The sequence below is a fragment of the Burkholderia sp. IMCC1007 genome (genome assembly GCF_027257875.1).
Lineage (GTDB): Bacteria > Pseudomonadota > Gammaproteobacteria > Burkholderiales > Burkholderiaceae > Burkholderia.
This window is the reverse complement of sequence record NZ_JAPVQY010000022.1, coordinates 1-107,123: the sequence shown is the minus strand read 5'-3', so window position 1 is coordinate 107,123 and position 107,123 is coordinate 1. Positions and strand designations below refer to the sequence as shown.

98 protein-coding genes and 5 pseudogenes are annotated in these 107,123 nt (G+C 66.3%); 37 read left to right on the top strand and 66 right to left on the bottom strand.

All coding sequences use genetic code 11. From position 1 onward, the window contains the following. The 13 genes from O1Q03_RS20130 to O1Q03_RS20070 all read right to left on the bottom strand — a co-directional run. A partial coding sequence (locus O1Q03_RS20130) for an electron transfer flavoprotein subunit beta/FixA family protein (protein ID WP_269505660.1) occupies positions 1 to 718 on the bottom strand: 718 nt, incomplete at its 3' end. A 32-nt stretch (positions 719 to 750) separates the two neighbouring features. Beyond that, complete coding sequence (locus tag O1Q03_RS20125) at positions 751 to 1,182, bottom strand: PaaI family thioesterase (RefSeq protein ID WP_269505659.1); 432 nt, start codon at positions 1,180 to 1,182, stop codon at positions 751 to 753. 76 nt (positions 1,183 to 1,258) lie between these two features. Then, positions 1,259 to 2,038 (bottom strand): enoyl-CoA hydratase/isomerase family protein, encoded by a 780-nt coding sequence (locus tag O1Q03_RS20120; protein ID WP_269505658.1) that lies wholly within the window; start codon positions 2,036 to 2,038, stop codon positions 1,259 to 1,261. 7 nt (positions 2,039 to 2,045) lie between these two features. Beyond that, positions 2,046 to 2,708, bottom strand: coding sequence for a 4-carboxy-4-hydroxy-2-oxoadipate aldolase/oxaloacetate decarboxylase (locus O1Q03_RS20115; RefSeq protein WP_269505657.1), 663 nt, complete (start codon positions 2,706 to 2,708; stop codon positions 2,046 to 2,048). Positions 2,709 to 2,710: 2 nt separating this feature from the next. Then, on the bottom strand, positions 2,711 to 3,370 hold the full coding sequence (locus O1Q03_RS20110) for an RraA family protein (RefSeq protein WP_269505656.1): 660 nt from the start codon (positions 3,368 to 3,370) through the stop codon (positions 2,711 to 2,713). A gap of 49 nt (positions 3,371 to 3,419) precedes the next feature. Then, positions 3,420 to 4,073 (bottom strand): RraA family protein, encoded by a 654-nt coding sequence (locus O1Q03_RS20105; protein ID WP_269505655.1) that lies wholly within the window; start codon positions 4,071 to 4,073, stop codon positions 3,420 to 3,422. Positions 4,074 to 4,149: 76 nt separating this feature from the next. Beyond that, the gene (locus O1Q03_RS20100; protein WP_269505654.1) at positions 4,150 to 5,148 is read right to left on the bottom strand and encodes a protocatechuate 3,4-dioxygenase; all 999 of its coding nucleotides are present in this window, start codon (positions 5,146 to 5,148) and stop codon (positions 4,150 to 4,152) included. A gap of 34 nt (positions 5,149 to 5,182) precedes the next feature. Beyond that, positions 5,183 to 6,412, bottom strand: a complete 1,230-nt coding sequence (locus O1Q03_RS20095) for a CaiB/BaiF CoA transferase family protein (protein WP_269505653.1) — start codon at positions 6,410 to 6,412, stop codon at positions 5,183 to 5,185. 12 nt (positions 6,413 to 6,424) lie between these two features. After that, entirely contained in the window at positions 6,425 to 6,874 is a 450-nt protein-coding gene (locus tag O1Q03_RS20090; protein ID WP_269505651.1) for a Zn-ribbon domain-containing OB-fold protein, read from the bottom strand. Positions 6,875 to 6,876: 2 nt separating this feature from the next. Then, positions 6,877 to 8,040 (bottom strand): thiolase domain-containing protein, encoded by a 1,164-nt coding sequence (locus O1Q03_RS20085; protein ID WP_269505649.1) that lies wholly within the window; start codon positions 8,038 to 8,040, stop codon positions 6,877 to 6,879. Further along, on the bottom strand, positions 8,037 to 9,185 hold the full coding sequence (locus tag O1Q03_RS20080; protein ID WP_269505647.1) for an acyl-CoA dehydrogenase family protein: 1,149 nt from the start codon (positions 9,183 to 9,185) through the stop codon (positions 8,037 to 8,039). The genes O1Q03_RS20085 and O1Q03_RS20080 overlap by 4 nt, the downstream gene beginning before the upstream one ends. A gap of 14 nt (positions 9,186 to 9,199) precedes the next feature. Next, positions 9,200 to 10,393 carry an acyl-CoA dehydrogenase family protein gene (locus O1Q03_RS20075; RefSeq protein WP_269505645.1) on the bottom strand — a complete coding sequence of 398 codons (1,194 nt, stop codon included), beginning with the start codon at positions 10,391 to 10,393 and terminating at the stop codon, positions 9,200 to 9,202. A 28-nt stretch (positions 10,394 to 10,421) separates the two neighbouring features. Then, positions 10,422 to 12,572, bottom strand: a complete 2,151-nt coding sequence (locus O1Q03_RS20070) for an acetate--CoA ligase family protein (RefSeq protein ID WP_269505643.1) — start codon at positions 12,570 to 12,572, stop codon at positions 10,422 to 10,424. Positions 12,573 to 12,884: 312 nt separating this feature from the next. On the opposite strand from O1Q03_RS20070, the gene O1Q03_RS20065 reads away from it, so the two are divergent. The 7 genes from O1Q03_RS20065 (at position 12,885) to O1Q03_RS20035 (ending at position 19,528) form a co-directional block, all read left to right on the top strand. Next, complete coding sequence (locus O1Q03_RS20065) at positions 12,885 to 13,607, top strand: GntR family transcriptional regulator (RefSeq protein ID WP_269505642.1); 723 nt, start codon at positions 12,885 to 12,887, stop codon at positions 13,605 to 13,607. Between the two features lie 36 nt (positions 13,608 to 13,643). Next, on the top strand, positions 13,644 to 14,021 hold the full coding sequence (locus O1Q03_RS20060) for a RidA family protein (protein WP_269505640.1): 378 nt from the start codon (positions 13,644 to 13,646) through the stop codon (positions 14,019 to 14,021). A 60-nt stretch (positions 14,022 to 14,081) separates the two neighbouring features. Next, positions 14,082 to 15,083 (top strand): amidohydrolase family protein, encoded by a 1,002-nt coding sequence (locus O1Q03_RS20055; protein WP_269505638.1) that lies wholly within the window; start codon positions 14,082 to 14,084, stop codon positions 15,081 to 15,083. Positions 15,084 to 15,107: 24 nt separating this feature from the next. Beyond that, positions 15,108 to 16,361 (top strand): aromatic ring-hydroxylating dioxygenase subunit alpha, encoded by a 1,254-nt coding sequence (locus O1Q03_RS20050; protein WP_269505637.1) that lies wholly within the window; start codon positions 15,108 to 15,110, stop codon positions 16,359 to 16,361. Next, positions 16,358 to 17,350 carry a PDR/VanB family oxidoreductase gene (locus O1Q03_RS20045; protein WP_269505636.1) on the top strand — a complete coding sequence of 331 codons (993 nt, stop codon included), beginning with the start codon at positions 16,358 to 16,360 and terminating at the stop codon, positions 17,348 to 17,350. Before O1Q03_RS20050 ends, O1Q03_RS20045 begins: the two co-directional genes overlap by 4 nt. 66 nt (positions 17,351 to 17,416) lie before the next feature. Next, positions 17,417 to 18,199: a crotonase/enoyl-CoA hydratase family protein gene (locus O1Q03_RS20040; RefSeq protein WP_269505634.1), complete on the top strand. Its 783-nt coding sequence runs from the start codon at positions 17,417 to 17,419 to the stop codon at positions 18,197 to 18,199. Between the two features lie 3 nt (positions 18,200 to 18,202). Continuing rightward, on the top strand, positions 18,203 to 19,528 hold the full coding sequence (locus O1Q03_RS20035; protein ID WP_269505633.1) for a 3-hydroxyacyl-CoA dehydrogenase: 1,326 nt from the start codon (positions 18,203 to 18,205) through the stop codon (positions 19,526 to 19,528). A 123-nt stretch (positions 19,529 to 19,651) separates the two neighbouring features. Here O1Q03_RS20035 and O1Q03_RS20030 read toward each other — a convergent pair whose 3' ends face one another. The 5 genes from O1Q03_RS20030 to O1Q03_RS20010 form a co-directional block, all read right to left on the bottom strand. Beyond that, positions 19,652 to 20,386 carry a GntR family transcriptional regulator gene (locus O1Q03_RS20030; protein WP_269505632.1) on the bottom strand — a complete coding sequence of 245 codons (735 nt, stop codon included), beginning with the start codon at positions 20,384 to 20,386 and terminating at the stop codon, positions 19,652 to 19,654. Between the two features lie 164 nt (positions 20,387 to 20,550). Beyond that, entirely contained in the window at positions 20,551 to 21,936 is a 1,386-nt protein-coding gene (locus tag O1Q03_RS20025; RefSeq protein WP_269505631.1) for a spinster family MFS transporter, read from the bottom strand. Between the two features lie 267 nt (positions 21,937 to 22,203). Beyond that, positions 22,204 to 23,493: an aromatic ring-hydroxylating dioxygenase subunit alpha gene (locus tag O1Q03_RS20020; RefSeq protein ID WP_269505630.1), complete on the bottom strand. Its 1,290-nt coding sequence runs from the start codon at positions 23,491 to 23,493 to the stop codon at positions 22,204 to 22,206. 39 nt (positions 23,494 to 23,532) lie between these two features. Beyond that, positions 23,533 to 24,927 carry a spinster family MFS transporter gene (locus O1Q03_RS20015; protein ID WP_269505629.1) on the bottom strand — a complete coding sequence of 465 codons (1,395 nt, stop codon included), beginning with the start codon at positions 24,925 to 24,927 and terminating at the stop codon, positions 23,533 to 23,535. A 140-nt stretch (positions 24,928 to 25,067) separates the two neighbouring features. After that, positions 25,068 to 26,210, bottom strand: a complete 1,143-nt coding sequence (locus tag O1Q03_RS20010) for a porin (protein ID WP_269505628.1) — start codon at positions 26,208 to 26,210, stop codon at positions 25,068 to 25,070. Positions 26,211 to 26,803: 593 nt separating this feature from the next. On the opposite strand from O1Q03_RS20010, the gene O1Q03_RS20005 reads away from it, so the two are divergent. After that, a complete protein-coding gene (locus tag O1Q03_RS20005; protein WP_269505627.1) occupies positions 26,804 to 27,115 on the top strand; it encodes a hypothetical protein in 312 nt (103 codons plus the stop codon). A gap of 555 nt (positions 27,116 to 27,670) precedes the next feature. Here the strand turns inward: O1Q03_RS20005 and ribA are convergent. Then, positions 27,671 to 28,321, bottom strand: coding sequence for a GTP cyclohydrolase II (ribA, locus tag O1Q03_RS20000; protein ID WP_269505626.1), 651 nt, complete (start codon positions 28,319 to 28,321; stop codon positions 27,671 to 27,673). 175 nt (positions 28,322 to 28,496) lie between these two features. Here ribA and O1Q03_RS19995 point away from each other — a divergent pair, with 175 nt between their 5' ends. After that, positions 28,497 to 28,958, top strand: coding sequence for a CBS domain-containing protein (locus tag O1Q03_RS19995; protein ID WP_269505625.1), 462 nt, complete (start codon positions 28,497 to 28,499; stop codon positions 28,956 to 28,958). Positions 28,959 to 29,110: 152 nt separating this feature from the next. On the opposite strand, the gene O1Q03_RS19990 is transcribed toward O1Q03_RS19995, so the two are convergent. After that, the gene (locus O1Q03_RS19990) at positions 29,111 to 29,440 is read right to left on the bottom strand and encodes a DUF4148 domain-containing protein (protein ID WP_269505624.1); all 330 of its coding nucleotides are present in this window, start codon (positions 29,438 to 29,440) and stop codon (positions 29,111 to 29,113) included. 514 nt (positions 29,441 to 29,954) lie between these two features. On the opposite strand from O1Q03_RS19990, the gene O1Q03_RS19985 reads away from it, so the two are divergent. Next, positions 29,955 to 30,353, top strand: coding sequence for a GreA/GreB family elongation factor (locus tag O1Q03_RS19985; RefSeq protein WP_269505623.1), 399 nt, complete (start codon positions 29,955 to 29,957; stop codon positions 30,351 to 30,353). A 192-nt stretch (positions 30,354 to 30,545) separates the two neighbouring features. Here the strand turns inward: O1Q03_RS19985 and O1Q03_RS19980 are convergent, their stop codons facing one another. After that, positions 30,546 to 31,670, bottom strand: a complete 1,125-nt coding sequence (locus tag O1Q03_RS19980; protein WP_269505622.1) for a porin — start codon at positions 31,668 to 31,670, stop codon at positions 30,546 to 30,548. 622 nt (positions 31,671 to 32,292) lie between these two features. Here O1Q03_RS19980 and O1Q03_RS19975 point away from each other — a divergent pair. The 3 genes from O1Q03_RS19975 (at position 32,293) to O1Q03_RS19965 (ending at position 35,824) form a co-directional block, all read left to right on the top strand. Continuing rightward, positions 32,293 to 32,670: a YXWGXW repeat-containing protein gene (locus O1Q03_RS19975; protein ID WP_269505621.1), complete on the top strand. Its 378-nt coding sequence runs from the start codon at positions 32,293 to 32,295 to the stop codon at positions 32,668 to 32,670. A 162-nt stretch (positions 32,671 to 32,832) separates the two neighbouring features. After that, complete coding sequence (locus O1Q03_RS19970) at positions 32,833 to 33,648, top strand: helix-turn-helix transcriptional regulator (RefSeq protein WP_269505620.1); 816 nt, start codon at positions 32,833 to 32,835, stop codon at positions 33,646 to 33,648. A gap of 550 nt (positions 33,649 to 34,198) precedes the next feature. Further along, on the top strand, positions 34,199 to 35,824 hold the full coding sequence (locus tag O1Q03_RS19965; protein WP_269505619.1) for an amidohydrolase: 1,626 nt from the start codon (positions 34,199 to 34,201) through the stop codon (positions 35,822 to 35,824). Positions 35,825 to 35,875: 51 nt separating this feature from the next. On the opposite strand, the gene O1Q03_RS19960 is transcribed toward O1Q03_RS19965, so the two are convergent. The 3 genes from O1Q03_RS19960 to O1Q03_RS19950 all read right to left on the bottom strand — a co-directional run bounded on the left by O1Q03_RS19960 (position 35,876) and on the right by O1Q03_RS19950 (position 39,410). Beyond that, complete coding sequence (locus tag O1Q03_RS19960; RefSeq protein WP_269505618.1) at positions 35,876 to 36,487, bottom strand: cysteine hydrolase family protein; 612 nt, start codon at positions 36,485 to 36,487, stop codon at positions 35,876 to 35,878. A 210-nt stretch (positions 36,488 to 36,697) separates the two neighbouring features. Further along, positions 36,698 to 37,945, bottom strand: a complete 1,248-nt coding sequence (locus tag O1Q03_RS19955) for an MFS transporter (RefSeq protein WP_269505617.1) — start codon at positions 37,943 to 37,945, stop codon at positions 36,698 to 36,700. A 148-nt stretch (positions 37,946 to 38,093) separates the two neighbouring features. Beyond that, positions 38,094 to 39,410, bottom strand: coding sequence for an MFS transporter (locus O1Q03_RS19950; RefSeq protein ID WP_269505616.1), 1,317 nt, complete (start codon positions 39,408 to 39,410; stop codon positions 38,094 to 38,096). Between the two features lie 325 nt (positions 39,411 to 39,735). Between O1Q03_RS19950 and O1Q03_RS19945 the strand changes: the two genes are divergently transcribed. The 3 genes from O1Q03_RS19945 (at position 39,736) to O1Q03_RS19935 (ending at position 42,204) form a co-directional block, all read left to right on the top strand. Continuing rightward, complete coding sequence (locus tag O1Q03_RS19945; protein WP_269505669.1) at positions 39,736 to 40,653, top strand: LysR family transcriptional regulator; 918 nt, start codon at positions 39,736 to 39,738, stop codon at positions 40,651 to 40,653. A gap of 215 nt (positions 40,654 to 40,868) precedes the next feature. Continuing rightward, positions 40,869 to 41,405: a VOC family protein gene (locus tag O1Q03_RS19940; protein WP_269505615.1), complete on the top strand. Its 537-nt coding sequence runs from the start codon at positions 40,869 to 40,871 to the stop codon at positions 41,403 to 41,405. Between the two features lie 43 nt (positions 41,406 to 41,448). Continuing rightward, a complete protein-coding gene (locus tag O1Q03_RS19935; protein WP_269505614.1) occupies positions 41,449 to 42,204 on the top strand; it encodes a glucose 1-dehydrogenase in 756 nt (251 codons plus the stop codon). Between the two features lie 195 nt (positions 42,205 to 42,399). On the opposite strand, the gene O1Q03_RS19930 is transcribed toward O1Q03_RS19935, so the two are convergent. From O1Q03_RS19930 to O1Q03_RS19910, 5 genes are all read right to left on the bottom strand, one after another. After that, entirely contained in the window at positions 42,400 to 43,917 is a 1,518-nt protein-coding gene (locus O1Q03_RS19930; RefSeq protein WP_269505612.1) for a purine-cytosine permease family protein, read from the bottom strand. A gap of 241 nt (positions 43,918 to 44,158) precedes the next feature. Beyond that, the gene (locus O1Q03_RS19925) at positions 44,159 to 44,314 is read right to left on the bottom strand and encodes a hypothetical protein (protein ID WP_269505610.1); all 156 of its coding nucleotides are present in this window, start codon (positions 44,312 to 44,314) and stop codon (positions 44,159 to 44,161) included. Positions 44,315 to 44,385: 71 nt separating this feature from the next. After that, on the bottom strand, positions 44,386 to 45,906 hold the full coding sequence (locus tag O1Q03_RS19920) for an efflux transporter outer membrane subunit (RefSeq protein ID WP_269505609.1): 1,521 nt from the start codon (positions 45,904 to 45,906) through the stop codon (positions 44,386 to 44,388). After that, complete coding sequence (locus tag O1Q03_RS19915) at positions 45,903 to 49,076, bottom strand: efflux RND transporter permease subunit (RefSeq protein WP_269505607.1); 3,174 nt, start codon at positions 49,074 to 49,076, stop codon at positions 45,903 to 45,905. The genes O1Q03_RS19920 and O1Q03_RS19915 overlap by 4 nt, the downstream gene beginning before the upstream one ends. Positions 49,077 to 49,089: 13 nt before the next feature. After that, a complete protein-coding gene (locus O1Q03_RS19910) occupies positions 49,090 to 50,304 on the bottom strand; it encodes an efflux RND transporter periplasmic adaptor subunit (RefSeq protein WP_269505606.1) in 1,215 nt (404 codons plus the stop codon). An 80-nt stretch (positions 50,305 to 50,384) separates the two neighbouring features. Here O1Q03_RS19910 and soxR point away from each other — a divergent pair, with 80 nt between their 5' ends. Further along, positions 50,385 to 50,861, top strand: a complete 477-nt coding sequence (gene soxR / locus O1Q03_RS19905) for a redox-sensitive transcriptional activator SoxR (protein WP_269505605.1) — start codon at positions 50,385 to 50,387, stop codon at positions 50,859 to 50,861. 33 nt (positions 50,862 to 50,894) lie between these two features. Here soxR and O1Q03_RS19900 read toward each other — a convergent pair whose 3' ends face one another. Continuing rightward, complete coding sequence (locus O1Q03_RS19900; protein WP_269505604.1) at positions 50,895 to 51,662, bottom strand: SDR family NAD(P)-dependent oxidoreductase; 768 nt, start codon at positions 51,660 to 51,662, stop codon at positions 50,895 to 50,897. 322 nt (positions 51,663 to 51,984) lie between these two features. On the opposite strand from O1Q03_RS19900, the gene O1Q03_RS19895 reads away from it, so the two are divergent. After that, positions 51,985 to 52,908, top strand: coding sequence for a LysR family transcriptional regulator (locus tag O1Q03_RS19895; RefSeq protein WP_269505603.1), 924 nt, complete (start codon positions 51,985 to 51,987; stop codon positions 52,906 to 52,908). A 10-nt stretch (positions 52,909 to 52,918) separates the two neighbouring features. Here the strand turns inward: O1Q03_RS19895 and O1Q03_RS19890 are convergent, their stop codons facing one another. Continuing rightward, positions 52,919 to 53,572 carry a TetR/AcrR family transcriptional regulator gene (locus O1Q03_RS19890; protein WP_269505602.1) on the bottom strand — a complete coding sequence of 218 codons (654 nt, stop codon included), beginning with the start codon at positions 53,570 to 53,572 and terminating at the stop codon, positions 52,919 to 52,921. Between the two features lie 149 nt (positions 53,573 to 53,721). On the opposite strand from O1Q03_RS19890, the gene O1Q03_RS19885 reads away from it, so the two are divergent. Both O1Q03_RS19885 and O1Q03_RS19880 read left to right on the top strand, forming a co-directional pair. Then, positions 53,722 to 55,023: an NAD(P)/FAD-dependent oxidoreductase gene (locus O1Q03_RS19885; RefSeq protein WP_269505601.1), complete on the top strand. Its 1,302-nt coding sequence runs from the start codon at positions 53,722 to 53,724 to the stop codon at positions 55,021 to 55,023. 44 nt (positions 55,024 to 55,067) lie between these two features. Continuing rightward, positions 55,068 to 55,484, top strand: a complete 417-nt coding sequence (locus O1Q03_RS19880) for a DUF3331 domain-containing protein (protein WP_269505599.1) — start codon at positions 55,068 to 55,070, stop codon at positions 55,482 to 55,484. Here O1Q03_RS19880 and O1Q03_RS19875 read toward each other — a convergent pair. Both O1Q03_RS19875 and ggt read right to left on the bottom strand, forming a co-directional pair. Then, positions 55,481 to 56,809, bottom strand: a complete 1,329-nt coding sequence (locus O1Q03_RS19875; protein ID WP_269505598.1) for a dicarboxylate/amino acid:cation symporter — start codon at positions 56,807 to 56,809, stop codon at positions 55,481 to 55,483. The two genes, O1Q03_RS19880 and O1Q03_RS19875, sit on opposite strands and share 4 nt — an antisense overlap. Before the next feature lie 286 nt (positions 56,810 to 57,095). Continuing rightward, the gene (gene ggt / locus O1Q03_RS19870) at positions 57,096 to 58,847 is read right to left on the bottom strand and encodes a gamma-glutamyltransferase (protein ID WP_269505596.1); all 1,752 of its coding nucleotides are present in this window, start codon (positions 58,845 to 58,847) and stop codon (positions 57,096 to 57,098) included. A gap of 376 nt (positions 58,848 to 59,223) precedes the next feature. Between ggt and O1Q03_RS19865 the strand changes: the two genes are divergently transcribed. Beyond that, positions 59,224 to 60,102: a MurR/RpiR family transcriptional regulator gene (locus O1Q03_RS19865; protein ID WP_269505594.1), complete on the top strand. Its 879-nt coding sequence runs from the start codon at positions 59,224 to 59,226 to the stop codon at positions 60,100 to 60,102. Between the two features lie 30 nt (positions 60,103 to 60,132). Here the strand turns inward: O1Q03_RS19865 and O1Q03_RS19860 are convergent, their stop codons facing one another. From O1Q03_RS19860 to O1Q03_RS40220, 4 genes and pseudogenes are all read right to left on the bottom strand, one after another. After that, positions 60,133 to 61,479 (bottom strand): ABC transporter ATP-binding protein, encoded by a 1,347-nt coding sequence (locus O1Q03_RS19860; RefSeq protein WP_269505593.1) that lies wholly within the window; start codon positions 61,477 to 61,479, stop codon positions 60,133 to 60,135. Between the two features lie 11 nt (positions 61,480 to 61,490). After that, positions 61,491 to 63,245, bottom strand: coding sequence for an ABC transporter permease (locus tag O1Q03_RS19855; RefSeq protein ID WP_269505590.1), 1,755 nt, complete (start codon positions 63,243 to 63,245; stop codon positions 61,491 to 61,493). An 80-nt stretch (positions 63,246 to 63,325) separates the two neighbouring features. Next, positions 63,326 to 63,517: pseudogene (locus tag O1Q03_RS40225) on the bottom strand (inorganic phosphate transporter); the annotation flags it as partial. A gap of 7 nt (positions 63,518 to 63,524) precedes the next feature. Beyond that, positions 63,525 to 63,794, bottom strand: a pseudogene (locus tag O1Q03_RS40220) (inorganic phosphate transporter); the annotation flags it as partial. A gap of 255 nt (positions 63,795 to 64,049) precedes the next feature. On the opposite strand from O1Q03_RS40220, the gene O1Q03_RS19840 reads away from it, so the two are divergent. The 3 genes from O1Q03_RS19840 (at position 64,050) to O1Q03_RS19830 (ending at position 66,699) form a co-directional block, all read left to right on the top strand. Then, positions 64,050 to 64,994, top strand: coding sequence for a metallophosphoesterase family protein (locus O1Q03_RS19840; protein ID WP_269505589.1), 945 nt, complete (start codon positions 64,050 to 64,052; stop codon positions 64,992 to 64,994). A 17-nt stretch (positions 64,995 to 65,011) separates the two neighbouring features. Further along, the gene (locus tag O1Q03_RS19835) at positions 65,012 to 65,353 is read left to right on the top strand and encodes a cupredoxin domain-containing protein (protein ID WP_269505586.1); all 342 of its coding nucleotides are present in this window, start codon (positions 65,012 to 65,014) and stop codon (positions 65,351 to 65,353) included. 206 nt (positions 65,354 to 65,559) lie between these two features. Beyond that, entirely contained in the window at positions 65,560 to 66,699 is a 1,140-nt protein-coding gene (locus O1Q03_RS19830; RefSeq protein ID WP_269505584.1) for a patatin-like phospholipase family protein, read from the top strand. Positions 66,700 to 66,869: 170 nt separating this feature from the next. Here the strand turns inward: O1Q03_RS19830 and O1Q03_RS19825 are convergent, their stop codons facing one another. From O1Q03_RS19825 to O1Q03_RS19800, 6 genes are all read right to left on the bottom strand, one after another. Next, the gene (locus O1Q03_RS19825; protein ID WP_332112543.1) at positions 66,870 to 68,594 is read right to left on the bottom strand and encodes a sigma-54 interaction domain-containing protein; all 1,725 of its coding nucleotides are present in this window, start codon (positions 68,592 to 68,594) and stop codon (positions 66,870 to 66,872) included. Between the two features lie 250 nt (positions 68,595 to 68,844). After that, positions 68,845 to 69,240, bottom strand: a complete 396-nt coding sequence (locus O1Q03_RS19820) for a thioesterase family protein (protein ID WP_269505581.1) — start codon at positions 69,238 to 69,240, stop codon at positions 68,845 to 68,847. 147 nt (positions 69,241 to 69,387) lie between these two features. Continuing rightward, on the bottom strand, positions 69,388 to 70,509 hold the full coding sequence (locus O1Q03_RS19815) for a branched-chain amino acid ABC transporter substrate-binding protein (protein WP_442865815.1): 1,122 nt from the start codon (positions 70,507 to 70,509) through the stop codon (positions 69,388 to 69,390). Between the two features lie 14 nt (positions 70,510 to 70,523). After that, complete coding sequence (locus O1Q03_RS19810; protein ID WP_269505577.1) at positions 70,524 to 71,243, bottom strand: HAD family hydrolase; 720 nt, start codon at positions 71,241 to 71,243, stop codon at positions 70,524 to 70,526. 2 nt (positions 71,244 to 71,245) lie between these two features. Continuing rightward, positions 71,246 to 72,004, bottom strand: coding sequence for an enoyl-CoA hydratase/isomerase family protein (locus O1Q03_RS19805; RefSeq protein WP_269505575.1), 759 nt, complete (start codon positions 72,002 to 72,004; stop codon positions 71,246 to 71,248). Then, on the bottom strand, positions 72,004 to 73,347 hold the full coding sequence (locus tag O1Q03_RS19800; RefSeq protein ID WP_269505573.1) for a phenylacetate--CoA ligase family protein: 1,344 nt from the start codon (positions 73,345 to 73,347) through the stop codon (positions 72,004 to 72,006). Before O1Q03_RS19800 ends, O1Q03_RS19805 begins: the two co-directional genes overlap by 1 nt. Positions 73,348 to 73,810: 463 nt before the next feature. Here O1Q03_RS19800 and O1Q03_RS19795 point away from each other — a divergent pair, with 463 nt between their 5' ends. Together O1Q03_RS19795 and O1Q03_RS19790 are read left to right on the top strand one after the other, a co-directional pair. After that, a complete protein-coding gene (locus tag O1Q03_RS19795) occupies positions 73,811 to 74,119 on the top strand; it encodes an ArsR/SmtB family transcription factor (RefSeq protein ID WP_096501324.1) in 309 nt (102 codons plus the stop codon). An 81-nt stretch (positions 74,120 to 74,200) separates the two neighbouring features. Further along, entirely contained in the window at positions 74,201 to 75,262 is a 1,062-nt protein-coding gene (locus tag O1Q03_RS19790) for an alkene reductase (RefSeq protein WP_269505570.1), read from the top strand. Between the two features lie 10 nt (positions 75,263 to 75,272). Here the strand turns inward: O1Q03_RS19790 and O1Q03_RS19785 are convergent, their stop codons facing one another. Then, positions 75,273 to 75,800, bottom strand: a complete 528-nt coding sequence (locus O1Q03_RS19785) for a GNAT family N-acetyltransferase (protein ID WP_269505569.1) — start codon at positions 75,798 to 75,800, stop codon at positions 75,273 to 75,275. Between the two features lie 82 nt (positions 75,801 to 75,882). Here O1Q03_RS19785 and O1Q03_RS19780 point away from each other — a divergent pair, with 82 nt between their 5' ends. Together O1Q03_RS19780 and O1Q03_RS19775 are read left to right on the top strand one after the other, a co-directional pair. Beyond that, positions 75,883 to 76,494 (top strand): LysE family translocator, encoded by a 612-nt coding sequence (locus tag O1Q03_RS19780; protein ID WP_269505568.1) that lies wholly within the window; start codon positions 75,883 to 75,885, stop codon positions 76,492 to 76,494. A gap of 59 nt (positions 76,495 to 76,553) precedes the next feature. Next, complete coding sequence (locus tag O1Q03_RS19775; protein WP_269505566.1) at positions 76,554 to 77,366, top strand: hypothetical protein; 813 nt, start codon at positions 76,554 to 76,556, stop codon at positions 77,364 to 77,366. A gap of 54 nt (positions 77,367 to 77,420) precedes the next feature. On the opposite strand, the gene O1Q03_RS19770 is transcribed toward O1Q03_RS19775, so the two are convergent. The 9 genes from O1Q03_RS19770 to ypfJ all read right to left on the bottom strand — a co-directional run bounded on the left by O1Q03_RS19770 (position 77,421) and on the right by ypfJ (position 87,223). Further along, the gene (locus O1Q03_RS19770; RefSeq protein WP_269505565.1) at positions 77,421 to 78,629 is read right to left on the bottom strand and encodes a porin; all 1,209 of its coding nucleotides are present in this window, start codon (positions 78,627 to 78,629) and stop codon (positions 77,421 to 77,423) included. Between the two features lie 171 nt (positions 78,630 to 78,800). Then, positions 78,801 to 79,739, bottom strand: a complete 939-nt coding sequence (locus O1Q03_RS19765; RefSeq protein WP_269505564.1) for a helix-turn-helix domain-containing protein — start codon at positions 79,737 to 79,739, stop codon at positions 78,801 to 78,803. Positions 79,740 to 79,809: 70 nt separating this feature from the next. Beyond that, on the bottom strand, positions 79,810 to 80,427 hold the full coding sequence (locus O1Q03_RS19760; RefSeq protein WP_269505562.1) for a DUF3156 family protein: 618 nt from the start codon (positions 80,425 to 80,427) through the stop codon (positions 79,810 to 79,812). Then, on the bottom strand, positions 80,424 to 81,926 hold the full coding sequence (locus O1Q03_RS19755) for an APC family permease (RefSeq protein ID WP_269505561.1): 1,503 nt from the start codon (positions 81,924 to 81,926) through the stop codon (positions 80,424 to 80,426). The genes O1Q03_RS19760 and O1Q03_RS19755 overlap by 4 nt, the downstream gene beginning before the upstream one ends. Next, on the bottom strand, positions 81,905 to 82,135 hold the full coding sequence (locus O1Q03_RS19750) for a hypothetical protein (RefSeq protein WP_269505560.1): 231 nt from the start codon (positions 82,133 to 82,135) through the stop codon (positions 81,905 to 81,907). Before O1Q03_RS19750 ends, O1Q03_RS19755 begins: the two co-directional genes overlap by 22 nt. A gap of 37 nt (positions 82,136 to 82,172) precedes the next feature. Then, on the bottom strand, positions 82,173 to 83,513 hold the full coding sequence (locus O1Q03_RS19745; protein ID WP_269505558.1) for an aspartate aminotransferase family protein: 1,341 nt from the start codon (positions 83,511 to 83,513) through the stop codon (positions 82,173 to 82,175). A gap of 88 nt (positions 83,514 to 83,601) precedes the next feature. Beyond that, the gene (locus tag O1Q03_RS19740; RefSeq protein ID WP_269505556.1) at positions 83,602 to 85,104 is read right to left on the bottom strand and encodes an aldehyde dehydrogenase family protein; all 1,503 of its coding nucleotides are present in this window, start codon (positions 85,102 to 85,104) and stop codon (positions 83,602 to 83,604) included. Positions 85,105 to 85,314: 210 nt separating this feature from the next. After that, positions 85,315 to 86,046 (bottom strand): helix-turn-helix transcriptional regulator, encoded by a 732-nt coding sequence (locus O1Q03_RS19735; protein WP_269505554.1) that lies wholly within the window; start codon positions 86,044 to 86,046, stop codon positions 85,315 to 85,317. 295 nt (positions 86,047 to 86,341) lie between these two features. Further along, positions 86,342 to 87,223 carry a KPN_02809 family neutral zinc metallopeptidase gene (ypfJ, locus tag O1Q03_RS19730; protein ID WP_269505553.1) on the bottom strand — a complete coding sequence of 294 codons (882 nt, stop codon included), beginning with the start codon at positions 87,221 to 87,223 and terminating at the stop codon, positions 86,342 to 86,344. Positions 87,224 to 87,670: 447 nt separating this feature from the next. On the opposite strand from ypfJ, the gene O1Q03_RS19725 reads away from it, so the two are divergent. The 5 genes from O1Q03_RS19725 (at position 87,671) to O1Q03_RS19705 (ending at position 92,856) form a co-directional block, all read left to right on the top strand. Next, a complete protein-coding gene (locus O1Q03_RS19725) occupies positions 87,671 to 88,462 on the top strand; it encodes an SDR family NAD(P)-dependent oxidoreductase (RefSeq protein ID WP_269505552.1) in 792 nt (263 codons plus the stop codon). Between the two features lie 384 nt (positions 88,463 to 88,846). Further along, complete coding sequence (locus O1Q03_RS19720; protein WP_269505551.1) at positions 88,847 to 89,902, top strand: LysR family transcriptional regulator; 1,056 nt, start codon at positions 88,847 to 88,849, stop codon at positions 89,900 to 89,902. A 100-nt stretch (positions 89,903 to 90,002) separates the two neighbouring features. After that, positions 90,003 to 90,692, top strand: a complete 690-nt coding sequence (locus tag O1Q03_RS19715; protein WP_269505550.1) for a DUF4286 family protein — start codon at positions 90,003 to 90,005, stop codon at positions 90,690 to 90,692. Positions 90,693 to 90,784: 92 nt separating this feature from the next. Further along, positions 90,785 to 92,104, top strand: coding sequence for an MFS transporter (locus O1Q03_RS19710; protein ID WP_269505549.1), 1,320 nt, complete (start codon positions 90,785 to 90,787; stop codon positions 92,102 to 92,104). A 50-nt stretch (positions 92,105 to 92,154) separates the two neighbouring features. Continuing rightward, entirely contained in the window at positions 92,155 to 92,856 is a 702-nt protein-coding gene (locus O1Q03_RS19705; protein ID WP_269505548.1) for a DUF2848 domain-containing protein, read from the top strand. 192 nt (positions 92,857 to 93,048) lie between these two features. Here O1Q03_RS19705 and O1Q03_RS19700 read toward each other — a convergent pair whose 3' ends face one another. Continuing rightward, positions 93,049 to 94,059: an NAD-dependent epimerase/dehydratase family protein gene (locus O1Q03_RS19700; protein WP_269505547.1), complete on the bottom strand. Its 1,011-nt coding sequence runs from the start codon at positions 94,057 to 94,059 to the stop codon at positions 93,049 to 93,051. 98 nt (positions 94,060 to 94,157) lie between these two features. Here O1Q03_RS19700 and O1Q03_RS19695 point away from each other — a divergent pair, with 98 nt between their 5' ends. Further along, the gene (locus O1Q03_RS19695; protein ID WP_269505546.1) at positions 94,158 to 95,057 is read left to right on the top strand and encodes a LysR family transcriptional regulator; all 900 of its coding nucleotides are present in this window, start codon (positions 94,158 to 94,160) and stop codon (positions 95,055 to 95,057) included. Next, positions 95,035 to 95,370 carry a hypothetical protein gene (locus O1Q03_RS19690; RefSeq protein WP_269505544.1) on the top strand — a complete coding sequence of 112 codons (336 nt, stop codon included), beginning with the start codon at positions 95,035 to 95,037 and terminating at the stop codon, positions 95,368 to 95,370. Before O1Q03_RS19695 ends, O1Q03_RS19690 begins: the two co-directional genes overlap by 23 nt. Here the strand turns inward: O1Q03_RS19690 and O1Q03_RS19685 are convergent. Both O1Q03_RS19685 and O1Q03_RS19680 read right to left on the bottom strand, forming a co-directional pair. Then, positions 95,361 to 95,681 carry a DUF7660 family protein gene (locus tag O1Q03_RS19685; RefSeq protein ID WP_269505542.1) on the bottom strand — a complete coding sequence of 107 codons (321 nt, stop codon included), beginning with the start codon at positions 95,679 to 95,681 and terminating at the stop codon, positions 95,361 to 95,363. The two genes, O1Q03_RS19690 and O1Q03_RS19685, sit on opposite strands and share 10 nt — an antisense overlap. A 57-nt stretch (positions 95,682 to 95,738) precedes the next feature. Beyond that, complete coding sequence (locus O1Q03_RS19680; protein ID WP_269505540.1) at positions 95,739 to 96,611, bottom strand: LysR family transcriptional regulator; 873 nt, start codon at positions 96,609 to 96,611, stop codon at positions 95,739 to 95,741. Positions 96,612 to 96,775: 164 nt separating this feature from the next. On the opposite strand from O1Q03_RS19680, the pseudogene O1Q03_RS19675 reads away from it, so the two are divergent. Beyond that, positions 96,776 to 97,042, top strand: a pseudogene (locus O1Q03_RS19675) (MFS transporter); the annotation flags it as partial. A 66-nt stretch (positions 97,043 to 97,108) separates the two neighbouring features. Here O1Q03_RS19675 and O1Q03_RS19670 read toward each other — a convergent pair. The 7 genes and pseudogenes from O1Q03_RS19670 to O1Q03_RS19640 form a co-directional block, all read right to left on the bottom strand. Continuing rightward, a complete protein-coding gene (locus O1Q03_RS19670) occupies positions 97,109 to 97,315 on the bottom strand; it encodes an oxidoreductase-like domain-containing protein (protein WP_269505663.1) in 207 nt (68 codons plus the stop codon). A 136-nt stretch (positions 97,316 to 97,451) separates the two neighbouring features. Further along, the gene (locus O1Q03_RS19665) at positions 97,452 to 97,601 is read right to left on the bottom strand and encodes a hypothetical protein (protein ID WP_269505539.1); all 150 of its coding nucleotides are present in this window, start codon (positions 97,599 to 97,601) and stop codon (positions 97,452 to 97,454) included. 253 nt (positions 97,602 to 97,854) lie between these two features. After that, entirely contained in the window at positions 97,855 to 99,231 is a 1,377-nt protein-coding gene (creD, locus tag O1Q03_RS19660) for a cell envelope integrity protein CreD (RefSeq protein ID WP_269505537.1), read from the bottom strand. A 112-nt stretch (positions 99,232 to 99,343) separates the two neighbouring features. Then, a pseudogene (gene creC, locus O1Q03_RS19655) lies at positions 99,344 to 100,399 on the bottom strand (two-component system sensor histidine kinase CreC); the annotation flags it as partial. Then, positions 100,354 to 101,058, bottom strand: a complete 705-nt coding sequence (creB, locus tag O1Q03_RS19650; protein WP_269505535.1) for a two-component system response regulator CreB — start codon at positions 101,056 to 101,058, stop codon at positions 100,354 to 100,356. The pseudogene creC and the gene creB, both read right to left, overlap by 46 nt. A gap of 88 nt (positions 101,059 to 101,146) precedes the next feature. Then, entirely contained in the window at positions 101,147 to 101,860 is a 714-nt protein-coding gene (locus O1Q03_RS19645) for an SDR family NAD(P)-dependent oxidoreductase (RefSeq protein WP_269505533.1), read from the bottom strand. Positions 101,861 to 101,967: 107 nt separating this feature from the next. Continuing rightward, positions 101,968 to 102,876 (bottom strand): sterol desaturase family protein, encoded by a 909-nt coding sequence (locus O1Q03_RS19640; protein ID WP_269505532.1) that lies wholly within the window; start codon positions 102,874 to 102,876, stop codon positions 101,968 to 101,970. Between the two features lie 391 nt (positions 102,877 to 103,267). Here O1Q03_RS19640 and O1Q03_RS19635 point away from each other — a divergent pair. Next, positions 103,268 to 103,498: pseudogene (locus O1Q03_RS19635) on the top strand (transposase); the annotation flags it as partial. Between the two features lie 118 nt (positions 103,499 to 103,616). On the opposite strand, the gene O1Q03_RS19630 reads toward O1Q03_RS19635, so the two are convergent. From O1Q03_RS19630 to tssD, 3 genes are all read right to left on the bottom strand, one after another. After that, positions 103,617 to 104,228 (bottom strand): hypothetical protein, encoded by a 612-nt coding sequence (locus O1Q03_RS19630; RefSeq protein WP_269505530.1) that lies wholly within the window; start codon positions 104,226 to 104,228, stop codon positions 103,617 to 103,619. Further along, entirely contained in the window at positions 104,228 to 106,765 is a 2,538-nt protein-coding gene (locus tag O1Q03_RS19625; RefSeq protein ID WP_269505528.1) for a peptidase M23, read from the bottom strand. Before O1Q03_RS19625 ends, O1Q03_RS19630 begins: the two co-directional genes overlap by 1 nt. 132 nt (positions 106,766 to 106,897) lie before the next feature. Further along, the coding region (gene tssD, locus O1Q03_RS19620; protein WP_269505526.1) for a type VI secretion system tube protein TssD at positions 106,898 to 107,123 on the bottom strand (226 nt) is incomplete at its 5' end.

The window sequence follows — 107,123 nt, the reverse complement described above, 5'->3', positions numbered from 1 at the left end:
CGACCAGCGTCTTCACGTCCGGCACCTTCACGCCGGCCGCGCGCTTCGGCGGCTCGACCACCTTCAGCGTCTTCAGACGCGGCGCGACGTCCACGCCGAGGTCTTCCGGCTTCACCGTTTCCAGCGGTTTCTTCTTCGCCTTCATGATGTTCGGCAGCGTCACATAACGCGGCTCGTTCAGGCGCAGATCGGTCGTGACGACCGCCGGCAGCGTCAGCGACAGCGTTTCCGCGCCGCCGTCGACTTCACGTGCAACCGTAGCCTTACCGTCGGCGATCGTGATCTTCGACGCGAACGTCGCTTGCGGCAGACCCGCCAGCGCAGCCAGCATCTGGCCCGTCTGGTTCGAATCGTCGTCGATCGCCTGCTTGCCGAGGATCACCAGCTGCGGCTGCTCCTTGTCGACCAGCGCCTTCAGGATCTTCGCGACAGCCAGCGGCTCGACGCTGTCGTTCGACTCGACCAGGATCGCGCGATCCGCACCGATCGCCAGCGCCGTACGCAGCGTTTCCTGCGCTTGCGCCACGCCCACCGATACCGCGATCACTTCCGTTGCCACGCCCGCTTCCTTCAGGCGTACGGCTTCTTCCACCGCGATTTCGTCGAACGGGTTCATCGACATCTTCACGTTCGCGATGTCCACACCCGTGCTATCCGACTTCACACGAACCTTCACGTTGTAATCGACTACGCGCTTGACCGCGACCATAACCTTCATCTTGTCCCTTTCACTATCAGTAATACTAATATTTACCTTGCGTCGCCTTTCGGAACGATCGCGCATACCGCCGACGCCGTCGCCACGAGCTTGTCGTCCTGCCATAGTTCGCCGGAAACATTGCACACGCCACGCCCTCGGCGCACGAGCGTCGCGCGTCCGCGCAGCCTGCCGGCCTTGGCAGGCCGCAGGAACGACGTGTTCAGATTCAGGGTTGCGCAGTGCTCCCCCTCATCGAGGGTGGACACAACGAGCAATGCGGTCACGTCGTCGAGCATCGCCGACAGGATGCCACCCTGTATGTGACCGGCCGGATTCAGGAACGCCGGCGCGCCGACATACTCGGACTCGAGCACGCTATCCGTCAGCGAGGCAACCCTCCCGCCAAGCGTCTGCGTCACAGGCGGCGGCGCGCCGTCCGGGCCGAACAGCCGCCCGCGAACCCGGTTGCTGTCCATTTCCATTGATTGCCTCTCTCCGTATCGAAGCGGCTGCGCATCCGTAGCCCGCAGCCGCTGTTGCGCCTCATCGACCGCGGCGCTATTCACCACGGAACACGGGTTTGCGCTTTTCTTTCCACGCGAGCGCACCTTCGCGCAAGTCATGCGACGCATCCGACTGCGCAACGTCGCGCCGAAATTCGTTTTCGTCGAACGTGCCGCTCGCGATGCGATTCAGATGCTTCTTCATTCCGAGCAGCGCAAGCGGCGCCATGCCGGCCAGCTCGCCGCTCAGGCGCTCTACTTCTTGCTGCAGCGCAGCCGGTTCGACGACCGTGTCGAGGAAGCCGCATGCCAGCATCTGCGCGGCGTCGAACGTAGCGGCCGTGAGGAGCAGCTTCTTCGCCACGTTCAATCCGAGCCGCGACACGTATCGCTGCAACCCACCGCGATAGAACAGCAAGCCAAGCCGCGCGGCCGGCACGAACATCCGGGCCGCCTCGACGCCGATGCGAAAATCGCAGGCCAGCGCAAGATCCGTCGCGCCACCGTAGATGCCCCCGTTGATCGCCGCAATCGTTACCGGACGCGCATGCTCCAGCGCGTTCGCGAGTGCGTCGAAGCGCTCGCCCGCATTGTCTCCGGCCACGCTGCCAATGTTGAAGCCTGCGCAAAAATGCCGCCCTTGCGCGCATAATCGCAGCACGAGCACCTCTCGTCGTGCGTTCACGTCACGAATGAAACCCCCGAGGGTCTCGAGATCTTCCGGTTCGAGCCGGTTCGCCACATCCGGCCGGCGCAGCGTGATGGTCGCGATCGCTCCGGCGACGTCAAGCAAGGGGGCGAGGCCGGGCGAATGTACGGCGGGTTGGGTGGTCATCGTGGGCTCAGTGGAAATCGTAGATCTGCATGGTGGTTTCGCCCGCTTCGATGCGCTTGCAGATCGCGGCCTCGTCCGCTTCGCGCTTTGCGGCTTTTTCTATCACGTCCGCGGCGCGTGCGCGCGGGATGGCGACCACGCCGTCGCGGTCGCCTACGATCAGATCGCCCGCGCTGATCGTGACGTTGCCGATCATCACCGGTTCGTTGATCCAGCCGATCGCGCCATAGTCCTTGCCCGTGCCACGGATCGACAGGCCCCGGGCGAACACCGGAAAGCCGATCTCCTCGAGCAGGTCGGCATCGCGCACGCCGCCGTCGATCACGAGACCGGCGAGTCCACGCACCTTCGCGGCCGTCGTCATGACCTCGCCCCAATAGCCGTGTTCGTACACGCCATTGGTGTAGACGACCAGCACGTCGCCGGGCTGCGCGAGCACGAGTGCACGATGCAGCCAGAGATTGTCGCCGCCCGGCGAATGCACGGTGATCGCAGTGCCGCAAATCCTGAAACGCGGTGCGACGGGCCTGATCGCCCAAGGCAACGCGCCGATCTTGCCGGCCGCCTCGTGCAGCGTTGCCGCGGGAAGCCTGCGCGCGGCTTCGATCACACTCGTCTCCACGCGCTCGAAGGTGGTGCGTACCGTGGTGGCCGGATTGTGCTCTTTCATCCTCATTGCTCCCGTGTCTGCAACTGGTGGTACTTGAACTGCCTGCGCGCTTCGTCCAGACGCATTCCACCGCGGCACGCTTCCCGAATCGCTTCCTCGGCGCGATGAATGGTTTCGGCAGCGTCGAGCACCGCGTCTTCGTGCTCCTTCGGAATCACGATCACGCCGTCTGCGTCGCCGCGCAGAATATCGCCGGGCTGCACGCGCGCTTCGCCGATATTGACGGGCACGTTCGTCGCCTCGACCTGCACGCGGTCCTTGCCGGTGCGCATCCAGTGGTCGCGGCTGAACACCGGATAGCCGAGCTTCAGGCACAAGGCGACATCACGGCACACGCCGTTGATCACGGTGCCGGCAATGGCGCGGCGGTGTGCGATCTCGGTCATGATGTCGCCCCACACCGTGGCATCTTCACGGCCATTGTTGTCGAGCACGATCATGCTGCCGGCCGGTACGTCGTCGATGAAGTCGCCGACGGTGCCCGGCGGGTTCGACGCGGGGCCGTACTTAATCGTGAACGCTCGGCCCGCGGTGCGGAACTCGCTGCCACGCGCCTTGATCCTGTAGCACTGGCCGACGATACCGAGCTTGTCGAGGGCGTCGGAGAGCGTCGCGGTATCGAGCTTCGACGCGCGCTCGACGTTCTTGTCCTGATTTGTCATGGTTTGGATTCCTGCGTATTGTCTGAAATTGTCCGGTGGCTGCTGCCGCTCACCTGAGCATGTGCTCGTAGGTTCCGCCCATCACCTGGCCAACCGGCGTCCCCGCCAGAATCTCCTTGGCCATCGCGGCTTCCCTGGTGACGATCATTTCGGCGGTTTCGAGCACGGCCTCGATATCGGCTGCGCGAATGAAGATCACCGCGCTATTGTCGGCCACCACGTAGTCGCCCGCGTTCACCGTCACGTCGCCGATCTGCACCGGCACGTTGGTGCCCTTCTCGACCACGCGCGCGCGCGCCGTGCGGGCCGTGGTCGCGCGGCTGAACACCGGCAGCTCGTAGCCGATGGCTTCATCGATATCGCGCACCGGGCCGTCGGCGACCACGCCGGCCACGCCGCGCACCTTGGCAGCGAGGGACAGCAAGCCGCCCCAGCAACCCGCTTCGACGCCGCTCTTCTGCTCGACGACGATCACGCTCTCGGCATCGGCCTGTTCCACCGCGGTGCAGCCAAGATGCACCGGCGGCCCCGGCGGCGCTTCGCCCGTGCCGAGCTTGACCGTGATCGCGCGGCCCGCGATGCGGCCCGAGCCAGCGCGTTGCGGCAAACCGCTCACCACGCCGTTCAACTTCAGTTTGTCGAGCGCGTCGGACACGGCGCAGCAATCGAGCCGGCGCAGGCGCTGTACGTTTTGGTCAGCCATGATGGGTTGTGCTTTCCTGATAGAAACGTGAAGTGTCATGTGTACGCCCCGCCCGGCAGGGACGGGACTGCCGCGTTCAATCGAGTGTGTGCCAGGCCGCGAACGCGAGGCCCGTGCCGGTCAGGGCCGCGGTGCGGTAACCGGGCACATAGCTGACCCATTCGAGATCGAGCGACTTGAGCGCCTCGACGCCGATGATCCAGTTGCGGATTTCCGAACTCCCGGCCTGCAACTGCTTCGGATCGAGTTGCGCGAGCCAGTCGCTGTCCTTGCGGCGGATCGCATCGATGATGCCGTTGTCGAGCTCCTCGTCCACCACGAAATGCGACAGGCCGCCCGACGCAAGCACGCCCACGCGCAAGTCCTCCGGATACGCTTGGATCAACTCGCGCAGCGCACGACCGAGCTGGATGCAACGGCGCGGCGTAGGCTGGTTCGGCGGGTCGAAGGTGTTGATGATGACGGGGATGATCGGCAGGCCGATATCCTGCAGGTAGCGACGATGGATGAACGAGAACGCGTGACCCTCGTACTGGTCGCGCTCGAGTCCGTCCATCGCCGCAATGTCGAAGTCGCGGTTGCACAGCTCGCGGATCAGCCACCGGGCCATGTCGGCCTTGACCGGATAGTGCACGTCGGCATCCGGCTCCTGGCGCATCGTGCGCGCCTTCGCATACCAGCTTTCATTCGGGCTCGACACGCGCTTCGCGTTGCGGATCGTTTCGCCGTAGTAGATGGCGAAGGCCGGATTGTTGGTGGTGCGAAACAGCTCCGTCTGGTCATCGCCGACCACGAGCAGCACGTCGAGCTTCGCCGCGCGGATACGCTCGCGCAACTCGTGCATGGCCGCTTCGGCCTGATCGTAACGCTCGCCCATTTTCGCCGCCGTCACCCTTGCCTCGGCATCCGTCGGCGCGATCTCGAGCAGCGCTTCGTACGTCGTGGGGTTGCCGAGTCGATCGAAGTAATGCGGATTCTTCGGATCGACCTGCTTGAAACCGTGCTGCCAATCCTCGCGCTGGCAAACCAGCATGATGCTGTGTGATGAACCGAATCCCGCGACCAGTCGTGCCATTTCGTCTCTCTCCAATGCGTCCCGTTCAAGCGCGTCAGACCACGAAGGCCGAGCGCCACTGCTCAATCTGCTGGTTCGTGTAGCCAAGCTCGTTGAGGATTGCGTGCGTGTGCTCGCCCTGCTCGGGCGCCAGGCGCGGCGTCTCGGCGCGCGGGTATCGCGAAAGACGGAACGGCGTGCCGACGAACGACACCTCGCCCTTGCCCGGCACGTTGGCGGGCCACGCGATGCCGAGATGCCTGACCTGCGGATCGTCGAATACGTCGTTGACCCTGTAGATGGGGCCGCACGGCACGCCGACTTCGATCAGCAACTCGGTCCACTCGCGCGTGGTGCGCGTGACCAGCACGTCGGCCACCGCGTTGTTGACCGTATCGCGGTTTGCCACGCGCGCCGGGTCGGACTCGTAGCCGGGCTGGCCAATGAGGTGCTGCAGGCCGAGCGCCTCGCACAGGCGCGCGAACATCGCGTTGCCGATCGCGGCCAGGTTCAGGTAGCCATCCTTCGTCGAGAACACGCCGGTCGGCACCGTGAGCGGATGCTCGTTGCCGACCTGCTCGGGCACCTTGCGGTCCACCAGCCACTGCGCGGCCTGGAAGTCGAGCATCGCGATCTGCGCCTCGAGCAGCGAGGTCTGCACCCACTGGCCTTCGCCCGACGCTTCGCGCTCCAGCAGCGCGGTCAGGATCGCCTGCGCGCAGAAGTGCCCCGCGCACAGGTCCGCGATCGGAATGCCGACGCGCATCGGGCCTTCGCCCGGCCTGCCGGTCACGCTCATGAGCCCGCCCATGCCCTGCGCGATCGAGTCGAAACCCGGCCACTTCGCATACGGGCCGTCCTGGCCGAAGCCCGAGATGCTCGCGTACACGATGCGCGGATTGACGGCGCGCAACGCGTCATAGCCGATGCCGAGGCGCGCCTTGACGTCCGGGCGGAAGTTCTCGATGAACACGTCGGCACGCTTGACCAGCGCCAGCAGGATCGCAAGGCCGGCCGGATCCTTCATGTTCAGCGTCAGGCTTTCCTTGTTGCGATGCAGGTTCTCGTAGTCGGCACGGTTGTGGTCGCGACCGCCGATCATGTCGTCTCCGCCCGGCGCGCCGGGCGGGATCTCCAGCTTGATCACGCGCGCGCCCATGTCGGCGAACACGCGCATGGCCGTGGGGCCCGCGCGCACACGCGACGCGTCGATGATCGTGAAGCGCGACAGCGGCCCCTTCTTCGCATCGTGCCGGCCATGCTGTTCGTTGAAATCCGCAGACATGCTCAGTCTCCTTCAGGCCGGCGCGAACATCGGCACCGGATAGCCACCCTCGCTGGGCTTGAACGCCACCTTGACGCGCTGACCGATCGACAGTGCGGCCGGGTTGCAATCGACGAGATTGGTCAACATCGTCACGCCCTCGTCGAGGCTCACGTAGGCCAGCGTGTAACGTGCGTCCTCCTTGCCCATCGTGCTGAACGAATAGACCGTGCCCAGGCCCTGTGACTCGATCCATTCCGTACTCGCGCTCAGGCAATGCGGGCAGATGTCGCGCGGGTAGTAGTGGGTCTCGCCGCAGTCCACGCAGCGCTTCACGAGCAGGCGGCCGTCCTTGGCCGCCTCCCAGAACGGCATCGCCTCGGGAAGCACGCGCGGCGCGGGGATGCGGCGCGGGCCACCTGGCTTCGTCGCGGGTTTGGCGTCCGGCGCGCTTGCGCCGGCAGTCGCTTGATTCGTGCTCATGGTTACTCCCGTTCCAGGATCAGCGTGCCCGCGGTGTGACGCGACGCCAGCGCGCCGCCGATACCGTTCGCGAGCGCGATATCGCAGTTCCCGACCTGCACGGCGGGATGCGCTTCGCCGCGCAGCTGGCGCACGGCCTCGATCACCTTGGTGACGCCGCCGCGGTTGGCCGGATGGTTGTTGCACAATCCACCGCCATCGGTGTTGAACGGCAGCTTGCCGACGCCCGAGATCAGGTTGCCGTCCATCACGAACCTGCCGCCCTCACCCTTCCTGCAGAAGCCGAGGTCTTCGAGCTGCATCAGCACCGTGATCGTGAAGCTGTCGTACAACGACGCGTACCGGATGTCCTGCGGCGTGAGGCCAGCCTCGGCGAACGCCGCCGCCCCCGACCATTTCGCCGCCGACCAGGTGAGATCGATGTTGCCGCCGGCCGCATGCTTCGGCGCCTCGCCCGTGCCGCGCACCTTCACGAGCGGGCGCTTGAGCTGCTTCGCGATTTCCGGGCGCGCAACGATCAGCGCGCCGCCGCCGTCGCTCATCACGCAGCAGTCGAGACGGTGCAGCGGAGCGGCCACCATCGGGGAATTGACGACGTCGTCTACCGTCACGACATTGCGCAGCATCGCGTTCGGGTTGTGCTGCGCGTGGTGCGAGGCCGCCACCTTGATCCACGCGAGCTGCTCGCTCGTGGTGCCGAACTCGTACATGTGACGCTTCGCGACCATGCCGTACAGGTTCTGCGTGGCCGGACCGAACGGCAGCTCGAACTGCACTTCGGGCGCGTCGGGATCCGGCGCCTTCAGCGACAGCGCGGCGCCCGCGGCACGCGGACGGCCCGCGAGCGTGATCAGCGCCACGTTGCAGCGGCCGGCCTTGATCGCTTCAGCCGCGTGCGCGACGTGCAGGATCGGCGCGGACCCGCCGCACTCGGTCGAATCGACATGGCGCAGCGCCAGGCCCAGATATTCGGCGACCGTCGTGGTACCGAGGCCCGGCGCATCACCGGCGCAGAAGTAACCGTCGATGTCGTCCTTCGTCAGGCCGGCGTCCTCGAGCGCCCCCTTCGCGACGTCGGCGTGCAGGCGCAGCACCGAAAGGTCGTCGGCCTTGCGTGTCGGGTGCTCGTAGGCACCGACGATATAAGCGGCTCCGTTCAGACTCATTCGGCTTTCTCCTGCGCGAGGCGCTGCGCGGTGAAGCGCTGCAGATGCCAGCTGGCATCGCCGTAGGTCATGTTGATCGCGAACATGCGCTTCGCGTAGTGCCCGACGCGGCACTCGTCGGTCATGCCCATGCCGCCGTGCAACTGAATGCCCCGTTCGCCGGCCGTGCGGCACGCATCGCCGACGTACGCCTTCGCAGCCGACACGAAACGGCGGCGGCGCTCGGGATCGTTCTCGTCCACGGCCATCGCGGCTGCGCAGGCCATCGACTTGCTCTGCTCGAGCGAGATCAGCATGTCGGCCACGCTGTGTTGCAGCGACTGGAACTTCGCGAGCGGCACGCCGAACTGCGTACGGGTCGTCAGGTGTTCGGACGTGTGTTCGAGCAATGCTTCGAGCACGCCCACCGATTCCGCCACCAGCGCAGCGTTCGCGCGGTCGATCGCGGCATCGAGCAGGTCGTGGGCCGCACCGGCGGCGCCGATCAAATCGGCGTTGCTGACGGCCACGTTGTCGAACGTGACATGAGCGGCTTCGCGCGCGTCGATCGTCGCGAAATTGCGCAGGCTGACGCCGGCGGCTTTCGCGTCCACGAGGAACAGCGACAGGCCTTGCCTGTCACCACGCTGGCCGGAAGTCCGCGCGGCCACGACAAAGGCATCGGCGATCGCGGCGTCGAACACGATGGTCTTGGTGCCGTTGATCGTCCAGCCGTCACCCGTTTCGACGGCAGGCACGGCCAGACGCGCGATGTCATAACGCGCTTCGGCTTCGCCGACGGCGAGCGCCAGTACCCTTTCGCCGGTTGCCGCGGCTCCAAGCCACCTGGCCTTCTGCTCGTCACTGCCGGCCGAGCCGATCAGCGCCGCGGCCGGCAGGCCGCTCGCGAGCCAGCCCGCACCGCCGAGCGCACGACCGAGCTGTTGCGCGACCAGCATCGTTTCCACCGCGCCATAGCCGCCGCCGCCATAACCCGAATCGATGACGAGGCCGGTGATGCCCATCTCGGCAAGGCCCCGGCGGCGTTTCGACGCCAGTTGCTCGTCCTCGGCGTTGCCACGCAGGTGTGCGGGATATTCGCCGTCGCAGAAGCGGCGCACGGCGTCCTGCAGCGTGACGTGGTCTTCAGTCAAAGAAAAATCCATGTTCTCGTTCCGCCTCAAGCATTGAAGAACGCGCGGCTGATCAGATTGCGCTGCACTTCGTTCGTGCCGCCGTAGATCGACACCTTGCGTGCGTCGAAGTAGTTCGCCGCGACCGCGATCAGTTCGTCCGGGCCAGGGCCTTCGTAGCCGGCCGCATCGAGCATGGCCTGCTCGTCGAACGGCACGCCGAACGGGCCCGCTATTTCAGTCAGGAGTGCATAGATCCCCTGGCGCAACTCCGTGCCGCGCACCTTGAGCATCGGCGCTTCGACCGACGGTACGCGGCTCGACTGGTTCGCGCTGAGCATGCGCAGGCCCGTGAATTCCAGCGCCATCAGTTCGACCTCGAATCGACTGATACGCGACTGGAGCAGCGGATCGTTGTCGAGACCCTGTTGCTTCGCGAGGTGCCTGGCGCGCGCCAGCTGCTGCTTGCATGAACCAATGCCGGCGATGCCGGTGCGCTCGTGCCCGAGCAGGTACTTGCCGTAGGTCCAGCCCTTGTTCAGCTCGCCGACGAGGTTTTCCTTCGGCACGCGTACGTTGTCCAGGTAGACCTCGTTGAGGTCGGTGCCGCCTTCGAGCATCCTGATCGGGCGGACTTCCACGCCTGGCGCATGCATGTCGATCAGCAGGAACGAAATCCCCTCCTGCGGCTTCGCGTTCGGATCGGTACGCACCAGTGCGAACATCATGTCGCACCAGTGAGCGTACGAGGTCCAGACCTTGTGTCCGTTGACGACGAAGTGCTCGCCCTCGGCGTCCGTGGCAAGCACCGCCGTCGTACGCACCGCGGCGAGGTCCGAGCCAGCACCCGGTTCAGAAAAGCCTTGCGCCCACCACGTTTCACTGCGCAGAATCTTCGGAATGTACCTGGCCTTTTGTTCAGGTGTGCCAAAAGCATTGAGCACGGGGCCGAGCATGTTGATGCCGCTCGCCACGATACGCGGCGCGCCGCCGAGCAACGTTTCCTCATCGAAGATGTAGCGCTGCACGTGCGTCCAGCCAGGACCGCCGTCTTCCTTCTTCCACGACGGCGCAATCCAACCCTTCTCGTAGAGTTTCGTGTACCACTCGACGTAGTCTTCACGCTCGATACGCAAGCCGAGTTCGACCTTGCGCTTGACGCGCGGCGACAGGTTCTGCTTCACGAACTCGCGCACTTCGGCGCGAAATGCCTGGTCCTCGGCAGAGAATTCCAGCTTCATTCGATGTGTCTCCTCTCTGACCCGGGGCTCAATGATGGGCGGGATCTTGGGCGCCGCAGACCACGAGGGCGTCGAGCGCCAGCACGCGGTCCGGATAGGCAACCAGCGGGTTGACGTCGATTTCCATGATTTCCGGGTTGGCGCGCATCTGGTCGGCTATTGCTGCCACGGCCGTCGCCACCGCCTTCACGTCCACGCCCGCCGCGCCGCGCGCGCCTTCGAGCATCGCCGCGGCCTTGAGGCGGCCGAGTTCGACGACGATGTCCTGTTCCGACAGGTCGGCCGGCACGAGGCGCACGTCTTTCAGCACCTCGATAAGGATGCCGCCAAGACCGACCAGGACGACCGGCCCCCAGTCGGCGTCTCGCTTGGCACCCACCACCAGTTCCAGCCCGCGCGGGCCCATCGCCTCGACCAGCGTACCGTCGAGCACCAGTTCGGGACGATGCGACTTCACGCTCGTGTGCAGCTTTTCCCAGCCGGCGCGCAGCGCGGCAGCGTCGGCGATGCCGACCACCACGCCACCCACGTCGCTCTTGTGGGGCAGCTCGCTCGCCTGCGCTTTGAGCACCACCGGGTAGCCGATTTCATCTGCAATCCCGAGCGCTTCGTCGAGCGACGTCGCGAGGCCGCCCTTTGGCACCGGCAAACCGGCCGACGCGAGCCACCCCTTGCCCTGGTATTCGGCGAAGATGCCGTTCGGCGGCACGGCCCCCGGCAGCGGGATGGCCTTCGGCGCATCGGTGCGCGCGCGTTCGGCGCGCGCCAGCGATTCGCCGTACGCGGCCACGCGGGCGCAGGCGCGCAACGCGCGATCCGGCGAACGGAAGAACGGCACGCCGCTCGCGGCGATCGCTTCCGTGAAAAAGTCTTCGAGCTTGTTGTTGTCGCCCATCACCGCCAGCACCGCCGGCTTGGTTGCGCGCGCGAGTGCCGGCACGAGGTGGTCCGCCTTGTCGCGCTGGGCGATCGGCGGGCCGCCCATGATCGAGAGCACCAGCGAGCCGATGTTCGGATCGGCCAGCACCGTGTCGATCAGCTCGCCGATCAGGCTCGGGTTGCGCACGCCGATCGTCGTGTAGTCGAGCGGATTGTCGGCCACGGCGTAGTCGGGCAGCAGTTCGGTCAGCTTCCGGATGGTCGGCTCGGTCAGGCGCGGCAGCGTCAGGCCGATGTCCTCGGCGAAATCGAGCGTGATGTTCTTGACCGCACCCGAAGCCGTCATGACGGCCGTGCCGGCCGCCGGGGGCACCGGGAAGCGCGCCAGGATCGTCGTCGTGTCGAAGAGTTCGTCGAGCGAATCGACCACCACCACGCCTTCACGCGCCAACAGCACGCTCGCGCTCGCATGGTCCCCGGCCAGTGCGCCCGTGTGCGACTGCGCCGCCTCACGGGCACGCGCGCTCTTGCCTGGCATCAGCATCACGATCGGCTTGCCTGCGGCGCGCGCTTCGCGTGCCAGTTGCAGGAAGGTCCGCGGACGGCGGATCTGTTCGGCATAGATCGCTATCGCGCTCGTTTGCGGATCGGCGATGAACCACGCCAGATAGTCTTCGATACCGAGGCTGGCCTCGTTGCCGGTCGACACGGTTGCCGTCATCGGCTGGCCACGACCCATGAAGGCATCGCGCAGGTTCGCGGCCATCGCGCCGCTTTGCGCCACCACGCCCACACCACGGCATCCGCCGGCCGGGTACGGCGCCACGGCTTCGAAGGTCACCGGTACGCCGGCTTCGAAGTTCGTGAAGCCCATGCAGTTCGGACCGATCAACGCGACGCCGCCTTCCGCCGCGACGCGCGCCAGCTCTTCCTGCTTCGCGCGGCCATCGTCGCCGGCCTCCGCATAGCCGGAAGCGAAGATCACGGCGGCGCCGGCCTTCAGCGTGCCGAGCGTGCGCACCGTATCGAGCACGCCCGACTCCGGAATGCACAGCACGACCAGATCGATGCCTTGCGGCAGCGACTCGACGCTGTTCACGCAGGCGCGGCCGTTGATTTCGTGGCTGCTGCGCGACACGAGATGGATATCGCCCGCATAACCGAACCGCTCGAAGTTCTGCAGCACGAAGTTACCGAAAGCACGCGGATCGGCGGATGCGCCGACGATCGCAATCGATTTCGGCTTGAGCACACGCTCTACAGGCTGCACACCGTCTACATCTATAAGGCTCTTGCTCATCTTGTCGGACCTGTGGTGTTGACTGAACCGGCTCTGGCATACCAGAACCGCTGCTATGCGATGAATTCTGGCATACAGAAGTTGGCTTTTCAATACACCAGACACCAAAATCTCACCCTGGTACTTTCCCTACAGCAACCGCCCCGCGCCGCGCCAAATCCATATATCAATCTGATTTATAAGGATTTTATTTGCATCGCCAGACCCCGCGAAGATGGACGAGGAACACCGAGGCAAATCCTGTATTGAATGCCACAAATAGTTGATGGTATATTTTCGACACCTTGGACACACCAGCGCCTTCACTCCTCAATGAAACTCACAGCCGATCCAACTCTCGAGCGCAGCGAAGCTTCCGCGCGCAGCAGTGCGAGTCGCGCAAGCGATATTCGCGCGACGCTGGAGGCGGCTATCGAGCAGGGTGAACTCGCCCCGGGCGCACCGATCGATGAGCGCGCGCTCGCCGCCCGCTTCAATGTGTCGCGCACGCCGGTACGCGAAGCGCTTCAGCACCTGATCGCGCGCGAACTGGTGGCCGTCTCGCCTCGCCAGGGCATCACCGTGGCGCGGCTATCGATTGCCGAAGTGCGCGCCATGCTCGAATACATCGGCGAGCTCGAGGCACTGTGTGCGCGTTTCGCCGCGCGCCGCGCCAGCGACGCGCTGCGTGAACAGCTCGACCAGATGCTGGTGCTGTGCCAGCAGGCCGCCGTGGCGGGGGATGCGTCCCAGTATGCGCTCGCCAACACGCGGTTTCACGAGCTGATTTACGAAGGCAGCCGAAACCAGTACCTGGCCGAGCAGATCCGCACCGCTCGCGGCCGTTCGGCACGTTACCGCGTGGCCGACCTGCGCAGCCGCAGCCAGATCATGCGTTCGCTGCAGGAGCACTTCGACATCGCGCGCGCGATCCAGGACGGCCACGAAGCGCAGGCAGCCGAAGCCATGATGAAGCACGTGCCGGCCGGCACGTCCGGTTTCTCCGAATTCCTCGCGGCCGTGCCGCGCCACTTCTTCGATACGGGCGAGGACTGACAGGCCTTGCCATCTCAACGAATCCACGGAGGAGACATGCCCCAATCCATCGACGTTCCAGGCCTCGCGCACAAGGTGCCGATTCCAGTCGGCTCACGCGTTGGCAATGTGCTGTGCTCGTCGGCGATCGCCGGCAAGGATCCCGTCACAGGCAAGCTCGCGGAGGCCCCGGCAGAACAGGTGCGTCTCGCATTCGGGAACGTCGAGCGCTTCCTCGACGCAGGCGGGGCCACGCTCGACCACGTCGTGAAACTCGCCGTCTTCATCAAGGACGACTCGGTGCGCGAACACATCAACGCGCACTGGCTTGCGTTGTGGCCCGATGCCGCGCATCGCCCGGCACGCCACGTGACCGTGTGCGACCTGCAGCACGGCATGGTCATCCAGCTCGAAACCCTTGCGGTGATCGCGTAAGCGCCGCAAACCCTTCGGCTCACCGCTCAACTGAACACCCCACCGAACTGAGGCTCAACCATGATCATCGATTCCCACGCCCACGTCGTCATGCCGCCGCAAAGCTTCCGCTACATGGCGGAGCTCGTCGGCGGCCGCGCGAATCCGTCAGCCACCCCGAACATCCCCGACGAGGCGGTGCGCAAGCAGGCCGAGGAACTCGTGCGCAGCATGGATAAAGTCGGCACCGACGTGCAATTCATCTCACCGCGCCCGTATCTTCAGATGCACTCAATCAAGCCGTCGCGCGTCACGCAGCTGTGGACCCGTCACTGCAACGACCTGATCAAGCGCTTCGTCGAGATGTTCCCGGACCGCTTCCGCGGCGTAGCGGGCCTGCCGCAGTTCATGAATGAGTCGCCCGCCGAGCACTGCGTCGCCGAACTCAAGCGCTGCGTCAACGAGCTCGGTTTCGTCGGCACGCTGCTGAACCCCGACCCGACCGAAGGTGAAGGCCCGGCGCCCGCGGGCCTCGGCGACCCGTTCTGGTACCCGCTGTATGACGCGATGACGGAGCTCGACGTACCCGCGCTGATCCATTCGGCCGGCAGCTGCAATCCGCGCGAGTCGTACACGCTGAAGTTCATCAACGAAGAGAATATCGCCGTCATTTCGCTGCTCGAATCGAAGGTGTTCGAGAAGTATCCGAACCTGAAGATCATCGTCGCGCACGGCGGCGGCGGCATCCCCTACCAGATGGGCCGCTTCCGTGCGTGGGCGGCGCGCCGCAACAGCCCCGTGTCGTTCGACGATCAACTGAAGAAGCTCTACTTCGACACCTGCAACTACTCAAGGGATTCGATCGAACTGCTGCTGAAGGTTGCCGGCACGGACAACGTCATGTTCGGCACCGAGAAGCCGGGCACCGGAAGCGCGCGGGATCCGGTCTCGGGCCGCGACTACGACGACATGAAGCCCGTGATCGAAGGCATTGAATGGCTGACCGAAGCGCAGCGCAAGAACATCTTCGAATGCAACTGCACACGCGTCTACACGCGCGCGTTCCGTAACGACAAAGCCTGACGCGCAACGCGAGGAGTACTCATCATGGCAATGAGCCGCGAAGACAACGAACTGCTCACGCGCGTCGAGAACGGCGCGCCGATGGGCGAGATGATCCGCCAGCATTACTGGATTCCGGCCGTGCCCTCGGCCACACTGGAAGCCGACGGTGCGCCGGTACTGGTGCGTCTGCTCGGCATCCGCTACGTGGCGTTCCGCGCCACCGACGGCCATGTCGGCGTCGTCGACGAGCTGTGCCCGCACCGCCGCACGTCGCTGATGATGGCGCGTAACGAATACAACGGCCTGCGCTGCATCTTCCACGGCTGGAAGGTCGATGCATCGGGGGCCGTGGTCGAGGCGCCGAACCAGGTCGGCGATCAGGCGCAGTTCTGCAAGCGCGTGAAGACGAGCCAGTATCGCGTCGTGGAGCGTGGCGGCGTGGTCTGGGTGTGGCTCGGCAAGGGCGAAACCCAGCCGCCGTTCCCGGAGCTGCCGTTCATGGGCCTCGGGCCCGAACACCGCTCGGTGACGAGCGTCGAAGTGCCGACGAACTGGGTCCAGGCGGTCGAGGCGTCGATGGATTCGTCGCACGTGGGCGTGCTGCACGAGTCGACCACGCAGATCACCGCGGGCGGCGGCAACGAACGCATGATCATGACGAAGGCGCTCGCGCCGCGCTTCGACTTCGAGGATCGCCCGTACGGCTATCGCTATGCGGCCCTGCGCGACATGCCGGACGAGAAGGTCTATGCGCGCGTGAACAACTTCGTGATGCCGTGGTACGGCATCATCTGCCCGCCCGACGCGAAGGGCCCGACGACGGTGTTCTTCTCGACCCCGGTCGACGACGTCACACACCGCGCGTGGTTCATCCAGTACAACCCGCACCGCCCGCTCGGCATGACCATCATGTCGGCGACACCGGACGTCTGGAACTTCCCGCCGCTGCCGCCAGGCACGCGCGAGCAATCGTTCGGCCAGAACCGCGACCTCATGAAGCGCGGTCACGCGACCGGCTTCTATCAGCACCTCGGCACGGAAGACTTCGCGATGTTCCTCGGCCAGGGCCCGATCTACGACCGTACCCAGGAACAGCTTTGCTCGGCCGACGGCGCCGTGCTGCGCGTGCGTGCGCTGCTGCTGAAGGCCGTGCGCGAGTTCATGGCCGGCAAGACGCCGACGCTCGCCGACAGCCCGGAACTCGATTATTCGAAGGCCGTCTCGGTCGGCGGCGTGCTGCAGCCCGGCGACGACTGGCGCACCCTGACAGATACGAAGCAAGACCCATTGCCATGACCACCATGCTCGCACCTGCTCTCAAGCTGCGTGTCGCGTCGGTCGACGCGCCCACCTCGCTGATCAAGTCCTTCACGCTCGAGGCCGAGGACGGCGCGCTGCTGCCCGGCTTCGAGCCGGGCGCGCATATCCAGGTCGAGGTTCCCGCTGCCGACAATGGCGCCGCACAGTGGCGTTCGTATTCGCTGATCAACACCGATCCGCGGCAGGATACGCGCGCCGGCGTGCGCGCGTATCGTCTGGGCATCCGGCGCGAGGACGACGGTCGCGGCGGTTCGCGCTTCATGCACACGCTGCAAACCGGCACCACGCTCACGATACGCTCACCCGTCAACCACTTCCCGCTCGCCGCACCGCCTTCGGTCATCCTGATCGCCGGCGGCATCGGCATCACGCCGATGGCGGCCATGGCAGCGGAGCTGAGCGCGCAGAACCGCGACTACACGCTGCACTTCTCGGGGCGCACGCGCGACGCGCTGCCGTTCGTCGACGAACTGCGCGCGTTCGCGGGCGAGCGCCTCGTGGTGCATGCCGATGACGAGAGTGCCACGCGCCTGTCGATCGACGCGCTGCTCGATGGCGCGCAAGTCAACCAGCCGATCTACGTGTGCGGCCCGGCCGGCATGATCGACGCGGTGCTCGCCGCTGCGCGCCATCGCGGCTGGCACGAGTGCGATCTCCATTACGAACTGTTTGGCGAAGCCGCGCCGCAGGACGGCGACACCGCCTTCGAGATCGAGCTGAAGTCCTCCGGAAAGGTGCTGAACGTGCCGGCCGGCAAATCCGTACTCGACACACTGCTCGATAACGGCGTCGATGTCATGTACGACTGCCGCGCCGGTTACTGCGGCCTGTGCTCGACGCGCGTCTGCGGCGGCGAAGTCGACCACCGCGACACCTACCTGTCGGACGCCGACAGGAACGCCGGCAAGGTCATGCAGGTCTGTGTCTCACGCTGCAACGGCGAACGCCTCGTACTCGACCTGTGACTGCGATTTCAGCCTATCGATCAGTTTTCCTTAACATTGCCAAACCTATATCCAACGGAGCGCCGCATGAGCGAAACCCTGGTTACCTTTGAACTCGACGGCGCAGTGGCGTTGATCGGCCTGAATCGTCCCGACAAGCGCAATGCGATCAACGAAGAAGTGATTTCGCAGCTGCGCGACGCGGTCAACCGCGCCGGCGAGGAAGCCATGTGCGGCGTCATCTACGGCCACGGCGGCAACTTCTCGGCCGGACTCGATCTGCGCGAGGCACTGTCGCGGGCCGCCGGACAGACAGCGCCCCCGAGAAAGCGCCGGCGTCACACGTGGCACGAAGTGTTCGATCTGATCGCACGTGGCCCGATTCCGTTCGTTGCCGCGCTCCGCGGCGCTGTCGTCGGCGGCGGTCTGGAACTGGCGACCGCCGCTCATGTGCGGGTCGGCGACAAGACCTGCTTCTTCGGCCTGCCGGAGGGTCAGCGCGGCATCTTCGTGGGCGGCGGCGGCACGGTTCGCATCCAGCGCGTTGTCGGCTACACCATGATGGCCGACATGATGCTCACGGGCCGCTTGCTGAACGCCGAGGAAGGCCAGCGCGAACACATCATCACCTATCTGACACCGGAAGGCGGCGCACTCGCCAAGGCGAAGGAACTCGCCGCGCAGATCGCGCAGAACGTGCCCGACACCAACTGGCGCATCACGAACCTGTTGCCGCGTGTGAACGATCTCTCGCACGAGGACGGCCTGTTCCTCGAGTACATGAGCTCGAACATGATGCGTTCGCCCGAAACCGCCGCCCGTCTGCAGAATTTCGTGGACGGCAACGCCAAACTCGTCAAGCCGGAGTAAAGCATGAGCACGCCCGTAGCACTCACGCCGCAGGAGGCCGCAGCACTGGCCCATGTGAAGGCCGCCGAGCAGGCCGCTGCGCAGATCCCCGTTCCGGCCGCCGTGAAGCCGCGCGACATCAGGCGCGCCGCCGTGATCGGCGCCGGCACGATGGGCGGCGGCATCGCCATGGCACTCGTCACCGCCCGCATTCCGGTCACGCTGATCGACGCCAATGACGACGGCCTCGCCCGCGGTCTCGCGCGCATCCGCGACAACTACGACGGCAGCATCAAGCGCGGCAAGCTGGACGTCGCCACGCGCGACGAGCGCCTCGGGCTCATCACGGGCTCGACCTCGATTGCCGACGTCAAGGATGCCGACATCGTCATCGAAGCCGTGTTCGAGGATCTCGGCCTCAAGCAACGCATTTTCCGCGAGCTCGACCTATACGCGCGGGCCGGCGCAATCCTTGCGACCAACACGTCGGGGCTCGACATCGACGAAATCGCCGCTGTCACGAAGCGTCCGCACGACGTCGTGGGCGCACATTTCTTCAGCCCCGCGCACGTGATGCGCCTGCTCGAGGTCGTGCGTGCGGACAAGACCTCCGATGCTGCCGTGGCCACGCTCATGGAGCTGGGCCGCCAGATGGGCAAGGTGTCGGTCTATGCGCGTGTCCATCCGGGCTTCATCGGAAATGCGCTGTTCCGCAATTACAACCGCGAAGCGCACTTCCTCGTCGAAGACGGCGCCCTGCCGCACGAAGTCGATGCCGCGCTCAAGGAATTCGGCTACGCAATGGGCATCTTCGCGGTGCACGACATGGCCGGCAACGACGTCGGTTACCAGACGCGCAAGGCGCAGATGGCTACACGTGCGAACGACCGCCGCTGGAACGACCTCATCGTGAAGCTCGTCGAGATGGGGCGCCTGGGCCAAAAGAGCGGCAAGGGCTGGTATCGCTATGACGCGGGCGACCGCACGCCGCATCGCGATCCGGAAGTGGAACAGTACATCGTCGAGGAATCGGCGCGCATGGGCATCGCGCGTCGCCCGATCTCGCAGGACGAAATCATCAAGCGCTGCATGTACGGCATGATCAACGAAGGCGCGAAGCTGCTCGAGCACGGCATCGCGCTGCGCGCGAGCGACATCGATGTCGTCTACGTGACCGGCTATGGCTTCCCGGCGAAGCGCGGCGGCCCGATGTACTACGCCGACCAGATCGGCCTGGCGAATGTGTATCGGGACATCGTGCGGCTGCACGAAGAGTACGGATACTGGTGGAAGCCGGCGCCGCTGCTCGAAAAGCTCGCGGCCGGCAACCGCCGGTTTGCCGATCTTTGAGCTGCGGTAAAGGTGCGCCGGCCTGCCGGCGCAACACCGTCTACGGAGCCCTCGCCCGTTGCGAGGGCTCCGTCGTTTCGGGGCCCTGCCGAGGGCCCTCGGGGTTCGACCGGCTAGCGCCGGTCACTCGTCTTCGAAGACAGGTTCCGTCGAAGAAATCGCGTCATCGCGGCCAGACGTGGGTGCGCCGGCAAAATATTCCGGCGGCAGCGTGGCGAGGAACTCGGAAAAGCCCGAGTCGCCGCCGGGCGAATGTTCGGCCATAGCCGCCGCGGCGGCGGCTTCATCGCCCGAAAGCAACGCTTGCGCCAGCCTCTGGTGATCGGCAATCGCCTTTTCGCGGCGGCTTGGCGCCAGAAACGGCTTCGGCCTGTAGCGCGAAATCAGGCGGCGGATCGAACGAATCTGATCGGCCAGATAATCGTTATGACACGCGTTGCAGATCACTTCGTGGAATGCCACGTTGGCGCGCGCGAACGCGCGTGCATCGTTTTCCTGCAATGCTGCCACGCCCTGGTCGACGGCCTTCTGCAGCGCCGCTCGCTGCGCGTCATTCATGCGCCGCGCTGCGAGGCGGGCCGATACGACCTCCAGCTCGCTGAGAAGCTCGAGCACATCGCGAAGTTGCGGTACCGACATCTTGTTCACGAAGACGCCCTGCCGCGGCACGATTTGCACATACTGCTGCGCCGCGAGCTGCTGCAGCGCCTCGCGAATCGGCGTACGAGACACGTTGAAGCGCGCCGCCAGCGCGCGCTCGTCAAGCGTCGCACCCGGGACCAGTTCGCCGCGCTCGATTTCCGCTTCGAGAAGCGCCTTGATTTCGGCCGATCGGCTCAATTTTGGAACCTGATTCATCGCATGAGAATCGCAAACATGAGAAGTTGAACGAGATAACGCGGACCAGCTTGTAGGCCTATGATACCCCATTGGTATACCAGTTGTAGCCCTTGTCTGAGCCAGAATGCAAACGGCGTCGTGTCCGGGACACGACGCCGTCGGTCGCTGCTCGCAGAGAAAGCTTAGCTGTTCTTCAGATGGCGCTGCGCGCGGAAGTAATGCACCGCCGACCAGACCAGCACCACGGTCACCGCCAGCATGGCATAGCGCACCCCGTTAGCCGACGCGTCGTGGCATGCCGCCGCGAGCGGACCCTGGAAGGTGGCCCCGATACCATGCGGCACCTTCGGCAGCGTGCACACGGCATGGAAGTCCCCCTGCTTGAATAGACGCGATGCAATATGGTCGCTGAGGAAACCGACCACCGGCGTACCGAGGCCCTGGCCAACGAGGTTCATGACCAGGAATACGATTGCCGACGCGGTCGCACGCATGCGCGGCTCGACGATGCTCTGCACCACGGCAAATGTCGGACCGTTCCACAGGTTGAGCGCGATCGTACCGATGAATAGCAGAGCGACACTCACCTGCCACTGGTTCGAGAGGAAAGCAATTGCCAGCGTCGGAAACCCCAACGCGGTACCGATCGCGGGGATGCGTGCATACCAACGGCGGTCCTTGGCGCTGGCCCAGTCCGCCGACACGCCGCCGAGGGTGTTGCCGATGATACCGCCCACGCCGAGCACCAGACCGAAAATCAGGCCGGCCTGAGCGAAGCTCATGTCGTAGGTGCGAATGAAGTACATCGGGATGAACAGGTTGATGCCGTACTGCGCAAACGCGCCGACCACCGTACCAAGCAGCATCTGCACGAAGGCGCGGCTGGAGGTAAGCAGTTTGAACACCTCGCTCATCGGTGGAGCACTGGCATTCGTTGCAGCAGCAGTCCCATCGGCGCCGCCGCGCTTCGGCTCGCGCAGCGACAGCCATGCCACAAGGCCCAGCACGAGGCCCGGCAGGCCCACCACATAGAATACCGGACGCCAGCCGAGATGCTGCACGAGCCAGCCGCCGCCGAGCGCGCCGGCCAGCACGCCGATCGGCGGGCCCAGCGCATAGATTGCGAGCGCGCTTGCGCGGCGGCGCGGTCCGAACTGGTCCGCGATCAGCGAATGCGAGGTCGGGGTGCTGCCCGCTTCGCCGATACCTACGCCGAGGCGGTACAACATCAGCTGCCAGAACGCGCCTGCCGTGCCGCACAACGCAGTCATCGCTGACCACGCGATGATCGAGATCGAGATCAGTACGATGCGGTTGAACTTGTCAGCCAGACGCGCAATCGGCAGGCCGAGCACCGAATAAAAAATGGAGAACGCGAGACCGCCGAGCAGGCCGACCTGGAAATCGCTGAGGCTCATGTCGCTCTTCACGGCCTGCCCCACGACCGCAACAATGATGCGATCGACGAAGCTCGACGCATAGATCAGTACCAGTACCAGCAAAAACCAGCACCGATACCCGTTGCTGCCCGACTTCGCACTCACATTCTGTGCAGTAAGTTCCGTCATCTAGATGTCTCCATGATCTCGCACAATGCCGCCTGCTCTGCAGGTTTTCGCGGCTCTTGTCGATTTGTATGTATACCACAACAGCTTCCGTGGAATTCTGAATGGATTTTCCTGCATAACCCTTGGTCATGCAATGACCGGGGCCGTCGGAGGCATCGTGGTTTTCACCTACGCAGGCATAGAACCAGTTTGCCGAGTACGTCAGCCCTCTGGCACCGATGACACGACGCGTCAAACAGATAACCATCCTCTTGGTTGCGGCATATGTCAGATCACCACGGCGGCGCTGTCGACGTCCTTCATCATCACGCCAGTGGCCGCTTCGCACGCACGGCGGACTGCATCGGGCTGCCCCGGATGGAACAGGAAGTGATGCAATAGCTTGCTCCATTTGGGGTGACGCTCATATTCGCTGCGAGGCAAGCTGTTCGCGAAGAATTCCCGCCAGTCTCCACAGGGCAGAGCAATGCCCTGTGCGCCGCCAGCCTCGCGAAGCACGCCCTTCGGATCGAGCCCCTGCGCTACGGCTTCCATGTCCCGGAAATACTGGCGGCGAATCATCAGGATGCCCGCGTCGCTGGCGGCCAGGTTTTCACGCGTGCGGTCTGCGATGCGCCCCTGTCCGCACCACGCGATGATGTCCTGGTTGATCACGTGCGAGCTGATCCATTTGCCGGTCCGAGGATCCGTGACCGGTGCGTGCCAGGTCGGAATACTCTGCTGGACATAGGGCTCGGACTCGCGGGGCACGCGTATGTACGACCACGTCACGTTGAGCGTATTTTCGTCGTCGACGGGCACGCGCCACTCGAAGTGGTCCCCGAGGAAAAATCCGTTGGGCCACAGACAGACACGACCAGCCGTCCAGAGCGGATGCGATTCGTCGGTATCCTCGGTCACACGCCGGTAGATGAAACCGTGCTCGAATTCCTCGAATGCCATCTTGAGGTGTACCGGCGCATAGTCCCGCTCACCGCGCAGCCGACGTCCCCAATTGGCGTGCATCCACTCGAAATGCAGCGGATCGATTGAATTCTCCTGCGTCTGCAGCCAATTGCAGGGCACGTTCGCGAATGCGACTTGCACAAAACCATTGCGCCAGTGGAACGGTTCCCAATCCGGCAACCGAGGCGCCGGCTGGGGGCCGAGATAGCCCCACAGCAGGCCCGCACAAGCACGGACCTCGTAGGCCTTCAGCTTGATCCGCTCACGCATGGTGCCTTGCGGCGCCACCCGATCCTGGTAAGGCTGCGCCACGCATTTCCCGCCATGGTTGTATTGCCAGCCGTGATAGTTGCAGCGCAGCCCCTGTTCCTCGACAAAGCCGTAGGCGAGATCCGCGCCGCGATGCGCGCAGTAGCGCTCCATCAGGCCGTAGTGTCCGCCCAGGTCCTTGTAGAGCACCAGATCCTCGCCAAGCAGTCGCACGGGCTTGATCGTCTCGCGCTCCAGTTCGTCGATGCCGGCGATCGGATGCCAGTGCCGGCGCATCAGTTCGCCCATCGGCGTGCCGGGGCCAACCTGCGTCAGTTGGCAATTCTGTTCTTGGGTAAGCATGATGATTGGGTTCGCAATTGCGACTGGACGACGCCTCGATCAATGCCGCTTGTCGACGTGCCGCACTGCGCGGAAGTAGTGGAACGCAGCCCATACGAGCAGCAGACTCATCGACAGCATCGCGTAGCGCAGGCCGGCCGACGAAGCGTCCGCGCAGGCATGCGCGAGCGGCGAGTTCGCCGCCACCCCGATCGCGCGATGAGCGCCATGCGGAATTCGGCAGACTTTCGAATAATCGCCGTTCGCGAACAGATGGGCGGCGATGCGATCGCTCAGGAAGCCAATGAAAGTCGGGCCGCCGCCCTGGCCGACGAAGTTCATCATCAGGAACACGAACGCCGAAGTCGTGGCGCGCATGCGGGGCGCAACGAGACCATGAATCGCGGCGAACGTCGGGCCATTCCATGAGCTCAACAGGATCGTGGCGAGAAACAGTAGCGCCGCCGCGATATGCCAGTCGGACTGCATGAACGCGAGGGAGGCCGGCACGAACCCAAGCAGCGTGCCCCAGGCCGGCACCCACGCATACCAGCGCTTGTCGCGGGCTCCGGCCCTATCGGCGATCCATCCGCCGCATGTCGTGCCGATCGCGCCACCAACGCCGATCGTGAGCCCGAACATCAGCCCGGCCTGCGCGGCATTCAGACCGAATTCGCGCGTCAGATACGCCGGAATGAACAGGTTGATCCCGTACTGGGCGAACGCGCCGATCACCGTGCCCAGCAGCAGTTGCACGAACAAAGGGCTACGCAGCAGGATGGCCGCGATGTCACCCAGCGACGCATTGCGCTGGGCATCGACTGCGGCGATTCCGTCCATGGCGCCGCGTTCGGGTTCGCGCAGGCTCAGGTAAGCAATGACGGCGAGAATCAGACCCGGCACGCCGACGACCCAGAAGGCCGGACGCCAGCCGTAATGCTGCGCAATCATGCCGCCGCCTATCGCGCCGCCTATTGCGCCGAGCGGAGGACCGAGGGCATAGATCGCGAGGGCGGTGGCGCGGCGGCCCTCGGGAAACTCGTCCGAGATCAGCGAATGTGCGGTGGGCGTGCTGCCAGCCTCGCCGATACCGACGCCAAGCCGGTATAGCAGCAACTGAGCGAAATTGCCTGCATTGCCGCATAGCGCAGTCATCACCGACCATGCCGCAATCGACAGCGATATCAGCGTAACCCGGCTCATCCGGTCGGCGAGCCGGGCCATCGGGATGCCCAGCGTCGCGTAGAAGAGCGAGAAAGCCAGGCCGCCCAGGAGCCCGATCTGCAGGTCGCTCAGGTTCATGTCGAGCTTGATTGACTGCCCCACGACGGCGATGAAAATGCGATCGATGAAACTCGATGCGTAAATCAGGCTCAACAGCAACAAGAGCCATGCACGATACTTCGATCCCCTCTTTGCCCCGACAGCGGGCAGTATGTTCCCGACGTTTTCCATGAACTCGTCTTCTCCAGGCGGTGATGGCGGCGCGCTCGCGCCAGCGTTGGCGGGCCGGTCTGAACTACCTCACGCGTCGAACAGGATTCCTAAAAAATTCCGGCAGCTTGCAGGCGAGCTGCCGGCGTTCCGCGAAAGCGTTAGAAGAGGTGCCGGATACCTACCTGCACAGCCAGCTGATTGGCCGTGGTCGAAGCGTTGTTGCCGGAAAGCGACCCGCCCGGGCCCGGCACCGAGTACGGGGTCGAGATCAGGAAGTTGTCCGCGTACTTCTGGCCCGCGAACGCGTGCTGCAACACACCGAACAGGTACACGTCGGTGCGCTTCGAAAGTCGATAATCCACGCCTGCCGTGTAGAGCTGATACTTGCCGAGCTTGTGCTGGTCCACGTACGTGAAGCCGCCCCCTACCGTAAGCGCCGGACCGAACCGATAGCTCGTCCCCAGTTCGTAGGCGCTCACGGTCACCACGCCGCGCGGGCTTTTCGAAGCATTGGTGTAGGTGTACACACCATTGATCGACCACGCATCGGTCAGGCTATACATGCCGCCCGCCGCGATCGTATAGATCGATTGGGCGTTGAGCGCGACCTGCGCCATCGTGCCCACGCCGCGCGCCGCGTTGCCGCCCTGCGTCTTCGTGAACGTGAGCGACCCCGAGTAACGCGCATTGAACGTGCCGGTCGGGCTGTACTTCACGCCCGCGCTGAACACGCGCGGGTTGCCCGTCGGCGTTCCCGCGAAGGCGCCCGGAATGTTGCTGAAGCCGTACATCACGCCCGCCGTGATGCCGTGCCAGGTCGGCGTTTCAAAACGCACCATGTTGCTCACCGGCTCGCCGGCGAGACGATCGATGTCATACGCACCGTGGAACGCGTAGGACGGCGCGAACTGTGAGACGTTGGTGTAGTACGACACGTAGTCGTAGATGAAATCGTAGTCGTAGCCGGCGATCAGCGTGCCGAACGTCGTGCTCTGCAGCCCCACGAAAGCGCGGCGCCCGAACAGCGCGCCACCGTGGCTCGCGGTGCCCGTGTTCAGCGAAAAGCCGTTCTCCAGCGTGAAGATCGTCTTCAGGCCGCCGCCGAGGTCCTCCACGCCGCGCAGCCCCCAGCGCGATGCCTGGTTGATCCCGTCATCGAGCTTGACGACCGAGTGGCCGCCCGCGTTGTTCACATACGTGAGGCCATCGCTGATGATCCCGTACAGCGTCACGCTGCTTTGCGCGTGTGCGCCTCCCGCCACTGCGGCCGCTATCGCGCCGGCCAATACCGTCTTCTTCACTTTACGATCTCCGTGTATTAGCGGGCGTTGGCGCCCGCTTTTTATTGCCGGTCTATTGCCGTCGGCTGCCGACGGCTACGAACTGCTTACTGCGAGACAGGTGACGCGAGGCCAGGAACCAATACGCGGCCGGCCATAGCACCGCCACGCGCACGGCCAGCATGCGTAGCACATGCCGTCCGTAGGCCGCGGCGTCATGGCACGCCGCCGCGAACGGCCCCTGCATCGCAACTGCCGGGCGCTGCAGGCACAAAACGAAAAGCAGCAAAACGCCTGCGATACCAGCCAGCTCGAGACCAGGCTCCGACGTCGTGCGCTGTCAGCCTTTCGACTCTGGTGTCTACTTGGCGCCCTTCAGGTCTGATCAGACTCGCTCCGTGTATGCCACAAACTGTCTGTGGGATTTTTAATGGATTCTGCTGCATAAGTTTTCGACGCGCAAGGCTAACCAGCGACAAACGAATACTCGTTTTCACCAAGGCAACTCGTCTGATCAATGCATCGTCTAGCGGCACGGTACGTCCGAGCAGGCACGTGCCCGGAAGCCAGCGCCGCGGCAGGCGGTCGCAAAATGCCCCCCGGCTCCCGGCGGCGTGATCGAAGGCAGCCGCGACGACGTTTCGGTCATCACAGCCCTGCTGGTGGACCACCGCATGTACCGCTTGCCGCTGTACTCGCCTGCTCCGCTGCGATTACGGCACGTACGGCACCCGGCGCAGCTTCACGGACAATTCATCGAGGTGCCAGTAAGTAACGATGCGATGTCGGACGGTATGCTTTCGCTCATGTACTCGACACGTACACGCCACCCTTATCGGGGGATTTTTTCGCGATCGCTCACCACCGCGCCTTTTGGGACACAGCTAAGCATTCCTATCTTTACAGAGCGTTATTTCGCCGCTTGACCCATGCAAACGTGTAAGTAAGGACGGCCGCAATGGAATCGAGTACTCGGCCCTTTCGGAAGCAAGCCTCTGCAAACGCACTAAAGCGTCAGGGCGGTCGGGCGCAAGCGCATTTGCATAGCGCCAGGTGGTTAAAGGCAACCTCAAACGCGACGCGCGTTCATGGAGGTGGTCCATGCCGAGAAGCGTGACGATCAGGTCGCTCTTTCGGGTGGCATCGCGGCGATGTGCGAAAGGTTCTCGGTTCCCGGCGTAGGTCTGTGCAGAGAGAGACGCACGACGTAGGCTCTCTCCCAACAGGGGAAAACCTACGCCAGCATCGCCGGCTCAAACAGAGAAAAGTGAGCGGAGGCTAATCAGACCAGACCGGCGCTTGACACCCAACACAGCAAACCTGCTCGCTCCTCATCAATCCGGATATCCCTTTTCTTTTCGTTCGTTATTTTTTCGGATACCCGAACAGGCGGGCGACATCCCGCTGCGAAATTCCAGAAAACGCCTATTTTTCAATCATCTGAACGCCGACAGCGGGCGTTCATCCGTATCTCGATCCGACTATTCGTTCTCTTCGAAGTAATGCCCGAACTTCGCCTGCTTGGTCCGGATATAGCGCTCGTTTTCCTCGCGCACCGGCACCGCAAGCGCGACGCGTTCGCACACGGGAATGCCGTGCTTCGCCAGCGTGTCGAACTTCTTCGGGTTGTTGCTCATCAGTCGCACCGACGTCACACCGAGGATCCGCAGGATCGCCGCGGCGGAGTCGTATTCACGCGCGTCGTCGGGCAGCCCGAGATCGAGATTGGCCTCGACGGTATCGCGCCCCTGCTCCTGCAGCGCATACGCGCGAATCTTGTTGCTCAGGCCGATGCCGCGCCCTTCATGGCCGCGCAGATAGAGCAGCACGCCACGGTCTTCCGCGGCGATGTAGCGCAGCGCGAGATCGAGCTGCTCGCCGCAATCGCAGCGGTAGGAGCCGAACACGTCGCCGGTCAGGCACTCGGAATGCAGCCGCGCCAGCACGGACTGCTCGCCGGTGACGTCGCCCATCACGAGCGCGAGGTGTTCGGCATCGCTGCCCGATACGCGGAAAGCGTACGACGTGAACGTGCCGTAGCGCGTGGGCAGCGACGCGGTGGCGACGAGCGTCACGCACTCGTCGGCGTGGCCATTGCCCGGCGTGGGCGATTGGGGACGCGAAGACTTCATGAATTCAATCGAACGATCAGGAATGTAGGAGTTATGTGGATAGTGCGTGACGGGAGTTTACCGCTAATCTGGAAACGTCACGCGACTGCCGCCGCAGGCCCGGCTATACTGGCTCATCGGGTGACGCGCATCACGCCCTGCCTTCCCTGCATCGCTCAGCACACGGAGAAAGCAAATGAGCACGACTGTCGCGCAGATTCTCAAAGCCAAGCCCGATTCGGGCCGCACGATCTACACCGTCACGAAAGCCGATTTTGTCTACGACGCCATCAAGCTGATGGCGGAAAAAGGCATCGGCGCATTGCTGGTCATGGACGGCGACGACATCGCAGGCATCGTTACCGAACGAGACTACGCGCGCAAGGTCGTGCTGCAGGATCGTTCGTCGAAGGCCACCCGCGTCGACGAAATCATGACGACCAAGGTGCGCTACGTCGAACCGTCACAATCCACCGACGAGTGCATGGCGCTGATGACCGAGCACCGGATGCGCCACCTCCCCGTTCTCGACGGCGGCAAGCTGATCGGCCTGATCTCGATCGGCGACCTCGTGAAGAGCGTGATTGCCGACCAGCAGTTCACCATCAGCCAGCTCGAACACTACATCCACGGCACGCCCACGGTCACGTCCGTCTGACCCACCCCCAGCAAAAAAGGCCCAAACGCGCGAGCGTCTGGGCGGAAAGCCGCCGGAATGCGGCGACGGAGGTTCTGCTCTGCTGACGCGGACGCGCGCGAGTGGCGCGCGCCCCGTCGGTCACATGCTGTGCTCGGGCAGACCCGGGGTGTTCAGTTGCCGAAGTAGACCGAATTCACGGGGTTCGGGGCTTCACGCGTGATGCGGCGGCCCGACTGGCCGGCGGCGGTCGCCACCGCACCGTAGCCGCTCGTATCGGCTTGCGCGAGCATCGGCTGGTTCGGCTGGATGCGCTGTTCTGCGGCCTGGATGTCCTGCGGATATTGCGCATCGCTCGCGAGCGGCTTGTAGCCGTTCTGTTCGAGCTGCACGAGATCGGCCCGGACCTGTGCGCGGGTCAAGCCCTCGTCGGACTGTGCGAACGATGCAATCGGGGCGGCAAGGACGGACGCAGCGATCGCTGCGTAGATAATCGACTTCATGGTGGACCTCCGAAATATGTTCTCTTGTGGCGTCGCTCCCGGCAGGACTGTCTGAAGCGATGGAAGAAGTGTAGTTCTCGCGATACCAAGGGGAAACCCTTGGTTTGAACATACAGCGTTGCATTTTTGACAAAAATTGGTGGCTGTTCGTCGTTGAGATCGCGATCACTTAAGTCATTTCCACAACAATACCTGACGAATGGCTGACGCTCGCATTACCCTCCTGGAGGGTTATGTTGTAGAATCGTAAGGTTTTATTCATCCGTCGATAATCGATCCGCCATGCACGCGCTCACGCCCTTTTCCGTTTCGCCGTCCGGTCCGGCCGGCGTGCGTGCGCGCGTCGGCCATCCGGCGCACCCCTACGCTCGACGCACGGCCCAGGCGCCGCTCGCCGTCGCCCGGCGCCCGATCTGACCGGTTGGTCTCCTTCCCGGAGCCACGTCAGACGGGCTCCGGGCGATCCTCATAGGCACGCCACGCCTGTCCCATGCCGATCATTTGGAGAACCTCCATGAAACAACGCCTTTACCAGCTGACCGAACTCGACGTCGCCCGCCTCGAGAAGCACGCCGAAAACAATCCCCGATTCCAGACGATGCTCGACACGCTGCTCGAGCGTGCCGACATCGTCCAGCCCGACGCCGTGAAGGCCAACGTCGTCACGATGAACTCGCAGATCACGCTGCTCGACGAAACGTCGCAGGAACAGGCCACGTGGACGATCGTTTATCCCGACGCCGCCAATCTCGAACTGGGGCGTCTGAACGTGTTCTCGCCGGTCGGCATGGCTTTGCTGGGCGCGCAGCGCGGCCAGCTCGTCAAGGTCATGCAGCCGAGCGGCGCCGAGAAGCTGATGAAAGTCGCCGCCATCGTGTTCCAGCCGGAAGCCAACGGCGAATTCACGCGCTGACGCCGGCGGCCGGCCCGCGCGCGCTGTCGCGGCGCAAAACGAACAAAGCTAGGCACGAGGCCTCGCTTTTTTGCGTGTGAACGCCTTCTTCCATCGCCGGCGTCACAATCGCTTCAGCCGCCGACGCACGAAAAAAAGGCGCCCGAAGGCGCCTTTTTTGATGCTGCGAAGCTGGTTACCCAGCCGTCACGCTTAGAAGCGGTGACGCAGACCAACCGTTGCTGCGGTTTGGTTGATCGACGAGCTCGGCAGGTTGTTGCTGAAGCTGTCGCCGTTGTAGATCGACGCGCCAACGCCGTTCTTCGCTGCGCGCTGGTACACAGCTTGTGCGTAGACGTCCGTGCGCTTCGACAGTGCGTAGTCAGCTTGCAGACCGAACTGGTTCCAGTGCGTGCTGCCGTTGTTGATCTTCGCGTTCGTGTACGTGTAAGCAGCGCCCAGGCCGAGAGCCGGCGTCAGGTTGTACTTCGCGTTGACTTCGTAGTTGTCGGTGCGCACCGAGCCCAGAGCACCGACTGCGTTGTTGTCAAGACGTGCTTGCGTCCATGCAGCGCCGACTTGTGCCGGGCCGAATGCGTAGCCAGCAGCAGCGCCGTACGTGCGGACGCGGCCTTGGGAAGCGATGCCACCGATCGCCGACGACGTTGCGCCGTTTGCGTTCGTACCGTCACCCAGGTTCGCTTGCGAGTATGCAGCAGCCAGCTTCAGACCTTGGAACTGGTATGCAGCACCCGCGCTGTACGCACGGTTGTTGCCGAAGTTCGTGTTGTTCGAGAACGAGTACGTGCCGCCGAATTGCAGGCCAGCGTAGTTCGCGCTCGTGAACTTGATCGTGTTGTTCTGTGCGACATCACCGTTCGTGCTCAGACGGTCGAGGTTCAGCGGGTGCGCGAAGTACGTGCCGCCCCACGAGCCCGTTGCCGTCAGCGGCGCCAGGTAGTCTTGCGTTGCGTCATACTGCTTACCCAGCGTGACCGTGCCGTACTGGCTCGACAGGCCGACGAAAGCTTGACGGTTGAACATGCCGCCGTTGCCGTTCGCGAACTTGCCGTTACCGATGTTGAAGCCGCTTTCCAACGTGAAGATTGCCTTCAGGCCACCACCGAGGTCTTCCGAACCGCGCAGGCCGAAACGGCTCTGGTCAATGCCCGAACCCATCGCCCAACGCGACTTGCCACCTTGGCCGAGTGCCGGCTGGACGTTGCTCGTGTAGGTGATGCCTGCGTCCAGCACGCCGTACAGCGTGACGCTGCTTTGCGCGTGAGCGACGGTAGCGAACGATGCTGCAGCTGCTGCAACGATCAGAGTCTTGTTCATTCGTGGAGCTCCCTTCTAAAAAGAGGCAGGTCTCGCGACCTTGTTCATAAACGGTCTGCAACCGCCCGGAAACGCCATCGGTACTGCTGGCTGCGCCCGGATAGTTGCCCGTTTGGGAACCGTGAGTTTAGGGGTGTACCCTAGGGGCGCGATCCGCAAATAAAGAAATAAGCTTTTCCAGAACTAGAAATAATGAAAATGGGGACGCGTTATAAGTATTTGTTTTAGCTTCTTTTTTTGGCTTCTTGACGTGCACTTTTTGGAGGCTTTCATCCCACCATTCTTTCGTGTCATCACCTTGACGGTTGCATAGAAACAACAAGCGGAACCGGGCTTCAGCCCGAAATCGGCAACTTTTACCTCAATTTCACCGCAAATTCCGCTTTGACCGACTAAAAATTCAACGGCCGACGGGTAAACAGCAGTAAACGAAGGGTGACGCTGCTACCGCGGCCGCGATTCGCCTGCGCAAGCGCCTGCGCAACGGGCGACTTGCCGCAAAAAGGCGGCGCGAGCGGCGGCCGCCGCCGTGACATGCAGTAACACGCTTAACGCTCGTCGTAACGCGCCCGCAGGACTGGCAGGCTAATGTAAGGCGGTCCCTATTACAGAAGAGGCCTCCATGAATCGACGCTCACTGTTGCGCGCCGTCGGACTGACCGCCGCCCTCGTCGGTACCGGCGGCTGGTTGCGTACCGCCTTTGCTCAGCCCGCGCCGCCGCCGGGATATCGGCCGCAACGTCCGAACCACGAGCCCGGCCGGCCGCCTTATCCGGATCGCCCCCGCTTTGCGCCGCCCGCGCCGAGACACGACCGCCGGCCGCCGCCACCGAGGTCGCACGGCTACGTCTGGACCGACGGCTATTGGCGCTGGCAGCGCGGCCGCTATGTATGGGTGTCCGGACGGTGGGTCGCCCGTCGCCCCGGGCATCGATGGGTTCCGGGGTACTGGCGGCGCCAAGGCCAAGTGTGGATCTACGTCGACGGCGCCTGGCGATAGCAGCAGACGCGTCGGCGATCGCCCGGCTGAGTCACCTACAATCGTGCATCGCCGCCACGCCGCCCCGGCTCCCATGATCGGGTCGGGGCCGCCATCCGTCCGTGCGCCATAGCGCGCAGCACGGCCGGCGCGGGCGGCCGTTCGCGAAGAATGGTGTCAACGATGAGCCCCGCCCACATTTCCCTGAATAGCGCCGGCGACCTGGTCGCCAGCCTCGGCAGTTCGCAGTTCCCCGCCCGGCTCTGGGCATGGCTGCGCGAAACGGTCGATCCGCAATCCCACTACAGCGTCGCGACCCGTTACCGGCGCGGCGCGGGTTCGCAGGCAGTCGACGGCGTCGACGTGCTGTTCTTCGCGGGCGGCGACGATCCCGGCGGCACGCGCCATGCGCTCGATCTGTATACACAGGGCGACTGGCGCAGCGACACGTTGCTCCCGCATATCGAACGCGTCACCGATTCGCAGCTCGTGTTCTCGTGCAACGAGGAAATCGACACGGCGACCGAGTACGGACGCCACTTCGCGCTGGGCGATCTCGGCGAGGACTGCACGCTGCTCGGCAGCGAGCGCGACTACGTCTACGCGTTCTCGCTGTTCCGGCGGCGCGGCCAGCCGTCCTATACGCTGGCCGAGCTGACCCTGCTGCGGCAGCTCGGCGATTTCGTGCTGCCGCTGCTGATCCAGCATGCGCGGCTGGCGCGTGTCACGCCGCGCCAGGACGACGGCGCGCTGCTGCAACGGTTCGAGCAACGGCTCGCGGCCAGCGGCGCCGCGCTGTCGCAGCGCGAGCGGCTCGTGTGCGGCGCCGTGCTGCAAGGTCGGCCCGTTCCGCAGATCGCGGACACGCTCGCGCTCAAGCCGAGCAGCGTGCGTACCTACCTCGGTCGCGCGCTCGCGAAGCTCGCCATCGCGAATCGGGCCGGGCTCTTTGCATGGTGTGTGACGGACGAGGAGGCGCCGGCCGTCGGCGATCGCTAGAGAATCGAATCTCGGCGGCGCCTTCTGGCGCCTTGTCGCCTTGTCGCCTTGTCGCCTTGTCGCCTTGTCGCCTTGTCGCCTTGTCGCCTTGTCGCCTTGTCGCCTTGTCGCCTTGTCGCCTTGTCGCCTTGTCGCCGTCCGCCTTCCGCCTTCCGCCTTCCGCCTTCCGCCTTCCGCCGTCCGCCTTCCGCCTTCCTCCTTCCCTGTTCCGCCTTCCCACCTTTGTCGCGCTTGTCCTTAAAACGATGACAGACAGCCGCCCGGCCCGCTCCTAGTATCTGACCCACCCGACTGCAGCGACGCGTCGGATGCAACGGAGACACGCGATGCCGAACCACGGATGCACACCGCCCCGCACGGCCGGGCGTGCGCTCCGCCGACGACAGGCCGACATGCCTCGATCGGCCAAACCGCATCGCGTACCGCGCCGCACACGGGCATAACGCCCTTCATTCCATTCCAACCCGACCGGGTCCATGCGACCGGACGAGCCTGACGGCCCGTCCGATGCACGCGTGCGCCCGTCGATTCCCCGATCCGGAGGAGACACATGCAACACGCCGATACCGTCTATCTGAACGGCCTGCTCTACACCGGCGACGCACAGCGCCGCTTCGCGCAGGCGCTCGCCACGAAGGACGGCAAGATCGTCGCCGTCGGCCGCGACGACGACATCCGCCCGCTCGCCGGCCCCGCGACGCGCAGGGTCGATCTGGCCGGCAGGCTGATGCTGCCGGGCCTGATCGACGGCCACGTGCACCCGCTCGAAGGTCACCAGATTCTCGGCGACTTCGATCTGTCCGGGATCAACGACCCGGACACGATCCTGCAGCGCATCCGCGCGTGTGCCGACGCGACGCCGGACGAACCGTGGGTCTATCTCGGCGGCGCGAACCTCGCCGCGTTCGGCGCCTATCCGAGCCGCGAACTGCTCGACCGGATCGTGCCCGACCGGCCGCTGCTCGTGGTCGGCTTCGACGTGCACAGCGGCTGTCTCAATACGAAGGGGCTGGAAGCGGCCGGCATTACGGCCGATACGCCCGATCCGACCGGCGGCGTGTACGAGCGCGACGCGTCGGGTGCGCCGAACGGCGTCGTGCACGAAGCGGCGTTCTACCGCGTCTGCCCGATCATTCCGCAACTGAGTCCGGCCGGCTATCCGAAGTCGCTCGCGAAAGCGCATGCGATGGCGCACGGCTACGGGATCACGGGCTGGTTCGACGCGCGCGTCGAGGAAGCCGAGCTCAAAGCGTATGCCGCCGCGCAACGGGCCGGCCAGTTGAAGACGTACGTGAGCGCGGGGCTCTACGCGAACCCGCGCCGCGATCCGCGCGAACAGATCGAGCGCTTCGTCGCGTGGCGTCGCGAGTACGAGCGCGACAACCTGCGTCTGCATACGGTGAAGATCTTCGTCGACGGCGTGCCCGAATCGAAAACCGCCGCGCTGCTCGAACCGTACGCCGGCACCGACGACTGCGGCCTCGCGCTATGGAGCCAGGACGCACTCAACGAAATCTGCCTGCTCGCCGATACGGCCGGCTTCGACCTGCACTTCCATACGCTGGCCGACCGCGCGGTACGCATGACGCTCGACGCGCTCGAATACGTGCAGATCCGCAACGGCATGCGCGACCGGCGCGCGCAGCTCGCGCACCTGCAGCTCGTCGATCCGGCCGACATGGGCCGCTTCAACCGGCTCGGCGCGATCGCGAGCGTCCAGACCCTGTGGACGGCCGCGCGCGACGAGCAGCAGCAGCTCTATCGCGACCTGCTCGGCGCCGAACGCACCGCCCGCAACTATCCGTTCCGCAGCCTGCGCAATGCGGGCGCGATGCTCGCGGCGGGCTCCGACTGGTCGGTCAGCACGATGGATCCGATGCAGATCATCCAGACCGGCGTCACGCACCGGCTGATCGACCAGCCGGACAGCCCGCCGTGGAACCCGCACGAACGTCTCGACCTGCTCACCATGCTCGAGGCCTATACGGTGAACACCGCGTATGCGCTGCGCTTCGACGATTGCACCGGGTCGCTCGAAGCGGGCAAGGACGCGAGCCTCGCGATCCTCGACCGCAATCCTTTCGAACACCCGGTCGGCACGTTCGCGCAGACCCGCGTGCTCGAGACCTGCTTCCGCGGCGAAGTCGTGTATGCGGCGCCGGGCTGGGCCGATTGAGCCCCAGCCGAGCACCGGCCGAACGCCCGCCGTACGCCGGCCGCGCGCTCGTCAGGCGACGTCGAGCGCGAGCAGCTGATCGGTGGTCAGCACGTCGCCGAACGTATCCGACAGCGCGGCCAGCGTCGCGCGATGGAGGTCGCGGTGCGGCACCGTGCTGCCGTCCGCGACATCGAGGTCGCGCGTTGCGCATGCATCGTCGACGACGATCACCGCATAGCCGAGCGGCACCGCATCGCGCGCGGCACCGGCAACGCATGCATGCGTCATCAGCCCGGTGACGATCAGCGTGTCGATCCCGGCCGCCTTCATGCGCGCGTCGATGTCGGTCGTCGGAAACACGCTGACCGACGTCTTCTTCACGACGGTGTGCCGCGGCGCCGGTTGCAGGTCCGCATGAAAGCGGAACCCTTCGCTGCCGTCCGCGAAGATCGGGCCGCCGGCCGCGCCGACGTGCTGGATATGGAACACCGGAATGCCCGCGCGATCGGCGAAGGCGATCACGCGCTGCGCGTTGCCCAGCGCGCGCGGCCCTTCCGGAATCGGCAGGCGGCCGCTGAAATACTCGTTCTGGAAATCGATCACCAGCAGCGCGGTGCGGGCGGCGTCGATCGACGTCGGCGCGCTCGCGCCGGCCAGGGTGCGGATGGTCGGATGTTGCATGGGTCGCTCTCTACTCCAGGTTGGCACATCGAACGGAACGGCGGTACGGCCGGGCCGGCGCCGGCGCCGTCGAATGCGATCCTTCGGCTGGCACCGCCGGCGGCAGGCCTGCCGTGACCGCGAAGCGCCAGTGTCGGGCCGCGCGACCGCGCGCGACAGCGGCCCGCAGGACAACGTCCGACAGAATCGGGCCAACCTGCGCGCGACGGCCTACGACAGCGCCGCGCGCGCGCCGGCCCGCTTGCGCCCGTAGCACGCCATCATCACGGAGCTGAGCAGGAAGCCCGCGCCGCCGATCAGCAGCAGCCCGATCTCGCCGAACACCGGCAGCAGGTTCGTGAGCGCGCCCGTCACGACCCACGCGACGGCCATCACCGAGCCCGCGACGCCGAGCGCCCAGCCCTGCCGGTCCTCGCTGACGGCGTCGGAGAATGCGGTGTACATCGTCGTGTACGCAACCATGTCGAAGCAGCCGACCACCATCGCGAGCGCCCACAGCACCGGCTCTTGCGGGAACAGCGCCGACAGGATCTGGCCGAGACCGGCGACGAGCAGCCCCGTCTTCGCGATGTCGACCACGCTCCAGACACGCAACATCAGCCGCACGACGAACAGCAGCCCGAATACGAAGCAGACGCCGATCACGCCGCTGAACAGCCCCAGCCGCGCGCTCGTATAGCCGAACTTCGCGTGCAGCAACAGCATGATGGTCTGCAGGTAGAGCCCGTAACCGACCTGCATCAGGAAGAACACCACCGCGAGGAACGCGACGTTACGCTGGCGCGCGGCTTCCCACACGATCCGCAGCGGCAGCAGCAAGTCGATGCGCGCGTCGCCGCGCGGCACGGCCGTATCGCGATACGACGCCCAGGTCCAGCACGCGCAGCTCAGCGACAGTGCCGCCACCAGCACGAACGGCGTGCCGTAGTCGAACAGCGGCGAGATCGTCCGGTCGGACGTGACGCCGCCGAGCACCGGGCCGACGATCACGCCCGCGCTGAACGCCAGCGACATGATGCTCATGTTGTACGCCTTGCTCGCGGGCGTGCTGAGGTCGGTGATGGCTGCTTGCGCGATGCCCTGGCAGCCGGCCGCGAGACCGGTCAGCCCGCGTCCGGCCAGCAGCAGCGCGACGCTCGCATGCCACGCACCGGCCGCCATCAGCGCATAGCCTGCCGCGAGCCCGAGCAGGCACAGCAGCAGGATCCGGCGGCGGCCGCAGCGGTCCGACAGCTCGCCCATCAGCGACGAGCCGAAGAACATGCACAACGGATAGATCCCGTAGCCGAGACCGAGGTAGAAATTGCGCGCGTGGTCGCCGGCGTCGGCGGGCAGGATGCCCGCCTGCGGATCGCTGAAGATCGCGGACATCATCGGGTAGACGAGACCGAAGCCCATCGCGTCGATCGCGATGGCGAGCAGGCAGGGGCCGAGCAGTTTGTAGTCGAGCCGGGACATGGCGACCTTCCGGAAGAGTGGATGATCGCCCAAGCGTAATGACCGGGCCGCAACCGCGGTAGACGGCCGGCCGCGATGCTGATCATCGGCGCGTCCGGCACCCTGCATCCGGCCTGCGCCGATGGATCGCCGTCCCGGCCGTGCGCCGCTACTTGACGCTCAGCGGCTCGCCCTGAAACTGGCGGCGCGCGACCACGCACGGTGCGCCGTCGTGCATGAACACGCTCGCGAGCAGCCCGAACGACGCCGCGAACAGCACGTACCACGCGGGCGCGACGGGCGACCCGCTCGCACGCGTCAGCCACGTGACGATGAACGGCGCGAAGCCGCCGAACACCATCACCGCGATGTTGTAGGCCAGCGCGACGCCGGTCGAGCGCGAGCGGGTCGCGAACTGCTCGGCCAGCGTGGTCGGCGCGGGGCCGTAGCAGACGCCGATGATCGTGCAGATCACGAGCTGCATCGCGAGCAGGCGCCCGATGCCCGGCGCTGCGGCCAGCCACGAGAACAGCGGATAGGTGACCGTCAGCAGCGCGAACGTACCCGCAATCAGCACCGGCCGCCGGCCGATGCGATCGGAGACGATCGCCGCAACCGGAATCGTCACCGTCAGCAGCGCGACCGCCGCCATCTGCACCATGAACACCTGGTCGAGCGGCAGCCCGAAGGTCTTGTGCACGAACGTCGGCATGTTCACGAGCATCACGTAGAACACGGCCGTGCCGGTGATCGTCTGCCCCATCGACACCAGCACGCCGCGGAGGTTGTCGCGCAGCACGCGCGCGACGCTGGCCGGCGGTTCGACGGTCGATTTGCTCGCGTCGAGGAATGCTTCCGTCTCCTCCATGTGCCGACGAATCCACAACCCGACCGGCCCGATCAGCAGCCCGAGCGCGAACGGCACGCGGCAGCCCCAGCTGTGCAGCGCCGCATCCGACAGCGACTGCGTGGCCCACGCGCCCATCGCAGCCCCCGAGAACACCGCGAGACACTGGCCGATCAGCTGCCACGATCCGTACAGCCCGCGACGGTTCGCGGGGGCGCTTTCGACGAGAAACGCGGTCGCGCTGGCGTATTCGCCGCCGGTGGCGAAACCCTGCAGCAGCCGCGCGACGACGATGAGGACCGGCGCCGCCGGGCCGATCGCCGCGTAGGGCGGCGCGAACGTGATCAGCGCGATCGACAGCGTCATCAGCAGGATGATGAGCTGCATCGCGGCCTTGCGACCCTTGCGGTCCGAATAGAGCCCGAGCAGGATGCCGCCGACCGGGCGCATGAAGAAGCCGACGCCGAACGTCGCGAGCGACATCAGCAACGACGCGTACTGGCTTTCGGCAGGAAAGAACAGCCGCGCGATGATGCCGGAGAAGAAACCGTAGACGATGAAGTCGTACCACTCGAGGGTATTGCCCACGACGGCGGCGATCACCTGCCGCTGTCGCGTGTTCCGACGTGAGTCGCGCATGCCTTTCTCCTGCAGTCTCGGGGTGCCGCGCCGCATGCGTGCCGTCTTCGGCGGCGGGCATGGGCGGCCCGGCTTTCGTGTCGCCGGCCGATGCGGGACAGGCACGACGGAACCGCCGGGCCCGCGTACGATCAGCGTGAATCGATGATAGGGACGCCAAAAACCCGCATCAATTAAGGCCGGCGGCAGATGGTTAGCCGGAGATTAAATGTCGCTTCTCCGCGCTGCTCCGCGCTTCGCCGCGAGAAAAACCGTGTCGTTCGCGCGTTGTTGCGCTCCCGGTTCTGCGGCAAAATCGTTGGCCGCCCTCCCCATCTTCCGCATCATGCGCAACCGCATCAACGAAGAGATCACGTTTCGCAAGCTCGAAGTGTTGCTCGCGTTCATGGAAGCCGGCAGCCTCGCGAAGGCGGCCGATGCGCTGGGCATCAGCACCGTCAGCGTGCACCGCGCGCTACATACGCTCGAGGAAGGCATGCACTGCGCACTGTTCCGCCACGAGGGGCGAAACCTGATTCCGACCGACGCCGCGCAGGTGCTTGCCGAAGTTGCGGGCGAAGTGCTCAAGACGATGACGGACGGAATCCGGTCGACGCGCGAGGCGGCCGGCTATGGCGCGGGCCAGTTGAAGATTGGTGCGCTGTATTCGTTGACGATCCGCACCGTGCCCGAGGTCGTGATCGCGCTGAAGGAGCGCCGCCCCGAGTTGCAGGCCGAACTCGTGCTCGGCTCGAACGCCGATCTGCTCGACAAGTTGAGGCACGGCGCGATCGACGCGACGCTGATGGCGCTGCCCGAACCGGACGCCGAGATCGAATCGATCGCGCTGTTCGAGGACGAGATGTTCTTCGCCGCGCCGGTCGATTCGCCGTATGCGCAATGCGACGCGATCGATCTCCATGCGTGCGGCGACGAGCCGTTCGTGTCGCTCGGCGAAGGCTTCGCGACGCACAACGGCTTCACGGAAGCGTTCCGTTCGGCCGGCGTCACGCCGAACGTCGCGATGCGGGTGGGCGACATCTTCTCGCTGATCAACCTCGTGTCGGGCGGCGTCGGCTGCTCGCTGCTGCCCGGCCGCGTGCGCGACCTGTTCGCGCACCGGATCGCGCTCGTGCCGCTCGCCGGGCCGACGATCCGCCAGACGATCGGCCTGAGCTTCCTGCACCGCCGCGAGCGAGACCCGAATCTGCTTGCGCTCGCAACCGTCTGCCGGCTGACGGTGAAGGGGCCGAACGGGCAGTAGCGCGCCGAACGCCTCTCCCGCTTGTCGGCGCGCGCACGCGTCGCGTGCGGGCACCGCACCACACGGCTCCGCCAGCCGCCCGCATGCGTCGGTCTCGTCCGTTTGGACGGCACGAAGCGCCCGCTTTGTTGCGATCATGGCCGTCATGCATCGCGCGCCGCCATTCGCATCGGGCGGCGCGGCGCCCGCTCGCGCGCCCTCGCCACGGAGACACCATGAACGACCCCGTCCTCGGCCCCATCGACCAGATCGGCTATGTGGTCGCCGATCTCGACCGCAGCATCGCGCGCTGGCGCGCCCGCCACGACGCGGGCCCGTGGACCGTGTTCCGCAACGTGCGCCTCGACGGCCGCTATCTCGGCGAGCCGGTGACGGTCACGATGGACGTCGGGCTCGCGTATCGCGGCGACCTGCAGATCGAACTGATCCACGTGACGAACGACGCGCCGTCGCCCTACCGCGACGCGCACGGTCAATCGCTCGCGGGCCTGCATCACGTCGCATGGGTGGTCGACGATCTCGACGCCGCGGTGGCGCGGCTCACGGCGCGCGGCCTGCTAGTCGTGTTCGAAGCCGCCAACCCGGCCACGCGCGTCGCCTATCTCGACGACGCCGACGATCCGGGCGTGCGCGTCGAAGTGATCGAAGGCGCCGGGATGCGCGACATGATCGCGCACGGCATCGCCGCGGCGCACACATGGGACGGCGCCGATCCGGTCCGCATCATCGACGCGTCGGCCGCCGCCGCATGAGGGGGCCCGCACGCGTCCCACTTCACTTACAGGAGCAATCACGATGAAACGACTCGAAGGCAAGGTGGCGCTGATCACGGGCGGCGCCCGCGGCCAGGGCGAAGCGGAAGCGCGACGGTTCGTCGCCGAAGGCGCACGCGTGGTGATCGCCGACGTGCTCGACGATGCCGGCCGGCATGTCGCGGCTGAACTCGGCGACGCCGCGCGGTTCCAGCATCTCGACGTGACGAACGAAGACGACTGGCACACCGCCGTGCATGCGACGCTCGCGCATTTCGGCCGGCTCGACATCCTCGTGAACAACGCGGCCATCCTGAAGCTCGTGCCGATCGAATCCTGTTCGCTCGACGACTACCGGAAGGTGATCGACGTGAACCAGGTCGGCTGCTGGCTCGGCATGAAATCGGCGCTCGCCGCGCTGAAGGATGCCGGCGGCGGCTCGATCGTCAACGTGTCGTCGACGGCCGGGATGGAGGGCGTGGCGGGCGGCAGCGCATACGTGTCGAGCAAGTTCGCGGTGCGCGGGATGACCAAGGCTGCCGCGCTCGAATTCGGCCGCTACGGGATCCGCGTGAACTCGGTGCATCCGGGCGGCATCGACACCGTGATGGCGCGCCCGCCGGAATACGCGGATTTCGACCCGTCGTCGGTCTACAGCGGGCTGCCGATCGCGCGCATCGGCAAGCCGGACGAAGTGGCGAACCTCGTGCTGTTCCTCGCATCCGACGAATCCGCGTATTGCACGGGTTCCGAATTCATCGTCGACGGCGGGATGCTCGCGGGCAGCACGTTCCACTGAATCACACGTCGGTCGATGCTCGCCCGCCCGCGTGGCGGGCGTTTTCGTTTGCGGCCCCAGAAGCGAGCAGTCTGCGCGCCTTTCATATGCATCGCTAAGCAAGTATCGAGAAACGACAATGCCGCCGGCGGTTCTCCCGTGCGGCAGCATCGTACGTTCCGGAGCAAAGCGCATTGAAGCAATGCGATGCGGCGCTCAGTACCCCTTCGGCTGGATCGCCGGTGCGCCGACACCGCGCGCGCCCTGCTTGCCGCCGCGCACCAGACAGCGCCCGCGCGGGCCGTACACGCCGTCGGTCTCCGGATACAGCGTCAGCAGCACGAAATACAGCAGCCCGCCGACCATCAGCGACACCGGCACGCTGAGATCGAGCCCGCCCGCGAGATTGCCTAGCGGCCCGACGAACTGCCCCGGCAGATTGACGAACGACAGGCCAATGAACGCCGCGGGCAGCCAGGCGCCCATCGCGCGCAGGTTCCAGCCGTGCGTAAACCAGTAGTGGCCGCCGCGCAGCCCGCGGTTGAACACCTGCAGATCGTCGGCGAGATAGAAGCCGCGGCGCGTCACGTAGCCGATCACCATGATCGCCATCCACGGGCAACTGAACGTGTCGATCAGCGTCGAGAACGTCGCGACGCTTTCGACGAGGTTGAACCAGAAGCGGCCGACGAAGATGAACGCGATCGCGATCGTGCCGATCAGCAGCGTCGCGCGCACGCGGTTCAGCAAACGCGGGAACATGCTCGACACGTCGAGACCCGTGCCGTACAGCGCGGTCGTGCCGGTCGACATCCCGCCGATGATCGCGATCAGGCACATCGGCAGCAGGAACCAGCGCGGCGACACGGCGAGCAGCCCGCCGACGTAGTCGTTCGACGCGATGAACGCGGGCGCCTTCGACGCGATGATCGTCGCGGTCGCGAGGCCGAAGAAGAACGGCACGAAGGTCGCGATCTGCGCGGCGAACACGGCGCCCATCACGCGCCGCTTCGGCGTGTGCTGCGGAATGTAGCGCGCCCAGTCGCCGAGCGTCGACGCGAACGACACCGGGTTGCTCAACGCGACCAGCACCGCGCCGACGAACGCGGCCCAGAAACCTGCACTGCCCTGATTCAGCGTGCCCGCGTAGTTCACGTCGAACCGCCCGGCGAACGCGAACAGGCCCGCGACGAACAGCAGGCTCGCGGCCCACACGGCGATCTTGTTGACCCACAGCATGAAGCGGAAGCCGTAGATGCACACGATCAGCACCAGCACCGCGAACACCATGTACGCAGCGCCGAGCGTGAAGCCGTTGACCGGCACGCCGACCATGTTGTGCGCACCGCCGACGAGCGCGTCGCCCGAGCTCCACACCGCGAGCGAGAAGAACGCGATCGACGTGAGCAGCGCGAGGAACGAACCGACGATCCGGCCGTGGATGCCGAAATGCGCGCCGGACGAGACCGGGTCGCTCGTGCCGTTGCGCGGGCCGAACAGGCTCATCGGCGCGAGGATGCACGTGCCGGCCAGCACGCCGAGCACGATCGCGGCGACGCCCGCCTTGAACGACAGCCCGACCAGCACGGGAAAGCTGCCGAGCACCGATGTGGAAAACGTATTGCAGCCGCCGAACAGCAGCCGGAACAGATCGATCGGACGCGCATAGCGCGATACGTCGGGAATGCGCTCGAAACCGAACGATTCGACTTGCGTAATCCTGCCTTCACTCATTTGTCTCCAGCTCCTCTGGTGCGTCGGTACGGCCCGCGACTGCGGCCATACGACACATCGTCATCGATTCGCGGCCACTCTAAACCGGATCAGGCGGCGCAAATATCACGCATTCGAGACGTTTACGACGAAGGAGAACAATGTTTTGCGGCAGCGAATCGGCGCGGAGCGCGCGCCGCCGCTGCGGCGCGGGCGATGCGATGTCAGGGCGCGGGAGCGGCCGCCGGCGCGTGGCAGGCGATCAGGCCCCGTTGCACGGCCGGCCGGGCGTCGATGTCGGCGAGCCCGCGGTCGGGATCTTGCCGTTCGAGTTGATCGCGACGAGCGGCGGGCTGCGCTGTTCGCCGGCGGACATCCACAAGGTCGGCCCGGCGACGGTGTCAGCACGTGAGCGCACGCGCAAACTCCGTGCGCGTCGGGCCGCGCGGCGGGCCCCTCGTTTCGCCTGCCGCACGGCCCACGCCCGCGTTACGGCCGCGACTGCGCAACCGAGCCGGATACCTGCTGCGCCGTGCCCGCCGGCCAGCCGCCCGCGAGCGCCTTGTACAACGCGACAGTCGACGCCGCGCTGCGCATCTGCCCGTCGGCGGCCGCGTCCTGCGCCTGCAGCAGCGTGCGTTGCGCGTCGAGCACTTCGTAGTAGTCGATCGCGCCGGCCGAGAAGCGGGCCTGCGCGAGCTGCGCGGCACGCGCGCTGTCGTCGGCCGCGCGCACGAGGTGCGCGGTCTCGTCACGCGTGCGGGCGACACGCAGCAGCGCGTTTTCGGTTTCCTCCAGCGCGCCGAGCACGGTCTGCCGGTACTGCGCGAGCTGCCCGGCCGCTTGCGCGTCGCTCGCGGCGATCCGCGCCCGCACGCGGCCGACGTCGAGGAACGACCAGTCGATGCCGAGCGCGATCAGGTTCGTGTCGCTGCCCGCACGAAAGAACCCGTAGCTGCTCGTCGCGCTGCCGAGCAAGCCCGACAGCGTGAAGCGCGGAAACAGGTCGGCCGTCGCGACGCCGATCCGCGCGGTCGCCGCATGCAGCCGCGCCTCGGCGGCAGCCACGTCCGGGCGCCGGCGCAGCAGATCGCCCGGCGTGCCCGGATCGATGTCCGCGGTGAGCGCCGGCAACGACACCGGCGCGCCGTTGGGCACGTCGAACCGGCCGATCAGCGCGTCCGGCGTCCGCCCGGTCAGGACGGCGAGCCGGTGTTCGTCGACGCCGATCGCCGCTTCGTACACGGCGATCCGCGACGTCGTCGATTCGTACTGCGCACGCGCACGCGCCGCATCGAGTTCGGAGCCCCGCCCCGCGCCGACGCGCGCATTGATCAGCGCGAGCGTCTGCTTCTGGTTGTCGGCGTTGTCGCGAGCGATCCGCAACCGCTCCTGCGAGCCGCGCAGATCGACGTACGTGCTCGCGACCTCGCCCGCGATCGCAACGCGCACCGCGCGCACGTCGGCCGCGCTGGCCGCCGTTTCCGCGCGCTGCGATTCGATCGAGCGACGCACGCGGCCGAACAGGTCGAGTTCCCATGCGGCATTGATCCCGACGCTCGACGTCGGCGTATCGCGCTGGCTGCGCGGTGCGCCGAACGCCTGATCCTTGCTCATCAGCTGATGGCCGATCTGGCCGCTCGCGGTGAGCGTCGGATAGCGGTCGAACGTCGCTTGCGACAGCAGCGCATTCGACGCGTCGTAGCGCGACACGGCGACCTGCAGATCCTGGTTCGCCGCGAGCGCCGCATCGATCAGCTGGGTGAGCGCCGGATCGCCAAAGCCGCGCCAGAACGTGGTGTCGGCGTCGGCCGACGCGTCGGGCGGCATATCGGGCTGCGTATCGGGCCGTGTACCGGCCGGCGCCGTGTCGCGCTGCGTCGCCGGGTGTGCGTCACGTGCGAACCGCGCGGCCGTGGTTGTATCGGGCCGTTTGAAATCAGGGCCGACCGCGCAGGCAGCGAGCGTCACCGACATCGCGAGCGCGGAAAGACGGAAAGCGGCGCTCATCGGTTTTCTCCTTCGAGGGTGCCGTGCTGTTCGCTCCAGACGGCCGGCGTGCCGCCCGCGAGCTTGCGGATCGCCACGTAGAACACGGGCGTCAGGAACAGCCCGAACAGCGTGACGCCCAGCATCCCGGCGAACACGGTGACGCCGGTGGCCGCACGCACCTCGCTGCCCGCGCCGCTGCCGATCAGCAGCGGCACCGAGCCCGCAATGAACGCGACCGACGTCATCACGATCGGACGCAGCCGCAGCTTGCACGCTTCGAGCGCTGCTTCGACCGCGCCCTCGCCCTGGATCTCGAGCTCGCGCGCGAATTCGACGATCAGGATCGCGTTCTTGCACGCCAGCCCCATCAGCACGACGAGACCGACCTGCACGAACACGTTGTTGTCGCCGCCGGACAGCCACACGCCGAACAGCGCCGCGCACATGCACACGGGCACGATCAGGATCACCGCGAGCGGCAACGTCCAGCTCTCGTACAACGATGCGAGCACGAGGAACACCAGCATCACCGCGAGCGGGAACACGACGATCGCCGCGTTGCTCTGCGTGACCTGCTGGTAGCTGAGGTCGGTCCATTCGAGCGTGATGCCCGGCGGCAGCACGTCCTTCGCGATCTGCTGCAGCTTCGCGATCGTCTGCGACGACGACATCACCTTCGGGTCGGCGTCGCCGATCAGGTCGGCGGCCGGATAGCCGTTGTAGCGCACGACCGGGTCCGGCCCGTATGCGGGCGCCACCGTCACCATCGAGCCGATCGGCACCATCTCGCCCTTCGCGTTGCGCGTGCGCAGGTTCGCGATGTCGGCGGCCGTCTGCCGATGGCCGGCGTCGGCCTGCGCCATCACGCGGTACACGCGCCCGAATGCATTGAAGTCGTTCACGTACATCGAGCCGAGATACACCTGCAACGTGTTGAACAGGTCGGTCAGCGCAACGCCCTGCGCCTTCGCCTTCAGCCGGTCGACCTTCACTTCGAGCTGCGGGATGTTCGCCTGGTACGAGCTGACCGGGTAGCTCATCCCGGGCGTCTTCGCGACTGCGGCCTGGAATGCGGTCAACGCGTTCTGCAGCGCGCCGTAGCCGAGCCCGCCGCGATCCTCGAGATACAGCGAGTAGCCCGAACCGTTGCCGAGGCCCTGGATCGGCGGCGGCATCAGCGCATAGGTGATGCCGCCGCCGATCGCCGCGAAGCGCGCGTTCAGGTCCGCGTTGATCTGCGCGGCGCTGCGGTGACGCTGGTCGAACGGCTTCAGGATCACGTACGAATTCGTGACGTTCGGCGTGTTCACCCCCTGCAGCGCATTCAGCCCGGCGAACGCCGGCACCATCTCGACGCCGTCGGTGCCGAGCGCGATCTTCGTCATCTGCTCGGTCACCGCGCTGGTGCGCGCGAGCGATGCGCCTTCCGGCAGCTTCGCGCCGGCGAACAGGTACAGCTTGTCCTGCACGGGGATGAAGCCGCCCGGCACCGCGTTGAACAGCAGCGCAGTGGCCGCGAGCAACGCCGCATAGACCGCGAACACCACGCCGCGCCGCTTCAGCGTGCGGCCGACGACGCCGTGATAGCGATCGGCGCTGCGCTCGAAGAAGCGGTTGAACGGACGAAACAGCCAGCCGAATGCGCGGTCGAGCGCACGCGTCAGCGCATCCTTCGGCGCGCCGCGCGGACGCAGCAGCTTCGCGGCGAGCGCGGGCGACAGCGTCAGCGAGTTGATCGCGGAGATCACCGTGGAGATCGCGATCGTCACCGCGAACTGCTTGTAGAACTGGCCGGTGACGCCCGACATGAACGCCATCGGCACGAACACCGCACACAGCACGAGCGCGATCGCGACGATCGGCCCCGACACCTCGCGCATCGCCTGATGCGCGGCATCGCGCGGGCTCAACCCTTGCGCGATGTTGCGCTCGACGTTCTCGACGACGACGATCGCATCGTCGACGACGATCCCGATCGCGAGCACGAGCCCGAACAGCGTCAGCGTGTTGATCGAATAGCCGAGCAGATAGAGCCACGCGAACGTGCCGACCACCGACACCGGCACCGCGACGAGCGGAATGATCGACGCGCGCCAGGTCTGCAGGAACAGGATCACGACGAGCACGACCAGCACGACGGCCTCGATCAGCGTGTGCTGCACCGCGCGGATCGATTCGCGCACGAACACGGTCGGATCCCATACAGGGCGATACGCGACGCCCGGCGGGAAACGCTTCGACAGTTCGTCGAGCTTCGCATACACGGCCTTCGCGACGTCGAGCGCGTTCGCGCCCGGCGACAGGAAGATGCCGACCACCGCCGAATGCTTGTCGTTGAAATACGAACGCAGCGTGTAGTCGCCCGCGCCGAGCTCGATGCGCGCGACGTCGGACAGTTTCACCACCTGGCCGTCGTCGCCGTTGCGCAGAACGATGTCGCCGAACTCCTGCACGGTGCGCAGCCGGCCGCGCACGTTGATCGACACGAGGAAGTCGTTCTTCTTCGGCGACGGCTCCGCGCCGAGCTGGCCGGCCGACACCTGCACGTTCTGCTCGCGCACCGCGGCGATCACGTCGCTCGCGGCCAAGCCGCGCGACGCGAGCCGGTTCGGATCGAGCCACAGCCGCATCGCGTAGTCGCCGGAGCCGTACACGCCGACGTCGCCGATGCCGGTCAGCCGCGACAGTTCGTCCTTCACGTGCAGCGTCAGGTAGTTGCGCAGATACAGCGAATCGCGGCTGTTGTCCGGCGAATGGAGGCTCACGTACATCAGCGGCGTCGGCGACTGCTTCTGCGTGGTCACGCCGTACTGCCGCACCTCGTCGGGCAGGCGCGACAGTGCCTGGCTCACGCGGTTCTGCACACGCACCGCGGCCGTGTCGGGATCGACGCCCTGCGGGAACGTGACGACGACCTGCAGGCTGCCGTCCGAGCCGGCAACCGACTTCATGTACATGATCCCTTCGACGCCGTTGATCGCCTCTTCCAGCGGTTCGGCCACCGATTCGGCGATTTCCTTCGGGTTCGCGCCTGGATACGTCGCACGCACGACGACGCTCGGCGGCACGACTTCCGGATATTCGCCGGCGGGCAGCATCGGGATCGAGATCAGGCCGAGCGCGAAGATCACGATCGACAGCACGACCGCGAAGATCGGACGGTCGATGAAGAATCGGGAGAAATCCATCACGCGTCTCCCGTCATTGCGCGGCCGGCGCGCCGGCGTCGGCCAAGGCCTGCGTGCCGGTGCCGCTGCGAGTGCTGGTGCCCGCATCCGCATGCGCGGGTAGCGCCTTCGGCTTCACCTGCGCGCCCGGATAGTAGATCCGCTGCACGCCGTCGACGACGACGCGGTCGCCCGACTGCAGCCCCTTCTCGACGATCCGCTCGCCGTCGAGCGCGCGCCCGATCGTCACGTCGCGGCGCAGCGCCTTGTCGCCGGCGCCGATCACGTACACGTACTTGCGATCCTGGTCGGTGAGCACGGCCTTGTCGTCGACGAGCAGCGCATCCTGATCGCGACCGCTGACGAGCTGCACGCGCGCATAGAGGCCCGGCGTGAACGTATGATCCGCATTCGACAGCCGCACGCGCGCGCGGATCGTACCGGTTTGCGGATCGAGCTGGTTGTCGAGGAAGTCGACGGTGCCCGCGTGCGGAAACCCCGTCTCGTTCGCCAGGCCCACACGGACCGGATCGGCGCCGATCGCGCGATGCTTCGGATCGGCACGCCGCGCGTTGTAGCGCAGGTAGCTCTGCTCGTCGCAGTCGAAATACACGTAGACCGGGTCCTGCGATACGACGGTGGTCAACAGCGTGTCGTCGGCGCGTGCGAGATTGCCGGCGGTTGCAATCGCGCGGCCGACACGGCCCGCGATCGGTGCGCGTACTTCGGTGAAACCGAGATTGAGCTTTGCGTCGGCGACGGCCGTGTCGGCCGCCTGCAACTCGGCACGCGCCTGCTCGGCGGTCGCACGCGCGTTGTCGAACTCTTCCCGGGACGTTGCATGCGCATCGATCAGCGTCTGCACGCGCTTGAGCTGCACGTTCGCGAGGCTCGCGGTCGCGCGTGCGCGCTGCTGCTGCGCATTCGCGCGGTCGAGCGCGATCCGGTATGGACGCGGGTCGATCTGGAACAGCACGGTACCCTGCGCAACGAGGTCGCCCTCCTTGTACGCGACACGCTGCAGGTAGCCGCTCACGCGCGGTCGCAATTCGACCGCATCGACCGCTTCGACGCGTCCGTTGAATTCGTCCGCGAGACGGATCGTGCGCGGCGCAACGGTGGTCACCCCGACTTCCGGAAGGGGATGGGCCGACGATGCGTCTTTGCCGTCGTGACAGCCCGACAACGCCAGCAGCAGAGCGCAGGCCGCACCCAGAGGCGACGTCCTGCGTAGGGTTAAGGAGAGCATGGGTGCCTCGCGACGGGTTAAACTGTCGCGCAGCATAAAAGTTGAAGTTAACTTGAAGTCAAGCTTTCCCGGAGGGCATCATGGGTATCGACGAAACACCGAAATGGCCGCTGATGTCGATCCGCGAAGTGGCCGCGCGCAGCGGCGTACCGGCGTCGACGCTGCGCTTCTACGAGACGCGCGGGCTCATCAAGTCGCATCGCAACGGTTCGAGCCATCGCCACTATTCGCGCACGGTGCTGCGGCTGATCGCGTTCATCGTGTTCGCGCAGAAGATCGGCTATTCGCTCGACGAGATCGCCGAACAGCTCGTGAGCCTGCCGGAAGATGCCGCGCCGACCAACAAGGACTGGCAGCGGCTGTCGCGCGGCTGGAAGCAGCGCGTCGCAAGCCGGATCGAGGAGTTGCAGCGGCTCTACATCAATCTCGACGAATGCATCGGCTGCGGCTGCCTGTCGCTGAAGCGCTGCAAGCTGACCAATCCCGAGGATCGCGCGGGCCGCAACGGGCCCGGCGCACGGCGCTGGCTCGGCGATGCGCCGCCCGATCTCGACTGACGCAGACGGCCGGCGCGGCGCCGGCCTGCCGTGTCATCCCACCCGCCAGCCGCCGTTCACCGCAATGGTCGCGCCGGTGACGAACGACGCGCGCGGCCCGGCGAGCCACGCGACCGCATCCGCGACATCGTCCGCGTGCCCGGCACGACCAACCGGCGTCTGCTCGCGGATCGTCGCTGCAATGGCCGGTGCGACGCCCGCATCGCCGAACAAGCGCGTATCGGCGATATAACCGGGCGCGACCGTATTGACCGTGACGCCGCGCGGCCCGAGCTCGCGCGCGAGCGCGACGGTGAACCCTTCGATGCCCGCTTTCGCCGCCGCATACGCGAGGCCGCCCGGCAGCAAACTGCCGGCTCGCGCCGCGATCGACCCGATGTTGATGATCCGCGCGGCGCGGTCGGCCAGGTGCGGCAACACGGCCATCGTCGCGATGAACGCGCTTTTCAGGTTTGCGTCGAGCACGGCGTCCCGCACGGTTTCGGTTTCGGCATCGGCCGCGTCCGTGTCCGCGGCGACGCGCCCCGTCAGCCCGGCGTTGTTGACCAGCACGTCGATGCGCGGCCATTGCGCGACGATCGCGGCGACGGCCGCCGTCGCGTCCTGCCGCCTGCGCAGGTCGGCCGCGTGTCCGCTCGCCGCGTCGCCGAGCCGCGCGACGGCGGCATCCAGTCTTCCTGCGTCGCGCCCGACGATCGCGACGCGATATCCGTCTTCCACCAGCCTGCTCGCGATCGCGAAGCCGATCCCGCTCGAGCCGCCCGTGACGATCGCCGTGCGTTGCCGTTCGCTGCCTGTCATGTGCTGCCCTCCTTTCCTCGAGTGTTCACGGTTGGTGACATTGTCGCGAAGCCGATCGCGCTGACCCGCCCGCGGCGGTGACCGTTCGTTGCCGTTCGCTGCCTGTCATGATCTGCCCTCTTGCGTCGAGCGTTGACGGTTGGTGACATTGTCACGAAGCCGATCGCGCTCAGCCTGCCCATGACGATCACCGTTCGCGGCCTGTCATCCCCTGCCCTCCTTTCGTCGAATGTTAACGATTGGTGACATTGGCAGTCTGTACAACGAACTGCGATAGGTAAAATACGAATTCGGTGACCTACTGATACACCAAAGGTATCGCATGATCGATCTGCGCCAGTTCCGGCAATTCATTGTCGTCGCCGAAACGCGGAGCTTCCGGCGCGCCGCCGCGCGCCTGCACATGGCGCAGCCGCCGCTGAGCGCCGCGATCCGCAAGCTCGAGGACGAGCTGGGCGTCACACTGCTCGAACGCGACAACCGCGGCGCGGCGCTCACGCCGGCCGGCGACGCATTCTTGCTCGAAGCGCGGCGCGCGATCGAGCAGGCCGAGCGCGCGGTGGCCGTTGCGCGGCGCGCCGGCGCCGGCCTCGGCGGCACGCTGCGGCTGCGGTTCGTCGACAGCACGGTCAACGCGCTGCTGCCGCTGATGCTGCGCGCGTTCCAGGAACGGCATCCGGACGTCGATTTCCAGCTGGAAGAAGGCACGACCGCCGAGCAGCTGCTCGCGCTGCGGCAGGACCGCACGGACGTCGGCCTCGTCGTGCTGCCGGTCGCCGATGCCGGCGACGTGCACGTCGAGCCGCTGCTGCGCGACCGGATGGTCGCCGCATTGCCCGACGGCCACCGGCTCGCGCACCGCCGCCGCATCGCGCTGGCCGAGCTGGCGGACGAGCCGTGGGTGCTGTTCGCCGCGCATCACGGGCCCGGCATGCATGCGCTGATCGTGACCGCCTGCGCGCAGGCCGGCTTCGCGCCGCGCGTGGTTCAGCAGCCGCGCCAGATGCAGACGACGGCCGGGCTCGTCGCGGGCGGCATCGGCGTCGCGCTGATGCCGCGGCTGTTCGTGCCGATGCAGCCGCAAGGCATTACGTTCTGCGAACTGACGGGCGCGGGCAGCCCGCTCGCGTACGAACTCGCAATCGCGTACCGGATGCGGTCGCCACTCGTCGATGCGCTGCGCGAGAGCGCGCGGCGGGCGGTCGACACGCTGGGGCTCGTCGCGGCGACGAGAGTGCGCGAGTGACGCGCAGCGCTCAGGCGCGCAGGATGCTGAGCGCGACGTCGAGCACGGCCTGGCGGAACGCATCCTGCCGCGTGGGCAGCGACGTGAACTCCAGCATCATGTGGCTGTACGACACCGTCGTGCCGACCGCGCTCGCGATCATGAAGAACAGCACAGTCGGATCGACCGGGCGAATCTCGCCGGCCTCGACGGCCTCCGCCAGCAACGGAAACATCGCGTCGTGATACGGGCGCACGATCCGCTGCTGCAGGCAGTCAAGCCGAGCGCCCTCCTCGGTCGCCGCCGTCGAAAAGAACATGCCGATGTCCGGCTCCTTGAATTCGTGATCGACGCACAGCTCGATCGCGCGCCGCACGCGCTCGCGATGCGGCAATGACGACGTGCGCAACGCGCGCAACGCGTCGAACTGCGGCTGAGCAAGCTCGGCGATCTGCTCGACAACGGCCAGCCACAACGTTTCCTTCGTGCCGAAATGGTGCGCGATCAGCGCGGCGTCGATGCCCAGCTCGCGCGCGACTTCACGCACGCTCGTCGCATCGTAGCCGCGCTTCGCGAACGTGCGGCGCGCGGCCCGCAATATCACGTCCGGACCGACGGACGCGTCCGCCAGCGGCCGCCCGCGCGTACGCCGCTTCGCTGGCGCGCGCTCAGTGACTTCAGCCACGTTTTTCTTCTCCCGTTGAATAAATCGAATACCTGTGTTCAAGCCCCGCTTTTGCATGCTCGCACGCGGGTTGCCTGCCACGCTCGCGTTGACACGCGAAGTCGAGAGGCGCTAGGATCATAGCTTATTCATCACATGATGATTTATCCATGACAACCCCTACTCGCGCTACTCGCATCGTGATCGTCGGCGGCGGCATCGCCGGATTGCAGCTCGCAACCCGCCTCGGCGAACGCCTCGGCCGCTCCGGCCGCGCGCAAATCACCGTCGTCGATCGCAGCCCGACCCACGTCTGGAAGCCGATGCTGCATACGATCGCGGCCGGCACGCGCGACGTGCAGCAACAGCAGGTCATCTTCCTTGCGCATGCACGCGATCACGGCTATACGTACCAGCCCGGCGAAGTGAAGGGGCTCGATCGCGCGCGCCGCTGCGTGCAGCTCGGCGAGATTCGCTCGCGGGACGGCGAGCTCGTGGTCGACGCACGCGAGATCGAATACGACGTGCTGATCCTCGCGCTCGGCAGCCAGGCGAACGATTTCGGCGTGCCGGGCGTGCGCGAGCACTGCTACTTCATCGACAGCCAGCAGCAGGCCGAAACCTTCAACGAAGCGCTGCGGATGCGGGTGGTCCGCAGCATCGCGCGCGACGAGCCGTTTCGCGTCGCGATCGTCGGCGCGGGCGCAACCGGCGTGGAGCTGGCGGCAGAGCTGAGCCGCCTGCTCGAAGTGGCGCAGGCGTACGGCGATGCGACGGTGCGCGAGCGGTTGCAGCTTACGCTGCTCGAAAGCGGCCCGCGCATCCTTGCCGCGTTTCCGCCGAAGATTTCCGCGTCCGCGCAGCGGCGGCTCGAGCAGATCGGCTTTCGTGTGCTGACGTCGACCCGCGTGACGGCGGCCGATGCAAACGGCTTCCACTACGGCAACGGTTCGTATGCCGAAGTGGATCTGATGGTGTGGGCAGCGGGTGTGAAGGCACCCGATTTCATGCAGGCGCTCGGCGGGCTCGACACGAATCGCGCGAACCAGGTCCTGGTGCAGCCCACGCTGCAGGCCACGGCCGACGACCACGTGTTCGCGATCGGCGATTGCGCGAGCCTGCAGCTCGACGGCCAGGAACGGCCGCTGCCGCCGACCGCGCAGGTCGCGACGCAACAGGCCGCGCATCTCGCGAAGCACCTGCCCGCGTGGCTCGACGGCAAGCCGATGCCGCCATTCGCGTTCCACGATTTCGGCGCGCTCGTGTCGATCAGCGACTACGACGCGTTCGGCACGCTCGGGCAATTCGGATTCTTTCGCGGCGGCTTCATCCAGGGGCGATTCGCGCAGTTCAGCCACCTGATGCTGTACCGGCGGCACCAGCAGGCGCTGCACGGATTCTCCAAGGCGACGTTGCTGTGGATCGCCGAACGGATCAACGGCTGCGTGCAGCCGCGTATCCGCCTGTCGTGATGCCGCGCGTCGCGGCATCGCGTAACGTTTCGAGGAAAACAGACATGAACGACAGTGCAGCGCCCTGGCTCATGACCGTTGCCGCGATCGGCAGCTTCGACATGCCCCCCGTTTCGTGGGGCGGCGCGCGGCGGCGCAGTATCACGCGCGATCGGTTGCCGTCGTGGGCCCCGACGAGCAAGCCGACCATCAGCGTGCTCGAACGGCCGACGGCCGACACCGTGATGATTTCGTGGCGCGACGCGTGCACCGGCCATTACGGCTATCAGAAGTGGCGGTTGTTCACCACGCGCAAGCGCGGCGTCTGCGCGCTGTCGGGGCGGCCGATCCTGCCCGGCGACAGCGTCTACGCACCGCAGCTGCTCGGCTCGGCGCCGGGCAATGCCGCGGCGATGGTGCTCGCGGCGTGCATCGACGACGCGTGCATCGACGACGCGTGCGCCGTCCAGGCGTGCGCCTAGACCGGCGTCGCCCGTCCGGCGCCATAGGCTGCGTCGTTGCCTTGCCGTTCCAGTTCGGCGTCGAGATGCGCGGCATGCGCCGCGGCCTCGGATTCCGACATCAGTTCGCCCTCCCACTTCGCGACCACCGCGCTCGCGATCGAGTTGCCCACCGCATTAGTGGCCGAGCGCCCCATGTCGAGGAAGGTATCGACGCCGAGGATCAGCAGCAGCCCGGCTTCCGGAATGTCGAACTGGTGCAGCGTCGCCGCGATCACGACGAGCGATGCGCGCGGCACGCCGGCCATCCCCTTCGACGTCAGCATCAGGATCAGCAGCATCGTGATCTGCGTGCCGAGCGACAGGTGGATATCGTATGCCTGCGCGATGAACAGCGACGCGAACGTGCAGTACATCATCGAGCCGTCGAGGTTGAACGAATAGCCCATCGGCATCACGAAGCTCGAGATCTTGCGCCGCACGCCGAAACGGTCGAGCGCGTCGAGGATCTTCGGGTACGCGGCTTCGGAGCTCGCGGTCGCGAACGACAGCATGAACGCTTCCTTGATCAGCGCGAGCAGCTTGAACACGCGGCGGCCGAGGAACAGCAGGCCGGCGGCGACGAGCGTGCTCCACAGCAGGAACAGGCTCACGTAGAAGTCGCCCATGAACACCGCGAACTTCAGCAGGATCGACAGCCCGTTGATCGCAACCGTCGACGCCATTGCCGCCAGCACCGCGAGCGGCGCGAGCTTCATCACGTAGCCGGTGATCTTCAGCATCACGTGCGCGAGCTGGTCGATCGCGGCGACGAGAATCTTGCCACGATCGCCGAGCGCCGACAGCGCGACGCCGAAGAACATCGAGAACACGACGATCTGCAGGATTTCGTTGTTCGCCATCGCCTCGGCGAACGATTTCGGCACCATGTGGCCGACGAAATCCTTCAGCGTGAACTTCGACGTCGCGAGATGCGCGGACGCGCCGATGTCGGGCAGCGGCAGGCCGAGGTTCTCGCCGGGCCGCAGCAGGTTCGCCATCAGCAGCCCGAGCAGCAGCGAGATCAGCGACGCGGTAACGAACCAGCCGAGCGCCTTCACGAACACGCGCCCCACCGACGACGCATCGCCCATGTGCGCGATACCGACGACGAGCGTCGAGAAGACGAGCGGGCCGATCACCATCTTGATCAGCCGCAGGAACACGTCGGACACGAGCGAGATGTAGCCGGCGATCTCGGCGGCCGACTGCTTGTCCGGAAACTGCGTGTAGATCAGGTAGCCGATCAGGATGCCGGCCGCCATCGCGAGCAGGATCCAGACTGCTGCGGAAATTCGTTTGTTCATAGCGGAATTCGATGCACGGTGCAGGAATTGAAGGACGAAGGACGCGCGCCGCTGCCGTGCCGCGGCGCGCGTGCGGCGGGTCGGTCGGGCCCGGCATGCCGGGCCACCGCCGCGTTTGCGTTTGCGTTTGCGTTTGCGTTTGCGTTTGCGTTTGCGTTTGCGTTTGCGTTTGCGAAAGTTACTGCGAAAGTCCGCGAACGCACGCGCTGCCGCTGCCCCCGGCGTTCGCACGCTGGCGGACGCCGGTTGCAGCCGTTCAGCGTGATGCGCTCGAGCGCGCCCGGGATCAGTACCCGATCGCCGAACCGGCCGGACGGCGCGGGTCGTTGTAGCCGTAGATGAAGCCGACACGCACGTTGCCGGACACGGACGAATCGTTCCCGGAACTCTGGCGGCTCGCCGCCTCGGTGCCCGGCAGGCCGACCATGATCAGCTCGGCGGCGCCCCACGGCGTCTGCTCGACCATCTTGTAGCCCATGTTGCGCAGGATCGCGAGCGTGTCGGGCGACAGGCCGTAGGTTTCGTAATAGACCGCGTCGGGCAGCCACTGGTGATGGATGCGCGGCGCGGCGACCGCATCCTGCGGCGTCATCCCGTAGTCGATCACGTTCAGCACGGTCTGCAGCGTGATCGTAATGATGCGCGAGCCGCCCGGCGAGCCGACCACCATGAAGACCTTGCCGTCCTTCTTCACGATGGTCGGCGCCATCGACGACAGCGGACGCTTGCCCGGCGCGATCGAGTTGCGCGTGCCCTGCACGAGGCCGAACAGGTTCTGCGCGCCGACCTTCACGGTGAAGTCGTCCATCTCGTCGTTCAGGAAGAAACCCGTGCCCGGCGCGATCACCACCGCGCCGAAGCGGCCGTTGACCGTATAGGTCGTCGACACCGCGTTGCCGTCGTGGTCGACGATCGAGTAATGCGTCGTTTCCGGCTTCTCGTGCACGCCGACGCCCGGCTGCACGTCGACCGACGGCGTCGCGGTATCGGCATGGATGCTCTTGCGGATCTGTGCCGCGTATTCCTTGCTCGTCAGCTTCGCGATCGGGTTGTCGATGAAGTCCGGATCGCCGAGCAGCGTGTTGCGGTCTTCGTACGCATGGCGCATCGCCTCGGTCATGTAGTGGACCGCCGCGGCCGAGTGGTAGCCGAGCTTGCGCAGGTCATACCCTTCGAGGATATTCAGCGTCTCGCACATCGTCACGCCGCCCGAACTCGGCGGCGGCGCCGACACGAACTCGTAGCCGCGATACGTGCACGTCAGCGGCGCCATGTCCTGCGCACGATAGGACGCGAAATCGGCCGCCGTGATCACGCCGCCGCCGCGCTTGGCCGCCGCCTCGACGATCTTCGGGATCTCGCCGTGATAGAACGCGTCGGGCCCGTGCTCCGCGATGCGCTCGAGCGTGCGCGCCAGATCCTTCTGCACCAGGCGGTCGCCCGGCTGCAGCGCGGTGCCGTCCGGGCGCAGGAAGATGCGCGCGGCTTCCGGATCCTTCCTGAAGCGCTCGACCGTCGTGTCGAGGATGTCGGTATCGCCGCGCGTCAGCACGAAGCCGTCGCGCGCGAGCCGGATCGCCGGCGCCATCACCTGCCGGCGCGTCAGCTTCCCGTATTTGCGCTGCGCGAGATCGAGGCCGGCCACCGTGCCCGGCACGCCGACCGCGCGATAGCCGTACAGGCTCTGGTCCGGGATGACGTTGCCCGACGCATCGAGATACATGTTCGCGGACGCCGCGGCCGGCGCGGTCTCGCGGAAATTGATGAAGCGATCGCGGCCGTCGGCCAGGTGGATCGTCATGAAACCGCCGCCGCCGATGTTGCCGCAGCACGAGTTGGTCACGGCCTGCGCATAGCCGACGGCCACCGCCGCGTCCACCGCGTTGCCGCCCGCCTTCAGGATGTCGACGCCGATCTGCGACGCGAAGTGCTGCGACGATACGACCATGCCGTTCTTCGCTTCGACCGCCGGGTCCGACGCGGCGAACGCGCACACGCTCATTGCCGACAACAGGGTGAGTACTACGAGCCGCCTCATGACGGAATCCTCCAGAACGAATAAGCCAGGCCATGCCGGGATGCGGCGGCGCGCAGCTGCATGTCGACGCTGCCCATCCAACATGTAATGAACAATACATTTCAACGAGGCCGCGATCATAACACTCGCTTTTTTGCGTCAAAAACTAGGGTAATCACTGAATTTCGAGCGACAACGTGTCGACGCCCCGCTGACGAATGTTTGATTTATTACATATATGAACAGACCCGCTAGTCCCGTGATGCGTCCCTCTACTTTCGGAGCGGACGCGGCCTGCCGCACGTCTATCGGCTAACATGCGTGCAGTTGCCGGCAGGCGCGTGCCTGCCGTCTGGTCGTTCAATTCATTCAATTCAGATAGAGAGCCGGAGTGCGGATGGAGACGAGCATCAGGGCGTTGCTGTTATCCCAGATGGATAGCTTCACGCCGTCGGAACAGAAGGTCGCGCAGGCGCTGCTGGATCGCTATCCCAGTCTCGGACTGGGCCCGATCGCGCAGTTTGCGAAGCAGGCGGAAGTCAGCGACCCGACCGTGTTCCGCTTCGTCGTCCGGATCGGCTTTCCGAATTACTCGTCGTTCCAGCAGGCGCTGCACGACGAGATCGACACCGCGATGAACTCGCCGCTCGCGCGGATGGATGCGTTCCACTCGGAAACGGGCATGCGCGACAGCCATGCGGCGATTTTCCAGCGGCTGTCCGAATCGCTCGCGACCACGATCGAAGGGCTCGACGCGGCCGCATTCGACGCAGCGGTGGCGGTGCTGGCCGATCCGGACGTGAGAGTTTTCTGCGGCGGCGGGCGCTATACGGCGCCGCTCGCGTCGCTGTTCTCGTTCATGCTCGCCTATACGCGGCCGCACGTGCAGTACGTCGAGCCGAACGTGAATCTGTCGTCCGTCTCGCTGGCCGACATGGGGCCCGGCGACGTGCTGGTCATTTTCGATTTCCGCCGCTATCAGAAGGACAGCATCCGGTTCGCGCAGGCCGCGCATGCGCTCGGCGCGCGGGTGCTGCTGATCACCGACGAATGGCGCTCGCCGATCAGCGCGTTCGCGGAGATCGTGTTGCGGATCCTCGGGCGGCCGTTCGCGATGCTGCAGACGAATGTGCCGGCGCTGGCGCTCGCCGAAGCGTTGGTGATCGGCGTGACGAATCAGCTTCCGGAACTCGCGCGGCAGCGGATGGAGAAGATCGAGCGGCTCAATACCGGCGGCATCGAGCACGATACGAATCGGCGGGATTTGCCCGAATGACGGCCGGTAGACGCCATTCGGGCGCAGGGGTCAACTCTCGACATCCTCGAGGCTGAACACTTCGGTCTTGTCGTTGTACGAGAAGACTTCGCCGTAACGGCCCCAGTCGATCACCGCATCGAGCGTTTCCTCCGCCGCTTCGTCGGACAGGAAATCCTCCAGCTCCTGCTCGAAACGCACGCGCGGCGCGCGATGGCCCGGGCGCTCGTTCAGCACCTTGCGGATCCGCGCAGCAAGCGGCACATGTTTCAGCAGGTGATCCGCGAACATCAGCTTGCGCTCCTGCGTGCCGAATTCCGCAAACACGCGTGCGGGCGGCGTCAGGTACACGTCGCCTTCACGCACGTCCGCGAAGCCGAGGTACTGCAGCACTTCCGCGATCGGGAACAGGTCGTCCACTTCCAGATGCAGCGTGCGCGCGATTTCCGGCATGTCCGCGCGGCCGTGGTACGGCGCCATCGCGAGCGTCTCGATCAGGCCGGCCATCAGGTTGGTCGACACCTGCGGCAGCCAGCTGCCAAGCTCCAGCCCCTTCTTCGTCGCCTCGCCGGTCTGGCGTGCGGTCATTTTCGCGTAGATGTCGTCGACCAGCTTGCGGAAATCGGGATCCAGCCGGTTGCGCGGATGCTTGAACGGCACCTTGATCTCGGCGATCACGCGGCCCGGGTTCGACGACAGCACGAGGATGCGATCGCACATGAACACCGCTTCCTCGATGTTGTGCGTGACGATCAACACCGACTTGATCGGCATCCGGCCTTGCGTCCACAGGTCCAGCAGATCGGTACGCAGCGTTTCGGCGGTCAGCACGTCGAGCGCGGAGAACGGCTCGTCCATCAGCAGGATCGTCGGATCGACGACGAGCGCGCGCGCGAAGCCCACGCGCTGGCGCATCCCGCCCGACAGCTCGCGCGGATACGCGTTCTCGAAACCGTCGAGACCGATCAGGTCGATCGCGGCGAGCGCGCGTTCGCGCCGCTCGCGGGCGCCGACGCCGAGCGCTTCCAGCCCGGCTTCCACGTTCTGCAGCACGGTCAGCCACGGGAACAGCGCGAAAGTCTGGAACACCATCGCGACGCCTTCGGCCGGGCCGTTCAGCGGCTTGCCGAGATAGGTCACATCACCGCCCGTCGGCTCGATCAGACCGGCGATGATGCGCAACAGCGTGGACTTGCCGGACCCGGAACGGCCGAGCAGCCCGACGATCTCGCCTTCGCGCAGCGACAGGTTCGCATCGTCGAGCACGAGCAGTTCGCCCTGCGACTTGTTGAAGCCGCGGTTCACGTGCTCGACGCGCAGAATTTCTTCACCGAGACGCGGCGGCTGGAGCGGCTGGGACGTCGAGGCGGGGGCGGTGATTACGGTCGAATTTTGCATCGCGCTTACTCTCAATCGAGACGGAGCCGGGATTCCGCATAGGCATACATCGGACGCCACAGCAGCCGGTTGAACAAGGTAACGAACAGCGACATCACGGCGATGCCGAGGATGATCTTCGGGAAGTCGCCGGCGGCGGTGTTCTGCGCGATGTAGGCGCCCAGACCGTGCGCGACGACCTTCGTGTCGCCCCATTGCACGAACTCGGACACGATGCTCGCGTTCCACGCGCCGCCCGACGCGGTGATCGCACCGGTCACGTAGTACGGGAAGATGCCGGGCAGGATCGCCTGCCGCCACCACTGCCAGCCGCGGATGCGGAAGTTCTTCGTCGCCTCCTTGTAGTCGTTCAGATAGGACATCGCGCCGGCGATCACGTTGAACAGGATGTACCACTGCGTGCCGAGCACGATCAGCGGCGACAGCCAGATGTCGGCGTTCAGGTGGAAGTGAACGATCACGATCACGAACACCGGGAACAGCAGGTTGGCCGGGAACGCGGCGAGGAACTGCGCGAGCGGCTGGATCTTCTCGGCCAGCTTCGGGCGCAACCCGATCAGCACGCCGAGCGGCACCCAGATCACGGAAGCGATCGCGATCAGCACGACCACGCGCAGCAGCGTGATGAGCCCGAGCACGAGCACGTGGCCGACGTCGCCCATCGTCACGCCGGTCGCGACGAAGCTGACGACGCGCCATGCGACGTACGCCGTCAGCAGGATCACGAACGCGCCCCACACGATGTCGCCGATGCGCGACGAGCGGCGGCGCGATGCGACACGCGCACCGACACCGTTGAACGACGGCACGCGCAGCGGAATCCGCGCGGCCTGCGACAGCAGCCAGCCGGCCGGCACGAGCAACTGATGGATCAGGTGCGTACGGCGCAGCATGTCGAGCAGCCACGATTGCGGCGCATCGCCCGATGCGGTGTTCTCCATCCGGAACTTGTCGGCCCACGCGACGAGCGGGCGGAACAGGAACTGGTCGTACCCGAGGATCACGACCGACATCGCGACGATCACCCAGCCCACCGCGCCGAGGTTCTTGTCGGAGATGGCCTGCGCGAGATACGCGCCGATGCCCGGCAGCGTGATGGTCTGGTTGCCGACGGTGATGGCCTCCGACGCGACGACGAAGAACCACCCGCCCGACATCGACATCATCATGTTCCAGATCAGCCCCGGCATCGAGAACGGCACCTCGAGCTTCCAGAAACGCTGCCACGGCGTCAGGTGAAAGCCGCGCGACACTTCGCTCAGGTCGCGCGGCACCGTGCGCAGCGACTGGTAGAAGCTGAACGTCATGTTCCACGCCTGGCTCGTGAAGATCGCGAAGATCGCCGCGAGCTCGGCGCCGAGCACGCGCCCCGGAAACAGCGCGAGAAAGAACGTGACCGTAAACGAGATATAGCCGAGCACCGGCACCGACTGCAGGATGTCGAGGATCGGAATCAGCACCATGCCTGCACGGCGGCTTTTCGCGGCGAGCGTGCCGTACACGAGCGTAAACGCGAGCGACGCGATCATCGCGGCAAGCATCCGCAGCGTGGTGCGCAACGCGTATTCGGGCAGGTTCGACGGATCGAGCGAGATCTTCTGCGCCTGCAGCACGCCGATCGGCGCCATCGTCTGGTGGAAGCCGACGATCGCCATCGCGAGTATGCCGATGATCAGCGGAAACGCGACGGCATCCCAGCGGTTGGGGAGCACACGCCACGCAGACGCGTTGGCGGTGCGATTCGGATCGAAGAAACTGATATCCATCGGTAGCGTCTTGGTCGAATTGAAAATCGATGGGGCCGGCCGCATCACGCGCGGCCGGGCATGGCATCAGCCCACGCGGCTCAGAGCAGCCCGTGCAGTGCCCAGTACAGGACGGCCGACAGCGCGATCGACGCGGGCAACGTCAGCACCCACGCGAGCACGAGGTTGCGCACCGTGTCCCGGCGCAGCCCCGCGCCGCTCGCGGTCATCGTGCCGGCCACGCCGGACGCGAGCACGTGCGTCGTCGACACCGGCAACCCGTAGGCGTCGGCCCTGGTCCACCGAATGCGTATAGATGACGGTCGCGACCGCGTTCTCGGTGTCGTGGAAACCGCTCACGAATTCGAAGCCGAGCGCGATCAGCAGCGCGACGATGAGCAGCAGGAACGGCAGGACCGAGCTTTCCTTGACCGGGCCGAGATCCGCGCTCAGATGAACCCCGACATAGACGATCCCGCACGCAATGATCAGAAAGAACAGCGCGAGGCTGGTCGCGCGCGTGCGACGGCTGGCCGCACCGCTGGTTTCCGTTGCCGCGAGATTCGGCATGAGGGGCTCCGGAGAGGTGATTCGGTGTCGCAGGCTATAGGGCGGGGATGACGCAAATATGACGTGTCACTTACAAGACATTGACAGGTCATCGTGCTGCGACCGCGTATCGACGCGCGAGTCGCTCGGACCGGCGCCGACGTTGTAACGCACGGGAATAAATCCGCCGCCGCGTCGGTATGGCAAGCGCACGACGCCGGTTTATTTCCGGACGACCCGGCCGTCCGGTTCCGTCATACGATTGCGAGGCTCACAATGTCTTCATCGACTCCCACCCGCCCGTCGCGCCGCAAAGCCCTGCAATGCATGGCGTTCGGCGGCCTCGGCACGCTGTTTACGCTGTCGGGCGGCATCCTCACGCCGTTCGACCTCGCGCTCGCGCAAAACGGCGAGCCGCGCCCCGCCGATGCGGGCCGGCCGCTGTTCGTGCAGATCAGCGACACGCACATCGGCTTCAACAAGGACGCGAATCCCGACGTCGCGGCCACGCTGCGGCAGACCATCGATCTCGTGAACGGGATGTCCGCCGCGCCCGCGCTGGCGATCCACACCGGCGACATCACCCATCTGTCGAAACCGGAGGAGTTCGACCATGCATCGCAACTGCTGTCCGCGCTGCGCGTGCCGGAACTGCACACGGTGCCCGGCGAACACGACGTCACCGACGGCTCGGGCGCCGAATACTTCGGCCGGTTCGGCAAGGCCTCGCAGAATCGCGGCTACTACAGCTTCGATCACGCGGGCGTGCACTTCGTCGCGCTCGTGAACGTGATGCATTTCAAGCCGAATGGGCTCGGCAGCTTCGGCGACGAACAGCTTGCGTGGCTCGCGCAGGACCTGAAGGGGCAGTCGTCGAGCACGCCGATCGTCGTGTTCTCGCACATGCCGATGTGGACCATCTACGAACCGTGGGGCTGGGGCACCGGCGACGCGCCGCAGACGATGGCGCTGTTGCGCCGCTTCGGCTCCGTCACGGTGCTGAACGGGCACATCCACCAGATCGTGTCGAAGGTCGAGGGCAACGTGACGTTCCATACGGCGCGCTCCACCGCGTTCCCGCAGCCGACCGCCGGCAACGGGCCGGGCCCGGTGCCGCTCACGGTGCCGCGCGACCGGCTGCCCACGATGCTCGGCGTGACGACGGTCGACTTCGCGGGCCATCCGCTCGCATCGTCGCTGCACGACGCGACGCTCGCATGACACACCGGGAGAACGACATGAACCTCTTCGGGAAACCGGCGCGGCGGGCCGCGCTGATCCTGTGTGCGGCCCTTGGCGCCGCACCGCTCGCCGCATTCGCGCAGGGTCCGGCCGACTCGCTCGTGACGATCCGCAATTTCATGTTTTCGCCGATGTCGACCACGATCAAGGCCGGCACGACGATCACGTGGAAGAACCTCGACGCGGAACCGCATACCATCGTCAACGATGCGGGGATCTTTCATTCGAAAGCGCTCGACCAGGACGAAACCTATTCGTTCCGCTTCGACAAGCCGGGCGTGTACAAGGTGTTCTGCGGAATCCATCCTTATATGAAGGAGACGATCACCGTCGAATGAGCGTGCGGCAGCGCGTCGTTGGGTCGCTCACGATGCGCTGCCGCCCGTTTAAATGAAGTTTTTCGACGCCGGCACTCCGATCGGCAGCGACGCCGGATGCGCGCCCGCCCGCAACGATCGATTCCGCCGCGAGAACCGCCCGCCGATCGCCTACACTGATTCCATCCGGCCGGCGCCTTCGGCCGTCACCGACCACGAGGCCAGTGATGACGGCGAATCAACCCATCCCTCCGAAACTACCCGGGCAGGTCGTGCTCGTCCTCCAGGGCGGCGGCGCGCTGGGCGCGTACCAGCTCGGCGTCTACGAGGCGCTCGACTCGGCGGGCATCCAGCCCGACTGGATCATCGGCACGTCGATCGGCGCGATCAACGCGGCGCTGATCGCCGGCAACGCGCCCGGGCACCGCGCGCAACGCATGGCCGAGTTCTGGCGCCGCGTCGCCGAACGGCCCGCGCTGAACGTGCCGGGTTTCCCGACGAGCTGGGACAAGATCGGCTCCGAACTCGGCGTGATCGGCGCGGGGATCCCGGGCTTTTTCCGGCCGAACCCGGCCGCGTGGCTCGGGCCGCTCGCGCACGTCGGCGTCGAGCAGGCGTCGTACTACGTGCTCGATTCGCTGCGCGCCACGCTCGCGTCGCTCGTCGATTTCGACCTGCTCAACGCGGGCCGGCCGCGCGTGACCGTCGGCGCGGTCAACGCGTGTACCGGCGCGATGCGCTATTTCGATTCGCGCGACCGGCCGCTCGGCATCGAGCACGTGATGGGTTCGGGCGCGCTGCCGCCCGCGTTTCCGGCCGTGCGGATCGACGGCGCACCGTACTGGGACGGCGGCATCTATTCGAATACGCCGGTCGAGGTCGTGCTCGACGACGCGCCGCGCCGCAGCTCGGTCATCTTCTCGGTGCAGATGTGGAATCCGGTCGGACCCGAGCCGGAAAGCATCTGGCAGGTGTCGGAGCGGCAGAAGGACATCCAGTACGCGAGCCGCACGGACACCACCATCGCGCGGCAAAAGCAGATTCACGGGCTGCGTCACGTGATCAAGGAACTGGTCACGCACATCCCCGAGGCGGAGCGCAAGTCGGCCGACGTGGAGGCGCTCGCCGCGTACGGCTGCCAGACGACGATGCGCGTGATCAAGCTCGCGGCGCCGCGGCTCGACGGCGACGATCAGTGGAAGGACATCGATTTCACGCCCGACGGGATCGCGGCGCGCCGGCAGGCCGGGTTCGACGCGACGATGCAGACGATCGCCGCGCGGCCGTGGGACCTGCCGATGGACCCGACGGAAGGATTGAGCGTGTGGAGTCCGGAAGAGAACCGGATCGGGGAGCGGCATACTTGATGTCGGTGCGGCGAGCCGTGTCGCGACATCGATCGATCGTCGCATGACATCGCGGTGCGCATTCGTACTCGCGCCGCGATGACGTCTCCGCGCCCCTTCCCGACTCGACCGGCCGAGGCGATCGGCACCAGCACCGGCATCGACACACGCGCCGAATGGCCGCCCCGCCGCTAATGCAACGGCCGTTCGAGCTTGATGTTGTATCGCTTCACCTTTGCGTACAACGCCGGCTTCGAGATTTCGAGCAGGGCCGCGCAACGCGTGACGTTGAATCGGCACGCGGCCAGCGCGTGAAGGATTGCGTCGCGCTCGACATCCCGCAGCGATTGAAGCGGCTGATCGCCTCGCGCGTCGGGCTTTCCATGCACGCGGGACGCCGGTATCGGATCCGACATCCCGCCCGCACCGCGCGTCGGCCGCAACAAGGCCGACACGTCGTCGATGATGCCTTCGTCGGTGAGGTTCACCGTGCGCTCGACGAGATTCTCGAGCTCCCGGACATTGCCGGGCCATGCGTACGCATGCATCTGATCGAGCGCCCGCTTGCTGAACCCGAAGATCTTCTTGTCGAGCAGCGCGGCGTACTTGCTGAGGAAGAAGTTCGCGGTCGCCGTGATGTCGGCCTTGCGCGATCGCAACGGCGGAATCGAGATCTCGATGACGTTGCAGCGATAGTACAGATCCTCGCGAAACTCCTTCGCCGCCACCATCGCTTCCAGATCGCGGTTGCTCGCACAGATGATGCGCACGTCGATCGGGATGCCTTTGGTATCGCCGAGCCGCGTCACTTCGCGCTCCTGAAGTACGCGCAGCAGCTTCGCCTGCACGTCGATCGGAAGCTCCGAAATTTCATCGAGAAAGACGGTGCCGCCGTCGGCGGACTCGAATTTCCCCGGCCGCCCTTCCTTGGTCGCCCCGGTGAAACTGCCCGGCGCGTGCCCGAACAGTTCGCTTTCGATCAGGTCGTGCGGCAGCGCGGCGCAGTTGATCGCAATGAACGGCTGCGCGTGGCGCGCGCTCGCGTTGTGGATCGACTGCGCGAAAACCTCCTTGCCGACGCCGCTCTCGCCGCTGAGCAGCAGATTCGCCGAACCGTGCGCCGCCTTGCGCGCCGCGCCGATCGCGTCGAGCAGACTGTCGCTCTGCCCGACGATGTTCTCGAACGTATAGCGCGCATAGTTGCCTGCATACTTGCCGGCGATGCGGCGCACGCGCTTGATCTCGCGAAACGTGTTGACGACGGACACCACCTGCCCGCAGCTGTTCTTCACGGGAATCGCCGTGTCGATCAGGTGCAGGTGACGGGCCGGTGAATCGATGATGAGTTCGCGATCGACGTAACCCACGCCCGTCGTGAAGATCGGCGCGATGATCGGCTCGAAGTCGATCAGCGCCTCGAGCGGCCGGCCGATGCTGGCCACCGGATCGATCCCGAGAATCCGCCCCGCGACGGTACTCGCGTGACGCACGATGCCGCCGCGGCCGAGCACCATCAGCCCGTCGCCGATGTGATCGATGATCGCCTTCTGCTCTTCCACCAGCGTCTGGTGCGCGACGAGATCGAAATGGCTTTTCAGCGACACGCTGAGCGTGATGTCGAGCAGCGCGAGCAGGTCGTGCAGCGATCGCGCGTCGCGCTCCGCGCGCCGCAACGCGAGCAGGTAGACCGTGGCCGGCCCGGCCGACACGCAGGTAGCGGCGCAGTAGAGGCCGCCTGCGGCTGCGAGCGGCACGTCGACCGTCGCGTTGCCGCTTTCGCGCAGCGAACCGCGGACATCGCGCAGCAGCCGGTCGAGTTCCAGCGCGCCGACGTCGATGCCGCACTGCGCGGCCAGCGCGCGCGCATCGTCGTCGGCCGCTTCGAGCGGAACCGCGTCGTCGCTCAACGTCAGCACGTACGCGCCGAACCGGTGCGCCGCAACATGCCTCGCATCGCGCCAGCAAGCCGTATCGATCGCGGAACGGAGATCGGCGGATCGGTCGGCAGCGCTCAGACTTCGCTCGTCCATTGTCGTTCGCAGCACGGTGGCAGATCCGCCCAGCTTACCAGCGCAAAAACCGTTCATGTTGAACCCGGTTGCCGCTCGTGCGACGAACGCCGGCGCCACGGCCGGCCACTGTCGGCCATGCCGGCCATTGCCGCGATCAACGGCGCGACGCGGCCTTTTTCTCGATCGCGGCGCGATCGACGATCGCGCGTGCATGCGTTCCGCTGCCGACCTGCCCTTTCGGATCGCGCACGACGACGTCGAAGACGAACAGGCTGCCGTCCCGCCCGCGGAAACTGGCCGTGGCGCTCACTTGCGCATCGACCGGCGTGGGTGCCGAGTGCGTCAGCTGCGTCGTGACGCCGACCGACAATTGCCCGTCCTCCAGCTCGCCGCGCATGATTTCCGCACATGCGCGCTCCATCAGACCGAGCATCGCGGGCGTCGACATCACGTCCGGGTACGTTTCGTCCGAATCGTTGCCGAAGGCGGAAGCCAGGTCCTGCACGGCGACCCGACGCGTCAGGGTCGCCGTCGCTCCGGAATGGATCATGAAATCTCCTTTTCGGTCAAACCATTGCCGCACTGCCGATGCAGCGCGGTTGAATCTCGACAGCGCCGGGCCGTTCATCCATCGATGCACGGCCCGGCGCAACCAAGGCGCTGCCCCGAACCGAACCGCGCTTCGACGCCGCGCCCGCTACTTCGCGCCGACCGGCGTCAGGGTGCCGCCCGACAGCTTGTAGACGGTCACCGGCGCATCGATCCAGTCGCCCTGCGCGTCGAACTTCACCGGCCCGAGCATGCTGGGAAACGATTGCTCGCGCATCACCTTCGAATACGCGTCGGGCGACGTCGAATTGGCCTTTTGCATCGCATCGGCCACGACGAGCGTCGCCGCATAGAAACTCGGCGCATAGGTATCCACGTCGGCGCCGAACGTGCGCTTGAACCGGCTCCTGAAACGCTTGCCGTCGGGCAGGCTGTCGAGCGGCGCGCCGCCCTGCGCACAGAACATCTTGTTGTCGAGCACGTTGTTCGACAGCTTGCCGAACTCCGGCGAGCAGATGCCGTCGCCGCCGACCAGCACCGCGTTGATGCCGAGATCGACCATCTGGCGTGCGAGCAGCGCCGCCTGCGCGTAATAGCCGCCGTAGAACACGACCTGCGGATTCGTCGCCTTGATGTGCGTCAGGATGCCCTTGAAGTCCGTCGTCTTGTCCGTGCTGTATTCGCGCGCGACGACGGTCATGCCGTTCTTTTCCGCGGTCTTCACGAACACGTCCGCCACGCCGGTGCCGTACGCGGTCCGGTCGTCGACCACGGCCGCGCGCTTGAGCTTCAGCACGTTGGCCGAGTAATCGGCCATACGCCGGCCCATCACGTTGTCGTTCGTCGCGAGACGATAAACGTACGGAAATCCGAGCCGGGTCAGCTCCGGGTTCGACGACGCGCCCGTGATCATCACGACATGCGCGTCGTTGTAGATCCGCGCGGCCGGAATGCTGACGCCGGAGTTGTAGTGTCCGATCACGGCCGCCACGCCGCCGTCGACCAGCTTCTGCGCGACGTTCACGCCCACCTTCGGGTCGCCCTGATCGTCGACCGACACCAGTTGAAACCTGACCGGCTGTCCGCCGATCACCAGCTTGCGCGCATTCAGCTCGTCGATGGCCAGCTGCACGCCGCGTTCGTCGTCCTTGCCGCTCTGGGCCGAGCTGCCCGTCAGCGGGCCGGCCGCGCCGATCTTGACGACGGTATCGGCACTCGCACCGGACGACAACCCGGCAACGCCGGCACCGACGACGGTGACGGCAAACATCAGGATCGTGCGTTTCATTTCAATTCCCCCGAAATGGCGGACTGCGATTGAGTGAGGACCTCGCGAACGGGCGACAGCGTCGTGAACTCGAAGTCGGGACGCGGCTGCCACGGCCCGAGCGTGTCCGCCGAGCGGTTGATCCACGCCACGTGCATGCCGAGCGGCTTCGCGCCATCGATATCCGCCCAACTGGCGAGCGAACAGTGCAGCACGTTGTGCGCGTCGAGCCCGAGGCGATCCAGCGCGAGGCTGAAGATCAGGTGCGAAGGCTTGTACGCGTTGGCCATCTCGGCCGTCGTGACATGCTCGAAGTAGCGCGTGAGCTGGCTTCTGCGCCAGAGGTCGCTATCCATGTTCGTGATCGGCATCAGCGGATAGCGCGACCCCGCCCAGTCGAGAAACTCGAGTGCATCCGCGTGCGGCGGCGACGACTCGACGAGGTGCGTGAGCAGCACGTCGGTGAGCGCCGCGACGTCGTGGCCGTCGAGCGCGCTCGGGAACAGCGCGTCGATGCAAGCGGCGAGCGCGTCCTGCGCGACCGCGCGATAGCTGCGGTACGCGCCGCCGCGATAGGTCTGCACGTTGCGCATGTCCCAGTCGAGATACACGTCGAACACCGGGCGCGAAGAAGCGACGCCGAGGATGCGCATGACTTCGGCGATCCCCGCCATGCCGCCCTTGTCGACATCCACGAGCGTGCCGAAATAGTCGAACGTCAGTGCTTTGATCTTCATGGTCATTTCCTCGCGGCAAAGGCCTGCACACGGCGGGCGGCGTCGGGCGTCGCAAACGCCGCGACGGTTGCGGACTGCTCGAGTTCGAGACTGCGCGTCAAATCAGTCGACAGCTCCATCGTCAGCAGACGCTTCAGTCTCGATACCGAAAAGACGGAACGCTCGGCCACGCGCGTGGCCAGTTCCAGCGCGGTTTCCACGACCTTCGCCGGTTCGACGACGCGATTGACGAGGCCCAGCGCATGCAGTTGCCGCGCCGACTGGCGCTCACCCAGCAGCCACAGTTCCATCGCGCGCTGATGGCCGACGCTCTGCGGCAGGAGTTGCGTCACCCCCCCGGTGACGAACTGCCCCCACTCCATTTCGGGGAAAAAGCACACCAGGTCGTCCGACGCCACGACCAGATCGCAGTTGAGCAGCCACTCGAATCCGCCGCCGACGGCAAACCCGTGCACGGCGCCGATCACCGGCTTGCCGTTGAACATCAGGTCGCGCGTGATCTGCTGGATGCGTTCGACGTGGCTGCAGATGCTTGCATCGCTCTCGGTCTGCCTGTCGAACTCCTTCAGATCGTCGCCCGCGCAGAAGGCCCGGCCCGCGCCCGTGAACACGATCGCGTTGCAGCCTTCGTCGGCATTGACTTCCACGAGCGCGCGATGAAGATCGTCCAGCAGGTCGCCGCTGATCGCGTTCAGCCGCTCCGGGCGATCGAGGATCACCGTCGACACGGCGCCCGATTTCTCGATTCTTGCGTAGCGCATCACGCCTCCTTTTCGACCCAGCGGGTTTTTCCTTCGGTACGCGGGAAATGCTCGAACGGCACCATCGTCACGTCTGCCGTCGAACCGACCCGCGTGCGGATCGCCGCCTCGACCTGCTCCCGGGCCTTCGGCCAGTCGGCGGCGGGCAAGCCCTGCGCGGCTTCGACCGTCATCGTGATCCGGTCGTACGGCCCGTCGCCCTTCAGCACGATCCGGAAGATGCCCGACGCCCATTGCGGCAGCGATTCGACGGCCACGCGAACGGCGCTCGGGAACACGTTGATGCCGCGCACGTTGAACATGTCGTCGGTGCGGCCGGTCACGCGGAATCGCCACGCCGTGCGGCCGTCCGGTCCGCGATCGACGCCAGTCACGGTGACGACGTCCCGCGTGCGGTAGCGAACGAGCGGTTGGCATTCCTTCTGCAAGTGCGTACAGACGAGTTCGCCGACGGTCCCCGCTTCGATCGGCAGGCGTTGCAACGTGGCGGGATCGATGATTTCCGCAAAGACGACGTCGCTCGCGTGATACAGCAGGTCGTTGGTCCAGTCGGTTTGTCCGCCGAGAATGCTCAGGACTTCCGACAGACCGAAGTTGGCGTTGCGGATCCTGAAGCCCCACTTCTCTTCCATCGCGTTGCGCAGATCCAGGTTGTCGAGGCCGGCCTCGCCGCCGAACAGGCCCAACGTCAACTTCAGGTCGCGGGGGCGAAGATCGGTCGATTCACGCAGGATCTGTTCGATGAGCCCCGGATACGAAGGCGTGCACGAAATCGCGTTGATGCCGAGATTGACGATCGAGTCGATCAGCACGCGCGTATTGCCGACGCCGAACGGCACGACCGTCGCGCCGGTCGCCTCGAGAATCGTGTGATCGGTGAAGCCGCCGGTCCACATGCAGTAGTTCAGGCAGTGCACCACGCGGTCCGTCGGCCGCAACCCGGCGGCCCACATCGAGCGCGCGCCGACCTGTGCGATCCGGTACGCATCGGCCGCGCTGTTCGCAAGAATCAGCGGGCGCCCGGTGGTCCCGGACGTGCGATGAAGCCGGGACACGCCCGCCTCGCCGCAGGCCACGTAGTCGCCGAATGGCGAGGCCGCCTCCTGGCTGATCCGGAGCTCGTCCTTCTCGGTAAACGGCAACTCCTGCAGTGAATCCAGCGTCACCTCCCGGTCGATCCAGCGCGACAACTTCCCTCGATAGAACGTCGACATCGAACGGATGTAGTCCCATTGGGTCGACCATAGTCCGTCCTGATGCCGGCGCATCCGTCCGGGCGGCAAGGTTTCGAATTCCTCGTCGAATAGCGCGTTGTTTGCGTTGATTGACGACTCCACTTTCATGTTCTCGCTTCCTTTAGCATGACGAATCTATATGGCCGACGCAGTCGTGACGCCGGCTCGGATATCCCGATCGCTTTCGGGACCGTCGTACGTTTCGCTGGCATCGGGCGGGCTTCTCCGGATCGTTTGCGCTCTAATACTGCAAAGGCCGTGCCAATTGGAAATCAGACCGGGAACCGTTGTCCGGCGCGCGTGTGCGATCGGCGCGACAGTCCGCCGTATTCAATCTGAACGGAAAGAATCTTTACGATCGGCAGGGAAATTGACTGTGGACGACGATTAGCCGGAAGCGTTCCGCGAGTGACGCGGTCCGAAAATGCAGCCTTCATAAGGCAACGCCTATCAACCCCATTGACGTCAGTGCCTTCCGTGCATATCGTCACTTTCCGATATAAGATTCGGCCATCGACGATACCTCGTGAGCTCGGGCTTACTGACCGAACGCCCCGACCACCGCCTTTCCATGCCGACCGAACTCGACATCGACGCGATCCTGAAAGCGCTCTCGAACCCCGTGCGCCGGGAAATCCTCGTCTGGCTGAAAACGCCCGACGCGCATTTCCCGGCGCAGACGCTGCCGTATGACCACGGCGTCTGCGCGGGCCAGATCGATGCGCGCTGCGGGCTGTCGCAGTCGACCGTCTCCGCGCACCTCGCGACGCTGCAGCGCGCGGGGCTCGTGACGTCGACGCGGATCGGCCAGTGGGCGTTCTTCCGGCGCAACGAGGCCGTCATCGACGCATTTCACGACGCGCTGCGCCGCGAACTCTAGCCACCGGCCGAATCGGCCCTGCGGGTATCGGCCGCGTGCGCTGCACCGGCTTGCCCGTTTTTCGTGAAGAGGTTATCTGCCATGCCCACCCTGTTCGACCCCGTTACCCTCGGTGACCTGCACCTGCCGAACCGCGTCGTGATGGCGCCGCTCACCCGTGCCCGCGCCAGCGCCGGGCGCGTGCCGAACGACCTGATGGCCCGCTATTACGCCGAACGCGCGTCGGCCGGCCTCATCATCAGCGAAGCGACGTCGGTCACGCCGCAGGGCGTCGGCTACGCGGACACGCCGGGCATCTGGTCCGACGAGCAGGTCGAAGGCTGGAAGCGCGTGACGCAAGCCGTGCACGCGGCCGGCGGCCGCATCGTGCTGCAGCTCTGGCACGTCGGCCGGATTTCCGACCCGATGTTCCTGGACGGCGACCTGCCGGTCGCGCCGAGCGCGATCGCCGCCGGCGGCAACGTGAGCCTCGTGCGCCCGGCGCGTCCGTTCGTGACGCCGCGCGCGCTCGAACTCGATGAAATTCCGGGCATCGTCGCCGCGTACCGCAAGGGCGCGGAAAACGCGAAGAAGGCCGGCTTCGACGGCGTCGAGATCCACGGCGCGAACGGCTACCTGCTCGACCAGTTCCTGCAGGACAGCACCAATCATCGCACCGACGCATACGGCGGCCCGATCGAGAATCGCGCGCGCCTGCTGCTCGAAGTGGTCGACGCGGCGATCGACGTGTGGGGCGCGGGCCGTGTGGGCGTGCACCTCGCACCGCGCGGCGACGCGCACACGATGGGCGATTCCGATCCGGCCGCGACGTTCGGCTATGTCGCGCGCGAACTCGGCCGCCGCAAGATCGCGTTCATCTTCACGCGCGAAGCGTATTCGGGCGACCATCTGAGCCCGCGTCTGAAGGAAGCGTTCGGCGGCCCGCTGATCGCGAACGAGCAGTTCACGCCGGAATCCGCGCAGGAAACGCTCGCGAGCGGCAATGCCGACGCGATCGCGTGGGGCAAGCTGTTCATCGCGAACCCCGACCTGCCGCGCCGCCTCGAACTCGACGCGCCGCTGAACACGCCGGTGCCGGACACGTTCTACGCGCAAGGCGAAACGGGTTACACCGACTACCCGGCGCTCAGCGACGCGGCCTGACGCGTCGAGCTCATGCGCGCACGTCCGCGCGCATGAACACGCGCCGCGTCTCGTCGAGCCCGCGGGCAACGTGGTGCGCGCGGATCGCGCGCAGCGTGTCGTCGAGCGCTGCGTCGTCGACGATGTGAAAACCGAGGCGCGCGTAGTACGGCGCATTCCACGGCGCGTCGCGAAACGTCGACAGCACGATCTGCGCGACGCCGTCTTGCGCGGCGCGCGCGATGATCCGTTCGATCAGGCGCGCGCCGATCCGCTGCCCGGCATGCGACGGCGCGACATCCAGTTCCTCCAGATAGAGCCGCTGCGCGTCGAGCAGCCGGTAGAACGCGAAGCCGACGCACACGCCCGCTTCATCGGTCGCGACATACGCGCGGCCGTCGTCGATGCGCGCGCGCACGTCGGCCGCGTCGGTCGGCTCGCCGTCGGCGATGTCGGCCATGCCGATGGCGCGAAAGCGTTGCGCGGCGGCGACTTCCACTGCGGCCATGGCGGCCGCGTCTTCGCGCGTGGCGCGGCGAATCCGGATCGGTGCTGTCATTACGACGAGGTAGGCAGGCGGCAACGGCCGTCACTATAATCGAAACTTCAGATCTTTCGAACGCCGTTTCCCGAGGTTCGCCATGACGCTGTCCGCGCTCGCCGTATTCGCCCTCGCCCTGCTCGTCACCGCCGGCACGCCCGGCCCGAGCGTCGCCGCGCTCGTCGCGCGCGTGCTGACGAACGGCGTGCGAGACGTGCTGCCGTTCCTCGCCGCGATGTGGATCGGCGAAGCGCTGTGGCTCACGCTGGCGGTGGCCGGGCTGTCCGCGTTCGCGCGCACGTTCGAGACGGGCCTGCTCGTGCTGAAGCTGCTCGGCGTCGCGTACCTGCTGTTCCTCGCGTGGAAGATGTGGACCGCGCCGACCGACACGCAGGCCGGCGACCTGCCGCGCGGCCAGTCGCCGTGGCGCATGTTCGTCGCGGGCACGCTGGTCACGCTCGGCAACCCGAAGATCATGCTGTTCTATCTCGCGCTGCTGCCGACGATCGTCGATCTCACGCATGTCGGCGTGCTCGCGTGGGCCGAGCTGGTCGGCACGATGCTCGCGATCCTGGTGTTCGCCGACTGCTTCTGGTCGCTGCTCGCGGTGCGTGCGCGGGCATTCCTGACGTCGGCGCGCGCCAAGCGGATCGCGAATCGCACGAGCGCGACCGCGATGGCCGGTGCGGCGGTGGCGATCGCGACGCGGTGAGTCGGCAATCACTCGTCGTCCAGCATCGCCGTCCGCCAACCATAGGGCTCGTTTCGGACATGCCGCTCAAAACGCTTTGCTACGCCTGCCAGTCCCGTGTCTCGATGACGCCGGGTGAAGTCTTCACGTGCGACGCATGCTTCCAGCCGCAAATTGCGATCGAAGCATGGGATATCGGCTCATCGTTCACGCTATGCCCTCGCCTGCGGAATCATGCGGGCATCATGTTTAGGACCTCACTGAATCGGGACGAGAAGGCATTTCTGGCCGACCGAGGTGTCACCTTCCTGATACCACCTGCCGACTTCCCCGCGTTCGTCGACACATCCGTCCTGGAACATCAAACGAACCCTGCCGCCTGCTTCAGCGGATGTGCGTGGGGCGCTAGCTACTACCATCTGTCCGGCTGGCCCGAATCCTCTCACCACAAGACCTATCTGATCTACCCGCTGTTCAGGCTGACCGAAAACGATGTCCTCTTTCATGGCACCACGTCACACTGCGCCAACGGCATCATGACCACAGGCAAACTGCTTCCGCCCAGCGCAACCGGCGAGAAGACACATGGCTTTCCCTCCGAACGGGATATCCGCTATGTCGGCCTCGACAAGTCGCCGGCCGACGATCATGACAAAGGCGCACTGATCGAGCTCGAATACACGGGATGGGTGCTGGATACGCACCTCGGGTTATCGACACACCCGCTGCACTCACTTCACGAGCGACTGCCCGCTGACGTTCCGGCCATTCAGTTTCATGAAAGAGGTCGTGCGATCGCATTTCGCATTGATGCAGTCGTCACCCCCAAAGATACTGAGCACAATCGGCAACTCTGGGATACCATCGCGCCTCCCCGGCCCACTGAACATTGATTCAGAAGGACCATGACATGGGCCGGACAAGATTGGCCTCGATAGCACCAAGCTTCAGAAATTCACGCGAATCCCCGCCATCACCGCGAGCTGGCGGCTCGAATTGCTGTTCGCGAGCACCGGAATCTGCGCGTAGTTCACCGCGTTGCCGTTCGCATCGGTGCCGAGCCCCGTGCCGCTCGCGATCTGGCCGATCGCGACCGCATACAGCGCGGTGCGCTTCGACAGGCTGTAGTTCGTGCCGATGTTCAGCTGGTGGAAACGCGTCGTGCCGCGCCCGTCGGTGTGCGCGGCGTTGAAGATGTACGCTACGCCGCCCTGCAGCGCCGGCGTGAACATGTACGTGACGTTCAGCTCGCCGATGTCGAACGTGAACGCCTGCGTGCGCGGCTGCGTGTCGGTCGAGAAATAGCGGCTGTCGCCAAGACGCGTGTGCGTGTAGGTCAGCGCGACGGTGGCGGCGCCGAGCGTCGCCGAGCCGCCCGCGCCGAATGCGCGCATCGACCCGGCGTCCTGCAGCAGGCAGTACATCGCGCCGGGGTTGCTGCACGCGAAGTCGCCGATATAGCCGCTCGCGCCGCCGAGCGCCGCATCGAGCGGCTGATGCAGGTCGAGATAGCCGACCGAGAACGCGACCGGCGCGCGCGTGTACGTCGCGGCCACCGCATAGCCGCGCTTTGCGGAAAAATCGCCGGCCTGCCCGCCGAAGCTGAACGTGCCTCCGAACGTGAGGCCGTTGAAATCGGCGCTGGTGAACTTCACCGCGTTGTTGAAGTTGAACGCGGCATTCAGGTTGTCGACGTCGCCGAGATGCGAGCCGTACGGCGTCGCCCAGTTGTTGCTCGACACGTACGCGCCGAGCATGTCGGTGTACGAGTCGTATTGCCGGCCGAGGCCGAGCGTGCCGATCCCGTCCTGGCGCAGCCCGACCCATGCCTGCCGGCTGAACGCGGTGCCGCCCTGCAGCGCCTGCCCGTTCGCGGACAGGAACTGCTGTTCGAGCGCGAACACCGCGTCCAGGCCGCCGCCGAGGGGCTCGGCACCCTGGAAGCCGAAGCGCGACGGCACGAGGTTGCCGCCGCCCATCTGCCACGCATGGCCGCCGCCCGTGCTGCCGTCGGCGCGCGTGAACTGCTGGTTCGTCGAGTAGATGATGCCGGTGTCCACGGTCCCGTACAGCGTCACGCTCCCCGAAGTCTGCGCGTGCGCGTGCAGGCACCCCAGCATGGCCGCGGCTGCGGTCAGTCGTCGTCCGTTCTTCATGTCCCGCCCCTCAATGGTCATCGGTTCGCAGTGCAAACCGATGGTGTTGTCGATATGGGTGGCAGGACTTTATCCAGCGAAAATTCCGGACCTCTATCCCAAATCAGCAAACGGTGATGGGGACGGGCAATACACGACGGCGCTCGGCCGCGCCGCCACGGCGGGAAGACGTCATTCGGGGCGCGAGGTTTGCGACGGCAGCTCGCCGAACAGGTCGCGATACTCGCGCGCGAAATAGCCGAGATGCGTGAAGCCCCAGCTCGCGGCGGCCTCGCCGACGCCAAGCTGCTGCGCGGACGTCGTGCGCAGCAGGCGCCGCACCGCGTTCAGCCGGATCGTGCGCAGATAGCCGACGGGCGTGACGTCGGCGACGCGCTGGAAGCTCGTCTGCAGCGTGCGGCGGCTGCAGCGCAGCGCGCGGCACAGCTCGAGCACGGTGACGGGCTCCTCGGGCCGCTCGCGCAGATGCTTCTCGCAACGGCTGACGATATCGCTGTAGGTGGCATGCGTGATGTCGCGCCGCTCGACGCCGATGCCGTGGTCGAGCGCATCGAGGAACATGCCGAGCATCGCGTCGCGGAACATCTTGCGGGTGGCCGCGTATTCGAGGCACGCCGGGTTGCGCTGCGCGTCGTCGATCAGCGCCGACAGCCGCGCGCCGAGCGCGACGCCCTGCGCGTCGGACAGCCGCGTGACATGGCGCAGTTTGCGCGCGCCGGCCGCGCCGAACTCCGCTTCGCACAACTCGTCGACCATGTCGGATGCGGCGCTGATCCCGACGAGCCCCATCCCTTCGGGCGTATGGAATTCGAAATCCTCGCCGGCGCGCAGTGCGAGCAGCGCATAGCCGTCGATCGGCTGGCCCTGGAACGTGCCGGCGACCGGCACCGACAGCGGCACCGCGAGCGACGTGCGTCCGCCCGGCGCGAGGCCGGTTTGCGCGACGCGGCGGTTGGTCGTCTCGCGGAAGAAATGGAAGTCGTCGTACAGCACCTGAGTGACGGTGCCCTTGAACCGGCCCGGCGTCATCTGGCGGTAGACCTGATGCCAGCCCGCGATCGCGAGCCCGTGGTCGTGCACGTCTTCGTGTGAGCGTGACTGGAACAGCATCGGCATCTCCGGTAAAACCCTGATTCTTCATCGCGGCCGCCGGGTTTCGCGCGGCACGCAACGTCACAGCTTACCCCCGCAAAATTCCGCGCAGGGCGGATTCGAATGCGAGACAGGCCGCCGACAGCGCGGCGGCCTGCTCGCCGGTCAGCCGGACGTAACGGCGAAACGACGGCATCCGGTTCACGACCTCGCTGCCGCCGAACGGCACGATGGTGAGCGTCCACAGTCCGTCGCGCGCGGCGATCGTGCAGTCGGTCAGGTGCAAAGGGCGCAGCGCGTCGGCGAGCGATGGCTTTGCAACGAGCGCGGCCGCCGCGCGCACGAATTCGGGGTCGCACCGTGGCGCCGGTTCGGCCGCGACGCCGGTGCGCCGCAGCCAGCCGGTCTGCCGTACGCGGGCGCTGCCGTCGACGGCGGGCCCGCGCGCGGCAACCGCGACCGCCACGCTGACCGTGTGCATCAGGAATTGCCGGTCGACGCGCTCTTCGACGCGCACGCGCACGCCGTTCGGCAGCCGCGCCGTGAGCTCGCCGGATTCGCCGGGGTCGCCGCCTCCAACGCCCCCGCCTTGCACACCGCGCACGGCCCCCAGGTCGGCCAGCACGCGCGCGGCGATCGCGCCGGGACGATGGCCGGCCGGCGGCGCATCGGGCGCCGCGCGCCAGCGGGCGAGCGCGGCCCTCATGATGCGACGTGCTCGTTGCGCAGCACTTCTTCCACCGGCACCGGCTTGAACGGATGCCGGCGCTGCACGACGAGCGTCCAGAACAGCGCGTACAGCGCGGTGAGCCCGAGCATCGCGCCGAACGGCACGTAGATGTCGCGCGCGTTCATGCCGGGCGGCGTGATGTACCAGATCGCGAGCACGATCCCGACGCTCGACACGATCTGCGGCAGCGGGAACAGCGGTGAACGGTACGGGCGCGACAAGTCAGGCCGACGGATGCGCAGCATCACGACCGACGCGGTGACGAGCAGGTACGCGGTGCCCCACGCGCAGGTCGCGGCGAGCACCAGGTGCAGGATGCTGTCGAGATTGCCGTTGATCAGCCACGCATGGAAGATCGGCACGATCGCCGACGCGACGATGCCGACCACCGGCGTCTTGAAGCGCGGATGCAGGTACGCGAAGCAGCGCGGCAGCGCGCCGTCGATCGCCATCCCGTACAGGATGCGCGGCAGCCCGGCCATCAGCGTGTTGATGGTCGCGGCGCCCGCGCACAGGAACGCGATGCCGAACCACACGCGCCCGAACGGCCCGAGCACCTGCAGCGCGAACGCGGGGATCGCGCCCGGCGTGTCGAGCAGGTGCGTGAGGCCGTCGGGGCTCACCGGCACGTTCGCGACCTGGCGGCGGATCGCCGCGCCGTACAGGAACATGCAGACCGCGACGCCGACGAGGCCGATCGCCATCGCGCGCGGAATCGTGCGGCCCGGCGCCTTCATTTCCGGCGCGAGCGGCGTGACGAACTCGCAGCCGACGAACATGAACATCGCCATCCCGACCAGCGACAGCACGGCCGGGATCGACGTGCCGATTTCCGAGCTGCCGAACCAGCCGTCGAGATGCACGGCCGGCGCGGCCGCGAGCCCGAGGATCCCGAAGATCATCAGCGACAGCCACATGCCGACCGTCAGCACGATCTCGAGCTTGCTGAACACCTTGATGCCGATGATGTTGGTGATCGCGAACGTGACCACGAGCCCGACGCCGACGAGCCACGAACTGTTGTGCTTCTCGAACGCGGCGTTCAGCGACTCGAAGTTCACGAGCGCCATGATGCCGCTCAGGATCGTCTCCGCGGTGCCGGCGAACACGTGCACGAGGAAATACGCGGAAATCGTGCCGGTGATCGCCCAGAAGCGGCCGAGCCCGCACGACAGGTAATCGTAAACCGAGCCGGCCGTCGGCAGCATCGCGGCGGCTTCGGAGAAGGTGGTGGCCTGCGCCTGCATCATCACGAACGCGATGATCATCGCGACCGCGAACGCCCAGCCGCCCATCCCGAAGCCCGACGTCGCGGTGAGGATCACCGGGCTCGCCATGATGAGGCCGACCGCGCTCGCCAGCGCGGTCGGAAAGCCGACCGCGCCTGCCGTGAGCACCGCGCCGCCGCCCGCTTCCCCCGGCTTACCGCCGGGCGTATCGCCCGCAGCGCCGGTCACTCCAGACCATCCGGACATCTTCGTCTCCTTCCTTCAGCGACCGGCGGCGGCGCTTCGGCGCCCGCTCCGGTCCGTTGTTTCGCCATCGGCCCGGGCCGGCGCTTCAGCGCTTCGGCACCCGGCCCCTGCTCGTTCACACTCGATCCGATGACGAAAAAATACGCAGGCAAAATAATCCGGTCATAGCCCAAATCGGCAAACCGGCGGTGGGCAGCCTCGCCGCCCACCGCCGGTTCGTCGTCACGCGGGCACGCCGTCAGGCGCTCACGCGAACGGCACGGCCTCGAAGCCCGCCGCGAGCGCGTCGACGATCCGGTCGAGCTGCTCGCGCTGAATCACGAGCGGCGGCGACAGGATGATCTTCGTGCCGACCGGACGCACCAGCACGCCGTGCTCGCGCGCGACTTCCGCGACCGCGTTCGCGTAGCCGGACAGCGGATCGATCGGCTCGCGCGTCGTCTTGTTCGCGACCAGATCGAGCGCGATCATCAGCCCCTTGCCGCGCACCTCGCCGACCGCCGCGAAGCGTTCCGGGAACGACTGCAGCGCTTCGAGCAGATACGCGCCCTGCTTCGCCGCGTTCGCGGGCAGGTCTTCGTTCACGACGATGTCGAGGCTCGCGAGCGCGGCCGCGCAGGCGACCGGATGGCCCGCGTACGTGTAGCCGTGCATGATCGCGCCGCCGAAGTCGGCGTTCGCGGCGAACGCGTCCTCGATGCGCGCATTCACGGCCGTCGCGCCGAGCGGCACGTAGCCCGACGAAATACCCTTCGCGAGACACATGATGTCCGGGCGCACGCCCCAGCCGCGGCTGCCGAACATGCTGCCGCTGCGGCCGAAGCCGGTCACGACTTCGTCGGCGATCAGCAGCACGCCGTAGCGGTCGCACACCTCGCGCACGAGCGGCCAGTAGTTGGCCGGCGGCACGATCACGCCGCCCGCGCCCTGCACCGGTTCCGCGATGAACGCCGCGACCGTGTCGGGGCTCTGGAACTGGATCTCGCGCTCGAGCATTTCCGCGCAGATGCGGCCGAGCTCGTCCGGATCCTGCGTGAACGGATTGCGGTACAGCCAAGGCGTCTCGACGTGGAAGCAGCCGGGCAGGTTCGGTTCGTAGTTGCGGCGGAACACCGTGTTGCCGTTCACCGACGCGCCGCCGAAGTGCGTGCCGTGATAGCCCTGCTTCAGCGAGATGAATTTCGTGCGATCGGCCTGGCCGCGCACTTTCCAGTACTGGCGCGCAATCTTCAGCGCGGTCTCGATCGAGTCGGAGCCGCCCGAGCTGTACAGCACGCGGCGCATGCCTTCCGGCTCCATCATGTCGATCAGCTTCTTCGACAGTTCTTCGGCGCGCGGATGCGACAGGCCGTCGAACAGCTGGAAGTATTCGAGCTCGTCGAGCTGGCGCACGATCGCGTCCTTCACTTCCTGGCGGTTGTGCCCGACGTTCACGTTCCACAGGCCCGCGACGCCGTCGACGAGCTGCTTGCCCGCTTCGTCGAACACGTAGCAGCCGTCGCCGCGCACGATCCGGATCGGCTTGCGCTGTTTCATTTCGTTCGGGTGCAGCATCGGGTGCCAGAACTTCGCTTCGTTGTAGCTCATTGCAATCTCCACTGTCGGATCGTTTGAACCTCGATCGCACCGGATCGCGGTCTTAGGGTGTTCAGGTGTTCGGAATGCGCGCCGCGCGTCAGTGCGCGATGCAGACCGATTTGGTTTCGGTGAAGCCTTCGATCGCGTACTGGCCGAACTCGCGGCCGATGCCCGATTGCTTGTAGCCGCCGAACGGCATCGACGGATCGAGCGGGATATGGCAGTTCACCCACACGGTGCCGGCTTCGATCTGCGGGACGAGGTTCATCACGCGCTTCAGGTCGTTGCTCCAGATGCTCGCGGCGAGCCCGTACGGCGACGCGTTCGCGAGACGCACCGCGTCGGCCGCATCGTCGAACGGCACGACGACGATCACCGGGCCGAACACTTCGTCGTGCACGATCGCGCTGTCCGGATGCGGATCGGCGATCACCGCCGGCTTCACGTAGTAGCCGGGCAGGTCGTCGGCCGGCGTGCCGCCCGCGAGGAACGTGAGGCCCGCGCGGCGCGCGCCTTCGATGTGCTGCACGACCTTGTCGCGATGGTGCGCGGACACGAGCGGGTTGATCTGCGCAGTCGTGTCGAGGCCCGCGCCGAGCTTCATCGACTGCGCGACGCCCGCGAGGCCGTCCGCGAGCTGCGCGAACCTGCTGCGATGCACGTAGATGCGCGATGCGGCCGCGCACACCTGCCCCTGATTGAAGAACGCGCCGGCGGCGACGCCGTCGAGCGCCTGCGCGACGTCGACGTCGTCGAGCATCACGATCGGATTCTTGCCGCCGAGCTCGAGCGAGAAGCGCGTCATGTTCTGCACGGCCGCCGCGCCGACCAGCTTGCCGGTCGCGGTCGAGCCGGTGAACGAGATCTTCGCGATCGACGGGTGGCTCGACAGCGCGGCGCCGCACGTGCGGCCGCCCGTGACCACGTTGAACACGCCGGGCGGCACGCCGGCTTCGCGGGCCAGCTCGGCAAGGCGCAGCGCGGTGAGCGGCGTTTCCGGCGACGGCTTCAGCACGATCGTGCAGCCGGCCGCGAGCGCGGGTATCAGCTTCCACACCGCGATCATCAGCGGAAAATTCCACGGCACGATCGCGGCGACCACGCCGACCGGCTCCTTGCGCGTATAGGCCGTATAGCGCGCGCCGGGCGGGAACGGGATCGACACGTCGAGCGTCTGGCCGGTGATCTTGGTCGCCCAGCCGGCCATGTAGCGCACGTATTCGACGCTCGCGCCGACTTCGACCGCGCGCGACACGTGGATCGACTTGCCTTGGTTCAGCGTTTCGAGCTGCGCGAGCGTTTCGGCGTCGGCTTCGATCAGGTCGGCGAGCTTCAGTAGGATCCGCTCGCGGTCGGCCGGCCGCAGCCCGCGCCACACGCGCGAGTCGAACGCGTGCTTCGCGCTCGCGACCGCGCAATCGACGTCCTGCGCGTCGGCATCGGCGACCGTCGCGAGCCGTTCGCCCGTCGCCGGGTCGTACACGTCGAGCCGGGCCGGCGAGTGCGCGGGCTGCATGTCACCGTCGATGAAAAGGCCGAAGTCGCACGCGACGAAGGTGCGCACGGTGTCGCTGACGGCGACGAAGTTCGTGTTGCTCATGGGCGTCTCGATGGTTGTGGTGACTGGCCGCATGCGCGCGGGCATGCGGGCTTCAGGCCACTGTATCGACGGGGGAACGCGCCCGGTGAGCGCAAATTGGCAGCGCGTGGGGAATCGAAATGCCGGTGATGCGGAGACTGCGAAGGCGACGTACGAATGCCGCGCCATCGTCAGACCAATAGCGCGGCACGCATGCGACTACGGGAAAAATTACAGGAACAATGCGCCGACCAGCTCGGTGCGATTCGACACGCCGAGCTTCCGATACATGCGCATCAGATGCGTCTTGATGGTGGGCTGCCCGAGCGCGAGGTCGCGCGCGATCTCCTTGTTCGAACGGCCGTCGCGCACGAGCCGCGCGATCTGCTCCTCGCGGTAGGTCAGCCGCTCCTCGCAGCCGATCCGGTGAATCCCGCGGCGCGCGCGCAGCAGCGGGCCCAGCGCCGCTTCGGCAACCGGTTGCAACCGCGCCAGCGCGTCGATCTCGCCCGGCGCGAACCGGCCGGCCGTGCTGTTGCCGTGCGGATCGCCGTTGCCGAAGCGCAGCAGCGAAAACGCACCGACCGTCCGCCCCGCTTCGTCGCGCAACCAGATTTCGACGACATCGGCCACATTATGCCGCCGCAGAAAACGGGTCCAGTACGCGGATGCATCGCGTCTTTCGTCAGGCAATTGGGAGGCGAGCGTGACGACTGCGCGGTCGCCTGCCGCGCAGCGCGACGGATGCAGCGGATCGAGCATCCGGTAGCGCGCGATGTAGGTGCGATGCATCGACTCCGGCATGCCGAACAGCTCGAAATCGGCCGGCTCGCCGCTCCGGTCGAGCCGATAGAACACGATCGCGGACGGGCTCGCGAATGCGTCGAACGCATCGACGCACGCGCGCAGTGCGCGTTGCCAGTCGGCGGCTTCATGATCGGCGGGAACGGATGAAGTCGGCATGGAGGGGGCGGCGGGCGGCCGAACGCGTCGAAGTTCGAGCCAGCCTACCGGCGCCGAAATGCGCCGGTGAGCACAAATCGGCAAATCCGCTTCGGGGCGGCGGCGGGAAAGCCGCCTGCCGTGTCCGGCCGAGGGATTCCGCGACGGGAATCCTGTATTGCGCGTTGCGCAATCGGCGATGAACGCCGAATGGCGCGCGAAACGTCGTGCGCGGCGATCGCCGCCAATCGGAACGATCGGGCCAGCTTGGCTAATAATGCGCGCGCCGCGCTTGCAACACCGGCGCAGCGCCACATCAATGCGCGTTCGCGGCGAACGTATCGCAGGCGCTCACCTCGCCCGAGTCCATCCCGCGCCGCAGCCAGTACACGCGCTGCTCGCTGGTGCCGTGCGTGAAGCTCTCCGGCACGACGTAGCCCTGCCCTTGCTGCTGCAGCCGATCGTCGCCGATCGCGGCCGCCGCCTTCAGCCCCTGTTCGAAATCGCCCGGCTCCATCAGCCGCTGGTTCGCGCGCTGCGCATTGTTCGCCCACACACCGGCGAAGCAGTCTGCCTGCAGTTCCATCCGCACCGACAGCGCGTTCGAGCGTGCCTCGCTCGAGCGCCGGCGCGCGGCGTCGACCTTGTCGGAAATGCCGAGCAGGTTCTGCACGTGGTGACCGACTTCATGCGCGATCACGTAGGCCTGCGCGAAATCGCCGCCCGCGCCGAACCGCCTGCGCAGCTCGTCGTAGAAGCCGAGATCGATATACACGTTGCGGTCGGCCGGACAGTAGAACGGCCCCATCGCGGTCTGGCCGGTGCCGCACGCGGTCGGCGTCGAGTTCTTGAACATCACGAGCTTCGGCGGCTCGTATTGCGCATGCAACTGGCTGTTGAAGACGTTCGTCCACGTGCGCTCGATATTGCCGAGCACCTTGCGCGTGAACACCGCGCCGGGGTCGTTCCCCGGCACGCCCTGATGCTGCCCGGGCGCGGGCTGCGCGTGCTGCTGCGCACCCTGCAGCGCGGATGCACCCTCCAGTATCACGCGCGGATCGATCCCGAAGAAATACGACGCGGCGAGCGCGACCACGATCGTACCGATGCCGATCGTCGCGCCGCGCCCGCCAATGAAACCGCCGCCGCCGCGGCGATCCTCCACGTTCACGCTTTCTTGTTCGTCGTCCAGCCTCATTGCCGGGCCCTCCCTGTCCTTGTCGATGGTCCGGTCGCACGAGCGCGCAACCGGGCGATCGACCACGACGACACGATCGTGGGCAGACGCAATGCATATGCCCCAGACATACGCATCGGGCGGTACGATCACGCCAATATCGCCGTCTGCCGCTCCGCTCGCACGACGGAATCGGCCGGCCAACGCGCCACGCGTCGCTTCGCGGCCCCACCCGCGCTATTTTGCCGGGCTTTTGCGACTTATCCCAAAAATATGGAGGATAGAGCGATTCGGTGCCGAACATCGTCAGCTTTTGCAAAATGGACGTGCGGGGTGCCGGGCGGCGCAACACCTGCATCGGCGCGGTCACCGGCCATCCGGCCGCGTCGCGTTCATCCTTTCGGCGGATACCGGCGTCGGCCCGCGCCGCCTAAAGTGACCGGAATCGACACCCTTCCGGAGCACGACATGACGCACCCGCAACCCCGTACGATCGCGATCACCGGCGCAGGCACCGGCATCGGCGCTGCGTGCGCGCGCCGCTTCGCGGCCCACGGCGACCGCGTCGTGCTGATCGGGCGGCGGCGCGCGCCGCTCGACGCGCTGGCCGCCGAAACGGGCGGCCTCGCGCTCGCGGGCGACGCCGCGAGCACGGCCGACTGGGCCGGCTTTCTGCCGGAGATCACCGAACGGTTCGGCCGCATCGACGCGCTCGTCGCGTGCGCGGGCGGCCACGGCCTCGGCCGCGCGGACGAAACCGACGATGCCGGGTGGCGCGACGCGATGCACGCGAACCTCGACACCGCGTTCGTCAGCGCCCGCGCGTGCCTGCCCGACCTGATCGCGCAGCGCGGCAGCATCGTGCTGGTCGCATCGATCGCCGCGCTCGCGGCCGGCCCCGGCGTGTGCGGCTACACGGTCGGCAAGCATGCGCTGCTCGGGCTCGCGCGGTCGCTCGCCCGCGACTACGGGCCGCACGGCGTGCGCGCGAATGCGGTCTGCCCCGGCTGGGTCCGCACGCCGATGGCCGATGCGGAAATGGAACCGCTGATGTCCGCCTACGGCGACACGCTCGACGGCGCGTATGCGCACGTGAGCGCCGACGTGCCGCTGCGGCGCGCGGCCGATCCGGACGAGATCGCGGCCGTATGCGCGTTCCTCGCGTCGCCGGACGCGTCGTTCGTGACCGGCGCGACGCTCGTCGCGGACGGCGGCGCAATGGTCGTCGACGTGCCGACGCTCGCGTTCGACAAGCTGTGATGATGGTGAGTGCAGTGGCGACGGGCGAATGCTGCGAGGACAGGCGCTGCCGTGACGGCGCGCTACAGCTGCAACGACGGGCGCTGCCGTGACGACGCGCTATTGCTGCGACGACGGGCGCTGCTGTGACGACGCGCTACTGCTGCAACGACGGGCGCTGCCGTGACGACGCGCTATTGCGGCGACGACGGGCGCTGCTGTGACGACGCGCTACTGCTGCAACGACGGGCGCTGCGTCGCTCCGCTCTGCGCGCCACGCCGTCGAAGGCATCCGCGGGGCCGCGCGCGCATCGTCCGGCACGCCGCACGTTCGCCATCCCGAAAATCCGCTAACATCGACCGATCCGCCGCCGCGCGCGGCACTGCCTCACCGTTCGGGATTCGATGAACATCCGGTTTCTTGAAACCTTCGTCTGGCTCGCGAAGCTGGAAAACTTTCGGCTCACGGCCGAGAAACTGCATACGACGCAGGCCGCCGTGTCGAGCCGCATCGCGTCGCTGGAAGAGGCGTTCGACGTGCGGCTGTTCGACCGCAACACGCGTTCGGCCACACTCACGCCCGCGGGCCGGCGCATGCTCGCCTATGCCGAGCGGATCGTGCGGCTCGACAGCGAGATGCGCCGCGACATCGATGCGGCGAGCGACGCTGGCCTGATCCGGATCGGCGTGATCGAGTCGATCGTGCACAGCTGGTTTCCGGCGCTGATGGCGCAACTGCGCGAGCGCTATCCGCGCCTCGACGTCGAGATCACGAGCGACACGACGCTGCACCTGATCCGGCTGCTGAGCACCGACGGCGTCGACCTGATCCTGCAGACCGACCCGGTGCCCGGCCCCGACTTCACGAATCTGCCGCTGTGCGAGTTCCCGGTGCACTGGGCGGCGAGCCCGCGCCTCGGGCTCGGCGGCGCACGGCTCGACGTCGCGCGGCTCGCCGCGTATCCGATCATCAGCTTCTCGCGCCACTCGGGCCCGCACGCGACGATCGAGCGGCTGTTCGCGGCCGTCGAGCGGCCGGCCAGCATCAACTGCATCACGTCGGTCGCCGCGATGATCCGGCTCGTCGCCGACGGCTTCGGCGTGGCCGCGCTGCCGCCCGCGATCATCGGGCGCGAACTGCAGGAAGGCGCGCTCGAACTGCTCGACGTCGAACCCGAATTCCCCGCGCTGCCGCTGGTCGCGTCGTATCGCACGCAGGGCCTGCCGGTCGCCGCGCGCATCGCGGAACTGGCGAGCGAAGTCGCGCGTGCGATGTCGGCGGCCGCAAGTCCGAAGCCGTGCGCGTCGGCAAAGGTCGATGCGGATACCGGTGCCGTCGACAACGCACCGGCCCGGCCGGCGACCCAAACCAAGACCAAGACCAAAACCGCAGCGGCAAAACGCACACCGAAAGCCGCGCCACCCGCCCCTTCCGCGAAGCGCCGGCCGCGCCGCTCATAAGAAAACCTGTTCACCGCGAATTTGTTTTCTTGTTGGACGGGCGCGGCCCGTCTTCGGGACACTGGAGTTCCTGACACACCCCGTCTCAAGGAACCTCGCGATGACCCGCCTTTCCCTTCCTCACGGCCAGCTCTGCGTCTGGACGGATATCGACCCCGCCTACGAAGCCGACTTCAACGCGTGGTACGACCGCGAGCACATGCAGGAACGCGTCGCGATTCCGGGCTTCACGCATGCGCGGCGTTTTCTCGCGACCGATGACGGCCCGCGCAAATACCTCGCGCTGTACGTGACCGAGACGCTCGACGTGTTCCGCAGCGACGCGTACCGGCGCGCGTTCACGCACCAGACGGCCTGGTCGCTCGCGAACTTCGAGCGGATGACGGGCACGCAGCGACGAGTCGGCGACCTGACGATCGAAGCCGGCGACGGCGAAGGCGTGCATCTCGCGCTGTTCGTGCTGCCGCCGGAGCGCGTCGACGTGCCCGCCCTGCGCGAACGCTTCGACGACGCGTTGCGCGAACCCGGTATCCATGCGGCACGGCTGTTCCGCACCGCGCCCGATCTTTCCGCGCCGATCGGCGCCGATGCGGCCGCGCGTCCGGCCGCCGACGCGCTCGTGCTGATCGAGGGCAGCGACGCAGCCGCCACGCGCCGTGTCGCCGCCGCGCTCGCCGGGCACGACGACGTGCGCACGTTCGACCTGCTGTGGCGCGCGGCCGCGCCGCTCGCCGTCGAACGCCGCGATGCCGAAACGAAACCGACAGCCGCCGCCGCGCTGCCCGCCTGAACCCCGACGCCACGCCGACACGGCCGCGCCGCGCGCTCGCAGCACGCGGCCCGCACGTCGGTCCCGCTTGTCATCCCGTCATCCGTCACGCCATGCCCGACACCATGAGCACTCTCGCCCAGCCCGCCGCCCACGCGCCCCGCCGCGTCCGCAACAGCCGACTCGCGACCGCGAGCATGATCGGCACGTCGCTCGAGTGGTACGACTTCACGATCTACAACACCCTCGCCGCGCTCGTCTTCAACCATCTGTTCTTTCCGTCGGTCGACCCGCTGGCCGGCACGATCCTCGCGTTCTCGACCTATGCGGTCGGCTACGTGTCGCGTCCGCTCGGCGGCTTCGTGTTCGGCAATCTCGGCGACCGGATCGGCCGCCGCGCGGTGCTGATGCTCACGCTCGTGCTGATGGGGCTGACGACCGCGCTGATGGGCGCGCTGCCGACCTATGCGCAGGCCGGCATCCTGAGCCCGATCCTGCTCGTCGCGCTGCGCTTCGTGCAGGGCGTCGCGCTCGGCGGCGAATGGGCCGGCGCGGTGCTGCTGTCGGTCGAGCACGGCGACCAGAAACGGCGCGGGCTGTCCGCGTCCTGGACGCAGATCGGCCCGTCGTTCGGCACGCTGCTCGGCACCGGCTGCATCGCGCTCGTCACGCTGTCCACCACGTCGGGCGACTTTCTGTCGTGGGGCTGGCGCGTGCCGTTCGCGGCGAGCGCGCTGCTCGTCGTGTTCGGCTTCTGGCTGCGCCGCGGCGTCGACGAAACGCCGCAGTTCGAGCAGCTCGCCGAATCGCACGCGACTGCCGAAGTGCCCGTCGCCGAAGTGCTGAAGCGCCACTGGCGGCGCCTGCTGATCGCCGGCGGTTCGCGGATCGGCTCGGACGTGCTGTACGCGCTGATCGTCGTGTTCACGCTGACCTACGTGACGACCGTGCTGCACCTGTCGCGCCCCGTCGCGCTGACGGCCGTGATGGTCGGCACGGCGTGCAACGCGCTCGCGGTGCCGTTCTTCGGCGCGCTGTCGGACCGCTTCGGGCGCCGTCCGGTGTATCTCGCCGGCGCGCTCGCCGGCATCGTGTGGGCGTTCGTGTTCTTCACGATGCTGAACTCGGCACGGCCCGCCGCGATCGTCGCGGCCGTCGCGATCGGCCTCGTGATCCATGCGGTGATGTACGGCCCGCAAGGCGCGTTCGTCACCGAGCAGTTTCCGACCCGCGTGCGTTACGCAGGCTCGTCGCTGGCGTACACGCTCGCCGGCATCGTCGGCGGCGGCTTCGCGCCGCTCGTGATCGCCGCGCTGTTCCGCCAGACGGGAACGACGACGGCCGTGTCGCTGTACGTCGCCGCGGCGCTCGTCGTCACGTCCGTCGCGCTGCTCGCCGCGCGCGAAACCGCGCATCGGCCGCTCGCCGACTGAGCGTCACCCGTCGCTCGTTTCATTCATTCGTACTTCCAACGGATATCCGCATGCAAGTCCTGTCGTTCAACATAATTTCCCTGCGAGGCGCACCGGCCGCGGTCGACGTCGAGATCGAGCGCGTCGTGATTGCCGGCTGGGCCGGGCGCGATCCCGCCGCGATCCGCGCGCACATCGACGAACTCGCGGCACTCGGCGTCGCGCCGCCGTCGACCACGCCGTGCTTCTATCGCGTCGCGGCCGCGCTGCTCACGCAGGCGCCGTCGATCGGCGTGCTCGGCGCGCGCTCGGGCAGCGAGATCGAGTGCGTGCTGATCGACAGCCCGGCCGGCACGCTGGTCACGCTCGGGTCGGATCACACCGATCGGGAGGTCGAGGCGTATGGCGTCGCGGTATCGAAGCAGGTATGCGCGAAGCCGCTCGGTCGCGACGCGTGGCGCTACGCGGACGTCGCCGATCACTGGGATGCGATCGAGATGCGTTCGTGGTGGGTCAAACGCGACGGCGAACGCGTCGCGTATCAGCATGGCGCAGTCAGCGGCCTGCTCGCGCCCGGCGCGCTGTGGCAGCGCTTCGACAATCGCCGCACGATGCCCGCGCGCTGCGCGATGTTCGGCGGCACCGTCGTCGTGCATGGCGCCATCGCGGCAATGGGCGACGGCGATGCGTTCGAGATGGAACTGCACGATCCGGTGCTCGGGCGGAGCCTGCGGCACCGGTATGCGGTCGAGGTGCTGCCGGTCGTGGCGTAATGGCGGGAGGCGGGAGGCGGCAGCGGGCATCGATCGGATCCGGCTTACCTCATTTCCGCGGCCGTCGCGCCCGCTTCCTGCACGGCCCAGCCCCGCCAGCGCCTCTTTCACCGCCGTATCGAGCGGCGGAAGCAGGAGGCGGACGCGGGCAGTGCGCCAGCGGCCCGGCTGCGAACATCCGCCGGATCCTGCTTACCCCATTTCCGCAAGCGTCGCGTCCGCTCGCCGCAAGCACCCCAATCCCGCCAGCGTTTCTCCCACCGCCGTATCGAGCGGCGTCACCGGCTCGCGGCCGAGCGCCGCCGTCACGCGTGCGTTATCCATCCGCAGCGGTTCGCGCCATAGATAGCGCATCTCGAGCATCTCGCGCATCGTCGTGACGAACGGTGCGGCCACCCATACGAGCCACCACGGGAAACGCCGCACCGTCGGCCGCATTCCGTGCCGTTGCGCGACGCGGCGCACGGCCTGCGCCATCTGCGTCCCGTCCGCGTCCCAGTGACCGCCGAGATGAAAGCGCGCGAACGGCTCCAGCGTATCGCGCCGCTCGATCAGCGCGACCATCGTGCGCGCGACGTCCGGCAGGTACGCCCATTGATGACCGACGCCCGGCCGGCCCGGCACGCTGATGACGGCCACCGGCCGCCCGGGCTTGACGAGCCCCTGCCCGAACCAGTTGTTGCCCGCGTGCGGGCCGAAGAAATCGCCGGCCCGCACGATGATCGTCCGCACGCGCTGCGCGGTCGCCGCCTGCAGCCGCCGTTCCAGCTCGACGCGGATCGCGCCCTTGCGGGTCGTCGGATGTTGCGGCGCGTCTTCCCGCAACGCCGGAAACGCGTCGGGGCCGTAGTTGTACACCGTCCCGGGCAGTACGACAGTCGCCTGCGCCACCGTCGCCGCCGCGATCGTGTTGTCGATCATCGGCAGCACCTGCTCGTTCCAGTTCCGGTAGCCGGGCGGGTTCACCGCGTGCACGATCACGCTGCAGCCGCGCGCGGCGCGGACCACCGCTTCGCGATCGAGCGCGTCGCCGCGCATCCACACGATGCCGTCGCGCTCCATCGTCTCGGCGCCGAGCCCGCGCTTGAGCGCACGCACCTGCCAGCCGGCATCGCGCAACTGACGAGCAACCTCGCCGCCGATTCCTCCGCTCGCGCCGAGCACGAGTGCCTGTCGTTGCGTCCCGCCCGCGTTCGTCGTCATTGCCGCTCTCCATGAATGAACCGTCGATGAACGCATTTTGGCGCGCGGCCTGCTAAGAAGGAATTGCTGAACCTGATCGACCGGCTATACATTTATGCATGACCATCGATCTGAACTGGGAGCGCTACCGGACCTTCCTCGCCGTGCTGACGGAAGGGTCGCTGTCGGGTGCGGCGCGGGCGCTCGGCATCACGCAACCGACGGCCGGCCGCCACGTCGCGGCGCTCGAAGCCGCGTTCGGCCAGACGCTGTTCACGCGCTCGCCGTCGGGGCTGCTGCCGACCGAGGCCGCCCTCGCGCTGCGCGGCCACGCCGAGGCGCTGCGCAGCGCGGCAGCCGCGTTCGAGCGCGCCGCCGCGAGCCACGGCGCGGGCGTGCGCGGCACGGTACGGATTTCGGCGAGCGACGTGATCGCGGTCGAGGTGCTGCCGCCGATGCTCGCGCGGCTGCGACGCGACCATCCGGGGCTCGTGATCGAACTGGTGCCGACCGACCGCATCCAGGACGTGCTGAACCGCGAAGCCGACATTGCCGTGCGGATGACGCCGCCCGCGCAGGACGCGCTCGTCGCCCGGCGCGTCGGCGCGATCGAAGTGGGGCTGTATGCACGTGACGACTATCTGACGCGCAACGGCGTGCCTTCGACGGTCGACGATCTCGCGCACCACGCGCTGATCGGCTTCGATACGGTCACGCCGTTCATCCGCTCGGCGAGCCGCGGGATGCCGCTGTGGAAGCGCGATGCGTTCGCATTGCGCACCGACAGCAACCTCGCGCAACTCGCGATGATTCGCGCCGGCTACGGGATCGGCTTCTGCCAGAGCGGGCTCGCGAAACGCGATGCACGGCTCGCCCGCGTGCTGCCGGACGGGCTCGCGATGATGCTGGAAACGTGGGTGGTCATGCACGAGGATCTGCGCACGAGCCCGCGTTGCCGGGCCGTATTCGATGCGCTGGTGAACGGGCTGCGCGCATATGCCGAAGGAACGGCCGACTAGGCCGTTCACCGCTGTCGCATCGGTCGCGTCGGTCGCGTCGGCCGCCTTAGTCGCATCAGTCGCATCAGTCGCATCGATCGCGTCGATCGCGTCGATCGCGTCGGTCGCGTCGATCGCGTCGGTCGCGTCGATCGCATCAGTCGCATCGATCGCGTCGATCGCGTCGATCGCGTCGATCGCGTCGATCGCGTCGATCGCGTCGGTCGCGTCGATCGCGCTGGTCGCGTCGGCCGTATCAGCCGCCTCGGCCGCCTCGGCCGCATCAGTCGCACCGGCCGCACCGGCACTTCGCCGCGCCGCGCGCTACTCGTAGATCTTGCCGGCGAACAGGATGTCCGCGATGCGCCGCCACGGATTCTCGGGCCGGCGGTAGCAATGCAGCCCTTCCTCGGACGCCTCGGCCCAGTCGACCATCGCCTCCAGGTATTCGCCGATCGAGCGGTTCTCCCAGCCGAGCACGGCGGCCGCATACGGCGCCGGCGGCACGTCGGCCTCGAGCTGGCGCTCCTTGTGCCAGTCATGGCCGAGCACGCGCAGGAAATGGATCAACGAGCGCTCGTCGACCACCCGCTCCAGCGCGTGCTGCAACCGCTCGGCCATCTGGCTCTTCAGTTCGTCGTTCATGCGTGGCCCCCTGCTGGTCCCAAGAATACATGCCGACGCCCCGCGCGCGGCACGATTTCACATCAGCAACTGCCGCGACAGCACCTCGCGCGCCTGCGTGACCGTCTCGCGTTCGCCGGGCATCGGCGGGGTCAGCGAGAACACTGCATCGGGCAGCGCCGGCAGCCGGTATTTCGGGCCGAGCCGCACGAGCCCCTCGCCGATCGCCGACGCGCACAGGCAACCGACGCCCAGCCCCGCCGCCAGCATCGACTGCAGCCCCGCGACGCCCGATGCGCTGTGCACGAGCACGTACGGCGCGTGCTGCTCGTCGAGGGAGCGCACCGCGACCTGATGCATCATGCAGTCGTCCGGCAGCAGCACGAGCGGCAACGGCTCACGCAACTGCTCGGCCAGCGCCGGGGCCGCGACCCACGACAGCGGCTCGCGCCGCAGCACCCAGCGCGTATCGGCCGACGCGGGCCGGAACGGGCCGCTCGACAGGTTCATCACGACGCCGAGATCGATCTGCCCGCGCGCATGCGCGGCTTCGATCTCGGCGCTCTTCATCGCGCTCACGTGCAGGCTCAGTTGCGGGTAGCACTCCCGCAGCCGCGCGAGCAGCCCCGCGACTTCATGCGTCCGGTAGTAATCGGTGATTGCGACGCGCAATTCGCCCTTGATCGCCTGCCCGCGCAACTCGTCGAACGCGGCCTCGTTCAGCGCGACGATGCGCCGTGCGTGCTGCAGCAGGCGCGCGCCGGCCGGCGTCGGCTCGACGCCGCGCTTGCTGCGCACGAACAGCGGTACGCCGGCGCGCGATTCGAGCTTGCGCACCTGCTCGCTGACCGTCGACTGTGACAAATGCAGCAGCGGCGCGGCCGCCGTAAGGCTGCCCGCATCCGCCACCGCCGCGAAAGTGCGCAACTGATCCAGATCGAAACCGCGCATCGCCTGCTCCATCCATCGAATAACCCGATGGATGCTACCACTTATTCCCGCTTTTCCGAATCATCCGCGATCCGCAGAATGTCGCTTCAACGGCACGCTGCCGAACCCGGTTCGCCCGATTCGCCGGTTCGCCATGCGTCCCTTATTCTTTGGGACTTCCGGACATGACCGACAACATCCTCGCCCGCTGCGCGCCGGCCGGCACGGCCACCGCGGCCCCGGTGCGCAGCCATCACGGCTGGGCGCTCGTCGTCCTGCTGGTCGGCGCCATTCTGCCGCCGCTCGACTACTTCATCGTGAATCTCGCATTGCCGGCCATCCGCGACGGCATCGGCGCCCGTCCGGCCGAGCTGGAGCTCGTCGTGTCGGCCTATGCGTGCGCGAACGCGGTCGTTCAGATCACCGGCGGCCGCCTCGGCGACCTGTACGGCACATGCGAAACGGGAGCGGTGCGTGCGCGACCGCTCGTCGGCATCGGCATCGGCATCGGCATCACTTCACTGCTGATGTTTCTGTTCCGGATGCCGCGCCTCCCATTCGGCCAGCTCGACGCGGTAGCGCGCCAGCGCTTCGTCGTACAGGTCGAAAACGCACGGCGAGCAGCCGCTGTTGCAGCAGTCTTCCAGTTCGGGTTGTACGGGCGGGGTCGGACGCGGATCGTCTGCGGGAGATTCGGGAGCGGCAGGAGCGGGAGACTTGGACACGGCGAAATTCGGATGAAAGGACGTGTTCAGTATACGTGGATGGCGCGCCACATCCCCACGATCGTCACCTGATCGTGGCGCGTGCGGACATCGCGTGTCCATGCATCGAGTTCGCGATCACGCCGGCCAGTGCGGCTCAGCTTGCATCCACCCGGCCGACGAACCGGCTGCGCGAGCCCGGGAAGATGAAATCGAGGCGGTCGAGCGCCGCCGCGCGACGGATCGCGTCGCCGAGCATGCCACGCGTGTCGTCCAGGTCCGCGATGATCTGCAGCCAGTCCGGCATGGCGATGCCGGTGAAAGCATCGTGATCGGTGTCGCTGCGCGTTCGTCCATCCGCTGACGCGGTTCCGCAGACCTCCTCCGCCCGGATGAATCGACGGCACGGCGACGGCGGACGCGGCGGCCGGGGGCACTACCAGCCGCCCGCGTTGTCGCGCCCTCCGCACCCTCCGCACCCTCCGCACCCTCCGCGCCCTCCGCACCCTCCGCACCCTCCGCGCCCTCCGCACCCTCCGCACCCTCCACGCCCTCCACGCCTACTTCGCCGGCGCATCCGGCTTCTGCTTGTCGGCGAGCGGTTGCCACGCGGCACCCAGCGCATACCAGTCGATGCGGCGCGTGAGCGTCATGATCCCGGCGAGGATCGCGAACAGCAGCAGCGAACCGAGCATCAGCGCGTTGTCCTCCGACAGCAGCAAGCCGTAGAGCGCCGCGTACAGTATCGCGAGCAGCCCTGCGAATGCGGCGCCGCGCTTCACGCTGTGCAGCACGAACGATAGATAGAAGCCGAGCAGCCCGATGCATGCGCCGCTTGCCGCGAGATACGCGTAGCCGAACGCGATGTGCTCGGACAGGCTCAGCAACAACAGGAAGAACAGCGCGAGCGACAGACCGACGAGCAAGTACTGGATCGGGTGAATGCGCAACCGCTTCACGAGTTCGTACATGAAGAAACTCGCAAACGTCAGGATCACGAACAATGCGCCGTACTTCGTCGCGCGTTCGGTCAGCAGATAGACGTTCACCGGCTCGATCACCGACACCGACGCCGTCTCGAGCGCGTCGTCCGCGTAGCGGGATGCGATCTGCTCGCGCACCTTCGTGTTGAACGACGTCACGCGCCAGGTGCCGGTGAACCCGTGTGCATCGACGGTGCGGCTATGCGGCAGGAACGTGCCGCCGAAGCTCGGATGCGGCCACGTCGACTTCAGCGAGAAATCGTTCTGGTCGGCCACCGGCGCGAACGAAACGGATTCCGCGCCGCGCAGCGGCAACGCGATGCTGAACGGCACGACGCCCGCCGGATTCGCGTCCGCCAGCGCCGCGAGATCGAGGTTCGCGTGCACGCCCTGACGCAGGCGATCGAGCCGCGTGCCCTGCTCGAGGCCGAGCGGCTTGCCGCCGATGTTCAGCACCGGCTGCGACGTCAGCCCGCGAATATCGCTGATACCGATCGCGACGTATGTGCCGTCGATCGTGAAGCTCACGTGCCCGTCGGCCTGCGGCAGCTTCTTCAGGTCGGGCAGCGCCAGCGTGCCCGACAGCCGGCTCTGCAGGTCGTACACGAGCGCCTTGTGGATGCCGCGATAGCGCACGCTCGTCTCCAGCGCGCCGTCGACGTTCAGCGTCTTTGGAAACACGAACAGGCGCCGGCTCTCGCGACGCAGGCTCGGCTTCGCCGCGCCGCGGGCCGGGGGGTCGCCGCGCACGCGCGTGACTTCCGTGTACTGCACTACGAGCATCGGGCCCGTCACCGTCTGCGGCCCCGCATAGCTGGACCAGACGCTCTGCAGCGCGCTGTCGCGATACGCGGCGCGTTCCTGCACGATGCCGCGGACCATCTGCAACGGGATCAGGATCAGCAGCGCGAGGAGCGCGGTGATCAGGGACTTGAACAACAGGACTCGATTCATGCTGACGGGTACCGGAGTGAAGATACGGTCAGCATGAGCGGGCCCGGTGAAGGCCGATTGAAGCCGGTGTGAAGCGAAGGTGTAGCGAATGTGTGGCGGACGTGAAGCGCGCTCAGCCCGGCGACTGCAGCGTGAGCGTCGCGCACGCGCCGCCTTCGGCGCGGTTCGCAAGCGCGATCTGGCCGCGATGCAGCATCGCGACTTCGCGCACGAAACACAGGCCGAGCCCCGTGCTGCGGTCCTGCCCGTCGGGACGCGGCAGCGAATAGAAGCGCTCGAACACGCGCGCCAGTGCGTAGTCGGGCACGCCGGGGCCGTCGTCGGCGACGCGCACGATCGCGACCTGCCCGCGCCCCGCCGCGTGCCGCTCGAGTGCAACCCGGATCGCGCTGCCACGCGGCGCGAAATCCAGCGCGTTGTCGAGCAGGTTGCCGAGCGCCTGGCGCAGCAGGAACGGATCGCCTTCGACGACCGTCGCGCCGGCCGTCCGGTCGGCCTCGATGCGCACGGTCACGCCGCGCCGGCGCGCGCGCGGCTCGAGGTCCTCGACGAGCTGGTCGAGCACCGGCAGCAGCGCGACCGGCTCGCGCACCGACAGCCGCTGCTTCTGCTCGACTTCAGCGAGCGCGAGCAGCTTGCGGATCATCTGCTCCAGACGGCCGGCCTGGCGCCGGATGTTCTCGGCGAAACGGCGGCGGTTCGCGACCGGCATCTCTTCGTGCAGCAGTTCGGCCGCGCCGCTGATCGCCGCGAGCGGGCTCTTCATTTCGTGCGTGAGCGTGTGAATGTAGGTTTCGACGTATTGCCGGTCTTCCAGCCGCTGGCGCATGGTTTCCACCGCGCGGCCGAGCTCGGCGAGTTCGTTCGCGCCCTGCAGCGGCATCGTCGCGCGCTCGCCGGCCGCGATCGCGCGCGCATAGCGCTGCAGGCGCCGCAGCCCGAGCACGAGCCACCACGTGCACGCGACGCCGATCAGGATCGCGCCGCCCATCAGCAACGCGCCGTACAGCATGATCTTGCGCTGGCTGCGCGCGATGAACGGCGCGACCGTCTGGTTCGGCTTCGCGATCGTCAGCACGCCGATGATCGCGTCGCCGTGCCGGATCGGCGCCGCGACGTGCATCACGGTGCTGTGCCGCGATGCGTGCGGATCGGGTCGCGTTCCGCGTCGATCGCGCGCAGTTTCGCGCGCAGCGTCTTGATGTGCGTGTCGACCGTGCGGTCGGCCGAGTCGAATGCCTCGTGCCACACGAGATCCATCAGCTGCTCGCGCGAATAGATGCGCCCCGGATGCCGGACGAGCAGCGCAAGCAGGCCGAATTCGTAGCGGGTGAGGTTCAGCGGGTGGCCGAGCCATGCCACGCGCGCGCCGTCGGTATCGAGTTCGAAGCCCGGCGCGACGGGTTCGGGCGCGTCCTGCGCCGGTGCCGCCGCAGGATGCGGATGCGGCGCCGTCGGCCGGTGGAAGCGGCGCAGGATCACGCGTACCCGCGCGGCCAGTTCGCGCGGCGAGAACGGCTTGACCACGTAATCGTCCGCGCCGATTTCGAGGCCGACGATCCGGTCGATCTCGTCGTGCCGCGCGGTCAGGAAGATCACCGGCACGTCCGAGAACGTCCGCAGCCGGCGGCACACCTCGAAGCCGCTGAGGTCGGGCAGCCCGACGTCGAGCACCACGAGGTCGAAGCGCGTGTCGCTCAAGCGGTCGAGCGCCGCCTGCCCCAGCGTGCAGTGCACGGTCTGCATGCCTTCCGTGCCGAGGGCGTAGACGATCGTGTCCGCGATCGCCAGTTCATCTTCGACGATCAGGATATGTGGCTGATTCATGGTCTCGGGTTCTGTCGCGCAATCCGGTGCGACATTGTACGCACGGGCGGATGCGGCACGCACCGCCCCGCCGCGAGACCGCCCTCCGTTACGCCACGCGGCCGCTCACCGGAATCGATGCGCCGGTGATCGCCTGCGCGTCGGCCGACAGCAGGAAGCCGATCGTCGCCGCGAGCTGTTCGGGCCGCACCCAGCGCGAAAAGTCCGCGTCGGGCATGTCCGCGCGATTCGGCGGCGTGTCGATGATGCTCGGCAGCAGCGCGTTCACCGTCACGCCGCGATCCAGCAGTTCCGCCGCCAGCGCCTCGGTGAGCCGCGCGACGCCCGCCTTCGCGGCCGCATACGCGCCCATCCCGTTGCCGGCCTTGAACGCCGCGCCCGCGCCGATGTTGACGATGCGGCCGGCCTGGCTCGCCACCAGGTACGGCAGCGCGGCCTTCGACGCATTCAGCGCCGTCTTCACGTTCAGTTCGTACATGCGGTCCCACGTGGCGGCATCGCCATCGGCGATCGTCTGCCACACGAATGCACCGGCGATGTTCAGCAGCGCGTCGACCCGGCCGAACTCGCGATTCACGGTGTCGAGCGCCCGCACGGCCGCCTGCGGATCGACGAGATCGATGCCGCCGATGCGCAGCGCGTCGGCCGGCACATCGGGCAGCGCGTGCGCGTCCGGCGCCGCGCCGCGGCCGATCAGCGCGACGCGCGCGCCGTGCTGGCCGAGCCAGGCGGCCGTGGCGACGCCGAGATGGCCGAATCCGCCGGTGATCGCGACTGCCTTGCCTGTCAGGTCGTGTTCCATCGATATGCTCTCCTCGGTCTAGGGGATGGGATGATACGCGGTTCAAGCGCGCTGCCGGCCGCGACACGCGGTGTGCCCGGCCCGGCGTTTCGACAGCGTAGCGCCGATCACGCCTGCGTGCGCGCGGCGACGAGGTTGCGGCGGCGCAGTTCCTCGGTCGTTTCGCCCTGGTTGTCCGGACGCCAGCCCGGCGGCAGCATCACGAAGCGCAGCGCGGTCCACACGTCGCGGGCCGTGGCAACGTCGCGGGCCAGGCTCGCCCAGTGCTCGAGTTCGACGACCAACGGGTTGCGCGACCGGGTCGGCGTGACGAGGCCGTAGCGGCACGGTTCGTCCGCGCGTTCGGCGACGTAGGTACCGAACAGCCGGTCGAAGACGATCAGCACGCCGCCGTAGTTCGCGTCGAGGTAGTCGAGGTTCGACGCATGATGCACGCGATGCGCGGACGGCGTATTGAACACGTATTCGAGCCAGCCGAGCTTCGGCATCCACGTGTTGTGCAGCCAGAACTGGTACATCAGGTTGAACGACAGGATCGCGAGCACGGCTTCCGGACGCACGCCGAGCCAGACGAGCGGCGTGAAGAACATCGCGGCGCCGGCGATCTTGCCGGTCCAGCCGAGCCGGAACGCGGACGACAGCGTCAGCTGGTTCGGCGAATGATGCACGGCGTGCGTCGACCAGAAGAAGCGCACCCGGTGCGACGCGCGGTGATACCAGTAGTAGCAGAACTCCTGGCCGACGAACACGAGCAGCGCGAGCGCGACGCTGTGCAGCGGGATCGTGAACAGCCGGTGCGTCCATGCGAAGCCGAAGATCGGCGTGGCGAGCGACAGCGGCACCAGCGCGAGCAGCTTGCGGCCCGCGAGATCGGCAAGCGACAGCCAGACCTCGTTCCAGTCGAACGGTTCGGGCTGGCGGCTGCGGCGCCAGGTGAGCACGGCCGCTTCGACGAGCGACACGGCGACGATGAAGAGTGTGGCGAAGAATGCGAGCTTGCCGGTGGTCATGAGCATGATGAGTCTTTCCTTCGGTTGAATCGGACGCGTCATGCGCGGCACGTGCCGTGGTCGCGTCGAATGACACGCACTGTAGTGGGCGGAGTGCGGCGACGCCACGAATCAAATGTGTCGCGGTATGTCGCGGCGGAGATGGGGTCGGGCAGCTGCTGTGGCCGGGGCCTTGCGTCGGCGGGGGCCTGGCGCGGCTGCAGTTACAGGTTGCGTTTGGCTCGCCGGAAATATGTCAGCGTATGTCGGCGCGAGGCATAAATGGCGGTAGTGGTCGGTGCCGCTGCCGCTATGTCGTTCGGAATGCGCGCGTGGCGTTTGTTATCGCAGGTGCTGGTTCGCGATACACGCGCCGAACGGATGATGTTGTGGACTCCGCGTCAGGCTCGTCCGGTGCATTCGTCGAGTCGTTTATAAGACAAACGCCATAGAAAGTTTGAACATGCAGTTGCGCAAGATCATCAAGACCCGCGGTCGCTTCCCGAACGACGAGGCGGCCATCAAGCTGCTCTGGCTGGCGTTGCGCAACGTACTGGCGAAAACCGTGCGGTCTGCGTTCGACTGGAAATCAGCGATGAACCAGTTTGCTATCCTGTTCGGAGAGCGATTTATGCAGGCGCGTGGATAACGCGTTATTCAACCGCCTCGCCCACAAAAATGCGGACAGGTTCGCCGACGCCGGCCATTAAGACCCCGCTGATCGCGGGCGCGGCGGGCGCGGCGGGCGCGATGACGAAAGCGAGAATTCATTCAATCACCAAGCTCTTTATGATGCGTGCTTGCCAGCTACTACTCGACGCAAAGGTGCCCGATCCCGTTGGCAAGACACTACAGAGCGCCAATGAAACCATCGTCGCAGCGCCGTGGAAGAATCCGTCCCAACACTCGTAAAGCTGTTTCACCGGCGTCAGCGCACGTCCGTTTTCTACGGCGTAGGACACCACCAGGCGAGTAACGATAACAATATCATCCGCGTTACCTCTGGGACTGCGTACGCGTTTTGATTGGATGATATTCTGAGTAACATCGCGCTGCGCATCGTAATAGTCAGATCTCGCGGACCTAGGATGGCCGCCACTCAAATCAATTAACCCTACTCTATCTTTCTCTTTGAATGCAACCTTCCCAGATGTGATACTCCCATAAAAGAAAGGACTACCACTGGAATCTCTATATAGCAAATGACACGAATCTTGACCATCGCTGAATTTTCGCGTTGACTCGAACGAAAAACCGCATTCACCAACGAGATCGTAACGATAATGCCCGCCCTGCGGTACAGATTCTCCCCGCGCGTTACCTAGCCCCGCAATTGATGCCAAGGTGGACACCAAAATCAGTAGACGTCGGATTTTCATCACGGCCTCAGGTTTTTGTATGGTGAATCTTCTGGTTTATCGTCACAAAGGAGTTCATACGCCGATTTGAAATAAATTATCCGCCTGGCGAGGTGTTTTGCCGCGCGATTAACTTGCAATGTCACATCCAGGACATCTCGATCCACACCTCGCTCGTCCGCGATTCCGCTGAATCGAGCGTTATCCACCCTTGTATTGATATTCACTTTTCCATCAAGTACCCACTTATATTTGCTCTTGCTTCCCGGTGGATTTAAATGCCTGTCGCGGGTCTGTTCCGAAGCCCAATACAGCCCGGATGCGTCAGCGGCAACGTAGGCATCCGACTCAAGCAAGAGATGTCGCGGTTCGATAACATATGAAGCGTTTCTATAACGCCCGTACCGGTCGTAATTTACTCGACCAGTCACTTGGATGACACCCCTGCCGCGAAAGCGAACCCCATCTCCCACTTGTGTGTTCCCTAGATCCACTCGCCCCTCATAGGCATCACCCGAATCATACTCACGGACAGTTTGGAGGCCATCAGTCTCTTGGGCAATCTGCCCCCAGAAGTGAGCGGTCCGCAAAACCGACTCCAGAAGATATTTTCTTCTAACCACATTTAACGCTACCCACATACGTGGCGGCAGTTTCTGTTTAATTGTAGATTGACCGTCGGACAGGAGTGTTAGGGCTCGGCTGAATGTGAGACCAGTGCCCTTGGCCGGTAGCAATTGCACCATTTCCGACTTACTAAGCCAACCGCATTTTTTTAGCGTATTGATGAATTGCACCGGATGAAAGTGATAGTGCTCCGTCTTCAGTGCGAGGCCTTGCTCCATGGCGTCCTCCCAAAACGCCAAAGCCTGATGATGGCGCTTAAGCCGTTCATACGCCGGTTCGTCAAGGTTTATCGGAAACACAATATTTTTAACCGGATTCGCCCCTTCGGTGCCTCGCAGCCAACCCCAGCGCTTATCGAAGTCATCCCGCGCCCATTCAGTCGGCATCTTGACCACGCAGTAAGTAAGTCGATCCCGCAATTCGCCCGTCTGCGTCTTGGCATAGGCGAGCATCAACCGACCACGGTGTGCCGTAGCGGCATCGATCACGACGGTAGTACCGGGCGCGCTCTCGCCCGGGCGAGGCGTAGACGCCTTGGGCTCGATCAGGTCAAGCAGCTGCATCGAGTCGCAACGACTATTGCCGTCGGTGTCGTCATCGATAAAGGTCCAGCCCAACCAATGGGGAAAGTCGGCATCGCTGTAGACTTTGACACCTGCGTGATTCAGGTCAACGAAGGCACGTGCGTTCGCGTCAACAGCGACCTTGCGGAAATGCGGTAGGCGGCCCTCATGCAGATCCGTCGCGGCTGGCGCATCGGGCCCCAGGATTCGACCGAAACGCAGCATTTCGTAGCCGGCGCTCGGGCAGCCGGGGTACGTGTCCGTCGCCGTCTTGTAGAGCTTGTACGCGCCTTCGGGCTCAGGCGCGCTACCGATTCGTTCACCGTCGGCATTGCGTGTGGTCAAGGTGATGGTGCCGCGTGCTTCGCTCAGCGAGATGATGAGCGGAGCCTTCGTGTGACCGATGGGTTGTACGGTCCACCGTGCCCACACGTCCGGGGTAAGGTCATCGGGCGGCGTCTTGGCCGCAGCGCCATACACCGCGGGGACACGAATGGTGCGCTGCGCTACGGTAGGTGCGGGCTTTCTCAAAGCACTTTGCTCGGAGCCGATCACCCGTGGCCACCACGTTCCGGCATCCTTCGCCTTCTTGCCGTTGATGGCAAGGATACGCTCCGGGGTGGTATGGAAGCGCTGCGCGACGCTTGCAAGCGTATCGTTGGCGGCACCCACGGTGGAATCGAACGCACGCACAACGTAGTTTCGGGTCTCGGTCCGAGGATTGACCGCGTACATGGGCGTGCCCGCCGGCAGCACGATATGCATGTCGCCCCACACGCAGTTGCGTCGGCCCTCGGGGGCCTGTAATTTCCCCGTGCTGCGCCCCATCAGCTTCTCCACGTTCGCTTGATCGGCAACGATTTCGAAGTGGATGCGATTGGGCCTACCGTAGATGTTGCCAGCCTGGCCGATGGGGTCCTTGCGATAGACCTTGTCCCCCTTCTGCCATGCCGCCTGAGTGCCCGTTTTGTTCGCCACGGTTTTCAGGTGCTGATAGATCGAATAGAAGACGACCTCGACGCCTTCGCCGATTTCAGTCTGGTGCTTGAGAATCACCACGCCATTGCTGGTCCAGCCGGCGTAGTAGAACAACGGATAGGCGTCGCGCTCTTGCTCGGTGGGGGCCTGTTTCGGCTGGGGTGTGCAGGCGCGCGCGAATACGACTTCGCCATCTGCGATCGCGCGTACGGGTTCGGGATTTTTGTCATCGCCCGGCGCAACCAAATGCACGCCACCATGCCAGCCGAACTGGTAGCTAACGGGGAAGCTACCTTTACCGCTCTTTTCGCCCAGGCCGAAGGTGCCGTCGTTCCGGTCGTCCTCTGCCTTCGGTTGGGGCGTGCTCAAAAAAGGAAAGCTGATAAGCATGGGAAGTTCCAGGCGATTACTCGAAGAGCGACACATCAGCGGGATCGACGGGTTACCGGCCCGTGATCAAGCCGCCGGTCTACATGCGGATAGCGCGGCCGGCGCATGCACCGGCCGCGCGGAGGCCCAGGCTTAGGCTTCCTGCGGCTTGCGCCAGTCGTCCGACGCTTCCGTGCCGGCGATGGCGTGCGTCCAGGTGATCTTGCGATACGCCATCGAGACCTTCACCAGTTGGGTGTACTCGGCCTTGCTGGCGTCCTGCGCATGCGGCAACACGGCGTTGATGTTGACGATGGTGGCGTCTTCGAGCTTGGTCGTGAAGAAGTGCTCCTGCTTGCCCTCGGTGGAGGTGCGATAC

Coding starts and splice junctions, on each gene's coding strand:
- O1Q03_RS20125 (WP_269505659.1), bottom strand. CDS start 1,182: ATGGAAATGGACAGCAACCGGGTTCGCGGGCGGCTGTTCGGCCCGGAC.
- O1Q03_RS20120 (WP_269505658.1), bottom strand. CDS start 2,038: ATGACCACCCAACCCGCCGTACATTCGCCCGGCCTCGCCCCCTTGCTT.
- O1Q03_RS20115 (WP_269505657.1), bottom strand. CDS start 2,708: ATGAAAGAGCACAATCCGGCCACCACGGTACGCACCACCTTCGAGCGC.
- O1Q03_RS20110 (WP_269505656.1), bottom strand. CDS start 3,370: ATGACAAATCAGGACAAGAACGTCGAGCGCGCGTCGAAGCTCGATACC.
- O1Q03_RS20105 (WP_269505655.1), bottom strand. CDS start 4,073: ATGGCTGACCAAAACGTACAGCGCCTGCGCCGGCTCGATTGCTGCGCC.
- O1Q03_RS20100 (WP_269505654.1), bottom strand. CDS start 5,148: ATGGCACGACTGGTCGCGGGATTCGGTTCATCACACAGCATCATGCTG.
- O1Q03_RS20095 (WP_269505653.1), bottom strand. CDS start 6,412: ATGTCTGCGGATTTCAACGAACAGCATGGCCGGCACGATGCGAAGAAG.
- O1Q03_RS20090 (WP_269505651.1), bottom strand. CDS start 6,874: ATGAGCACGAATCAAGCGACTGCCGGCGCAAGCGCGCCGGACGCCAAA.
- O1Q03_RS20085 (WP_269505649.1), bottom strand. CDS start 8,040: ATGAGTCTGAACGGAGCCGCTTATATCGTCGGTGCCTACGAGCACCCG.
- O1Q03_RS20080 (WP_269505647.1), bottom strand. CDS start 9,185: ATGGATTTTTCTTTGACTGAAGACCACGTCACGCTGCAGGACGCCGTG.
- O1Q03_RS20075 (WP_269505645.1), bottom strand. CDS start 10,393: ATGAAGCTGGAATTCTCTGCCGAGGACCAGGCATTTCGCGCCGAAGTG.
- O1Q03_RS20070 (WP_269505643.1), bottom strand. CDS start 12,572: ATGAGCAAGAGCCTTATAGATGTAGACGGTGTGCAGCCTGTAGAGCGT.
- O1Q03_RS20065 (WP_269505642.1), top strand. CDS start 12,885: ATGAAACTCACAGCCGATCCAACTCTCGAGCGCAGCGAAGCTTCCGCG.
- O1Q03_RS20060 (WP_269505640.1), top strand. CDS start 13,644: ATGCCCCAATCCATCGACGTTCCAGGCCTCGCGCACAAGGTGCCGATT.
- O1Q03_RS20055 (WP_269505638.1), top strand. CDS start 14,082: ATGATCATCGATTCCCACGCCCACGTCGTCATGCCGCCGCAAAGCTTC.
- O1Q03_RS20050 (WP_269505637.1), top strand. CDS start 15,108: ATGGCAATGAGCCGCGAAGACAACGAACTGCTCACGCGCGTCGAGAAC.
- O1Q03_RS20045 (WP_269505636.1), top strand. CDS start 16,358: ATGACCACCATGCTCGCACCTGCTCTCAAGCTGCGTGTCGCGTCGGTC.
- O1Q03_RS20040 (WP_269505634.1), top strand. CDS start 17,417: ATGAGCGAAACCCTGGTTACCTTTGAACTCGACGGCGCAGTGGCGTTG.
- O1Q03_RS20035 (WP_269505633.1), top strand. CDS start 18,203: ATGAGCACGCCCGTAGCACTCACGCCGCAGGAGGCCGCAGCACTGGCC.
- O1Q03_RS20030 (WP_269505632.1), bottom strand. CDS start 20,386: ATGAATCAGGTTCCAAAATTGAGCCGATCGGCCGAAATCAAGGCGCTT.
- O1Q03_RS20025 (WP_269505631.1), bottom strand. CDS start 21,936: ATGACGGAACTTACTGCACAGAATGTGAGTGCGAAGTCGGGCAGCAAC.
- O1Q03_RS20020 (WP_269505630.1), bottom strand. CDS start 23,493: ATGCTTACCCAAGAACAGAATTGCCAACTGACGCAGGTTGGCCCCGGC.
- O1Q03_RS20015 (WP_269505629.1), bottom strand. CDS start 24,927: ATGGAAAACGTCGGGAACATACTGCCCGCTGTCGGGGCAAAGAGGGGA.
- ribA (WP_269505626.1), bottom strand. CDS start 28,321: ATGAAGTCTTCGCGTCCCCAATCGCCCACGCCGGGCAATGGCCACGCC.
- O1Q03_RS19995 (WP_269505625.1), top strand. CDS start 28,497: ATGAGCACGACTGTCGCGCAGATTCTCAAAGCCAAGCCCGATTCGGGC.
- O1Q03_RS19990 (WP_269505624.1), bottom strand. CDS start 29,440: ATGAAGTCGATTATCTACGCAGCGATCGCTGCGTCCGTCCTTGCCGCC.
- O1Q03_RS19985 (WP_269505623.1), top strand. CDS start 29,955: ATGAAACAACGCCTTTACCAGCTGACCGAACTCGACGTCGCCCGCCTC.
- O1Q03_RS19980 (WP_269505622.1), bottom strand. CDS start 31,670: ATGAACAAGACTCTGATCGTTGCAGCAGCTGCAGCATCGTTCGCTACC.
- O1Q03_RS19975 (WP_269505621.1), top strand. CDS start 32,293: ATGAATCGACGCTCACTGTTGCGCGCCGTCGGACTGACCGCCGCCCTC.
- O1Q03_RS19970 (WP_269505620.1), top strand. CDS start 32,833: ATGAGCCCCGCCCACATTTCCCTGAATAGCGCCGGCGACCTGGTCGCC.
- O1Q03_RS19965 (WP_269505619.1), top strand. CDS start 34,199: ATGCAACACGCCGATACCGTCTATCTGAACGGCCTGCTCTACACCGGC.
- O1Q03_RS19960 (WP_269505618.1), bottom strand. CDS start 36,487: ATGCAACATCCGACCATCCGCACCCTGGCCGGCGCGAGCGCGCCGACG.
- O1Q03_RS19955 (WP_269505617.1), bottom strand. CDS start 37,945: ATGTCCCGGCTCGACTACAAACTGCTCGGCCCCTGCCTGCTCGCCATC.
- O1Q03_RS19950 (WP_269505616.1), bottom strand. CDS start 39,410: ATGCGCGACTCACGTCGGAACACGCGACAGCGGCAGGTGATCGCCGCC.
- O1Q03_RS19945 (WP_269505669.1), top strand. CDS start 39,736: ATGCGCAACCGCATCAACGAAGAGATCACGTTTCGCAAGCTCGAAGTG.
- O1Q03_RS19940 (WP_269505615.1), top strand. CDS start 40,869: ATGAACGACCCCGTCCTCGGCCCCATCGACCAGATCGGCTATGTGGTC.
- O1Q03_RS19935 (WP_269505614.1), top strand. CDS start 41,449: ATGAAACGACTCGAAGGCAAGGTGGCGCTGATCACGGGCGGCGCCCGC.
- O1Q03_RS19930 (WP_269505612.1), bottom strand. CDS start 43,917: ATGAGTGAAGGCAGGATTACGCAAGTCGAATCGTTCGGTTTCGAGCGC.
- O1Q03_RS19920 (WP_269505609.1), bottom strand. CDS start 45,906: ATGAGCGCCGCTTTCCGTCTTTCCGCGCTCGCGATGTCGGTGACGCTC.
- O1Q03_RS19915 (WP_269505607.1), bottom strand. CDS start 49,076: ATGGATTTCTCCCGATTCTTCATCGACCGTCCGATCTTCGCGGTCGTG.
- O1Q03_RS19910 (WP_269505606.1), bottom strand. CDS start 50,304: ATGCTCTCCTTAACCCTACGCAGGACGTCGCCTCTGGGTGCGGCCTGC.
- soxR (WP_269505605.1), top strand. CDS start 50,385: ATGGGTATCGACGAAACACCGAAATGGCCGCTGATGTCGATCCGCGAA.
- O1Q03_RS19900 (WP_269505604.1), bottom strand. CDS start 51,662: ATGACAGGCAGCGAACGGCAACGCACGGCGATCGTCACGGGCGGCTCG.
- O1Q03_RS19895 (WP_269505603.1), top strand. CDS start 51,985: ATGATCGATCTGCGCCAGTTCCGGCAATTCATTGTCGTCGCCGAAACG.
- O1Q03_RS19885 (WP_269505601.1), top strand. CDS start 53,722: ATGACAACCCCTACTCGCGCTACTCGCATCGTGATCGTCGGCGGCGGC.
- O1Q03_RS19880 (WP_269505599.1), top strand. CDS start 55,068: ATGAACGACAGTGCAGCGCCCTGGCTCATGACCGTTGCCGCGATCGGC.
- O1Q03_RS19875 (WP_269505598.1), bottom strand. CDS start 56,809: ATGAACAAACGAATTTCCGCAGCAGTCTGGATCCTGCTCGCGATGGCG.
- ggt (WP_269505596.1), bottom strand. CDS start 58,847: ATGAGGCGGCTCGTAGTACTCACCCTGTTGTCGGCAATGAGCGTGTGC.
- O1Q03_RS19865 (WP_269505594.1), top strand. CDS start 59,224: ATGGAGACGAGCATCAGGGCGTTGCTGTTATCCCAGATGGATAGCTTC.
- O1Q03_RS19860 (WP_269505593.1), bottom strand. CDS start 61,479: ATGCAAAATTCGACCGTAATCACCGCCCCCGCCTCGACGTCCCAGCCG.
- O1Q03_RS19855 (WP_269505590.1), bottom strand. CDS start 63,245: ATGGATATCAGTTTCTTCGATCCGAATCGCACCGCCAACGCGTCTGCG.
- O1Q03_RS19840 (WP_269505589.1), top strand. CDS start 64,050: ATGTCTTCATCGACTCCCACCCGCCCGTCGCGCCGCAAAGCCCTGCAA.
- O1Q03_RS19835 (WP_269505586.1), top strand. CDS start 65,012: ATGAACCTCTTCGGGAAACCGGCGCGGCGGGCCGCGCTGATCCTGTGT.
- O1Q03_RS19830 (WP_269505584.1), top strand. CDS start 65,560: ATGACGGCGAATCAACCCATCCCTCCGAAACTACCCGGGCAGGTCGTG.
- O1Q03_RS19820 (WP_269505581.1), bottom strand. CDS start 69,240: ATGATCCATTCCGGAGCGACGGCGACCCTGACGCGTCGGGTCGCCGTG.
- O1Q03_RS19815 (WP_442865815.1), bottom strand. CDS start 70,509: ATGTTTGCCGTCACCGTCGTCGGTGCCGGCGTTGCCGGGTTGTCGTCC.
- O1Q03_RS19810 (WP_269505577.1), bottom strand. CDS start 71,243: ATGAAGATCAAAGCACTGACGTTCGACTATTTCGGCACGCTCGTGGAT.
- O1Q03_RS19805 (WP_269505575.1), bottom strand. CDS start 72,004: ATGCGCTACGCAAGAATCGAGAAATCGGGCGCCGTGTCGACGGTGATC.
- O1Q03_RS19800 (WP_269505573.1), bottom strand. CDS start 73,347: ATGAAAGTGGAGTCGTCAATCAACGCAAACAACGCGCTATTCGACGAG.
- O1Q03_RS19795 (WP_096501324.1), top strand. CDS start 73,811: ATGCCGACCGAACTCGACATCGACGCGATCCTGAAAGCGCTCTCGAAC.
- O1Q03_RS19790 (WP_269505570.1), top strand. CDS start 74,201: ATGCCCACCCTGTTCGACCCCGTTACCCTCGGTGACCTGCACCTGCCG.
- O1Q03_RS19785 (WP_269505569.1), bottom strand. CDS start 75,800: ATGACAGCACCGATCCGGATTCGCCGCGCCACGCGCGAAGACGCGGCC.
- O1Q03_RS19780 (WP_269505568.1), top strand. CDS start 75,883: ATGACGCTGTCCGCGCTCGCCGTATTCGCCCTCGCCCTGCTCGTCACC.
- O1Q03_RS19775 (WP_269505566.1), top strand. CDS start 76,554: ATGCCGCTCAAAACGCTTTGCTACGCCTGCCAGTCCCGTGTCTCGATG.
- O1Q03_RS19770 (WP_269505565.1), bottom strand. CDS start 78,629: ATGAAGAACGGACGACGACTGACCGCAGCCGCGGCCATGCTGGGGTGC.
- O1Q03_RS19765 (WP_269505564.1), bottom strand. CDS start 79,739: ATGCTGTTCCAGTCACGCTCACACGAAGACGTGCACGACCACGGGCTC.
- O1Q03_RS19760 (WP_269505562.1), bottom strand. CDS start 80,427: ATGAGGGCCGCGCTCGCCCGCTGGCGCGCGGCGCCCGATGCGCCGCCG.
- O1Q03_RS19755 (WP_269505561.1), bottom strand. CDS start 81,926: ATGTCCGGATGGTCTGGAGTGACCGGCGCTGCGGGCGATACGCCCGGC.
- O1Q03_RS19745 (WP_269505558.1), bottom strand. CDS start 83,513: ATGAGCTACAACGAAGCGAAGTTCTGGCACCCGATGCTGCACCCGAAC.
- O1Q03_RS19740 (WP_269505556.1), bottom strand. CDS start 85,104: ATGAGCAACACGAACTTCGTCGCCGTCAGCGACACCGTGCGCACCTTC.
- O1Q03_RS19735 (WP_269505554.1), bottom strand. CDS start 86,046: ATGCCGACTTCATCCGTTCCCGCCGATCATGAAGCCGCCGACTGGCAA.
- ypfJ (WP_269505553.1), bottom strand. CDS start 87,223: ATGAGGCTGGACGACGAACAAGAAAGCGTGAACGTGGAGGATCGCCGC.
- O1Q03_RS19725 (WP_269505552.1), top strand. CDS start 87,671: ATGACGCACCCGCAACCCCGTACGATCGCGATCACCGGCGCAGGCACC.
- O1Q03_RS19720 (WP_269505551.1), top strand. CDS start 88,847: ATGAACATCCGGTTTCTTGAAACCTTCGTCTGGCTCGCGAAGCTGGAA.
- O1Q03_RS19715 (WP_269505550.1), top strand. CDS start 90,003: ATGACCCGCCTTTCCCTTCCTCACGGCCAGCTCTGCGTCTGGACGGAT.
- O1Q03_RS19710 (WP_269505549.1), top strand. CDS start 90,785: ATGCCCGACACCATGAGCACTCTCGCCCAGCCCGCCGCCCACGCGCCC.
- O1Q03_RS19705 (WP_269505548.1), top strand. CDS start 92,155: ATGCAAGTCCTGTCGTTCAACATAATTTCCCTGCGAGGCGCACCGGCC.
- O1Q03_RS19700 (WP_269505547.1), bottom strand. CDS start 94,059: ATGACGACGAACGCGGGCGGGACGCAACGACAGGCACTCGTGCTCGGC.
- O1Q03_RS19695 (WP_269505546.1), top strand. CDS start 94,158: ATGACCATCGATCTGAACTGGGAGCGCTACCGGACCTTCCTCGCCGTG.
- O1Q03_RS19690 (WP_269505544.1), top strand. CDS start 95,035: ATGCCGAAGGAACGGCCGACTAGGCCGTTCACCGCTGTCGCATCGGTC.
- O1Q03_RS19685 (WP_269505542.1), bottom strand. CDS start 95,681: ATGAACGACGAACTGAAGAGCCAGATGGCCGAGCGGTTGCAGCACGCG.
- O1Q03_RS19680 (WP_269505540.1), bottom strand. CDS start 96,611: ATGCGCGGTTTCGATCTGGATCAGTTGCGCACTTTCGCGGCGGTGGCG.
- O1Q03_RS19665 (WP_269505539.1), bottom strand. CDS start 97,601: ATGCCGGACTGGCTGCAGATCATCGCGGACCTGGACGACACGCGTGGC.
- creD (WP_269505537.1), bottom strand. CDS start 99,231: ATGAATCGAGTCCTGTTGTTCAAGTCCCTGATCACCGCGCTCCTCGCG.
- creB (WP_269505535.1), bottom strand. CDS start 101,058: ATGAATCAGCCACATATCCTGATCGTCGAAGATGAACTGGCGATCGCG.
- O1Q03_RS19645 (WP_269505533.1), bottom strand. CDS start 101,860: ATGGAACACGACCTGACAGGCAAGGCAGTCGCGATCACCGGCGGATTC.
- O1Q03_RS19640 (WP_269505532.1), bottom strand. CDS start 102,876: ATGCTCATGACCACCGGCAAGCTCGCATTCTTCGCCACACTCTTCATC.
- O1Q03_RS19630 (WP_269505530.1), bottom strand. CDS start 104,228: ATGAAAATCCGACGTCTACTGATTTTGGTGTCCACCTTGGCATCAATT.
- O1Q03_RS19625 (WP_269505528.1), bottom strand. CDS start 106,765: ATGCTTATCAGCTTTCCTTTTTTGAGCACGCCCCAACCGAAGGCAGAG.